This window comes from Paenibacillus ginsengarvi (genome assembly GCF_003626695.1).
GTDB classification, from domain to species: Bacteria; Bacillota; Bacilli; order Paenibacillales; family NBRC-103111; genus Paenibacillus_AB; species Paenibacillus_AB ginsengarvi.
Map to the genome: position 1 here is coordinate 57,672 of NZ_RBAH01000015.1, position 115,343 is coordinate 173,014.

The window sequence follows — 115,343 nt, forward strand, 5'->3', positions numbered from 1 at the left end:
AGCGAGCAAATTCGCGACGTAGCCGCCGCATACGAAGTGCCGCTTGCCGATATCTCGCTGCGCTGGCAGCGGTATGTCGACGAAGGCGGCAGTTTGCGCGACGCGCTGCGGACGACGGAGAACAGCGGCGTGGCCGACGGCGTTCATCCGACCGCCGAGGGGCAGCGATTGTTCGCCGAATGCATCGGCGAAGTGCTGGCGAGCCGTTTTCCGGTGCAGGAAATGCGCTGAGTCCGCAGCCCCCCGCGTGAGGCGATATGCGGAATTGCGGGGTGGATTGAACCGTTTGCCGCCGTTTGCCGTCCATATCGATATAGCCCAATTATGGGATAAGATGGGATGAGGTGGTGAGGGACAGAGATGGCGACGATCGTTTTACATAAGCCGAGCCAGATCAAATATTTGCTTCTGGGCACCGGTTACGGCGTTTACCGGTCACGCCTTCCCGGCGTTATCGGAGGCTCGTTATTTCCGCAAACGGATGAAGGGGAAATTCCGGTAGCCGCCGTTTGCGACCGCAGCGGCAACATGCTATGGCTGCTGACAGAGGAACTGCTCGTTCTGGAAGTGGACGGGAAGCCGGTCGAAACCTGGTTCGGCCCGGAATCGGCGCAGGCTCTAGAGTCGGCAGAGTACGGTTTCGTTCAGCTCGAGTATGAGCTGTGTCCCGGCTGCGGCAGTAGGGTGGCGTCCAGCGCGAATAAGTGCCCTTCGTGCGGGCTCGCGCTTATTGTCGAGGAAACGGATACGGAAGATGGAACAAGGAGGGATGGCGAATGACGAAGCAGAACGGGATCGAGATGAATCGGGTCGTTCCGATTTTGCGCATGTTCGATGTGGCGCTTACGAAACAGTTTTATATCGATTTTCTCGGCTTCAGCCTTGATTGGGAGCATCGGTTCGAGGACGGGTTTCCGCTTTATATGCAAGTGTCTTACGGTGACTGCAGGCTGCATTTGTCCGAGCATTTCGGAGACGCTTCTCCCGGTTCGGCCGTACGGATCGAAGTCGAGGGCATCGCCGCGTTTCATGCCAAGCTTCACGAGCGGCCGTACAAATACGCCCGTCCGGGTTTGGAAAAAAAACCGTGGGATTCGACGGAGGTATCCGTTCAAGACCCTTCAGGCAACCGGCTTCATTTCTTCGAGTCGGATAAGGAAGAGTAAGGCGCGTACTAAAGGGGGCGGATTTTGGAAGCCCTGGGTAACCCCTAAAAAGTTGCGGAAAAAGCGGGCGATTCTTTCGGTTAGATTACTTCGACCTGAATAGTCATGGCAAAAAGACGCCTCCATCCCCACGTTTACAGTGGTTTTGGAAGCGTCTTTGCCTATCGTTTGAGATGGTTTCGTTTGCGCTCCCCTTTGGGGACAGTCTCTTTATCGGTCTATTCGGTTTTGGAGGGGAATGGTACTGCGACGACTTCACCAGCGGACATCGGTGAAAGGAGGGAGTTGGTTTAAATAAAAGCTTTTGAGGCGTGTTATCCTACCTGTACTTGGGCTGTGCGCAGGCATAGCAGTCTTTTGAGCCACTTATTTCGTGACAAAATCGCTGTTGGAGCCAGGTGCGCGGGGTATAAGAGGCCCAAAAGCACTCTATTTTTCCAAAAACACCAGTTTCCAGGTGGATAGAAGTCTCAAAAGGCTTCTATTTATTTGTAAACTACCTGCCTATGACGGTGGGCGGGACAACGCAAAAAGGCCGGACAGAAAACGTTACGTTTTCCCGCCCAGCCTTTTTATTTTGGGGGCTATTGGACAGTCCCTTTTCCGTATTCGCAGCTTTACGGCTGCACGTTGATAAACGGCGTGGCTCCTCCGGTTACGTTCGGCAGCTTGCCGTCCCATTTCTCAATCGCCTTGAGCTGCGCCTCGATTTGACGAAGCTCGACAAGCTCCTTCGTCACTTCCTGCTTCTGCAGCCGGAGCGCTTCCGCTTGCGCCTCGGCGCGTGTAATTTCCTGTTCTTTCTCGATTTTGATCCGCTCGAGATCAAGCTTCGACTTGAGCGCCTGTTGCTCGGCGATCTGCTTTTGCTCGATGGCGCGGTCGAATTCCTCGGAAAACTTAAACTCGGTAATGTTGATATCGTCGAGGATCATATTATACAGGCTGAGCTTGGCGGCGAGCGCTTCCTTCACCTTCGAGCTGACCTCCGACCGTTTCGAGATCAGGTCCTCCGCCGTATACTGCGCGGTTACCGCCTTTAACGATTCGCCGATAGCGGGATCGACGATGCGGGCTCTGTACTCCATGCCGACATTTTTGTACAGATTGTTGATGGTCGTGCCGTCCAGATGATAGTTGACCGCAAGCGTCGTCGTGACCGTCTGCAAATCGCGGCTGGCCGACACTTGATTAGACTCGGCTTTTTGAACGCGCACCTCGATCGGAACGACCGTCTGGATAAACGGCATCTTAAAGTGCAAACCCTCCTCGAACACTTTCGGCTGAACGGCTCCGAGCTGGAGGATGACGCCCCGGTGTCCCGCTTGCACAATCGTGAACGATTGGAAGGCGAGCACGGCGATAACGATGACGATTACGAGTCCGGTTACCCCTTTGGAAATCATGTTCGGATTCGGCTGACGCACTACTTTCGGATCAGTCATGAGTCACTTTCCTTTCTGTATGTTCAGTTCGGTCCTAATAGCTTACCATACGCAATAATCGTTCCGAGGTTTCAAAAAACGGAGATAAATCGTAAAAATGAAGGAAATCTCGGCCGAAATGGCCGAGATTTCGTATTATCGGGCAAAGCCGCATGATTTTAAATAGCCGTTACACCTGTAAAATATGTTCGATTCGCGCAAGTTCCTCGCCGCTGAACTCCAGATTCGCTAGGGCGGCTACGTTCTCCTCGATTTGCGAAACGCGGCTGGCCCCGATCAGGGCGGAGGTGACGCGTCCGCCGCGCAGCACCCAAGCCAGCGCCATCTGCGCCAGCGATTGTCCTCTTTCGGCGGCGATATCGCCCAGCGCGCGGATTTTGGCCAGCTTCTCTTCCGTAATATCTTTCGATTTCAGGAAACCGGTCGCCTTCGCCGCGCGCGAATCTTCCGGAATGCCCGCCAAATATTTGTTCGTCAGCAGCCCCTGGGCGAGCGGGCAAAAGGCGATTGAGCCGGCTCCGACTTCATCCAGCACGTCCTGAAGTCCGTTCTCGATCCACCGGTTCAGCATCGAATACGAAGGCTGATGAATGAGCAGCGGCGTTCCGAGCTGCTTCAAGATGGCGGCCGCTTCCGCCGTTTGCTCGGCGGAGTAGGAGGAGATGCCCGCGTACAGCGCCTTCCCTTGCCGCACGACATGGTCGAGCGCCATCATCGTTTCCTCCAGCGGCGTATTCGGATCGGGCCGGTGTGAGTAAAAAATATCGACGTAGTCGACGCCCATCCGCTTCAAGCTTTGATCGAGGCTGGAAACCAAATATTTGCGCGAGCCCCATTCGCCGTACGGCCCCGGCCACATGTAATAACCCGCTTTCGTGGAAATGACCAGCTCGTCCCGGTAGCCGGCGAAGTCGGACTGGAGAATACGGCCGAAATGCTCCTCGGCGCTTCCCGGAGGGGGCCCGTAGTTGTTCGCCAAATCGAAATGGGTAATGCCGAGGTCGAACGAGCGGCGAAGCATAGCCTTCATATTTTCCAACACGTCGACGCCGCCGAAGTTATGCCACAAGCCGAGCGAAATCGCCGGCAGCTTCAGGCCGGACTTGCCGCAGCGATTATACTTCATCGATTCATAACGGTTATCCGCAGGGGAATACGTCATAACGGTTCACGCTCCTTTATTTGGATGGTCCCCCTCATCATACCGCCCGGTCCGTTATCCCGCAACCGCAAGTTGTCCTAGCGAAGCGGGGGCTAATAGAGCCGGCAGTGTTGGCCGGAAGCAGGACTGGACTAGGAGTATGCGCCGCATCGGGCAGCCGGCAGGGTCTCGACTTGTTGGATTCACGCGCGGATTGTATAATTCTTTTTATCGTTAAATACCACGACCGAAGGAGGAGTCGCCATGACATTCGGCCCCCGGATGCTCAAGACCGGCATTGCCGTCACCCTGGCTTTATACATAAGCACTTGGCTCCAGTTTTCTCCTCCCGTCATCTCCGCCGTAGCCGCGATATTCGCCATGCAGCCGACGATTTACCGCTCTTGGCGTTATTTTCTCGATCAGGTGCAAACGAATACGCTCGGAGCCGTCATGGCGGTGCTGGCCGGCACCTTTTTCTCCAACGAGCCGATCGCCATCGGGGTCGTGTGCGTTCTCGCCATTATGTGCTGCATCAAGTTGAAAATGGAAGAAACGATAGGACTAACGCTGGTGACGGTCGTCGCCGTTATGGAGGCGTCCGGGGCCGGGCAATGGGAGTTCGCGCTCAACCGGTTTCTGCTCAGCCTGATCGGCATCGTATCGGCATTCGTCATCAACATAACGGTGCTGCCTCCGAAGCCGAAGCAGCAGTTTCACGAACAGGTGCGTTCGGTATTTACACAACTGTCCTTGCTGCTGCGAACGGCGATATCCGACGAGATCAAGGAGAAGGTGTTCCGCGATCAGAAGCAGTCGCTTCAGGACAGCCTTGTTTCGCTGGCCGCCAAGTACAAACTGCTGGAGGAAGAGCAGAAGAAGCTGAAACGCGCCAAATACAGGCTGAAGCGCCAGCTCGTGGTGGACAAGCAGATGCTGTATACGCTGCAGAAAGGCTATGAGGTGCTGGAGGCGGTGCAGGAGCATTTTTTCCAGGCCGAACGGACGCCGGAGATGAACAAAAGCTACGATCGCCATCTGGAGAAAATGATCAAGTTTCACGAGCATGTGCTGCTCAAATTCGACGACCGGCTCAAGCCGGGCAGTTGGGACTCGGCGCCTGCGGAAACCGCGAACGATCTGTTCATGCAGCGGGCGACGGAAAGCTGCAAGGAAGACCAGCCAGGTTCCAGGCGGCTGCTGATCGTCGCTGCCACGATCTACGATTACGGTCATCAGGCCGCTCGCCTGAACCGGATGATCGAGCATGTGGACCAGTCGGACGAAGAGAAGGAGGAAGCGTGAGCGCGTCTTGACGACGCGGGCGCTTCCTCCTTCCTGTGAGTTACTTATGGAGCTGTTTCGTGTAGGGCGACGATCAGCGCGTTGCCGCTCGAGGCCAGCCGGATTTCGGCATATTTGGCTTTCCGCTGCGTTTCGATGCCGGTGCCTTCCGGGACGAAAAAGCTTTCGATGCCGTATTCGATCCGGTATCCGTTCCACTTGCCGTTCAAAACCGCCTCGCCGGGCTGGAGCGTTGTGCCGTCCTCGTACAGCCGCTTGAATTCGTACACGCCGCTTGGCGTCCGGGCGATGACGACCGGCAGCTTACGGCCGATATGAGGTTCGTTCTGGGTGAACGAAGCCGGCGGCGCAGAGACGGTATAACGCAGCTCCACGTAATCGCCTTGCAGGAGCGAGCGGGGGTCGAGCGGCAGCAGCTCGAGATAGATCGTTTGACCGCTGGCCAGTATCGTTTCGCTGCGGCCGATCTGAACCGAGAGGACGAGAAGCTGGGCGACCACAACCGCCGTTATCCCCAAAAACCGAAGCCGGCTGCGCCCCGCAGCGGGCTTTTCTGCGCGCTCCGCTTTTATCGTTCTGCGTTCCGCGATGTAGGTTACCGCGATCAGGACGAAACCGATCAGCGCCAGACTCCAGGACTTGTGCAGCAGCTTCCAGGCGGTGTCGTAATATTTCCACGCGACGAACAGTCCCGATAAGACAAGCGTAAACCGGTATGCCGCGCTTTCGTCCGCGCGGTGAGCAAGCGCGATGCAAGCGATCAGCGTCAGCGCGTACAGCCCGTCGTAGGCGTAATGTTCGCCGGCAAACGTAAGCGCGAAGAAGATAAGCAGAAACGCATAATACCCGCACATTTTCAGCGCCCGACCGAGCTCCGGATTCCGGATGAAACGATGCAGCCAGGCGAGCACCGGCATGGCTACGGTTAGTATAGTCAGTGTCAGCTTCACATCTTCGAGCTGCTGGCCGAGACTGAGGCCGGCGATGACGATGGTGCCGGCGAACCAGAGCGCGCGTTCGGCGAAGCTTTTGCCGCTATAAAAAGCAATCGCCGTAGCCGCGATATATATCGGGAGCAGCCCCGCCTGATCCGCTACGAGCGCTGTCCCGACCCCTATACAGAGGCCGATGGCGAGCAGCGTATAACGGACGACCGAATTCAGCTTTCTCGCAGCCGTCATGCTAAGCGTAGCCATTAGGCCGATACCGGAGAGGACGTATTCGGGATGATCGAATTCCGTTACGAGCAAAATGAAGCCGATCAGGGTAACTGTGCCGATCAGCGTACCGACGGCAATGACGGTGACTGTCAGCGCGCGGATGATCATATCACGTGCATTAATGCCTGATCTCTCCACCTTGTCGCCGGCGTCTTCCGGAGCGGCTAACGACCGGACATATTGGATCCATCTTGCGCCGCCCCAAATGAACAAGCCTACGAAGATCAGGCCGGTAACGAAGAAGGCTTCGGCCGCTTCGAAATGAAACAGCAGCTCGACATATTTCATCACGAGAAATATAGAGACAAGCAGCCCGGTCCACAGCAGATACAGCTGGTTGACGCTGCGAATAAAACGCCGGATCAAAAAAACGGTCGCTCCGATAAAAACGATGTTGAACCAAACGTAATATGCTTCGAACGCCAGCGAGTTGGACAACAAAATGACAATGCCCATCCCGACCGTATAGGACAGGAACGCAATAACCGGCGACGGCAGCCGTTTCGAGGACGACAGTACGTAAATAATGCCGTTCAGAAGCGCAAGTGCGGATACGATCAGAATGACGATGCCGTCCGCATAATCGCGGCTGCCGATTGTCGGGAAAAAAGCGAGCCAGTACGCCAGATGACCGAGCACGTAGGCGAGTACATAAAAGGGCTGCCAGCGGACCGCGATCGCAAAAGCTATAGTGGCCACAAACCAGATTAAAAACAGCACATAGCTGTCCGCGTGCGAATTGTACGTCTGGCCGACGACGGCCAGGGATACTCCGAAGGTTACGTTTACGGAAAGCAGTGAAAGCCGGCTCAAAAACTGCCGATGCGGGCGGGACGCGAGATATACGTACAGGCCGTAAAGGGCGATTACCAGCATAACAAGCGGCGTCAGCTTTTGCCAGCGATCCAGGGCGCCCCAGTTGGAGGCGAAAAAGTAGACGAGTGCGGCCAGCAGCGAGCCGCAGCCGAGCGCATACCCCGTGTTGTGAAAAGCGGTTTTCGTTTTCATAGCTCCTCCCTCCGGACGCGCTCGGATACTTGGAAGCGAGCAGGTCCTTTGGTTCTATTGTACTCGTTCGGCGTATATAACCAAGTACTAATTTTATATAGTACCGATCTTTCCGAAGGAAGGAGCTTTCAGTCAAGCGTTCATCCAGCCGCGTACCGTGCCGAGCAGCTCGTGCTGCGAACGGAAACCGACCGCCTTGTTTACCGGCTCTCCGCGCCGGAACAGGACGAAGGTGGGCATTCCCATAATGCCGAGCTGCCCGGCAAGGGCGGGATTGTCATCCACATTCATTTTGGCGATGGCCAGACGGTCGCCGAGCTCGCGATCCAGAAGCTCCAGCGCCGGTTCGGCGGCGCGGCAAGGCCCGCAATGCGGGCTGCCGAATTCAACGAGCACCGCTTCCCGCTCGTTGACGAGCTGCGTCCAATTATGATCCGTTATCGAGATGGCTGCCACTATAGGTTCCTCCCTGTGCGTCTTTGACCGCGTCGCCCCGTTCCTCCAAAATCGACTGGACCCGTTCGCTCAAATTCGACTTGATCTGCTCCAGCAGTCGGATCTGTTCGTCGAGTTCGGCGATTTTATATTCGTATACCGGGACGATGTCGCGGCAGAACGCTTCCTTATTTTGCAGCACGCAATGCAAAAATCCGGCGATTTGCTCGGTGGAGAAGCCGAGATTCAAGTACAGCTTGATCGTCTCCACCTGCCGGACCGCAAACGGGCTATATTCCCGGTAGCCGTTGTCGCAGCGGGCCGGCGCAAGCAGCCCCATCTGCTCGTAATATCTGAGCGAACGCAAGCTTACGCCCGTAAGGCGGGACAGTTCTCCGATTTTCATGGCGTTCCTCCGGAAGTGCAATATCGATTTCGTGCTGCCATTTTACTATAAACGCTGACACTGATGTCAAGGTCAAGCGGAAGTTTTCTTGACGGGAGAGAACGTTCCCGCTATAATCGGGGTAATCGAAGGCAAGGAGAGATTTTGATGTCGGTGAGCGTTCTTAACTAACAAATTCCATAGCGGGACCGTAACAGCGGTATGTATTCAAAAAATGCCCCATTAGGGACGTTTATTTGGTCATGTCTGCTGCGGTGCTCCAGAATTTGAGTTAAGAACAGCGGATATCATCCAATGCCCGGGATATAACGATCCTCGCGCCGAATCCGTGCTGTCTTCAGCACGTTTTTTTAGTTTATTCGGCATGACGCGGATCGCGAATACGGAAGGCAAGGAATGAGCGTTTGCGCATTCTTTGCCTTCCTTTTTTTTGCCTATTTTTCACAAAAGGAGCGATACACTCATGAAAGAAACGACTTGGAAACGGCTCGATTACGATCGGGTCAAGCAGCTTGCGGCGGATTATGCCGTATCGTATTTGGGCAAAGAGCGGATCGAGCAACTGGCTCCGCTCGCGACGCTCCAGTCGGCCCGGCGTGCCATGGACGAGACGGCGGAAGCGCTCGGCGTGCTGAAAACTGGAGCGAGCGTGCCGATTCCGTCGCTGAGCGGGATCGAAACGGTGCTGCAACTGACGGGTACCGGGTACGTGTTTACGGAGCACGATTTTGCCAACATCGGCTTGTTTCTTCACGGCTGCAACCAGCTTCAGGCATATATGGCGGCGAAAAGACGAATCGCGCCTCATATTGCGGCGTTCGCGGATTCGATGTACGGGCTGACGCAGCTTAAGGGGGAGATCGAGCGCTGCATTCGCAGCGGCCGGGTCGACGATGCGGCCAGCCGGGATTTGTCGAAGGTAAGACGCAAGCTCGCGGCCAACGCGGAAAAGATCAAAACGCGGATGGACAGTTTGATGGCCAAATACCGGACACTCATGCAAGAGCAGCTGTACAGCGTCCGTTCCGACCGGTACGTGCTGCCGATCAAGAAAGAGCACCGGAGGCTAGTGAGCGGCAGCGTGCTGGACGAATCGGCCAGCGGGCAAACCGTTTATATCGAGCCGTCGGAGCTGGCGCATTTGCAGCATGAGACCGCCTCGCTTCGCGCCGAGGAAGCCCGCGAGGAGGCGAAGGTGCTGGCGATGCTGACCGGACTCGTGGAGGAAGCGGATTACGAGTTGAAGGTTAATGTGGAGACGATCGGCACGTACGACTTTATTTTTGCCAAAGCGAAGTATGCGCTCGCGATAAACGCTAGACACGTCAATCTGAACGACCGCGGCCGAATTCGGCTCGTCGGCGCGACGCATCCGCTGCTCGGAGCCGGAGGGGTGCCGCTCGATTTCGAGCTGGGCGGACGATACGACACGCTTATCGTAACCGGACCGAATACCGGCGGGAAAACGATCGCGCTGAAAACGGTCGGCCTGCTGACGCTGATGGCGAACTCCGGACTGCTCGTGCCAGCGGGAGAGGAAAGCGACCTGTCCCTTTTTGCGACGGTTGCCGCCGATATCGGCGACGGGCAAAGCATCGAGCAATCGCTGAGCACGTTTTCGGCGCATATTCGCAATATGGTCGATATTTTACAGGCGGCGGACCGCTCCACGCTTGTGCTGCTTGACGAGATGGCTTCCGGCACCGATCCGGGAGAAGGCGTGGGGCTGTCCATCGCTATTCTGGAGCAGCTTCACGCGCTCGGCGCTAAGGTGGTGGCGACGACCCACTTCAACGAGATCAAACATTTCGCCGCAAGGACGCGCGGATTCGAAAATGCGCGGATGGAGTTCGACGCGGAGACGCTCCAGCCGCTGTACCGGCTGCGAATCGGGGAAGCGGGGCAAAGCTACGCCTTTCAGATCGCGACGAAGCTGGGCTTGTCTCCGGCTATAATCAGTCGTTCGCAGGAGCTGACGGCAGGTTTGGCGAGAGAGTCGGGCCCGGACGACAAATGGTTCGGGGCGCTGGTAAGCTATGCGGAAGCGAGCGAATCGAGCGAGGCGGACAGCGGAGCGGCCGCTGAAAGCGAAGGCGAGCCGGCGTGGGAGCGGGAGGACGCCCGGGATGAGTTTACGGAGACGAATAAGCTTGGCGCGCGTCCAGTACGAGGCGAGGAGTCGGGACGCGAAGGCGCGACAAAGAAACCGGAACCGGGTACGCGCAAACCGGAGGTGCCGGTTCGGGGGCTCGAGGTCGGCGACAGCGTTTTTATTTCGTATTTGAACCAAACGGGCATCGTTTATGCCACGGAGGATAAACGCGGGATGGTCGGCGTTATGATCCAGAAGCAGAAGTGCCAAATTAACAAAAAGCGGCTCGCTCTGCACATCCCGAAGAAGGATCTGTACCCGGACGATTACGATCTCGACATTGTGTTCGAGACGAAACAAAACCGCAAGCTGAAAAAGCTGATGAGCCGCAAGCACGTCGAGGGCATCTCGATTATTAGGGAGCCGGACTAAGCGAACGTACTCAGCTAAAAAGTTCGCCGCGGGGCATAACCCTTGGACATGGGCGGAAGACGGTGAACGCGCGACGGCGGTGTCGGGGCGGCAAATGGCCGCCTACCGCAGCAGCTCCGCCGTCTTCTGCGCCCATTCCTCCACATAGTGATCGGTCGCCCACTGGGCCATGACGATCGTTTCTTTTGCCTTCAGCTTGATCGACAAGGCCGGTTCGCCCGTTAACTGGCTGGGGCTGCCGAATACGAGCAGCAGTCCGTCCGTGGACACGACGGTCATATCTTTATCCGGCGAGGAGAACGTATCGATTGCGCCCGGGAACCGGGTTCCGATGTCGCTCCATGTGCAGCACGGCTCGTCGTGGTTGATGACCGACTTGGGCAGTTGAACGTCGAGCTGGCGGTAATTGTCCGTAAGCTGGGCCTTGCTGTTCGAGATGGCGCTCGAATAGGCGGTCATCGCTACCCAGCGGCCTTGACTGCGGGCGACGAACCAGTCTTGTGTGGCGTACTCGCCACCGGTCAGCTTGGCGTCCAACACTTCGCTCAGCAAGACGGGCTTGCGCTTCGTCGCCAAATTCGGAATCGTCGTCGTCCATACCTGGGTGCTGGAGGTGGAGCTGTTGCCGGCGAGCAGTTCTTCCGTTTGCCCGATCGAGACGTATTCGTTTGCCGCAAACAATATTTTTTCGGTGTGAATCACTTTTTCGTTCGGGTTGTCCCTGAATAGTCCCGGTCCGATCGTGCGGGCTTCGCCGGCGCGCTGGGCAGCGGGGTGGGATAAGAAAAATTCGTAGCGGTCCGTTACCGTCTCGTAATGGAGCGGCTCGATTTTCCAGAAATCCCGCTTGTACGGCACGAGTATGCCGCTGCCTTGCGCGATCAGGGCCGGCCGCTCTTTTCTCGGCGCGATATATAACGTCCGGTATGACGTGTCCTTGTCGTCGGTGCGGAGGCCGATAAGCAGACCGGATGTGAAAGACGGCGTATCGTCGTCCGTAGCGGCGACGGACAAGGCCGAGAGCGGCTCGTTCGCCTGTATGCCGGAGAGCTCCTCCAGAGCCGTCTCCGTCTGCTGCTGGCCGACAAAAAAGAACAAAATGACAGAAACGATAACAACCGAGAGCGATAAGAAGGAACCGGCTAAAGGAAACCAGGATTTCGCGCACGTCGATTTCTCGTCCATTCGTTCTTCGATCCGTCTGCGCAGTTCATCGGAAAAACCTCTGTTACCAAGCGGAGCCGAGGAAAGTCCGCGATTCAGCTCGGCCTCAAATTCGGAGTCAATCCGTTTCATCTCTTGCGCGCTCCTTCGCCTTCAAAATGTTGAGCCGGGCATGATGCAGCCGCGACTTGACCGTTCCGACGCTAATGCCGAGCACTTCCGCAATTTCTTTCATCGACAGCTGGTGATGGGCGAACAAAATCAGCACTTCCCTATACTTCGGCGGCAGTCCCAGCACCTGCGTCCAGATGCTGCTGACCGTCAAATTTTCCATCGCTTCATTCTCGGCGGAGCGATGGGAGCCTGCGGGCGATATCATGTCCATCAAGGTCACTCTGCGCCAGAAGGCCGACCGTTTGTAGTCGAGCGCCGTATTGCGGGTTATCGTAAGAAGCCACGTCTTGACGGACGATTCTCCGCGAAACGACGTGAGCCTGCGGTATACTTTTAAAAATACGTCCTGCGTTATGTCGTCGGCCAAATCCGGCTTGCGGCATATACTGAACGCGTAATTCCACACATCTTCGCCGTAGGCCGCCATCAGATCGCGCAGGATCGCCTTCTGATCGGTCGTCTCGGCTATGTATCTCAAGTAGTCGAATTTTTCGCTGGCGCCGGTTTCCACTTGCTTCACCTCTTTCATAATAGACGGAGCCTCCCCCTCGCCGGTTCAAATCCGACCAATACCAATTTTATGCATCCTACTTATTATAACAGGGCGTATGGGCGGTCGCACCGGAAATTGATGGATTTTCCCGATTATTCGCGAATAAGTTCCGCCTTCAACGCAGTAAAGCTTCCCAGCAGCCTATTGCGCGAATCGCGCGAATCTTCTATAATCTCACTAATATGTGATGACGATGACGGAGAAAAGTAAACGGGAAACAGCCGAAACAGGGACCGGGCGCCGACAGACTGAGAGCCCCCGGACGGCGAGTTCCGTCGAAGTTCGCTCCCGAGTCGGGTCTTGAACGACGGCAGCCTGAGCCATTACAGCTTCCGTCCGCGTAGAGAATCCCCGGCGGCACGCCGTTAACGTGCTTCAAGCGAGAACGACGAACGGTCAGCCGGCGGCCGACGTTTTTCTAATAAGGGTGGTACCGCGGTTCCCCGTCCCTTGAGGACGAGGGGCTTTTTTGCGTTCAGGTAAGAAAGTAAGAAAAGATTCCATGCGATCGAAAAGGAACCCCACATACAAGAGGAGAGAACCTGCTATGAACAATCAAACGCTTCAGCAATTAAGAAGCCGAATGGACGATTTGAATATTAAGCTGCTTGATCTGTTATCCGAGCGGGCCGCCATCGGCCGTCAAATCGGGGAAATCAAACAAAGTGAAGGACTGCCGCTGCACGACCCGGCCCGGGAAAACGAGATGCTGGACCGGCTGGCCGCCCGTAACGCCGGACCGCTCGAAGAAAAGGCGATTCGCCATCTGTTTCAGGAAATTTTCAAGGCGACGCTGGAGGTGCAGCAGCCGAAAAAGAAGCCGCTGCTCGTCAGCCGCAAAAGCAAGCGGGAGGACACCGTCATCCGCATTGGAAATACGGAGATCGGAGGAGCGGATTCGGTGCTTGTCGCCGGGCCGTGCTCGGTGGAAAGTCTCGAGCAGGTAATGGAGGTCGCTGCGGCGCTCAAGAAGGCTGGCGTTCCGGTCATTCGCGGCGGGGCGTTCAAGCCGCGGACATCGCCGTACGATTTCCAGGGACTCGGCTTCGAAGGGCTTAAGCTGCTGAAGGAGGCGGCGGACGAATACGGCTTGCAAACGATCAGCGAAATCGTGACCCCGGCCCATCTGGAGGAAGCGGCGAAGTATGTCGACATCATTCAGATCGGCGCGCGCAATATGCAAAATTTCGAGCTGCTCAAAGCGGCCGGCGATATGCGCAAGCCGGTGCTGCTGAAGCGCGGACTTGCGGCGACGATGGACGAATTCCTGCATGCGGCGGAATATATCGTCTCGCGCGGCAACAGCCAGGTGATGCTGATCGAGCGGGGCATCCGTACTTATGAGAAATGGACGCGCAATACACTGGACATATCCGCAGTGCCCCTGCTCAAGCAGATGAGCCATCTGCCGGTGCTCGTCGACGTCAGCCACTCCACCGGGCGCAAAGAAATTATGGCGCCATGCGCCAAAGCCGCTCTCGCCGCAGGCGCTGACGGCATTATGGTGGAGGTGCATCCGAATCCGGCGGCCGCGCTGTCGGATGCCGACCAGCAGCTGAACCTGGGCGAATTCGCGGAATTTATCCGCGAGGTGAAAAGCTCCGGCGTTTACCGGCAAAGCGCGCCTACGGTGTAAGGATGCATACAGTGTAGTAATGGAAGGAAGCGAACCTCCGGCCACGCTCGTCAGCGTGTTTTCGGAGGTTTTGCTTTTTGGGGCGTAGCGGGATCAAACGCAAGCTGTGAGCTGTTCGGGGCTGAGGCCGGCGGTGGGATAGCGGAAGCGAAAGTTCCGCTATAGCTCCCGAAGCACGGCTAATTGGGGCGATAAAGGAAGTAAAAGTTCCGTTATGGCCGTCGCCCGCCGAGAAATCGGGGGAGACGGAGGTCATAGAGGAAGCGGCGCTTCCTTTAAGCCGGCCTAGAGGCCCCTCTTAGCGGAGATAAAGGAACTTTCGGTTCCGTTAAAGCAGCATCGGGGTGCAGGGAATAGGGAGCGAGGCAAAAGAGTACGGAGAATGGAGCTCCAGGTCGAACAAGTGCGCGTACTCAGAACCATTCACCCAAAACCATCCAGTGTATGTTTTTCCGGATGGCTGACCCTCGCTCACAGCGTGATGCGGTCTTTGGTAAGGAAGGCGGACACGGCGCTGTAGGCCGCACCCGAAACGGCGGAGCGGGTATCCAGCGAAGCGAAGCGGATTTGCGCCTGCTTGCGGTGGAACGGCAGCGATCGGGCCGCAACGACACGGTCGATGGCGCTGCGAATCCAGCTTTCCGCGCGCGTCATCTGATTACCGATCAGAACGAGCTCGGGATTGAACGTATTGATAAGGCTGGCGATGCCAATGCCGAGGCTTTCCCCGACCTGGTGGAACAGCCGGATCGCGTCGGGCGAGCCGCCGTGTGCCAGCTCGATCAGGCTCTCGAACCGGTCGATGCCGAGCGGCTCGGCCATCTCAAGAATGGCGCTCTCCGATGCGTATTGCTCCCAGCAGCCTTTGTTGCCGCAGCGGCAGCGCTTGCCGTTCGTCTCGATCGTCGTATGCCCGACTTCGCCGAAAAACCCGCCGAACCCCCGCATCAGCTGCCCGCCGATTGTAATGCCCGCCCCGATCCCGGTGCCGACGCTCAAGTAGACGATATCCGAAGCCTCCCGAGCCGCTCCGAAGCGAAGCTCGCCGAGCGCTCCGGCATTCGCTTCGTTGTCGACGACTACAGGAACGCCGAGCTGCTGCTCCAACAGCTGCTTCAGCTCGACATGCTCCCATTCCAGGTTAGGTGCAAACAGGACGGTTCCTTTGTCGTCGACGATACCCGCTACGCCGACCCCGGCGCCAACGATGCCGTACGGGCTGTCCGGCGCCTGCGCCATCAAGGAGCGAACCGCCTCGGCGATCGCCCGGATGGCGCTGTCCGCGTCGCGCCGCTCCAGCCGGATTTGCCGTTCGGCGATTGTATGGCCGTCGAGATCGGTTAGGATCGCGATCGCGTATTTGACACCGATGTCGATGCCGACGGCGAAGCCGGCCGCTTTGTTGAAGACGAGCATGACCGGCTTCCGGCCGCCGCTCGAGACGCCGAGCCCGATCTCGTACACGAGCTTTTCCTCGGCCAGCTCGCCCACCAGCGTCGACACCGTAGCTTTGTTAAGGCCCGTCATTTCGGACAGCTGCGCGCGCGATAACGGGCTATGGGCGACGATCCGGTCCAGTACGATCGATTTATTTAGCTTCTTGACGAGATATTGATCTCCGGTCGTTTGCAAATGTACCCCTCGTTTGTATGTTCGATAAACTAATGGTTCCAGTTTAGTCGACAGAGGAACATTTTTCAACTTGGCTATTCATAAGATATAAAAAGAAAATGCAATTTTTTTTGTTTCAAACTTAGTTTAACGGATATACAAAGTCGGTAGCATCTGATATGATGGGGCTAGTTAGCGGTGATTACCAATTTGGAGGGGATACACGTGTCTTACTTTACCGGCGTTCCGACTATCGAATATGAAGGGGCGCGTTCGACCAATCCGTTCGCTTTCAAGCATTATGATCCCGGCGCGGTCGTGGCCGGCAAGACGATGCAGGAGCATTTGCGCTTCGCCGTCGCTTATTGGCATACGTTAACCGCAAGCGGTGCCGATCCGTTCGGCGCGGGCACGGCTGTGCGGCCGTGGGACCGATTCACCGGCCTCGATCTGGCCAAAGCGAGAGTCGAAGCCGCCTTCGAGTTGATCGCGAAGCTGAAGGTGCCTTTTTTCTGCTTCCACGACCGCGATATTGCCCCGGAAGGGGATACGCTGCAAGAGACGAACCGCAATCTCGACGTCATCGTCGCTTCCATCAAGGAGTATATGAAGTCCACCGGGACGAAGCTGCTGTGGAACACGGCGAATATGTTCACCCATCCCCGCTTCGTGCATGGCGCAGGAACGACGAATAACGCCGATGTATACGCTTACGCCGCGGCGCAGATCAAGAAAGGTCTCGAGGTCGGGAAAGAGCTCGGGGCGGAAAATTACGTGTTCTGGGGAGGCCGCGAAGGCTATGAGTCGCTGCTTCATACGGATATGCAGCTGGAGCTGGACAATCTGGCCCGCCTGTACCGGATGGCGCTCGATTACGCCGACGAGATCGGGTTCAAGGCCCAGTTTCTGATCGAGCCGAAACCGAAGGAACCGACAAAGCATCAGTACGACTTCGATGCGGCGACAACGATCGCTTTTCTCCAGCATTATGGGCTGAAGGACCGTTTCAAGCTGAATTTGGAGGCGAATCACGCCACGCTGGCCGGGCATACGTTCGAGCACGAGCTGCGTACCGCGCGTATGCACGGCGTGCTCGGCTCGCTGGACGCGAATCAGGGCGATATGCTGCTCGGCTGGGATACGGACGAATTTCCGACGGATCTGTACGCGACGACGCTGACGATGTACGAGGTGCTGCAAAACGGCGGGCTCGGCAACGGCGGCATCAACTTTGACGCGAAGGTGCGGCGGGGCTCATTCGAGCCGGATGATTTGTTCCACGCCCATATCGCCGGCATGGACGCCTATGCGAAAGGACTCAGGGTGGCGGCTAAGCTTATCGAAGACCGAGTCTTCGAAGATGTTATCGATCGCCGCTATGCGAGCTTCAAGGAAGGTATCGGACGGGATATCGTCAGCGGCAAAGCGACGCTCGCCAGTCTCGAGCAATATGCGCTTCAGCACGAAACGATTCGAAACGAGTCCGGCCGCCAGGAGCGTCTGAAAGCGATCCTCAATCAATATTTGCTGTCCGAGTAAGAGAAGCCGGTGTCGCGTTATAGGTAGGAAGGGAGAAAGCCGCCAGTGAATTATGTGATCGGGATCGATCTGGGCACAAGCGCCGTCAAGGCGCTGCTGATCGACAGAAAGGGCCGCGTTTGCGGCGAAGCGTCCGAGGCGTATCCGCTTATTCAGGAGAAGTCCGGCTATAACGAGCAAAACCCCGAGCTGTGGGTGCAGGGAACGCTGACCGCAATGCGCACAGTCGTCCGCGAAGCCGGCGTGAAGCCGGAGGACATCGACGGTATCAGTTTTTCCGGCCAAATGCACGGGCTCGTCCTGTTGGACCAGAAGCGCAGCGTGCTGCGAAACGCGATTTTATGGAACGACACGCGAACGACCCAGCAGTGCCGCGAGATCGAGGAAAAGCTGGGAGAGCAGTTGGTCTCCATCGCCGGCAACCGCGCGCTGGAAGGGTTTACGCTGCCGAAGCTGCTGTGGGTGAAGCGGTACGAACCGGAGCTGTTCGCGAAGGCGGACGTGTTTATGCTGCCGAAAGATTATGTCCGTTACCGGCTTACCGGCCATATCGCGACGGATTATTCCGATGCGGCGGGCACGCTGCTGCTGGACGTCTCCGGCAAGGCTTGGAGCGAAACAATCGCCGGGGTGTTCGGACTAGCGCTTACGCTGTGTCCGCCGCTGGTCGAGTCGCATACATCGGTCGGCACATTGCTTCCGGCTATCGCCAGCGAGACGGGCCTGCCGGAAACGGTGCAAGTATTTGCAGGCGGGGCCGACAATGCCTGCGGCGCCATCGGGGCCGGCATTTTGTCCGAGGGCGAAACGCTGTGCAGCATCGGCACATCCGGCGTTATCTTGTCGTATGCGGGCGCAGGTGCCCATTACGGAGGCAAGCTGCACTATTTTAACCACGGCAAGGAAAATGCGTTCTACGCGATGGGGGTTACTCTCGCGGCCGGGTACAGCCTGACCTGGTTCAAGGAAACGTTCGCCCCGGGCGTATCGTTCGAAGTTCTACTGCAAGGACTGGAGGAAACGCTGCCGGGCGCAAACGGGCTGCTGTTCACCCCGTATCTCGTCGGAGAGCGCACTCCGCATGCGGATGCGCACATTCGCGCCAGCTTCGTCGGCATGGACGCCTCGCACCGGCTGCCGCATTTTACGCGGGCTGTCGTCGAAGGAATTACGTTCTCGCTGAAGGAGTCGCTGGACATTTTGCGCGGCGCCGGCCATCGGATCGATTCGCTCGTTTCGATTGGCGGCGGGGCCAAAAACGATACCTGGCTGCAGATCCAGGCGGATGTATTCGGAGCGGATATTCACCGGCTCGAAAGCGAGCAGGGCCCGGCGCTCGGAGCGGCGATGCTGGCCGCTTACGGCAGCGGCTGGTTCGATTCGCTCGCGGAATGCGCCTCGGTATTTCTGACTAGAAGTCGCACGTTCCATCCGCGCCAGCAGCAGGCGAAGCGGTATGCCGGCCTTTACGAAATTTACAAGCGGATTTACGAGGATACGAAGCAGCTAAACGAGCAGTTGTCAGCTTTTCGCAGCCTATGACCGTCAGCATCGCACCACTTTCGTCCGAACAAGGAGGATGCCGTCGATGAACGAAGTACGAGTAGGGATGGTTGGCTACAAATTTATGGGGAAAGCGCACAGTCATGCGTACCGCGATCTCCCGATGTTTTTTCCGAATGCGCCGCGCCCGGTGCAGAAAGTGATCTGCGGGCGAAACGAAGCGGACGTAAAGACGGCCGCCGTTCAGCTCGGCTGGGAGGAAGCGGTAACCGACTGGCGCGAGCTTGTCGTCCGCAGCGATATCGATCTGGTCGATATTAATGCCCCAAGCGACGCGCACAAAGAGATTGCGATCGCTGCGGCGAAGGCCGGCAAGCATCTGTTTTGCGAGAAACCGCTCGCCCTTACGCTGGCCGATGCCAAAGAAATGCTTGCGGCGGCGGAGGCGGCTGGCGTGAAGCATATGGTCGGCTTCAATTATCGGTTCGCCCCAGCAGTGCAGCTGGCGAAAAAGCTGATCGACGACGGACGGCTCGGCCGCATTTACCATTTCCGCGCCGCCTTTTTGCAGGACTGGATACTTGATCCCGACTTTCCGCTCGTTTGGCGGCTCGATAGAAACGTCGCAGGTTCCGGAGCTCACGGTGATCTCGGCGCGCATCTGATCGATATGGGGCGGTTTCTCGTGGGCGAGATGACCGAGGTCGTCGGCATGAGCGAGACGTTCATCAAGGAGCGGCCGCTCCCGAGCTCGATGACCGGTCTCAGCGCGAAAGGAAGTGCGAATAAGGTGAAGGGGCCGGTGACGGTCGACGACGCGACGCTGTTTATGGCCCGCTTCGGTTGCGGAGCGCTCGGCAGCTTCGAGGCGACCCGGTTTGCGGGCGGCCATCGCTGCACGAATTCGTTCGAAATCAACGGCAGTCTCGGCAGCGTCAAATTCGATTTCGAGCGGATGAACGAGCTGCAGGTGTATTTTACCGGAGACGATCCCGACGTTCAAGGATTCCGCCGCGTGCTGGCGACGGACCCGGCGCATGCTTACTCGGAGGCGTGGTGGCCCCCCGGCCATACGATCGGCTACGAGCATACGTTTATTCACGAAACCTTGGAATTATTGGAAGCGTTGCAGGAAAATCGACAGCCGGTGCCGAATTTCCACGACGGTGTGCTTTGTCAGGCTGTACTGGAAGCCGTAGAGCGTTCGATCGACGAGAAGCGCTGGGTGCGGCTGGACGAAATGTGAGGGAGGTGTCACCTTATGACGACTGGACAAAAAGCGCTGATCGTATGGGGCGGCTGGCTCGGGCATGAACCGGAGCAGGTTGCCGCGATTTTTCGCGATGTGCTGGAGGAAGAAGGCTTTGCTGTGGAAGTGTCCGACACGCTGCAGGCGTTCTCGGATGCGGAGAAGCTGAAAGGGCTGGACTTGATCGTACCGGTATGGACGATGGGCCAGATCGAGCAAGAACTGGCTCGTAACGTTTCTATGGCGGTGCAGAGCGGCGTAGGCATTGCAGGCTGTCACGGCGGCATGTGCGATGCGTTTCGCACGAACGTCGACTGGCAGTTTATGACCGGCGGGCAGTGGGTCGCGCATCCCGGCAATGACGGCGTCGAATACACGGTACAGATCCGGCAGGGCTCCGGCCCGATCCTAGAAGGATTATCGGATTTCACGGTCAAATCCGAGCAATATTATTTGCACGTCGATCCGGCTGTCGAAGTGCTGGCAACGACCCGCTTTCCCGTCGCGCCCGGGCCGCATTCGCTCAACAAGCCGGTCGATATGCCGGTCGTTTGGACGAAGCGGTGGGGCGTCGGCCGCGTTTACTACTGCTCGCTGGGCCACAAAGTCGACATCGTGGACATGCCGCAGGTGAAGCTGATGATGAAGCGCGGCTTTTTGTGGGCGGCCGAAGGCAAGCGGCTGGCCTTGGAAGCGGCGAACCATTCGGCGGACAGCAAAGCGGCAGGTTATACAGGTATGGCGGACAGCCAACATTAGGCGGAAGGGGAACCATCCTCATGGAAAAGGTGAAAGTAGGCATTATCGGCTGCGGCAACATTAGCGCCATTTATTTCAAAAATTGCAAGCTGTATCGCGGGCTCGAGGTCGTAGCCTGCGCCGATCTGGACGTCTCCCGGGCGCAGGCGCGCGCCGAGGAATTCGGCGTAGCGAAAGCTTGCTCCGTCGACGAGCTGCTGGCCGACCCGGAAATCGTGATGGTCATCAACTTGACGATTCCAGCCGCGCACGCGGAAGTATGCCGCAAGGCGCTGCTCGCAGGCAAGCACGTTTACGTCGAAAAGCCGCTCTCGGTTACGCGCGAAGACGGCCGCGGGCTCGTCGAGCTGGCCAAGGAGAAAAATTTGCGCGTCGGCTGCGCGCCGGACACGTTCCTCGGCGGCGGCATCCAGACGTGCATCAAGCTGATCCGCGACGGCTGGATCGGCGAGCCGCTGGCGGCGACCGCGTTTATGCTGGGCCGCGGACCGGAAGGCTGGCATCCCGACCCGGTGTTCTTCTATAAAACCGGCGGCGGCCCGATGTTCGATATGGGGCCGTACTACTTGACCGCGCTAGTCGCCATGATCGGACCAATCCGCCGCATCGCCGGGATGACGAGAACGAGCTTCCCGGAACGCCGCATTACGAGCCAGGCGAAGTATGGCGAAATGATTCAGGTGGATATTCCGACCCATATCGCCGGTCTGATGGAATTCGAATCCGGCGCGATCGGTACGATCATTACGAGCTTCGACACGATGGGCGGAGCGAACCTGCCGCGGATCGAAATATACGGCAGCGAGGGGAGCCTCAGCGTGCCGGACCCGAATACGTTCGGCGGTCCGGTGAAGTTCCGCCGCAAAGGGGCGAAGGAGTGGGGCGAAATCCCGCTGTCGCACGGCTTCGCGGAAAACAGCCGGAGCGTCGGCGCGCTCGACATGGCGCTGGCGATCGCCGAAAACCGGCCGCACCGCGCCAGCGGCGAGCTGGCGTTCCACGTTCTCGATGCGATGCACGGCTTCCACGATGCATCCGATCAAGGCAAGCATTACGAGATGCAGAGCACCTGCGCTTCGCCTGAGCCGATGCCGTTGGATGCCGACAGCACTTGGCTGTAACATAATTGCATAGGACCATACGAATCAACCCCCGAATGCCAGTTTAGGTTCGGGGGTTGTCGCTTCTTTGAAACCGGAACGATTGCATATATGGATGTAGGGGGAATAGGATGAATACGATCATAGTGACAGGCGCTTCAAGAGGCATCGGCAAAGCGATGGCTGAACGGCTGGCGGCAGATGATGCGAACCATGTGGTCTGCATATCGCGAACGGCGAACCAATTGCAACAGCCTGCAAGGGGCGGACGTTTAGACCATATCGCGTTCGATCTGAGCCGTACCGATGCTCTCGACGCGCTGATGGACGAAGTTTTTGCACTCACTGACTTGTCTTGTACATGGCGGCTGATCTGGGTCAACAATGCGGCGGTGCTGGCCCCGCTGGGTCCTATCGAGGAGTGCGAAGCAGGGGAGATCGCCCAGCATGTCGAGGTCAATCTGCTTGCACCTATGCTGCTTACTTCGCTGTTTATAAAACGAACCCGCTCCCTGGAAGTGGATAAGCGGCTCCTGAATATCTCGTCCGCTTCGGCCAAACATTTGCTGCCGGGTATGAGCTGTTATTCCGCTTCGAAAGTGGCTTTGGACGTGTTTACCCGGTGCGTCGCCCTGGAGCAGGAGAAGGAGACTTATCCCGTCAAAGTCGCTTCGGTATGGCCCGGCATGATCGACACGGACATGCAGAAAGAAGCGCGGACCGCGAATTTTCCGAGCAGCGGCATGTTCGTGGCGGCGCAAAGCGGCGGTTATCTGACAACGCCAGAGTATACGGCAGAGAGGCTAGTGGAGCTGCTGTTTAGCGAGTCGTTCGGCAGTGAGGCTGTTGTTGAGAAGTTATGAGTTCAGGCCTCCTGCGGCGCGTTGCTTTTTAGGCAGCGTACCACGGAGGCCCGAATGTTTAGCGCAAACGGTTTTCAATCAAAGCTCAGGACATAGTCAAGCCCAATCGTTCCTTACTGCGTCGCAATGTAGCTGTTGATCTTCTCGTCGGCTTCGCGCAGGGCGGTATTGATGTCTTTGGCATTCTGAATGACCTGGCTCATCGAATCGAGGATGATTTGCTTCGCTTGGGCGTCATATTTCGTAACCGGGAAAGGCTTGGAAGGCTGAGACAAGAAGGCGGCTTTCAAGTTTTTCCCTTTCGTGTACTCGAGGTTTTTGCCGAGCTCCGCTTCCACCTCTTTGCCTGTCAACGTCGGGATGCGGCCGGCACGGGCGATATCTTTTTGCACATCGTCGGACAGCAGCGTAGCGAGCACCTGGAACGCCTGATCCTTATACTTGCTCTGTTTCGTAATATGAACGATGTACTCGTCGACCTGCATGCCGATGTTCGGCAGCTCCTTGAAGGAAGGATATTGGACGATGTCCCAGTTCAGCTTGGTTGCATCCTTCAGGTTGGATAGCAGGTTGAGCGAAGGATACATGGCGAGCGTTTCTTCGGTCGCGAACTGCTTGATCGCGTTGTTGTTATACTTGAATTCGCCGTTGCCCGGGATGTCGTATATTTTTTTCAGTTGATCGAATACGCGCTTCCAGCTGTCGGTGTTGACCGTCGCTTTTTTCGTGTTCGGATCGACGTAGCCGAGCGACAGCACCGAGCTTACCCGGACGGGGCCATCCGGCTCGAGTCCGCGGTATTGCACGCCGTTTTCGTTGCGGGTCAATTTTTTCGCGAGCTCGTACGTTTCATCCCACGTCATGCCGTTGCGGGGATATTCCACGCCGAATTTGTCGAATATCGATTTGTTGTAATAGTTGGCGTAAAAGTGCATCGTCCACGGCAAACCGGTCAAATAGTCGGTTTGGCTTACGATTTTTACTCCCTCTACGGCAGTTTTGTTCAATTTGGTTACGTCGAAGCCGAATTTTTTCATCATGGGCTCGAGGTTTTCTTCGAGTCCGCGGCCCGAATACCGTTCCATAAGCGGGGAGGCGGTCATGACCAGATCGGGAATTTGTCCGGCGGCCAGCAGTTCGTCGAGCGACGAGCCTTTGGCGGCCAGGTTGAGAATTTCGAAGGAAATGTTCGGATATTTCTTTTTGACCGGCTCCTCGATATATTGCTTGAATTCCGCCTCCTGCACCCAGTTGAGCGGGAGCGCGAATTTCAGGGTAACCGGCTCGCTGCTGACCGCAGGAGCTTTGGGGGTTTCGTTTTTCGCGGTGATGTCGTCTTTGGCGGCGGTTCCTTTTGTAGTTCCGCTGCAGCCGCTTGCAAGGGCGCCCAGCAAGGCGACGCTAAGAACGATAGCTTGAGCTTTGTAAAAGTTAGACAAGTTAAACCCTCCCATTTGAATATAGATGATTTCCGAAAAAAGAAAGCGGTTACCTATCTGCGTCTATTTATCCGCTATTCTTCTAGCGAATAGCGGCGTTGCTGCCGGTGCCGGAGCATCCGCGGGCGGCTTGACGGCTCCCCGTGAACGGGTGAGCGGTAGCGAAGCGGGCGGATGTCCGTTAACCGGGCTTCATCCGTTTTACACGGACTGGGCTTGAGTGGCTGCGGTAGCGCGGATGTTGTTAAACACCTCATAGGTGCGGTTCGCGCATTCCGAGATGGTGATCGGATGGAAGCCGATCAGTTCGGCGAACAGCGTATCGTTCAGCGGCTCCGTCCATTTGGCCGGAAGCTGGTTCGCGCCGAGCGCCGCCCCCATGATCGAGCCAACGGTCGCGCCGTTGCAGTCCGTATCCCAGCCGCCGAGCACGGAAGTGGCGATGGCCGTTTCGAAATCCCCTTTAGCGAAAATGATGGATGCGGCGACGAGGGCGGCATTGTTGTTCGTATGCACCGGATGGTAATGCTTGAACGTCTCCCACAGCTTGTCGACCAGCTGCACCTGATCGGTTGCTTCCTTCGCGATGGCGATTGCCTGCTCGATGTCGTGATACAGCCGGCTATTGCGCGGAATTTCGCTTAGGCCAATGCGTACGATGCGCTCCGGATCGCTTTCGACGAAGGCGGCCGCGATCATGGCGGCGCAGAACATTTCGCCGTAGATGCCGTTTTTGACATGCGAGAAGGAGGCGTCACGCCAGGCGAGCTCGGCCGCCAGCTCCGGGTTGCCGGCTGCGCCATAGGCGAAGCCGTCGGCGCGAATTTGCGCTCCGATCCATTCGCGGTACGGGTTCAAATACGTGCGCACCCATTCTTGGCGAGCTTCCCAATCTTCCGGCCGCTTCCCTTTCTGGTGCGAAGTCGCCTGCGTGAAGTTCAGATACGCTTGCGTTTCCGCCGTGCATACTTGCCGGTAGGCGAGCCTTCTGTGCCACAATTTGCCGATATCGAACGAATCGAAGTTAAGCCCTTTCTCTTCCAGCATAATGAGGCCGAGAACCGTATAACGAATGTCGTCGTCCGTTTCCATGAAACGGATCTGCTCTCTCGTGCTTCGCATGCTGGCTGTCGCGAGCGCGAGGCCGTACTCCTGCTCCGCGCGGGAGTGCTCCGGCGTATAGCCTTGAATTGGCCAGGCGTCGGCGCCCTCAAACCAGCGCTTCACGTTGAGCCAGCCGGGAGCGTCTGCCGTTCCGCCCATGTAAGCCCAAGCTTCCAGCGGCTTGCCGAGCGCACAGCCCGCGCTGCGTCCGAGCCATGCGCCGTAAAATTTGTCGCGCCACTGCGCTTCGTTCATCGACTCGGCCAGCTGGCGCGGTCCTTCGGGGCGCTCGGCACGAATTTCGTTTAGTTCGGAAGGCTCCGAGAAAGGAAAATCTTCTTGTACTGGAAGCGCCATCAATTCGTTATAAATATCCATCAGCTTCGCTTCATCGGTGCCTGCTGCTTGGACCTTCTCGGCATAGCCATCTACCTTGCATCCTTCTTCTAATCGCTGAACCACTTCCTTTTGGACCAGCTCGTCTAGTGATGTCCAACCCGCCATGATCTGTTTCCTCCACCCGAATGTATTCGTTGCAGCTTCATTATAGATAGAGCTAGGGCGGCTCATCTACTCAAATATGGAGATCGGATTCTCAATAATTGCGAGGGCGTATATGGGGGCAGCCCGCAGATGAAGCCCCGTCCCGGTTTTTCGACATGAGGCGATAGAATCGGAAGATATGCAGGGTATCACGGAAGATAAGAAAAGCAGCGGCGTTAGCTTTTGATTATGATGAAGACATCCTCCACTAAGGAGAGCAGCCCCCGCTGGACGGGGAAGAGAAGGAGTGTGGGGCGAGTGTGCCGGGGATCACTTGCCGGAGCATGCGGCAATATGAAATGCACGAGGCAATGCGGTTTGGATAACCGTCATCAATTCCGCAGCGGACTTCAAAACGAATTTGGGGAGGCAAACAACATGGCAACAACATCCTTATTAACGGAGCAGGACGTTCAGAATTATAAAGATCAGGGCTATTTGCTCTATAACAAGCCGGTATTCAGCGAGGAGAAATTGGCAAGGCTGACCGGCATTTTCGAAGAACACTTGATCGAGAAGGGGAAGAAGCTGTCCGACGAGCTGGATACGCCGCATTTTCGCGACGAGCGGCTGCTGGAGTTTTTGCTGAGCGACGAGGTGCTCGATCTGGTAGAGCCGATTATCGGCCCGAACATTATGCTTTGGTCGAGCCATTTTATATGCAAAGATCCTCTCGTCGGCCGCGCAACGCCGTGGCACGAAGACTCGGCCTATTGGAAAGGGCGTCTCGACAACTACGACAAGATCGTAACGGTGTGGCTGGCGATTGACCGCAGCACGGAGGAGAACGGCTGCATGCGCGTCATCCCGGGCACTCACGTAAACGGGTTTTCGGAATACGAGCAGGTCGATAAGCAAAATAACTTGTTCGGCTCGCAAATCAAAAACGTTGACGAATCGAAAGCCGTTTACTTCAATCTGGAGCGGGGCGAATGCTCCCTGCACGATTCCCGGATCATGCACGGCGCGAAGCCGAACACGAGCGAGTACCGCCGGTGCGGCTACACGATGCGGTATTTGCCGGCATCGACCAAGCTGCTGGAAGGAAAGAAGAACGACGGATTCAAAGTATGGCTGGCGCGCGGTAAAGATATGGCTGGGAACAGCTATGCGAACGTTTGATCCGCAAATAAGCAGCACCTGGCCCACCCGCAGAGCGGGTGGGTTTTTGCGCTAACGATTTTGGATTTTAGCATATCGGGCCCAAAAAGGCGAGCCGAACGTTCCCGTTTTTCGCCGGGAATCGCCAGGCCGCCTTTTTCCGCCGCCTCACATGGCGCCCTTCATGGCGAATACGACGAGGCCGATCAAGTACGAGATGCCTGCCGCGCACACGAATTCGTACACATAAAAAGCGTATTTGGCGGGCAGGAAAAATTGCTTGTCCTTGCCGACCGACTGGAGCTTGTCCAAATATTGCTGCTTGCGTCCTTTATAGGAACGGAGCATAAAAGCGCAAAAGAAGATGGCCCACAGCAAGGCGGCTATCACGATCATCGCCCGGGACGCGTTGAAATACCCGATCAAAATGCCGGCTACGATATGGATTTTCATAGATGTACGCTCCTCCGGACACAGACTGCTGCCATTATACCATGAAGCTGCCCCGTTTCGCACGAGCGTGACCGAACGCCCCTTGCCGGACAAAAAAATTAATCCATTCACATTGAAATACTTGGAATTTAAATTCATATTGAAAATCGCGAAAAGGAGGCAGGGATTCCCTCCTTTTTGTCTAACTATTGTCACCATACCCGATTCCGAACTATAAAAGGGATGACAATGAAATGTCAAATAGCTCAGGTTATAGCGGAAGTATGCAGCAGGTTGAACTGGCGTCGTTTATGAGCTTATCGAGCGACGGTATTGTTATCGTGGATACGGACGGAAAAGTGCTGGAGCTAAATCGCGCCTTTGAGATGCTGCACGGCTGGTCGCGTGAGGAGTTGATCGGCAGGCTGCTGCCGGTGACCCCGCCTCATCTGATCGAGGAAGGGTGGAAGCTGTACTTGAAGGCGATGTCCGGCAGCCAAGTAAACGGCGTCGAGACGCTTAAGCAGCGCAAGGACGGCAGTATGTTTCATGCCAGCGTCACCATTTCCCCGGTCCAAAATGCGGAAGGCCAAATCGTTGCTCTTATCGCCGTAGAGCGGGACATCACACAGCAGAAGCTGATGGAACGAAAGCTCGCGGAAAGCGAGGAGCGGTACCGGCAGCTCGTGGAGTATTCGCCGGAGCCGCTACTTGCGCTCGACGATTTCGAAGTGTATTATGCCAATCAGGCCGCCGTTCGCCTGCTCGGCTCGCAGCATGCCGGACAGCTTACGGGCAGATGCTTCCTCGATTTTATCGGCTCGGAGCATCCGATCGATATGGCCGTCTCCATCGAGCAGCTGCTGGCGAACGATTCCCCGTCCGACACGATGACGATGAAGCTCGTTTGTCTCGATCAATCTCTGATCGAGGTCGAAGTCCGAGTCATCCCGATCGTCTCCCGCAGCAACTCCTCCGTGCAGTTGCTGCTTCGGGACATAACCGGGCGGCCCAAAGCGGCCTCTCTGCAAGAAACGGAGCAACTGTACGAATGTCTCGTCGAAAATGCGATGACCGGCGTCTGTTTATATCAGGAAGAGAAGATGGTTTATGCCAATCCGTATTTTGCGGCCATGTTCGGCTACACGGGGGAGGAGGCTTTGCAGGCGACTTTAGGAACGTTTATATGGGAGGAAGATTACGAGAACATACGAGAAATTGCCGCGCAAACGCTGGAAGGCCGGCTGTCCACTTTTCCTTTTTCCGTCAAGGGGGTCAAGAAGGACGGAACGCTTATCTACCTGGAAGGACTGCTGACGGCCACAACATTCCGGGGGAAGCCTTCGCTGCTCGGCACGTTTCAGGACGTCACGTACAAGTTCAAGGTGGAGGAGGCGCTCCGCGAGAGTGCCCAAAGGTATCAGCGGCTGATCAAGTTTTTGCCGGAACCGATCGTTGTCAGCGATGAGGGCGTGCTGATCTATGTCAACAAGTCGGCGATGAAGCTGCTGCGGGCAAAGAGCGAAGCGGAACTGATCGGCAAAAGCTTGCTGCATTTTATCCATCCGGATCATGGAAGGACAGCGCGAGCTCTGTTGCAAAGGGCGCTTCGCAAGGACGAGCCGTCGCAGTTTCGCGAGCTTCCCATCCTGTGCTGCGACGGGCAGTTAATCGACGCGGAACTATCGAGCATCCGCATTCATCACTACATGGGCAAAACGGTCGTTTTGACCGTTCTGCGCGATTTGACCGACCGGAAACGCGCCGAGGATATACTCGTACGCTCGGAGAAGCTGTCCATCCTCGGGCAGCTCGCGGCCAGTCTTGCGCATGAGATTCGCAATCCGCTTACTTCGCTCAAAGGTTTTACGCAGCTGCTCAAATCGAAGGCGAAAGAGGATGTGTTTTATTACGATACGATGCTGACCGAGCTGGAGCGGATCAATCTGATTGTCGGCGATTTCATGACGCTGGCAAAGCCGCAGCTTGCCCAGTTCGAATATGGCAGCATCAACCGGATGCTGGAGCATGTCGTCTCCGTCCTGAACCACCAGGCCGTTATGATGAATGTCAGCATCGTATCCAAAGTAAACAAAAAGCTGCCTGACGTGTATTGCGACGAGAATCAATTGAAGCAGGTGTTCATCAATCTGATCAAAAATGCGATCGAAGCGATGCCGAGCGGCGGCAACGTAGTCATAACAGCGGAACAAAACGGAGAACACGTATCGATCAAAATCAAGGATCAGGGAGAGGGCATCTCCGACTCGATCGTAGAAAAGCTCGGAGAGCCGTTTCTTACGACCAAGTCGAACGGCACCGGACTGGGTCTCATGATCAGCTACCGGATTATGGAGCAGCACGGGGGAAGCTTGACGATCAGAAGCGAGCTCCATAAAGGGACGACAATCGAGCTGCGGCTGCCAATCGACGGCAAACGGGTGAAACGTCCGCCGGTTTCCCAGCTTCTGTAAGCACGGAGGAAGCTGGCGGATGTACGGCTGCGGCCTCTTAAGCCAATGGGCTAGCGCTTTATCGTATTTAATGTAGAAGGACCTTCGTTCCCTATGCGGGATGAGGGTCCTTTTTGTTTTTGAGAGCCTTTCCAGCATCGAGCTTAGGCTCCAGCATTTCACGACTCTACGCTAACGTAGGAGCCGGCGATGTATCGTTTGGCGTCGCTTCCATAATAGTAGTACGAGATCAGCACGCGGCCGTCGTCAAGCTGCACCGCGCTCGTATAGCCGATATCCCCGCCTAGTCCGTCCTCGCGCACAACCGTTTCTTCCGCCGTATCGATATTCGAGCATTCGGGATCGAATACCGCGACGCGCACGCCGAACGGCTGATACCGGTAGCCGTAGCTCATAAAAACGCGGCCGTCGCGCAGCCGTAGCACGTGAAACGGGCTCGGCGAATAGATGTCGTGCCGAACCGGATCGCTCCAGGTGCGTCCGCCGTCCAGCGATTCGGCGGTGAACAGGGGCGAGCCTTTTTCGCCCTTGGGGAGCTGCTTCTTCAAGCTTCTAATAAAAAGAATCAGCTTGCCGGATGGAGTCACATACAAGTTCGGCTCGTGGAACAGGTACCCCTCCGCTGCCGGAACCGTGGCGATGGGCGACCAGGTTACGCCGCGATCTTCCGTGCGTGCGATGATCACATCGAACGAGTCCCCGGACTTGCCGTAAAGGGGGGCGAGCACGGAACCGTCCGCCAGTTCGGCGCAATTGCCGCGAATGGCCATGTCCGCTACCGGAATCGGGATCGGACGATCCCAGGTAGCGCCGCCGTCTGCGGAACGAAGCGAGAAGCTGCCGACATTCCGTGCCGCGTACCGGTCAAACACCGTATGCCAAATGCCGGTTGTGCGCTCCGGCGCCTCGTCCTTCTCGTATACTTTCCACATGAAGCAGGTGGCGAGCAGACTGCCGTCCATCAGCACGTTCAGGCAAGGGTCTTGAACGCCGTAAAAAAAGTCGTCGTAGAGCACATTGGCCCGCTCGCCCCAGCGGTCCCCGTCGGCGGAAGCGATCCAAACCGCTTTGGACGAAGGATCGACATGAGTGATGGAGCCGTGGGAACCGCTGCGGTCCGGAGCCTGCCGGAAGCCGAGCAGGAAGGAGCCGTCGCTGCGGCGGACGACGCTCGGAAAGCTGTTGTACTGATCGTCTTTATACAGCACTGTGTGATTCAAAACTCGAATCGAAGTCATTCGGATGTACCCCTTTCTTCTTCCAAACGAATGCGTGCGATGATTGCAAAAAAATCGGGAAAATGGCTCTGGCGTTTTGTGAGCACCTTAACTATACCATAAATTGGGTAAACACATACCTGTAAAAGTTAAATTTAGTCTCAATAATTTATCCCGTAACACAATAAGAGACAATTTTAGCGGTTTGTCTTGTTCGGGACAGTAAGCTCGGCTGTTGCTCTCATAATTTTCCGATTGTTTGGGAATATTACTCAAATGAACTAATGGATGATCCAGAGGAATAAGGGGGACTCATGATTCCAACAGTCGAGCAAATGGAGCAACAAGCGCGAGAGCTCGCTCTAACACATCAACCTGGTCCGGCCAGCGCCTATTCGGCGGTGTCGGTCCGGCGGACGTTTCGCCGCAATCTGGAGCTGCTGCGGGACTTTGCGTTCGAACTGAAGACGGTCGAACCGTCCGGCCTTCAGCCTGCGGAGCAGTGGCTGCTCGATCATGCCGATTATATCGAAGCGGAGGCTTTTACGGTTCTCGCCGAGCTTGCCAAACGAACAGCCCACAGGCTGCCCCGGCTGCTGCCGGGAGCGGAGCCGCGCATCCTCGCTTTATGTTCGGACTATATGAACAAGACGGACGGCGCGCTTGACGAAGAGTCGTTCGTCCGGTTTTTGAATGCGTATCAGGACGTATCGGTGCTGACGATTGCCGAGGCCGGTACGGTTCCGCTCTGGCTGCGCATTGCCGCCATGGACGGGCTGGCCCGGCTGATGCGGGGCGTCCGCGAGAGGCGGCGGTCGTTTACCGCCGTCGACAAGCTGCTGGAGCCCGTGCTGCAAGGCAGCCGCAAGCCGGATGCAGGCCGGATCAAGGATGCGCTTGAGGCGGCCGGCCATTCCCTCCCGTTATCCGTCCCGGTCGTCGTGCATCTGATCAGCCGGCTGAACGAATGGGCCGATGAGGCTGGGGAAGTGCGCGAATGGCTGCTGTGCAAGCTCGAAAACGGAGCGGACAGCTTGAACCGGATAACGATGTACGAGCATCAGCTTCAGGCTTCGTACGAATGGATGGCCGGCAATCTGATCCAGGCGCTGCGTACGGTATCCCGCTCCAGATGGGACATGTTGTTTGGCCGTGTGAGCGTCGTCGAAAGGACGCTGGCCGAAGAACGGGCAGGAACGTATACGCAGATGGACGCGACGAGCCGGGGGACGCTCCGCAGACAGATCGAACGGCTGGCGCACGGGTATGCGATGCCGGAAAATGTAGTTGCGGAGCAAGCCGTTTTGCTGGCGGATCGGCATTTCGCAAGGCATCAGGCGGAAACTGGCGCCGGGGGCGGCAGCGAAATGACCGCCAGCGAGAGCGGCGTCGCGGACGCGGATGAGGGCGGCACGAAGGATAGCGAAGAAGGCGCGGCAGAGGGTGGAGGCAATAATACCGGGACCGGAGGCGGTTTATTAGGCCGCCTGCCGTCCCGTTCCTGTTATGCCGCCTATTACCTGCTTGAGCCTGCCGGGCAGCGGCTGCTGCTCGCTTCGCTGCGCGAATGCGGGAAGCCAAGACGGCTGGCAGGTTTTAGGCGGGAGCGGACGGAGACGCGTTCCTATATAACGGTATTATCCGTGCTATTCGCAGGGCTGCTCGTCTTGACCTTATTCGGCATCACTTCCGCCGGTGATGGCACGCGCAGTGTTCTTGTCTGGCTGGCAGCCGCTATTTTACTGCTCATTCCGGTGAGCGAATGGGCGGTCACGATTGTCCATGGCCTGATCGGGCGGCTGTTCACGGGCAAGCCGTTGCTTCGCTACGACTTTTCCAGCGGCATCGCGGCCGATGCGGCTACGATGACCGTCATTCCGGTCATCTGGTCGACCCCGGAAGAAGCGGAAAGCATGGCGGACCGGCTGGAGCTGCACTATTTGGCCGGCATGGACCCGCACATCGGATTTGCTTTGCTCGGGGATTACCCGGATGCGGATTCGGAACATACGGCTGCGGACGGTGCGATTGCCGAGGCGGCGATTGCGAGAATCGAGCAGCTTAACCGGACTTACGGCAACCCGGAAACCGGCGAAGGTCCGTTTTATTTGTTCCAGCGGGCACGGAAATGGAACGATTCTGAACAGGTATGGATGGGATGGGAGCGCAAGCGCGGCAAGCTGGTCGAATTTGTAGAGCTGCTTGGCGGCCGCGGCGACACGAGCTTTTCCTGCCTCGCGGGAGACTGCTCGAGACTCGCAAGATTCCGCTATGTGCTTACGCTCGATGCCGATACGGAGCTGCCGATCGGCGCGGCGCAGCGGATGATCGGAACCATGCACCTTCCTTATAACCGGGCACGCCTGAACGACGAGGGGACGAGGATAGTTGAAGGCTACGGAGTGCTTCAGCCGAGAGTGGGCATCAGCTACGAAGCGGTAGCTTCTTCGCGTCTTGCGAGGCTTTGGTCCGGGGAGCCGGGCATCGACCCTTACTCGTTCGCGATTTCGGACCCGTATCAGGATGCGCTCGGTCAAGGGATTTTTACCGGCAAAGGCCTATTCGATATCGCCGCCTTCCGGCAAGTGCTAAACGACCGGATTCCGGACAACCGCGTGCTCAGCCACGATTTGCTCGAAGGCGGCTTTTTGCGGGGCGGCTTGCTGTCCGACATCGAGGTTGTCGACGGTCATCCGGCAACGTTCCATTCGTATCAGAAGCGTCTGCACCGCTGGGTGCGTGGCGATTGGCAATTGCTGTGCTGGCTTGCTCCGCGCGTATCGGACCGGTGCGGCCAAAAGCGGCCGGTCGATCTGGCGCTGCTGACCCGCTGGCAAATCGTCGACAATTTGCGGCGAAGCTTGCTTCAGCCGGCCTTGCTGCTTCTGCTGCTCGGCAGCCTGCTGATTTCCGGAGGGGCGGGGGTGGCGCTGCTCGTGCTCGGACTCGCCACGATCGGCATTCCGGTCATCCGCGCGGTACTTGCTCCCGTCCGGCTCGCGCGATTCCCGCGCACGCTGCCGACGACAGCCGCGCAAGCGCTTGTGCTGTTGATTATGCTGCCGTATCAGGCGGTCTTGATGACCGATGCGATTATCCGCACCGTGTACCGGCTCGGGGTAAGCAAAAGAAAGCTGCTGGAGTGGACGAGCTCGGCCGAAATCGAACGGCGGGCCCATCCTTCGCGTTCCGCGATTTTGGGAATGGGCGGCGGGATTGCATCCGCGATTGTATTCGCCGCAGCCGCCCTGTTCGCTGCGCCGCCGGGCCTCCGCACGGCAGGGCTCGTAATTGCCGCCCTTTGGCTGCTCGCCCCCGTCGCCGTTCGCTACTTAAACGGCGCTCCTTCCGTCAGAAGCATCGGACTTCAGGAAAGGGAGCGAGAGCGGCTGCGCTTGCTCGCACAGAACATATGGGCGTACTACGAAGATTACGCCGGTCCGGCGGACAACTGGCTGCCGCCAGACAATGTGCAGATGGAGCCGCCTAACGGCGCAGCGCACCGGACATCGCCGACGAATATCGGACTGATGATGGCATGTACGCTTTGCGCCCGCGACTTCGGGTTTGTCGATACGCCCGGCATGCTGGATAGACTCGAACGTACGCTTACAACCATAGAGCGGATGGAGAAATGGCATGGGCATCTGTATAACTGGTACGATACGGTATCGCTGCACCCGCTGCCGCCCGTTTATGTATCCACGGTCGATTCGGGCAACTTTATCGCCTATCTGGTTGCACTGAAGCAAGGGGTGCTGGAATGGGGCCGCCGCGACGATGCGCCGAACCGCGACGGCTCCTTAGCTTTACGCGCCGAACGGCTGGCAAAACGGATCGAGGCGGTCATAACAAATACCGATTTCCGCCCCTTGTACGATGAAAGCGCGCAGTTGTTCGCTCTCGGCTACCATGTCGGGTTGAACCGCAGAGAAAATATTTTGTACGATCTGCTCGCCTCGGAGGCGAGACAGGCGAGCTTTCTAGCGATCGCGTTCGGGCAGGCACCTGTCTCGCACTGGTTTAAGCTCGGTAGAGCGATGGTCCTCTCCGGACGCAGGCCGACGCTGCTGTCGTGGTCGGGTACGATGTTTGAATATGTGATGCCGTCTCTGCTTATGCGGACGTATCGGCAAACGGTATGGGACGCAACGTACCGGGGCGTTATCGACCGCCAAATCGAATACGGCCGCCAGCGGGGCGTGCCGTTCGGTATTTCCGAGTCGGGCTACTACGCCTTCGACTATGCGATGAACTACCAATATCGCGCTTTCGGCGTGCCGGGACTCGGCTTTCAGCGCGGGCTGGAGCACGATCTCGTGCTGGCACCGTATGCGGCGATTATGGCGCTCCCGTTTCGCCCCGAGGAATCGCTCGCTTCGCTAAGCCGGATGGAGGCGATGGGGGCGGTCGGAAAGTACGGCTTTTACGAGGCGATCGATTGTACGGCCTCCCGGATGCCAACCGACCGAAGCCATGTCGTGATCCGCAGCTTTATGGCTCATCATCTCGGGATGAGCCTGCTGACGCTCGGCAATATGCTGCTTGAGCGAACGATGATCGACCGCTTCCATGCGGACAAGCGCGTGCAGGCTGCAGAATTGCTCTTGCAGGAGCGGCTGCCGCAAAGACCGGCGATCATCAAGCATACGGCGACGGCGCAGCATGAACGGACGTATGAGCCGCTTGCCGGGACTCGCGTTCCGCTTCAGCAATTTACGAGTCAAACCGAAACCCCGGAGGTGTGCGTCCTCTCCGGAGGAGCGTATACGACAGTAGTGTCCGACAGCGGCGGAGGCTTCAGCCGCTGGGAAGGTCTCGCCGTATCCCGCTGGCACGAGGACCCGGTGGCGGAGTCGCCCGGGAGCTGCCTGTACATCCGCGATGTGAGCACGGGGGACGTATGGTCGCCTTCCTTCGAGCCTTGCCGGACGAAGGCGGACGAAAGCAGTGTGCAGTTTGCGCTGGATAAGGCCGTTTTCACGAGGCGGGACGGGCAACTTGCGACAGAGCTGGAAGTGTGCGTGCCGCCGGGGAGAAGCGCCGAGCTGCGCAGGCTGACCTTGACGAATCACGGGGAAGAGACGCGAGTCGTCGAGGTGACGTCGTATACGGAAATTGCGCTCGCTCCCCCCGCTGCGGACAAGGCGCATCCTGCATTCAGCAAGCTCTTCGTGCAAACCGAATACGACAGCCGGGAAGAGCTGCTGCTGGCGTTCCGGCGGCCGCGCGACGGAAAGGAACGGACGAAATGGGCCGTTCACGGGTTATCCAGCGGCTGCGAGTCGCTTGGCCCGCTCGAGTACGACACGAGCCGTTCTGCCTTTATCGGCCGCGGTCATACGCTCGCCGCTCCGGCCGGTCTCGAATGCCGCCTCTCCGAAACGGTCGGTGCCGTGCTCGATCCGGCGTTCGTTATGCGCCGCCGCGTCTCGATTGCGCCTGGCGGCTCGGTGAAGCTGTTCGCGGTCACGGGAGCTGCGGACAGCCGCGAGGAAGCGCTGGCGGCTGCAGCGGACTTCTGCGGCGAGCAGCAGGCGGAACGCGCCTTCCAGCTCGCATGGACGCACAGCCGGATCGATCTGCGCCACCAGCATATTACCGCTCACGAGGCGACGGAATATCACCGGATGGCGGCACGGCTGCTGTACCAGTCGCCACTGCGCAAGGAGCGGGAAGCCGGCATAGCCGCCATACGAGCCGGGCAATCCGATCTGTGGCCGCTCGGCATCTCCGGGGATTTGCCGATCGCGCTCGTCAAGCTTCAGGACAAAAGCCAAATGCCGTTTGCGCTCATGGCGTTGTCCGGACATGCGTATTTGCGCCGCAAAGGAATCGGCTTCGATCTGGTCTTCCTGCTCGAGGCGGCCGGCGGCTATTACCAGGACATGCAGGAAGCGCTGCGGCGCGCTATTGAGCAAACATCCGACGGCGCGCCGACGCCTGGCGGCATTTTCCCGCTTACGGCGAGCACGTTGACGACGGAGCAGCTAGATCTGCTCTCCGCCGTTGCCCGCTTGACGCTGCGAGCGGACGGGCCCAGCTTTCGGGCGCAGCTTGCTCCCCGTTCGGCCCGCAGGGACAAGGCGGAGGCGGATTTGCCGCAAGGGGAGCTGCCTACGATCGAAGGGCTCCCGCCGGAGTTCCGGCTTCGTCCCGATTCCGATCCGGTTCCCGGGCGAGTGCCGGAAACGGAAGCCGGCGTCGGCACGGTCTCGAGCCGCGAGCTTTCCGCTTCGGACCCTGCCGCGCTCCCGAAGCCGGATTCGCTTCAGCTGTTCAACGGGTGGGGCGGGTTTGCGCCGGACGGGCGCGAGTACCGGATCTTGCTGCAAGGCGGCAAATATTTGCCCGCCCCGTGGAGCAACGTGATGGCGAACCCGAGCTTCGGCACTCTCGTGACCGAGCTTGGCACGGGTTATACATGGTGGCGCAACAGCCGCGAGTTCAAGCTGACGCCGTGGTCGAACGATCCGGTGCTCGACACGCCGGGCGAAGCATGTTATATTCGCGACGATCGAAGCGGAGAAGTATGGTCGGCGTCGCCTGCTCCGACGCTCGGCACATGCGCATTCGAGGTCAGCCACGGTTTCGGCTACTCGCAATTTGCACAGCGGAGACGGGATGTCCGGCACGAGATGACCGTATTCGTTCACCGGAGCGAACCGCTCAAGATCGCCCGGCTCGAGCTGAAAAATGAAGGGGACGAGCCGATTAGCTTGTCCGTTGCGTATTACTGCAATTGGGTGCTTGGCGTTCAAAGACAGGAGAATGCTCCCTATGTCGCCACGGAGTGGGATGCCGGGACGAACACGCTGCTTGCAGAGAATCATTATCAGAAAACGTTCCGCCATGCGACCGCCTTCCTGCACATGTTCGCGGAAGACGATGAGTGGGCCGGACAGACGCAAGCCGCGGAAGCGTCGCAGCGTGGGCTTTCCTACACAGCGAACCGGGCCGAGTTTATCGGCCGTGCCGGTACGATAGCTTTACCCGAAGGGATGCGGACGGAACGTTTGTCTAATAGGGACGGCGTGTTCGCGGACAGCTGCGGTGCCATTCGGATGAGCCTGACGGTTCCGCCCCGGACGGTACGAACCGTGTACGCGCTGCTTGGCGCCGGCGAATCGAAGGAGGCTGCACTGGAGCTCGTCCGCCTGCACAGGACCGGCGCGAGCTGCGACAAGGCGCTCACAGAGGTGCAGCAGTTTTGGCGCGATCTGCTCGGCCAGATCGAAGTGGAGACACCGAGCCGCGAGCTGAATGTGATGCTGAACGGCTGGCTGTTGTATCAGGCGCTTTCGTGCCGCATGTGGGCCCGCACTGCTTTTTATCAGGCCGGCGGAGCTTATGGCTACCGCGATCAGCTTCAGGACTCGCTGGCGCTGCTGCATGCGGCTCCCGAACTGACGAGACGTCAGATCGTGCTTCATGCGGCGCATCAATACGAGGAAGGCGATGTCCAGCACTGGTGGCATGAGGAAACCGGACGCGGGATACGCACGAAGTATACGGACGATTTGCTGTGGCTGCCCTACACGGTATCCCACTATGTCATTCATACGGGCGATGTCGGGGTTCTGGATGAGATCGCGCCGTTTCTGACAAGCGTGGAGCTGACCGCCGAGGAGCACGAAAGGTATGAGGAGACGGTTGTCTCGCCGCAGTCGGCTTCCGTGTACGAGCACTGTCTCCGCGCCATCGAACGAGCCTCCCGATACGGGGAGCACGGAATCCCGCTTATGGGCATCGGCGACTGGAACGACGGGATGAACTCGGTCGGCGACGAAGGCAAAGGCGAGAGCGTATGGCTCGGCTGGTTTTTGATCGAGGTACTGCGTTGCTTTGCACCGATGTGCGAGCTAAAGGGCGACCCTGAGCTGGCCGGGAAGTACCGCGAACGGGCGCTACAGATCGGCGAAGCGGTGAACGAGAGCGCCTGGGACGGCGCCTGGTACCGCCGGGCGTATACCGACGAAGGCGCCTGGCTCGGCACCGTGCAAGGCAAGGAATGCCGGATCGATGCGATCGCACAGTCGTGGTCGGTTATATCCGGAGCCGCTCCGGCCGAGCGGGCGACACAGGCGATGTTGTCGTTTGACCGCGAGCTTGTAGACCGGGCACTGTCGGTGGTGCGGCTGCTTACGCCGCCGTTCGATACGACGGAGCCGAATCCCGGCTATATTCAGGGCTACCCGCCGGGCATTCGCGAGAACGGCGCGCAGTATACGCACGGCGTCATCTGGAGCATTGTGGCCTGGAGCAAGCTCGGCAACGGGGACAAGGCGTTCGAGCTGTTCGATATGCTGAATCCGGTGGGCCATGCGAAAAGTCCGTCCGACGTGCGCAGGTATGCCGGGGAGCCGTATGTGATGGCCGCGGATGTGTATACCCGCGAGCCGGTAGCGGGACGGTCGGGCTGGACCTGGTACACCGGCGCTTCCGGCTGGATGTATCAAGCGGGTGTCGAATGGATTCTTGGCCTCCGCCGCGAACGGGAGAAGCTGTATATACGCCCGAGCGTTCCGGCCGATTGGCCTTCGTACTCGGTCCGCTACCGGTTTGGCGGCGCGTTGTACCGGATCGAGGTATTTCCATCCGCTGCGGACCGAAGCGGGGCGGATACGCCGGGAAGCGTAGTGGTCGACGGGAATATCGCCGAGCTTGAGGAAGCGGGAGACGGCTTGTACGTTCCGCTTGCCGACGACGGGCGGGAGCATGAGGTTATCGTTACGCTCCCGAACGCTCGTACCGGCGGAGCCGTAAAGGTGTAAGCCGGTACGACAGCAAGTAAAAAGCCTCTAAATCCGCTTGCCACATATGCGGGTTTTAGAGGCTTTTATTTTTGAAAGATGGCTCTACTCCAAAAGGAATCCTTTAAAATCGGCTCTGTCCGTTTCGCCCGAATAAACGTCCAACCGGTACAGACCGATATCCAGTTCGCCCAGCACCGTTTCCGCTCCCGTCAGCGGCTTCCGCTCGCCGTTCATGCGGACGTAAGTGTGAGGGCAGCCCGAGCGGTACGCCTTGAGCGTAAGCTTCTTTTTGGAGCACACGAATACCCAGGCGGATAACAGCGGCTTATCTTCACGATCCGCTTTTTCGTAATCGACGAATACTTTGAACGCGTCCGTAGGCGCCTCCGGCATCGTCAACCAATCCTCGGGCACGCAGTCGAATACATGCTGGCTGGAGTAGTCAACTTTCGTATACCCGTCCGCGAAGATGGTTCGAGGGCAAAGCTTGGCAAACAGAAACTGTGCCTCCGCCCTGTGGCCGATATCGCCGAAATGAAGCCGGTCCGATATGAGCGTACGGGCCGGAATGGACGAGTATAGAAGCAGCAGCTCGGTAAACCGGTTCAGGTCGATCAGCGCCAGGCCGTATTCGGCGGCAAGCTCGCGCTTGACTTCGTTTGCGACGGAGATGTGCTCGCTCGTTCGCATCGGGTATGTGCCGGCGTATTGGGTGATTACGCCCGGCTCCACTGTCGCCTGCGTAGTCAGTAGAAACGGCTGGATGCTTTTCGCGTAGCACCATTCGATGATGCTCTTGATCGACGTTTTGAAGCTGAGGCGATAGGCGTTCTCGTTCGGAAAACCGAGCCTGTCGTTAATGCCGAAGCCGATCCCGATCAAACGCACATCGCTGTACGCGGAGCTTTCGCCAAACTCCTGTTCAAGCACGCCAGTGGCCCAGTTCGCTGTCTGACCGCTGAAGCCGGCGTTGTACACGCGCAGCTCCGAATGGTTCGACGCTTGCCGGAGCAGCCGCTCCAGCACGGCCGAAAACGCGTTCGGCGACAAGTTGTCCGCCCCCAGCGTGTTCCGTGTCCAGTCGGATGTGTTCGACCCGTCAAATGTGCTGTCGCCGAAAAAGGCGATCGGGAACTTTTCGCCGGCAAGCCAAGATGTCCATGCGTCATGGAACGTATAAATCGGTTCGCGGAAGCGGATATCGTCCGCTCCTGCGATCTGCTGTTGCGTCAATCGTAGCACCTCCGAAAATCGCTTGAATTTCCATTCCAAATGTTACATGATTTCCGTGGCGAAATCTATAACGGAAGCCGGGCAGGCCGTGTGTTGCCCTCAGAATTCTGTTGCGATGGCTCTGACTGGACAAAGCGGTTGCCAAAGACGGACGGCTTGTGTCACAATCAATACAGATTTTGTGCGTTTTCCCTTGTTGGATACAATTCCCTTCAGCGTCGCACGACACGAAGGCATGAGAGTGACTACACAGAGAATAGGGGATTGGCAATGAAAGCGATGGAGCAGCATTATAGGGAAATGAGCAAATGTTTATCCGCGTCGGCCAAGCGGGGAGTGCCGATGATAACAGCCGGTTGTCTGTTCTGGCTAGCGGCCGGTATAGCCGGCTGTATTCTCCCGCAGCATATTACGGTCTGGGTGTACATTTTCGGCATCGGCGCGATATTTCCGCTAGGTCTCGCCATGTCCAAACTGATGAAGGCGGACATGTTTGCCCAGGGCAATCCGCTCGGCACGCTGGCAGGAGTCGTCGGAGCGATGCAAATGCTGTTCGCGCCCGTAATGATTCTGATCCTGTTCCGCGAGCCCGAATGGATTCCGTTTACCGTCGGCGTTTTGACGGGAGCGCACTTTTTGCCGTTCGGGGTTATTTACAGAAGCAAGGCATATTTCTTTCTGTCCACCGCCACCGTGCTGACTGCGGCCGCTACCGGCTACTTCGCGACGGCGCAATCTTTTCTGGCGACGCCATTTGCGGTGCTCGCGGTGTATGCATTCGTTTGCGTCTGGCTTGTAAAGGAAAATAAAGCGATAGTCGTTCGCGGCAGCGGCGTGTCGGCCTAAAAGGCCGAGTGGCAGAGCGCTGGAAGGGGAAGAGGGGGCTGATGCGGCCCGCTCTTTTTTGTCGATCCTAGATGGAATGAAAATAGAGAGCGGCTCAATCTCTGCCGCGAGGCGAAGCCGCTGTCAGCCGATCTGGCAGCAGCGGAACCGAAAGTTCCGTTATGGTGCGAGGATTAGTTGGATACCGCTCGATAGCGGAAGTTCATGTTCCGTTAAGTCGGCAAAATAAGGCGAATCCAGCTCTTTCCAAGGCCATAGGGGAACAACTTGTTCCGTTATAGGGGGAACATGCAGCGTTTAGCGGAAGTTCCGGTTCCGTTCCTCGGCCGCGGTGTCCGCCCCTTATGCGGCATCGGCAAAGGAGATCGAACTAGGCCAGGCCTTCTATCGATACGCCCTGCAATAAGGCTTCTTATTACAGCATATGCCGCTGCCACTCTCCCTCAATCGGAGCGGCGGGAGGGACGGGCAGCTTCAGCTCCTGGGCCGCGATGCGAAGATAATGGATGGAATAGGCGATATCGGTTTCTGCGGCGGGTAAATGAGTGGATAGCGGAAAAACCGGATCGACATGCTCGATAAGCTTCAGGTCTTTCTTGTACAGCGCCGCGTCCCAGCGAATGTTCGCGATTGAACGGAGGACCGCTTCCAGCGGCAGCCCGGTTTCTTTGCAAACGGCCGGCGCCGCAAGCTGCGGTTGCTCGCGGAACAAACGGCTGGCGTGCAGGTGGGCTTTCAAATATGCCACCGTTATATCCTCATGGTCCCGAACCCAGCCCTTCTCCGCGGCTACGCCGGCAAAAAAGGCCGAGCCCAGCTCGCGCTCGAATATCGGCTCGCCGATCCGCTCGTGCCGGGCGATACTGAGATAAGGCTCCCACATCATAGTCGCGCCGAGTCTGCCCTGGCGCAAGCTCTCGAGGCTGTCCTCGATCGAGCGGTGAACGATATTCAGCTCGGGCAACTGGTAGGACTCCAGCATTTTTCTCAGCCGGTATTCGCTGTTCGTGCGGGTGGTCGTTGCGAGCGGGAGCGTAGCAAGTTCGGATGGATGCTCGAGATCGACTCCGCGCGGCACGACGAAGGCAAACCCGCTGCCTGGCGGCGACTTGCCTGCGCCGGCGAGCAGTACGGGATGGAAGTCCGGCATCATCCGGCCGAGCAATTGACTTACCGAGAAGGCGTAGTCTCCGAACGTTGCGATGTGAATATGACCCGCCAGTAAGCCTTTGACCAGCTCCATGCCGTCTTTTGCGCGGTGCCAGCGAACATCGATCCGGTCGTGCGGCCTTATGCGGGCCAGCTCCTTGTCGAGCAGGCCGAACGTTTTCATGACGATGGGGCTCCACATATGCGTCGAAACCGCCGTGTATCCGATCGTCAGCACCGGCTCGGAGGCGGTCTCGGCTAGAGTGCGGGGCGTGCGGACCATTTCGCGGTACCAGCGCTGAACTTCATATTTGTCAAAATAAATTTCTTTGCCGATCTTGATGCTCGGCAGCCGCTTATGCTTGCGCCAGCGGTCGATCGTCGAACGGCTGACGTCCAGATGCTCCATCACTTCCTGGATCGACATATAGTGCAGTTGGTCCTTCAGCATGCTTAGCCCAGCCCCTCTCTGGATGTAAAATATTGGGCATTTTCATCGATGATGGTCAGCGGCAACTTATTTTACTCAAATCGTTGACAATTCGCTTCATTAAACCTAGTATATCGATAAGAATTAAATGAATTCAACTGCTTTTTCAAAAAAAAGGAGTGGGTCCGATTGTCATCTACTGTCAGTGCCGAATGGCTCCGTGAGCATTTGCGCGATCCGGACGTGATCGCAGTGGACTGCCGGTTTATTCTGAGTAACCCGCTCGCGGGCAGACAGGCCTACGAGGCCGGGCATTTGCCGGGTGCGGTCTATTTCGATCTTGAGCTCGACTTGTCCGCGGAGGTCGGCCTTCATGGCGGAAGGCATCCGCTGCCTGATCCGGACTTGCTGGCGGCCAAGCTTGGAACTGCGGGTATCGGCGAGAATGCGATCGTTGTAGCTTACGATGATCAAGGCGGCGCAATGGCGTCGCGCCTTTGGTGGCTGCTTACGTATTACGGACATCCCCGCGTGTATGTGCTGGAGGGCGGGTACAGCGGCTGGAGCCGCAGCGGGTTTGAAATTACAACGGACGTCCCGTCCAGAGCAGGGAAAACGTTCGTTCCAAAGCTCCGGCGCGACTTGCTTGCGGAAACGGGCGACGTCGAACGGAGTCTCGAAGACCGGCGGACGATACTCGTCGATTCGCGCGAAATCCGCAGGTACAAGGGACTGGAGGAGCCGGTCGACAAAACGGCGGGCCATATCCCCGGAGCGGTGCATTACTTTTGGAAGGATGTGTTTACTTCCGAAGGACGTTTGAAGACGCCCGAGCTGTTGAAGGAGCATTTCCGGGAATTGGAGAAGTCCGAACAAATCATTGTGTACTGCGGGTCGGGAGTTACGGCTTGCCCGAACGTACTCGCTCTCGCCGAGGCGGGATTCACGAACGTCAGACTGTACAGCGGGAGCTGGAGCGACTGGATTTCATATCCAGAGAATCCGGTTGCGACACTGAAATGAAACACATATTGAAACATGAAACTGCTGACCGGACAACCGGAGGCTAAGATCGTCACACGCGGCAGCGGTGCGGTCTTGGCCTTTTTTGGTTCGGCAAAAGGAGAGTGGCGAACATGGGCATTCGAACGGGGCAAATGAGTCTTGCCGTTTCCGTTCAGGGGGCGGGCTTTTATCCACGAAGCTGGCGGCATCCCGGGGCAGAGCCGGACCGTTTGCTCGATCCGGCCTATTATTACACGCTGGCCCAAACCGCCGAACGAGGCAAGCTCGATCTGTTGTTTCTCGATCATACGGCCATAACCGACGGGCTGCGAGCAGCGGGCAGGGAGCCGGGCTTGCCGCTCGAGCCTTTCACGCTGCTTGGCGCGATCGCTTCGGTGACGAGCCATATCGGTCTTGGCGCGGCCGCATCGACAAACGCGATCGAACCGTTTGCCGTTGCCCGCCAGCTTGCGGCGCTGGATCACTTAAGCGGCGGCAGGCTCGCCTGGGTTGCAAGTATTGCCGACGAGACGGAGCCGAGGCGGCTGCGCGGCGGACCGCCGGAGCTAGCATGGACGGAGAAGCTCGCGCGGCGGCGGGAGTTTGTAGACGTAGCCGAGCGGCTGTGGGACAGCTGGGAGGACGGCGCCGTCATCGTCGACCGGGCTTCGGGCCGGTATATCGATGCGGGCAAGGTGCATCTGATCGATTTTGCCGGCGACTATTTCCGGGTGCGCGGACCGTTAAGCCTGCCGCGTCCCCCGCAAGGATATCCGGTGAGGATCGGCGTGTACGGCGATGAAGAGGAAGCGGCTGTTACGGGAGCGGACGCGGCGGAGCTTGTGTTTGCTTCGGCCGGAAGCGCCGAACAAGCCGCCGACTTATACAAACGGCTCAAATCCGGGATTGCCGCAAAAGGGCGTGCACCCGACAGCGTCAAGGTGCTGATGAACGTTACTCCAATACTGGGCTCTACCAAGGAGGAGGCCCGCCGGAGGGCGGCGGAGCTTGCAGAGTGCGCGGCCGAATCGCAGGAGGGGGTTATCGCTGCTTTGCCCGATCCGCACGTATTCGTAGGAACACCGGAGGGGCTGGCCGAGCGGATGGAGGAGTGGTACCGCGCTTACGGCAGTGACGGCTTTCACGTCAAGCCTGCTTTGCTGCCGGCCGGAATAGAGGAACTGGTAGACGAAGTCGTACCGATTTTGCAGCGAAAAGGGCTGTTTCGCACCGATTACGAGGACGGCGTCTTGCGCAGCCGTCTGGGGCTGCCGGATGTTCCGGCCCGTCAGCGGGACATAGAGGAGGCGAGGCGATGAGCGGCGCTAGGCAGCTTCATCTCGGCGTATTTTTGTTAAATACCGGTCAGCATACCGTAGGTTGGCGGCACCCGGAAACGGAGGCGGACCGTATGCTCGATATGAGCTTCTACCGGCAATTCGCCAGGCTGGCGGAGAAAGGATTGTTCGATACGATCCTGGTGCTCGAGCAGATCGCGATCGGCGAGCAAAACGGGAAAGTGCTCGAGGAGCGCCCGATCCCGACGCCGGACACGTTAACGCTGCTGTCGGTCATGGCTTCGGCGACGGAGTATATCGGACTGACCGGCACGTTGTCCACGACCTACAACGATCCGTTCCATGTCGCCACCCGTTTCGCTACGCTCGACCATCTGAGCGGCGGCCGCGCCGGCTGGAACATGGTCACCTCGCAGGACCCGCGTCTCGCTTCCCAGTACAGCAAGGAGGCGCATATGGACCATGCCGAGCGGTACCGGCGCGCGAATGAATTCGTCGAAGTAGCTATGAAGCTGTGGGATAGCCGCGACTATGGAGCACTGCCGGCGGATCGCAGATCCGGGCTTTATTACGATCCTGCCAAAGTGCACAAAATCGACCATAGCGGCGACTTTTTCGCGATACAGGGCAGCTCGTACGTTCCTCGCCCGATTCAGGGGCATCCGGTTTTGTTTCAGGCAGGGTCTTCGGGGAGCGGCATGCAGTTCGCGGCGCAGAAGGCGGAGGTTGTGTTTACCGCCCAAGATAACCTGCACGACGCGAAGGCGTACTATACGGCGCTGAAAGGAATGCTGAGCCAGTACGGCCGCATGCCCGGTCAGCTTCATATATTGCCAGGGCTTTCGCCGTATCTCAGCTCGACCGAGAAGGAGGCGAAGGAACGCGAGGAGCAGTTTAACGAACTCGTGCTTCCCGAAATCGCGGTGAAGACGCTGTCCGGCACCATTGATGTGGACCTGAGCACGTATCCGCTCGACGCCCCGTTTCCGTACTGGGAAATCGATCCGGCGTCGAACAACAGCAAGAAAAGCAGGCTCCAGCTGCTGAAAGATCTGGGGGAGCGCGAGAAGCCGACGATCCGGCAAATGAGCAAGCACGTGGTCTCCGCCGGCGGACATCATACGTTTACCGGCACGCCGGAGCAGCTGGCCGATCTGATGGAGCAGTGGCACGACGAGGGAGCGTGCGACGGGTTTAACATTATGCCGTCCCATTATTTCCGCGGACTCGAGGAGTTCGTCGAGCAAGTCGTGCCGCTGCTTCAGAAGCGGGGCCGGTACCGAACCGAATATACGGGAAGCACGCTGCGCGACCATCTCGGTCTTGCCCGTCCCGTCAACCGCTGGTCATAGCCATAAATCCATTTTGCCAAAGGAGAAACCGACATGAATGTATACACCCGCAAACCAATGCACGCACTATTAATCGTCACTGCAATACTGCTGCTGCTTGCAGGCTGCGGAAAGGAGGCTACGCAGGCATCCGCAGGCGGCCAGTCGGGATCGTCCGCCAAAACGACGCCGAAAGTGGTCAAAGCCGCGTTGAATACAGTCCCGGTGCCGCTGTTCAGCTATTTGGACGAAAACAACAAACCGGCCGGCTTTATGATCGACTATTTGAAGGAGCTGGAGAAGAAGCTGCCGGATTACAAATTCGAGTACGAGTCGGCCGACAACGAAGGCCAATTGATCGGGACCGATACCGGGAAGTATGCATTCGCCGCAAACTTCTGGTTCAAAAATCCGGAGCGCGAGAAAAAGTATTTGTACCCGCAGCAGGAATTCGGCTACTCCATTACGGCGCTTGCGGTGAAGCCGGAACGAAACGATATCAAGACACTGGACGATCTCGTCGGCAAGAAGCTGGTACCGATGACGCCGGTATCCGGGTTCCGCTACATTTTGAAAGATTATAACCTGAACCATCCCGGCAAAGAGATCAAAATCGAAGATGTGGAGAAAACGACGCCGGCCGACGATCTGAAGCTGGTGGAGTCGGGAAAATACGATGCGCATTTGCTGAACGTCGTCCATTTTGAAGATGCGGTCAAAAAGCTGAACCTGAATTTGAAAGTCGGCGGCATTATTTCGAAGGAACCGGTCTACCTGCTCTTTAACAAAAACCAGACGGAGCTGGCCAAAATCATCGACGAGAAAACAGTGGAGCTGATCAAGGATGGGACGCTGCCGAAGCTGTCGGAGAAATGGTTCCGCGTCGACGTCTTCAAAAGCCTGGAGTACGTACAGCAAGGCTATAAATTCCGGAAAGACGGGTAAGCGGACATGGGCGCGTCCGGATGGGATACAACGTTAACCTTGATCCAGCGGATTGCCGAGCGGCTGCCGATCACCCTCTCGATTTTGCTGCTGTCACTGTTGTTCGGCCTTTTGCTCGGATTCGGAATTGCCGTCGTTCGCATTCAGCGAAGGCCGATCCCTTACGCTCTAGCTACGTGCTACATTTCCTTCATGCGCTGCACGCCGACGATCGTTCAGCTGTTTCTCGTATACTACGGGCTGCCGCAACTGCTCATGCTGGCGGGCGTCGATGTGAACGGTTGGGATAAACTCATTTTCGCCGTTATCACCTTCTCCCTGCACAGCGCGGCCTATTTTTCCGAGGTCATCCGCTCGGCTTATCTCGCCGTAGGGATCGGCCAACTGGAAGCCGCATACAGCATCGGTATGAGCAGCGGACAGATGCTGAGACGGATCGTACTGCCACAAGCCTTCGGCATTGCCATTCCGAATCTGGGCAACAATGTGCTCATTTTGCTGAAAGAAACGTCGCTCGCCTTCTCGATCGGCATTACCGATATGATGGGGCAGGTGCAGATCATTTTGGGCAATAATTACGGCGCGAACAGCTTGCGGATGTACATGATCGTCGCGCTTATGTACTGGGTGCTGAGCGCCGCTCTCGAGCGGGCGTTCGTCGGAATGGAGAAGCGTTACCGGAAGGGCCGGGTCACGTTGGCGGGTTAAACAAGGGAGGAGGACGTATGGAATTCAGTTTACAATTCGCCATCGAACATATGCCGCAGGTGCTGAAAGGCGTGCCCGTTACGATGCTGATCGCCGTCATTTCGATGCTCCTCGGTACGCTGATCGGTTCCGCGATCGCTCTGTGCAGGCTGTATCGGGTGCCGGTGTTAGATAAACTCGGCGCTTTGTATGTATCTTTCATTCGCGGGACCCCGCTGCTTGTGCAAATTTATGTGGCGTTTTACGGAACGCCGCTTCTTCTTGACTTGCTTAGCGAAAAATGGGGCTTGCAGCTTCCGCTAAAGGAAATATCGCCGCTCGGGGTCGCACTGATCGCGTTTACGATCAATTCGGCGGCCTACCAGGCGGAGGTCATCCGGGGAGCGCTCGGCGCGGCCGACTCCGGCCAGATGGAAGCGGCGTTGTCCGTCGGGATGACGACCCGGCAAGGACTGTGGCGCATCATCGCACCCCAAGCGTTCCTCGTAGCCGTTCCAAACCTGGGCAATATTTTTATCAATTTAATCAAAGGCACGTCGCTTGCTTTCGCGATTAAGGTGATTGAGATGATGGCGCAGGCGAAAATCGTTGCGGGCGAAGGCTACCGGTATCTTGAAATGTACGCGGACGCTTCCATCGTCTACTGGATCCTCTGCTGGCTGTGCGAACGGCTGTTCGGCTGGCTGGAGGGGAAATACAGCCGTCACGAAAGGAGGATGGGGTTATGATCGCCATATCGAATATAACGAAATCGTTCGGCCGCCATCAGGTGCTGAAGGGGATCGATCTGAGCGTGTCCACCGGGGAGGTCGTGGCGATTCTTGGACCTAGCGGCTCGGGCAAAACGACGCTGCTGCGTTGCTTGAACTACCTGGAGAGGCCGGATAACGGCAGTATCGCCATAGGCGATTTTGCCGTGGACTGCAAACGGGCGGGGAAAAAGGACATCCTTCGGCTCCGCCGGAAGTCGGCGATGGTATTCCAGCAGTACAATCTGTTCAAGCACAAAACCGCGCTCGAGAACGTGATGGAAGGGCTCCTCGTCGTCCAAAAACAGCCCAAGGAGGAAGCGAAGGCCCGAAGCATCGCGCTGCTGAGCAAGGTCGGGCTCGGCAGCAAACTGGATGCGTACCCGTCGGAGCTGTCCGGCGGCCAGCAGCAGCGGGTCGGCATCGCTCGGGCGCTCGCCTTGAATCCCGAGGTGATCCTGTTCGACGAGCCAACCTCCGCGCTCGATCCCGAGCTGGTGGGCGAAGTGCTGGCAGTCATCCGCAGCATCGCGAAGGAAGGCATTACGATGATTATCGTCACCCATGAGATGGGATTTGCCCAGGATGTCGCAAGCCACGTCGTCTTTATGGACGGCGGTGTAATCGTGGAGCAGGGGAAGCCGAGCGAGCTGTTCCGCGCTCCGAAGGAGGAGCGGACAAAGCAGTTTCTGAACCGGATTCGGCCGGAGCTGAACTATTCGATATAAGGAGGGCATGGTCCGGACGGACTGTGCCTTTTTGTTTGCGCCTTTTGTCGACAGCGAGCCGGCTGCCCGAAGCGGCGGAAAATTAGTATTTTCATTCCGTACAGGCACTGTTGGGTAAACGCCCACATAAACTGTAACTAACTCTTCATAAGGGGTGACAGCAGTGTTTGGACTTTTTTCGAGTATTACGTTATTCATTAAAGAACTATTATTGCTCGTTTCTTACGTTAAGAATAACGCCTTCCCCCAGCCTCTTGCGGAAGAGGATGAATTAAAGCATTTGAGACAGATGGCGGAGGGAAACGCTGTTTCCCGTAACCTGCTGATCGAACACAACCTGCGCCTCGTCGCCCATATCGTCAAAAAATTCGACAATACCGGGGAAGATTTGGAGGACCTCATTTCCATCGGCACGATCGGGCTGATCAAAGCGATCGAATCGTTCTCGCCCGACAAAGGGACCAAATTGGCCACGTTTGCGGCGCGCTGTATAGAAAATGAAATTTTGATGCATCTGCGCTCGCTCAAAAAGACGCGCAAGGACGTCTCTCTGCACGACCCGATAGGAACTGATAAGGAAGGCAACGAAATTACTTTGATCGATATCCTCGGTACCGAAGCCGACGATGTCGTCGACAAGGTTCAGCTCAAAATCGAGAAATCGAAAATATATAAAAATTTGGATATTTTGGACGATCGCGAAAAAGAGGTCGTCGTCGGCCGATTCGGCCTGGAGCACGGAGGGGAGGAACGGACGCAGCGGGAAATTGCCAAGGAGCTCGGCATCTCGCGATCATACGTGTCGCGCATTGAGAAGCGGGCGCTGATGAAGCTGTACCATGAGTTTTATAAGGCGAAGCGGTAGAGGCCAATTGCCTGGACAATTTGAACACGCCTTCAATGGTTTCGCTATATCAGGCCTTCGAGCCGGAAGCGCTCGGCTCCTGGCAAAACGTGCGACGGCGGCAGCCAGGATAGCTCAAGGCTTATAAAAAAGAAGATCGTCAATCATTCGGCTCGTTCGGGCAGAGGATTGGCGATCTTTGCCTTTTAAGCCCTTATAACATCATATTGCACCGACTCATAAAATAAACCAAATAAACGAATCCGACGCATTACATTACAATTGACAACATTGCTTATTAAATTTACACTCGAATTGTATTGGTGATTCCATAATATGGGTTAACGACTCGTAAAAAAAATTTTTTTATGAGTTGATTGAAAAGTAAAGACGACTATGTGTGCTGCCTCTCACACATCCGGGAGGGGGGAAAGCTGTAAGAGCGTACTACATTTTAGGAAAACAACACGAGGTGTAATCATGCGGAATCGACCGACGAAAGTGCAGTTCCAGCAAAAAATCGAACATATAAAGGAATTGCTTCAGCATGCGATGATGGACGGAACTTATAAAGCGGGGCAGTTCCTGCCAGCAGAAAAGCAATTGGAGCGCATGTTCGGTGTTAGCAATTATGCACTGCGAGGCGCACTTGACCAATTGGAGCAAGAGGGCTGGATCGAGAAAATCGCTAGCATTGGCAACAAGGTTGCTGCTCAGCGTCCCCCTGTCAAACTGATGCTTGTATGTAATGCAGTTATGGAGAGGAACTTGCAGCTCTCGGGATTACTGGAAGATTTTCATCGTTTATACCCGTGGATAACGATCCATATGGTTGAATCTGGAGGCCAGTACAATCCGAACAGGGAATATCACGATCTGGTTATGCTCGATAATGTGCAGTTTCAGTATGCTATCGAAACATACGGCACGAATGTGTTTGCGCCGCTGCATGTGAATACTCGCATGTATCGCAAAATCGAGCAGATGTTTTACTGCGATAATAGGCAGCACATGCGTTCAATCGTGGTGTCGCCTCTTGTGCTGTGCTACAATAAGGCGCATTTCAGAGAGCTGGGCTTGGCCGAGCCTGATGGAAGCTGGACATGGGAGGATTTGATTCACCACGCGGAAATGCTTTCCGACGGCAAAGGCCGCTACGGTTTTACATTTTTAATTCAATCGATGTACCGCTGGCCGTTATTTTTGCTGCAAAGCGGGGAACGTTTTGAGCGGGAAAAGGGTCAAGTCCAATCGATCATGGGGTCGAAGCTGCTGCAAAGCATTACTACATCCAAAAACATCCTGCATAATCGAAAAGCGGTGCCCTTTTATTTATCAGAAAGCAACTCGGATATTGATCGGATGTTTATAGAAGGCAAGCTATCGATGACGTTGAATACGTACATGGGTTTAAATTCGTGGAATGATTCCAACATCGAATACGATATAGCGCCTGTTCCGCACATTCATCAGATGAGCACGTTTGTCCTAGGGCTAGGGATCGGTGTAACGCGCGCTTCCTCACATTTGGAAGAAGCAAAGCTGTTTATTGAATATTGTGCCTCTGAACGCGCTCAGCAGCATATTTGGAATCAAACCTTAAGCGCTCCTTCGCTTGCAACGTTACCATGCACATTGAATGACAAAACGTTATACACGCCTTCGCGATATATGCTGTATCGGGAGACGCTGGGGACGTTTCGTTCTTTAACCGAACTGAATATCCCGATATCCTCGTTTCAAAAATTAACCAATTTAATGAAACAATATTGGGCAGAAATGCTGGACGAACAGCAGCTTTGTGAGCGGATCAGCCTTGAAATTAAGTAACCGTTATTCGATCGATAACGACAAAGGAGTGAACATGATGAAGCTAATAAAAAAATGGACCTCCGGTTGTATGTCCATCATTATCGCAGCTTCTGTTGCAGCTGGCGTGCCGCTGCCCGTAAAAGCAGATCCTGTAGATCCGCAGCCGATTGCGCATCGATCAGACAAATGGGCGGTTATACCGGAATGGTCGGCAGATCCTGTCATTGATGGCCAACTGGATGAATCGATCTGGAGCAGCGCGGCGACCGTCAATCAGTTTTCAACCTTTTACTACAACCAGCCTCCGACAGGCAGCGCCGAATACAAGCTTGCTTACAACGACGACACCCTGTATATCGGCGGAGAAATTTCACGAACGGAAGCAGATACGCTGCAAAATATTGTCGTGCTGCTAAGTCCCGCCGATGCAATAACGGATGGCATTCGAAATTTTCAGGCGATAACGATTCCGTTAAGCACGGCACAGCAGCCAACGCTGACGACGGTTTGGAATCCATCGCCTGATGTGAACAACTTATCCGCGGATGATGGCAAAGTTGCGTTGACCGCTTACGACTTTCAGAAAGCGGTTACAACCAATTCCCTGATTATTGAAATGGCGATTCCGCTGACGAGTATCGTTCCAACGGGCGTCCATGCCGGCGACGAATGGCGAATGAATATAATTCATGTTCAGAACTTATATACACAGCCATTCAGCTCGTGGGTGCCGATCCGCAACTCGGACCAATGGCATGAAGCAGGAACGACCGCTCGCGTGCGCGCCAGCGTGATCGATCAAGACCGGCTGGGAAGCATTTATTTTTCGCGTTTACCCTACTCGTTAGTTCCGTCCGGAAACAGTACGGTCCTATGGGATACATATGCAACTCACACCCTATTGGAATATGACGGGTTAACAACAAAGAAAATCACATTCAGCGCATCCGATTTGAGTGGAGTCGGTACGGGGAATTACTCGTCACTCACGTCTGCCGATGTTCAGCTCTATTGGAAAGCGGCGAAAGGTCAGTGGCAGCCGCTAAGTACGTTTACATTAACGAACAGCTCAGGCGATTATGAGCTGAGTTTTACCCATCCTTTCCCTACCGTCCAAGGCATGTACAATGTGCAGGCGATTATTAAACCCGCTTCCGCATCAGAACGAAGAGTGGCCGTCTTTACATTTGATCGCGAGGCCTATATCGATGCAGGCAATGCCTATTTCGAGGCGCAACATCCAGCTTCGCCAGGAACGCCGACGAAAATCGTTTCGTGGAGCGCGGCATCGACAACCGTCAATAACATTATCGCGATGATACCGCCACAGCCAGGGTTTATTTTTGTCGGTTTGCCGGAAATGCCGGATTTATATCCAGGCAATCTGTATACATTGGCCCCGGATAATCAATCGATTATTGCTACGCGAACATCAACCGTTTATCCAAACAGCACTTATCCGGAATCAAACGCGCTTACGCTAAAAAACGGCAAAGATGAAACGATTTCGATCCCGTATTATGAAGCGGTAGGGACGAAATATTTTATTACCGCGCATAAGTGGTATTTGCAGAAGAAAAAGGCAGTAACGCAAATTACAAGCCTCGTTAACAGCGATCCGCTCGGTGCAGCACGAATATTGTATGCGTTTGCACAGGCGTATGAAGGATACAACCCTACTGTGGACCGTGTAGCGGGCAGCAACCATGCCAATCTTTCGTTCGATAAACGTTCCGGCCCTCCCTATGCGTATTGGGGCGGAATTTGGGATCGCTGGTGGTACAATGATCTGCCCACGATAAAGCCGTTGCTGCAAGCGTATACAAACCTGAAGCAATCGAATGCTTTCAGCGTATTGTCCACAGAGCTGGGTTTTGACGCGGAGCAATATGTGGTGGATCGTATGATTATCCCGTCGACTGAATTTGTGCTCACCTACCCGGATTATTTAGGCAATATGTCATTCCAGCCTTGGTCGGGCTTAATCGAAGTGGGCAAGGCATTAAACAAACCGGACTACGTCCATCGCGCTGTGGAGCAGATCGATCGCATGGCATCGACGATGTTTTTGTCGGACGGCTACTGGCAGGAAGTCACGCAAAGCTATCATCTACAGACGGTAAATGGAATGAAAGCCGTTACCGATGCGCTGAAAGGCTACAGCGACCCAGTCGGTTACGTATCGCCGCGCACAGGAAAACGGTTTGATAATCTGGATATGGAAGAAGAGTATCCGATCATCGGCAAAGCCATTGAATACGGCAATAAATTGGTGTATCCGGATGGTAAGCTGCTCCCGATTATGGACACTTGGGCAAATGCCAGCGTATCTGCGCCCATTATTAATGACGGCTCGTTCCTGATGCCTGCGGCTCGAATCGCACGGCTTGTCGGCGGGGAAGGGAAAAGCCAGACTCAGTTGAACTTGGCCTTCCAGCCGAAATACGGTCACGTTCATAATGACCCGTTGAATCTGACGCTTTACGCGCAAGGGCAGGAGCTGCTGCCGGATCTGGGTTATACGCACAACTCGATATACCGTTACTTTGCGTTATCGACCATGAGTCACAATACAGTCGTTGTGAACAGCAGCAATATGAACGTCAACAGCACAGCCAAGCATGGCGGCAATATTGAAACGTTTGTGCCAGATAGCGGTTCCTTCCAGACGACTCGCGCCAGCTACGAAAGCGCCTATCCGGTAACGGATGAGTACAGCAGGGAACCGTGGTTTATTCCATTTGCGGGTGGTACTGGCGAGCAGGGCTATGTGCTTGACTTGTTCCGCGTATCGGGCGGCAGCCGTCATGAGTATACGCTGCAAGGCGATGCGAATCGTGATGCTTATTTTGAAACCGACCTGACGCTGGACGATTACGGCCCCCATTTATTGCCTCCGGGTACTACGGTCGTTCAGCCGACAACGAACAGCTCACCGGGTTCGGCAGAAGGGCATTATCCCGGCTACATTTACGTTCGCGATGTGAAAGAAGCGGAGCTCGCAGGCGATCGCTATGACGTAACCCTCGTTACGGAAACGGACGGTACGCCGGGAGCCAAGATGAATATTACCGGATTTTTGGAATCCGGCTCAAACGAGCTTTACCTGGGTCGTTCGCCTTCGCTTCGCTCGATTCGTTTGAACGGTTCGTCGATGGATAATAACGACGAGGTTGTGAAATACACGATGCCCAAGCTTGTGCTGCGTCGTGATGGAACCGATTTGAAGAGCACCTTTGTAACGGTGATGGAACCGTACCGCGGTGACGATTCGCGGTTGGAAGTCATTGAAAAGCTCGTCCCTACCTCGGCTCCGGAGGGCGCTGTTGCGGTAAAAGTGGTGTATGGCGATACGACGGATATTATGCTGAGCAATCCGAACCACCCAACGACGCCTCTCGTTGTCGGCGATATTACGCTTACTGGCGAGCTCGGCTTTATCCGCTTGATCGACGGTCAAGTGCGGGAGATGACCTTGCAGGGCGGAACGCTGCTTCAGAAGGGGGCGCAGCAGGTGACCTCGGCCGGCGCAAAAACAGGGACGATCGTAGAAACGAAGCGGCTCGCGGATGGCGATAGCTATAATGCGCTCGTTGTCGATACGAGTGTCGGCAGCGAAGCTGTCGGTCAATATGTGATCGTGACGCATCCGGACCAATCGACGATGGGTCTGGAAATCGGTCAAGTCATCCCAAGCGGAAGCAACACCATTCTCGTGCTCGCCGAGCATGATCCCGGATTTACGATTACGAGCACGGGCGATTCCCATCAGACGTATTATCCGGCCAAAGAGTGGACGGGGAATCACACGTTCAGCATCAAAGGAAACAGCAAAAGCACATTTACGGCCGGAACGCCGGTCAGCGGCAGCAATACGGTCACCGGATATGTACGGGATGCGGACAATAACCCGTTATCGGGTGTAACGGTACACGTTGCAGGCTTAACCCATAATTCGGTTGTAACTGATACTTACGGACAGTATACGCTGACGAATGTGCCTGCCGGCGCGCAATATGTAACGGCGAACAGAGCGGATTATGTGTGGAGCATTTCCGGCAAGTTCACCGTTGCCGGTACGACAACAGCACCGACGGTATATCTGACGAAGCCGCTTCCGCCGAAGCTTGAAAATGTGACGAAATACGGCGCGCTGCTTGGCGATTCGATTGCTGCCACAAGCACGGGAGCTGGGGCAGCCCATCTCGTACCCGTGGGAACAGCCGGCAACAAGGTTGCGATTGAAGCGGCCTCGCTGCTGAATGGCAAAAGGGTCACGACTAGCTCAGGTGTGCCGTTTACGATCAGTACGTCTGGATTAACGGCCGGACGTTATATGTTGTATGCGATTGGAGCTTCGGGGCTCGTATCGGAGGGCCAGCCGCTTGCCGTTCTTCCGGTCAATATGAAAGCTATGGATAATTCAAGTCCGCTCATCACCTACGTCGGAAAATGGGATTCGTTTTCCAACTCCTTATACAGCAATGGAACGATGATGCTTGGACGCGAGAAAAATGCGATCGCGCATATTCCGTTTTATGGGACAGCTGCGCAGGTGATTGCCGACCGGCATACTGCGCGAGGTTTGATGAAGGTGTATGTGGACGACGAATATGTAACGACGATCGATCTATACACCAGTCCGATTCAGTATCAGCAAGCCGTATTCAGTACGGGGACGTTGGCGGAAGGCGTGCATAGGATTTCGCTCGAGGTCGTCGGCGAACGTTCTACGGGCTCGACAGGGATTAACGTTTCGTTCGATGGACTCAGCATCACGCTGCCGCTTCCGTTTGAGCTGTATGACGTGACGACAGGCGCAGTGACAGTCGGACAACCGATCGCAGCAACGAGCGGGAAAGCCGGAACGTTATATCTGGTGCCCGAAGCGACTACGCCAAACGCAACTTCGATTATGGCTGCTGTATATGGTACGGGCGCTTCCGTTTCGGCGCTTGCGGATCAATGTGTGACGCTATCGACGTATGGCTTATCAAGCGGATGGTATAAGGTGTATGGCATTGATACGTTCGGCCGAGTATCGGTCGGCTCCGCTCCGATTGCCGTCGTTCCGGTTCAGTCCGGAACGTACACGATTGATGATACGAATGCGATGGTCCATTACACGGGCGACTGGAGGAACTTCACGTCTACCTCGTACTATGGCGGCACGATGAAGCTCGGATTTGAAAGTCAAGCCTATGTGGAGATTCCGTTTTACGGAGGCGCGGCATCGCTTATAACAGACCGGCATACGGCTCGAGGTAAGGGCGATATTTATGTGGATGGCGTGTATGTGACGACGGTCGATTTTTATAAAAGCAGTCCGATCCTCTACCAGCAAGTCACCTTTCATACCGGAGCGTTGCCGGAGGGAGCTCACGTCATACGGGTCGTGGCCAATTGGACCCATCATGCAAGCTCGACGGGCTACACCGTTCCTTTCGATGCATTAAAAGTAAATCCATAAAGGGAAATGGGCATGAATAAAAAAATACGGATTTATACAGGAGCGACTTTATTGGTGCTTGGCGTACTTGGCGGAATATTCGGGATATTACAGAGCAAACAACCACAACCAAGTGAAGGGACAGGGAAGGATGCGGCTGGAGCTTTCCAGCCGATGTCCTCCAAATGGATCGTTGCGGCACGAACGGATGCGGCCCCGGTTATCGACGGAAAACTGGATGAACCGATGTGGAGTCAAGCGGTACTGCTCGATACGCTGCAGCAAGCTTTTTCCGCTAACCCGTTGCCTTATGAAGCCAATTATAAGCTTGCCTATGATGAGCAGCATCTATTTATTAGCGCCGAGATCGCGAAGGCTGGCGCTCAAGACTTGGATCGGGTCGAGCTGGCGTTCAAGCTTCCTTCTGCACGGAGCAGCAGTTCGACGTTAGCGGATGGCAACGAAAATGAGGAGCCATACTTTTTAGTATCGATTCCTGTCGTTGCAAAAGGCGACCCCGTTATCCAGACGATCTGGAATCCTGATCCGGACGTTGCGAATTTGTCGGCGGATCGCGGAAGGCGAATCGTATCCGGTGTGCAGTTTAAGCTGAATGAAACTGAAAAAAATCTGGTATTGGAAGCCGATGTTCCGTACAGCGAGATCGTGAAAGCCTCGAAGGATTCGATCGCAAGCCAAATTCGTGAGGGCGATGAATGGCGCATTAACGTCATGCATGTTCATAAGCTGTATACGCAGCCGCTGGCCTCCTGGGTACCCGTTCGCAACTCGGACCAATGGCATGATTCAGGTGCAACCGCTCGTTACCGCGTCAACCTGATCGACCAGGACCGGCTTGGAACCGTTTATTTTGGCAAAGCCAAACAAGCAGATAAAGCAGATAAGCAGGGAAGCCAAGCACAGCAGCCGGATAGCTTAATGGCTCAAAATACGACGATGGTTTACGACAGCTACACGAAAAAGCGGCTTGTCACAACCGTTCAAGGCTCCAAAATATCGCCTGAACAAATCGAGCTTTATTGGAAAGAACCAAACGGCAAGCGCGAGCAGTTATCGAATGTAACGTTGCGGTCTGCGGGCAAGGCAGGGCGCGATCAAGTTACGCTTGAGCTGGAATTTGAGCATCCGTCGCCGCTGCTTCCAGGCATTTACGAGCTTCAGCTCGTCGTGCAGCAGAAGCAGCGTGCAATGGCGTTATTTCAGATCGACCGGGAAACGATGATCGCTGCGGGCGAAAGCTTGTATAAGGCTCAAGTTGCTGCGGCAAATGCAAATGTGGCGAAAGATACAAGCCCCCTTCGCGAGGTGGAATGGAAGGAGCCATCATCGACGGTTCAAAGCATTATGGATTTGATTCCTCCGCAGCCCGGATTTCTGTTTGTCGGTTTGCCGGAAATGCCTGAATTGTATCCGACGAATTTATATCAGCTGAGCGCAGACGGGAAAAGCTTGGTCGCAACGAAAACAGGCACGAAATATCCGAACAGCCGGTTTCCCGAAAACAAAAAGCTGCAAGCGTATAACCGTAAGGGAGAGCTGGCAGAAATTCCGTATTATGAAGATGAGCAAGGCCAGCGTTTCTTCATCACGGCCCATATGTGGTATTTGCAAAAGTCCAAAGCGATCAGCCAGATGGCGGCGCTGTATCCGCGTGATCCGCTTGGAGCCGCCCAAATCTTGCAGGCATTGGCTAAAGCTTATGAAGGCTACAACCCGACGGTTGATCGTGTAAGCGGCAGCAATCATGGCAATCTCATGTATGATTACCGAGCCGGCCCGCCGTATGCCTATTGGGGAGGGATCTGGGATCGCTGGTGGTATAACGATTTGCCGAACATGGCAGGTATTTTTAATGCGTATGGTTTCTTGAAGCAAACCAATGCGTTTGAGGTCATGAAGGCGCATACGGGCGAAGATGTCGAGAAGCAAATCGTGGAAAACATGCTAAAGCCTTCGATTGAAATGATCCTGACGTATCCGGAATATTTGGGCAATATGTCGTTCCAGCCGTGGAAGGGACTCATTACTGCGGCGAAAATGATGAAGGAGCCGGATTATATTCATCGCGTCATCGAGCTGTTGGAGGCGATGGTGAACGGGATGTTCCTGTCTGACGGCTACTGGCAGGAAGTTACGCAAAGCTATCATTTGCAAACCGTGGCCGGCCTTAAGGCGGTAGCCGATCAATTAAACGGATGGAGCGATCCGCCGGGCTACATTTCGCCGCGTACGGGGAAGCGATTTGACAAGCTTGAGATGAAAGATAAGTTCCCAAGCTATAACCGGGTGATGGAGATCGGCAAGCGTCTCGCTTACCCCGATGGTCGAGCGCTGCCGATTATGGATTCGTGGGCAGTCGATCGGGTCGCCGATGCGAAAACAGGCGGACCTTCGTATGTATTGCCTGCCGCGCGCATCGCTCGTTTGAACAGCGGCCAGGGTTTAAATCAAATGCAATTGTACTTGGGCTTCCAGCCGAAGTATGGCCATGTGCATTATGATTCGTTAAATTTGTCGCTGTTTGCGAAGGGTCAGGAGCTTTTGCCGGATCTCGGCTACACCCACAACAGCATGAATCGCTGGTTCGCCTTATCTACGATGTCGCATAACACAGTCGTCGTAAACAGCAGCAATTCATTGATCGGTGCAGACGCGAAGCATGGCGGCAGCCTTCGTTCCTTCATTCCGGGCAGCACGTTCCAGACGATGCGGGTCGATTATGAGTCAGCGTATCAAGTAACCGACACGTACAGCCGTGAACCATGGTTCATTCCGTATGCCGATGGCAAAGGCGAAAGCGGGTATATCGTTGATGTGTTCCGTGTCTCCGGCGGTTCGAGACATGAATACACACTGCAGGGCGATGCCAATGTCGATGCCGAATTCACGACCGGTCTGGAGCTAAGCGACTATGGACCGTATTTGCTGCCTCCGGGGACGAAGGTTGAACTGCCGACGACGAATTCCAGCAGCGGCAGCGCAGAGGGCCAATATCCGGGCTACATTTATGTGCGCGATGTGAAGCAGGCGAGCTTGAAGGGCGATCAATACCAATTGACGATCAACACCTCCCATACAAATGCCGAAGCGGCAAAGCTGAACATTACAGGGCTGTTAGAGCCAGGCAGCAATGAGCTGTATCTTGGCCGGTCACCGTCTCTGCGCTCGCTGCGGGTTAATGGCAAGCTGTACGATAACGATGACGAGGCAGACAAATACACGATGCCGAAGCTGGTGCTTCGCCGTGACGGAACAAACTTGAAAAGCACATTCGTTCATGTGATGGAGCCCTACAAGGATGCGCCTGCACGGATTACGGAAGCGGTGCGGTTGCCGCTGAAAAACGCAATTGAAGGAGCGGTTGCGGTGCAGGTCACGTATGGCGATACGACAGATATTATGATTAGCAATCCATATGCGCCTGATCAGCTGCTGGAAGCCGGCGATGTGAAGCTGCGCGGTGAGCAAGGCTTTATCCGAATCGTCAACGGCGTTGTAAAAGAAATGAACGTAATTAACGGAGCTTTGCTCCAATGGAAGGACCAATCGCTTTCTGGGGAAGCCGCTGTAACGGGAACTGTTGCGGGTACCCAGCGCATTGCGAGTGGCGATGAGGCTGATGCGATCGTTGTCGATCAAGATGTACCGGCTTCCGCAAAAGGAAAATACGTCATCATCGAGCATCCGAGCGGTCCGACAACCGGCTTTGAAATCGGCGAAGTCGTCAAGAAGGATGGCAAAACGATACTGATCTTAGCTGAGCATGATCCCGGCTTTTCGTTTCATGAGGATGGCACGAGCAAGCAAAACTTTTATCCGCATTTCACATGGGATGGCAAGCATACGTTCAAAATTGCTTCGATTACGAAACAGCAATAGTTGAAGCGGTAGGAAACAAAGCGACGACTTGGTTCCTCAACTCGCCAGTTGGGAAGCCCGAGCGAATCACCTTCTCTAAGGCGTATTGCGCCTAGGACCAGGCAGATTCCATCGGGCTTCTTTTCCTTCTTTGCGCTTCGATGTAAACCAGACTTTCAGTGCTGAATGCGTTTTTGAAATCGGGGATACGTTTCTCGAGCCTTCGTTGGACTAAGGGGGACCTTGACTTACGGGAACTACGACTCCTTTCGAATTCCGGCAGGCTGTTTTTGTTGCAAAATGGATCACCTTTTCGTCTTTTCGATTTCCGCCTGAATCGCTTTGTCGGCTTCCTCGGTAGCCTGTCTCAGCGCCGTATTGATGTCCACCACTTTCCCGGCTACGAGATCGTTCAACTGCTTGTTCAAGGCTGCCTGGGCCAGCCCCTCGTAGGGAGACAGCGGATAAGGCGGTGCTATCTTGTCCTGGAACATCGCGGCCATATTGACTTTTCTTCCTTGAAGCCAGGCAATATCTTTGCCGAAATCCTTTTTCTTGTTCGGATCGTTCAGAACGGTCAGCGAGCCCAATCGTTCCATCTGCTGCATATGCTCCTTGGAGGAAAGGAGGGCAATCACCTGAAACACTTCCTCTTTATGCTTGCTCGTGCTGGCCAAGGCATACGTGCTGCCCCATGCCATACTGCCTACTCCCGGCATATCGGCAAACACCGGCGCTTGCGCGATATCCCAATTCGTCGTCCAGCTGGCGTTCAAATCGGTTGCGGCGATCAGCATCGCCGCTGTTCCTTTTGTCGTAAACAAGCTGGCGTCTTGCGGGCTATTTCCCGGTATTTGGTGGAAGCGAACGAGGTTGGAGGAGAATTTGGACCATTTCGGATCGGAGACGAACACCGTTTTATTCGTATTCAGATCGACGAAAGGCGCAGAAAGCTGGTTCAGGACCATCATGCCGGAGAACGGGATAATCGCGCCCTGGTATTGCTGTCCGCCGTCGGTGCGCGTCATTCTTTTGGCCAACTCATACACTTCGTCCCAGTTTAAACCATCCTTCGGATAGGCCACGCCAAACTTGTCGAACAGATCCTTATTGTAATATATTTTGTGAATGCTTGTGTTGTTAGGAAGCCCGTACAGCGGGCCGCCGGATATCGTTCTTAAGGTTTGGACCGCTTCGGGATATAAGATGTTCAGATCGTATTTGTACTTTTTGATCAAGTCGTCGATGGGGTAAGCCAATTTGGTGTCGACTAAATAAGGCTTAATATTGGCGGGAGCCATATGCATAATATCGATCGGTATTCCTCGCGCAAGCGCGTCGTCGATCGACAATGCCCCTTTGGCCTCATCCGTCTTGGCTGCGAGCTGATAGTAGTTAATGTTGATATTCGGAAATTTTTTGTTAATGTCGTTGCCGTGTTCCCGAAAAAACCGTTCCTTATCCGTCGATCCGAGGAAAAAGAGATCGAACGGCTCCTGAGTTGCCGCGTTCTCCTTGCCGCTTTTGGCTTCTCCTCCCGAGCAGGCCGATAATACCGTCATCGCCGCCAGCATGCCAATGACAAGGATCTGCGCGCGCTTCTCTGTCGCATTAATCTTCATACAAATCCCCCTTTGAAAACGCTTTAAATTTGTTGAACAACAGCAGTAGTCCGAGCTCCTTGCTAATCGATACTCTCCACGCGTACGACTTCAAATCATTATTTTCGCAATCTTGATCATTGACTGCATCTTTCCATAGAACGATGCGGACATGCCATCGCATCCTGCAAATAATGCCCTGTCAATAAACATCACCTCCTTTAAATAGATACGAATAACCTAATTTATTCGATGTTGTATCATAATGTGATACGACATGTCTTATAATGCCTGGTTATAGTATATACTTTCGAGTTTTGAACTGTCAATTATAACGTTTCCATCGTTTCGTCTTAACGGCGCCAGCGAAAAAAATTTTCGTTACGAGCATTTGTTCTGCCGGAAACGAAAATGTCCCGGACTTGAAGGACGGGGATGTATTGTCGTGGAGATTGATTGGATCAGGTGGAAACGACGATGTATTACCAGAACGGAAGGGCATTTGATTACGAAGCCCACAATGAATACATAGTACAAGTCGATGAGTACTTGCTTCATTTGCAAAGCTACCACCCCCTGCTAGGATAAAGAGAGAGGTGGTTGCAGCATGTATAAACAGGAACTGGATACGCCCTGCATTGTGGTCGACCTGGACAAGCTGAAAGCTAATATCGATCGGGTCCAGCGGCTTGCCGACGAAGCGGGTATTGCGCTCAGGCCGCATGTCAAAACGCACAAGACGCCGCAAATTGCCAAAATGCAGTTGAACGCGGGCGCGATCGGCATCGCCGTGGCCAAGCTCGGGGAAGCGGAGGTAATAGCGGAGGCTGGCGTCGGGTCGATTTTGATCGCCTATCCGATTGTGGGCAAGACCAAGCTTGAGAGACTGATGCGGCTTGCCTCCCGGGCCGAGGTGACGGTCGCTGTAGACAGCTTGGAAGCGGCCGCCGGTATTTCCGATACTGCGCTTGCGGCAGGAATAGTCGTACCGGTCTGGATCGAGGTCGACCCGGGTTACGGCCGCGTTGGCGTCCAGCCGGGTCCGATGCTGGTGCACCTCGCTCAGCAATTGCTTCCACTGAAGGGCATCGCGGTAACCGGTGTGCTTGCCTTTGCCGGACAATCGTACGACGAGGATAGCGACGAAGGGCGGAGCCGGGTTGCCAGGCACGAAGCGGCCCTTGCATCGGAGGCGGCCCAAGCTTTGCGCGAACTTGGCTTCCCGATCGAATCGGTTAGCGTGGGATCGACGCCGGTCAGCCGATTCGCATCCAACATGAAAGGTGCGACGGAGATGCGTACCGGTACGTATGTGTTCGGCGATCTGACGCAGGTTAAGGCCGGTGCGATGAGTCTGGAGCAATGCGCCTTGACGGTGCTGGTGACAGTAGTCAGCAGACCCGCGTCGGACCGGGCCGTCGTCGATGCGGGAACGAAGGTGTTCACTTCGGACGGCGAGGATTCGCCGATCGGCACCGGCCGCGGATATGTAGTTGGTCATCCGGCCATCGAAGTAGCCTGGTTTAACGAGGAGCACGGTGTGCTGCACCTGCCGCCGGAGGAACGGGGATTGAAGGTCGGGGACAGGCTGGAGATCGTACCCGTGCACTGCTGCGCGGTAGTTAATATGCTGGATGTCATCCATCAGACGGACGGGGATACCGTGACCGAGGTTCTGACGATCGAGGGCCGGGGCCGGGTGAGATAAAGGATACGCTCGGCCGTGAAAACCGACTTGAATGTCTCACTCGGAACATCCGAAGACAATTCTGCGGTAGAGAAACGTTAATAAAATCAGGGGCTGACCTCCTTGAAATAGAGAGGGCAGCCCTTTTTTATCCCGAACGCACGAATCCCAACGCGCTCCCCGCGCAAATGATCATTTGCATGAGAACTAGCCCCGCGGGTAACCGGCCGTTTTCTCCCTCCAAATCCCGTTTTCTTTGCGTACTTCGGTTGGGGTCTTATGAAATCTAGCCTTGAATTCCCGGCTGAAGTGGAAGCTGTTCGCGAATCCCGTCTCCCCGGCAATTTCCGCCACCGGCAGCGAGGTCGTGATCAGTTTGCGGAACGCGGCGCCGAGCCGCTGCGATTTGACGTATTCCATCGGAGTTTGCCCGAAAGCGCTGCGGAACAGGGAAAATAACGCCGAGCGGGAGTAGTTGCAGTGGGATAGCAGCGTCGCGATGTCGAGCGGTTGGCCTATATGCTGCACGATAAAGGTTAAGAGGGGCTGGATCTGCTGCAGCTGGGCCAGCCGAGTCTCGTACCCTTCTCTCGGTACGGAGGAATCGAGCACGAGGCCGAGCAGGCGGAAGGCCAGCATGCTCTTGTGCGCCCAGTTCGGAAAGCTCAGGCCTTGCTCCTGCGCCTTGATGTCCAGCATACGCTGGATGAGGTCGCCGTAGACGAGGCCGGCTTGCCGATCGCTGCTCCCGGTCGGATCGTACAAGTCGAACAGATCGACGGCACCCATAAACGAGAAGCGAAAATGAGCGAACCGGATCATCATCCGCTTCGTATCCGGGCGGCATCGATGCGTAATCTCCAGCGGCATGTTCGGCGGGGTAATGAACACTTCGCCATCCGATGCGGTAATAAGGCCGCGCGGCGTGCGGACGATATAAGTGCCTTCCACGGCTTGAGCGATAATGCCGAAGGGCACCGTTTTCGTATGCACCCAGCCGTCATGGATTTCCCCGTATCCCGCATCAAGATGTTCCAGCCGGATCGGCGCTTCGGGCAAGTCTCCCCAGTTCTGCACGTCACGATACCTCCGTATATTTCGAATTGCACTCATTATAGCATGGTGAAGCTGTATTTCGGGTGTTGTTGTACTTTCAGATATATATAAGGGATTTTCGGTTATGTCTCGTTCGCATGAAATTTGATACAACTTACTTAGAAGTCCGGTGACAAACTTTAAGAAGGGAGCTAACTGCGATGCCGATAACCGCTAGCCGCAAAAAGATTGTCCTGATTGCCGGCAATCTTAGCCATGGGCAGGGTGCCCACGAATACATCAAGACGGTGCGGCTGCTCAAGGCGCTGCTCGAACAATCGCGCTGTGCGGACCGGCTGGAGGTTGCCTATGCGACGGGAGGATGGCCGGAAAGCGACGATGCGATCCGCGATGCGGACTTGCTGCTGTTCGTAACGGACGGCAGAGACGGACATCTGTACGAAGATGTACCATTCGTGAAGTCCGAACGGAGGATGCGGCTGATGGAGGCATGCATGGCGCGCGGATGCGGGCTTATCCTGCTGCACTTTTCCACCTTCTTTGCCCGGGCGGAAGGAAGGCGCGTGCTGGAGTGGACCGGCGGATATTTTGAATGGCAGGACGAGAAGGGCGAACGAAACTGGTATTCCAAAATAACCGGCAACGGCAGCAAACTCGCCCTTGCGGACCGGACGCATCCGATCGCCCGAGGCGTGGCCGGCACGATTGAGCTTGAGGATGAAATCTACTGGAACATGCGTTTCTTGCCCGGCGATCCGCGGCGGACGCCGATCTGGACAGTGCCGGAGCTGCAAGCGGAAGGGGAGGAAGCCAGCCTCGTCGGCTGGGCGCTCGAGCGAAGCGACGGGGGGCGATCGTTCGTCACTTCGGCAGGGCACCGGTACACGCTATGGATGGACGACAGCTTCAGGAAGGCCCATCTGAACGCGATCTTCTGGGCCGCAGGTCTGGACGTCCCCGAAGGCGGCGTGCAGAGCCGCTACTATACCGATGTCGAGGTGGAAAGCTTGCTAAATGGGCCGGCTGCTCCTGCACGTCCGCTGTACACCCTGCTGCTGTCGGGCAACGAACGGCACAAGTGGCATAACTGGGAGCGAACGGAGCCGCTTATTAAGGAGATTCTGCATGAGGACGTATCGGTTGCGGTTACCTCCATATTCGATCCGGCGCCGCTTGCTGAATGGGACCTGTCTGCGTTCGATGTTATTTTGCTCAATTATTGCAACTGGCACGATGCCGTGGGGCTGGGGCTGGACGAGCGGGCCAAACAAAATCTGATGCGATTTATGGAGCAGGGAGGAGGGCTGGTTGTGCTGCATTTTGCAAACGGAGCCTTCCATTATTCGCTGCCGGAAGCGGGCGCGTCGGACTGGCCGGAATACCGGCGCATCGTGCCGCGGGTCTGGGATCATCACGGGTCAAGCGCGCACGACAATTACGGCTCTTTCGCCGTTTCGATCTCCGATCCGGACCACGCCATTACGCGAGGAATCGGCGGCTTCGAGGTGAAGGATGAGTTGTATTACAATCAGGCAGGGGATGTGCCGGTGCACGTGTTGTATACGGCGCGCTCAAAAAATACGGGTCTGGACGAACCGCTCGCCTGGACGAGCGAATACAGAGGGGGCCGCGTGTTCCAGACACTGCTCGGGCATGACGGGGAGTCTTACCGGGTGCCGGAAGTGCGCGAGATGTTGCGCAGAGCGGTGCGGTGGGCGGGTTACCGGATAAGACGGCGAGGATTGCAAGCTTCGGCACGATAATAGGAGGGAGGCGAGCGTATGGACTATGCCATACAATTTTGCGGGCGCCGGCAGGTCGCAATAGCGGAGATCGAACGGCCGGCTCGGCCCGATGAGGGACATGTATTGGGGACGACCTTGTATTCGCTGATCAGTCCGGGAACGGAATTGATGAGCGGATTTATGGCGGAGGAGAGTGAAGGAACGAGAAGACCGGGATATGCGTCTGTATTTCGGGTGGAGCACACAGCCGGAGAGTCGGCCGGACTCGCACCGGGCGATCTGGCTCTCTGCATGGGAAGGCACCAAAGTTACCAGCATGTCGCCTCCTCCATGACGGTTAAGGTTCCCGCAGGGGTGGCGGCGGATCTGGCTGTGCTGACGAGGCTGATGAATGTCAGCATGACGACACTGATGACCACTTCGGCCAGGCCGGGGGAGCTGGTGTTTGTCATGGGGGCGGGGCCGGTCGGCTTATTGGCCGCCTTGCTTTTTCAACGGTGCGGGTACAAGGTAGCCGTGTGCGACCCGGACGAGCGTCGCTTGTCGCTGGCGCGGAAAGCCGGTATCGTGACGGTGATGACGGAGGTTCCGCCGGACGGGGCGCAGTGGCGGGAACAAGCCGCTCTTGTGCTGGAATGCTCGGGTCACGAGGCCGCGGTGCTAGAGGGTTGCCGACTCGTGCGGAAGAGAGGGGAGGTTGTGCTGATCGGGGTACCGTGGCAGCGCCGGACGGAACTGTATGCCCACGAGCTGCTGTCGCTCGTGTTCCATAGGTATGTCGTGCTGCGCAGCGGCTGGGAATGGGAAATCCCGATGCAGGCGGCGCCGTTTCAGCCGCACAGCATTATGGGCAACTTGCGTAAGGGCATGGCGTGGTTGGCGGAAGGGTGGCTGAACGTGGACGGTCTGGTCCGGAAAGTGCTTCCCCGCGATGCGAACGCCGTCTACAATCAGTTGGCCGAAAGGCAGATCGCCGAGCCGTTCGTCGTGTTCGACTGGATGGCGTAACGTGTACGAGTAATACTGCACCTTCAAACCGAAAAAGAGGGAGCCGGTTTAAACTGGTTTAAACTGGCCCCCTCTTGCTTCAATTAATGTACGTACTTCGGTAAAACTAAGCGGCCGGTTAAAGCGGCGTATTCGCCCCGGACCGGTATCGATCGCGCGAAAGCTGGCGGCGCGGAATTTTCCATGAAAAGTAGTAGGAGATCAGGCGCAGGGCGACGATGGCGGCCAGCAGCAGCAAAGACTGGAACGTCGTCTGCACGAGATGGAAGGAGCAGATGAGACCGCTTAGGCAAGCCCAGGCGGCGTATACCTCGTCGCGGAACACGACCGGTTTTCGGCCGGCCAGCACGTCGCGGATGACGCCGCCGCCTACCCCGGTTGCCATGGCGGCGAAGATAATCGCCGTTTTCGGAAAATCCATGGCGACGGCCAGCAGGGCGCCTTGAATCGAAAAAGCGGCGAGGCCGACCGCATCCAGAATAGGCTCTAAATATTTCCATCTGTGTATCCAGCGCAACGGCAGCAAAAAGACGACGATAACGGCAATGGCGGCGATATGGAGAAGCGGCCCCTGAGTCCATAGATTGCTGACCGGAATGCCGATCATCAAATTGCGGATGATGCCGCCGCCAAATGCGGTAATGAGTCCGAGGAACAAAACCCCGAACAGATCGTATCCTTCCTCCATCGCGATAATGGCGCCGCTGACGGCGAATGTGATGACTCCTACGTATGAAAGTATTTCCCAATGCATCTGTCTATCCCTATCCCTCATCTAGTAATGAACCTTATTATAGCACGGTGCGGCCGCTTGAAAAGCAATAATTCATGGTGACGGCGGGAGGGGACTATATTACAATAAAAGGGATAAGGCACCCCCAAGAGGTTACCGATAACTTGACGACTAGATAGCCAAACAGCCCGGGCTGCCAAGAAACGAGGGAGACTTGTATAATGGGAACCTTGCTTGAGCGGAACTCGTCCATACCGGACGGCCGCAGAATCGTATTTCTCGGCGACAGCATTACTGATAACGGGCTGTTTATCGCCTACATGGAATCGTACTTCATGAAGCATATGCCGGAGACGCGGATACAGCTCATGAATCTCGGCGTCAGCAGTGAAACCGCCTCCGGTCTGAGCGAGCCGGACCATCCGTATCCGCGTCCGTGCGTGTTTGGGCGGCTCGCCCGAGCTTTGCGGGAAAGCAGGCCGGATTGGGTCGTCTTCGGATACGGGATGAATGACGGCATCTATCATCCTTTCTCGGAGGAAAGGTTCGAGGCGTATAAGGAAGGCATCCTCAGCCTAATACGCGCCGTTCGCGAAACAGGGGCGAAAGCGATCGCGATGACGCCGCCGCCGTTCGAATACGAATCGGTTCGCCGCAGCGGGGAGAACGCGAATGGAGCATCCTCCGCTTCCGCCTACAGTTGGTATAACCCGTATCCCGACTACAACAACGTGCTGAGAACATACAAGGAATGGCTGACGTCGCTGCGGGAGGCGGATGCGGTCGTCAACATTTTCGACCCGCTCGAGCGGGAAAGCGAGCGGAGGAGGGGCCAAGGCGCTCCCGGCCTGACCGGGGACGGCATTCATCCGGGCGCCGAAGGGCACTGGCTGATTGCCCGAACGCTGCTCGCGCAGCTGTTCAACGTCCATCTGCAGCGGGTGCCTGCATTCGCGGCCGAATCGGGAAGTCCGACATGGGCCAAAGCGTTGCGGGAGCGGAACATCCTGCTGCACGAAGCCTGGAAGGAGCACGTCGGTCACGCCAATCCGAACAAAGCGAAAGCACTGCCCTTGGAAGAAGCGATACGCAAAGGAGACGAACTGGCGGAAGCAATCCGTACGACGATCATGGAACAAGCGAACGACTGCGGGGAAGAAACGGTTTCGCAGTGGAACGGGTACGTGCGGGCCGACTTTTATGTCAGCGGCAGGGAAGCGCTCGTAATCGCACCCGAACAGGCCGCGCCGGGAGTGCCTTGGGTATGGCGCACGGAATTTTTCGATGCGTTCGCTTATGCGGATAGGGAGCTGCTTCGGCGGGGGTGGCATATCGCCTACTGCCGGATCAGCAATATGTACGGTTGTCCGGGAGCCGTCTCGCTAATGCATGATTTTCACACCTATGCGGTCGGACGGTTCGGGCTGGCGGAGAAAGCCGCGCTGTTCGGCTTCAGTCGCGGCGGCTTGTACGCGTTCCACTATGCGGCGGCGCACCCGGAGCATACGGCAGCGCTATATCTCGACGCCCCGGTGCTCGATATGCGCAGCTGGCCGGGCGGAAGATGGCTAGGAAGCGGAGATGCCGCTTGCTGGCAGGATTGCCTGGCCGTTTACGGCTTGACGGAGCAAACCGTAGATGAGTACGACCGGATGCCGCTGCATCTAGTCTCCGCCGTGGCTGCCGCCGGTATCCCGATTCTACTCGTCGCGGGAGACTCCGACGATGTCGTGCCGTACGGGGAAAATGGCGCGCTGCTCGATAAGCTGTACCGTACTTACGGTGGCACGATGGATACGATCGTTAAGCCGGGTGTCGGGCACCATCCGCACAGCCTGGAAAATCCGGCGCCGATCGTCGAATTTATCGAGAGGCATGCTGGCATTATGTAGACGTGCCGCAGGGAACAGCCGACTATGCACCTTCGGAGGAGCATAGTCGGCTGTTTGGCTTTTACCGAAAAAAGTCAGTTTTATTCGAATACGATGCACACTGCGGCTGCCGAATAAGCGGGCACTTCGAAACAAACATACTCGCCATCGACCCGGATAAACAAGCCGGTCTGTAAACGGATTTCGTTCGAGTCGACGTACCAGGCATCCGTCGCGGGCTTGAACAGCTGCAGTTTGGCGATCGCAGCCTGGCCATCCGTTTCATACACACGGACGATCCAGCGCTTCCCTTCCGGGTTCTCCGGCATTTTGACCGCGGATAGGGCAACCGAGCCTTCGATGAGCCGGAGGAAGCTGGCGTCTTTTGTACGGGTACCGGGATGCGTCGTGCCGGATAATACATTGAGTGGGTGGTTGAACCGGTATGCGGCTTCGGTCAACTCCCGATTGGTTGAGTGCGAGCCGATGACGCAAACGGCCATCTCGATTTTATGATGATTGCCGAGCTCCGGGTACGGGTCCGGGTCGAAAGAGCTGCGAATTAACGAAACCGCAAGCGAATCGTCCGTGCCGCGAAAACCGTATTTATTGTTCGTCACAAGCATGATCGAAGGTTTGTTTCCGCCCTCTTCTTTCTCCTCGCGTTTGCCGAACGCATAGCTGTTGCCGGGAACGTCCATGCCGAGCGGCTCCCGCTCGACGGTGCCGAACGGTACGTCGTATGTGTACGACGGGCTTGTATAGCCGAGCGGCCAGTGGAAATTCAGCTGTGGAATACTTTTCCCCTTTTTGCCGATTTCTTGCCAATCGCATTCGATGCGGTATTTCAGATAAGGGCTGTTCCGGTCGAGTGATACGGCTACCTTCATGGCCGAGTTTCCGAATCGAAGCTCATAGTTCAACGATTGCCGCAGCGGTCCGCGCTGACCCTTGACGAGCTTTACTTGGTCGTGCACACTTGCCGCGCTCATGTATCGCCCGACCCACCAGGCGGTCATTCCTTTGCCGGGGTCTTCCTGAATGAGCCGGAACAGCCCTGCGGGCCTAGCCGTGTCAATCAGCTCCGTACCTGTCGTTTTATCGATCATCGAGATAACGGTGGCAAAAACCGGGTGGAACGTCACCTGAAGCAGCTCATTTTCCAAAACGAATCTTTCTTCGCGGTCCACTCTCGGATCGGTCGGAAAAAACGGTTCGAACTCCTCTTCGCCGAGCGAGACGGTATACGTACTGTATCCGCAGGCCGGGACTTTCGCTTCGATGAGCAGTCTCATGTAGTGGTGCCCCCAGTATGTATGAAAGCCTTTGTCCAGCATTTGGTAAGCAGTCTCGTTTCCGTCACTGTCCTTAACGATCAGTGTACGGATCGCATAATTCCAGTCCCAGAGGACGATCTCAACCGGCTCTTCGCGGTTTTGGGCGGACGGATTGAACAGATGGACGATTCGCGTTGAACCTTGTCCGCGTTCCACTTGCGTAATTTGAAACGCCTGGGTGCCATAGCCGACGCCGGCCCCTTCGGAGACGGTCCCTGCTTCGTCCGGTCCGCCCAGATCGGAAGTGTCGATGCCGGCGGCAATGCGTTCCAGTGCCAGCTTGCGGTTCGTGTTCGCAATCGCCATCGTATGCTGAAACAGCCCGAGCGCATGCTCGCGGGTTTCAATGACGCCGGAACCGGGCAAAATGTCGTGAAACTGGTTGAACAGCACATTTCTCCACGCTTCCTCGTAGGCCGCCCTCGGGTAGGCGGCTCCGGCGAGCGCTCCGGCGGCTGCGCTGAACAATTCCGCCTCCTGCAGCGTCGCCTCGCCGATCCGGTTTGCCGTTTTGATTCGCGACTGCGAGGTGTAGCAGCCGGTAAATACGCAGTTTTGCTCGCCTTTGACGACGGGAAGCGTGCCGCTGACCGACTCGAGTTGCTTGTAATAGTCGGCGAAACGACCGAAGCGGATGTTCGGGAATATGGGCCAGTCGTTCATGGCGTGGAGCCGTTCCAAATCCCGTCTTGTCGGGCCGCCTCCATGATCGCCGACGCCGTATACGTGCAGATGCGTCTTCAGTCCGGTTTGACGGCAAATTTGCGGCACATACGAACCCAAAATCGGCTGAATCGGGTCGTTATACCAGGTCGGCTCGCGGTAGCAAACGACCGAATTGCCGGACGGCGCCACCCAGCGGTAGGCAATAGGGCCATCGCTTCCACGGCAATGGTAGTAATACCGGACCCCGGCATTCGTCAAAATTTCCGGCACAAAAACGCTGTGACCAAACGTATCCGGCTCGAAATCCAAATTAAGCGAGGCGGGATCGATGCCAAGCAATTGGGACAAGTACCGTTTCGTATACAAAATTTGCCGGGTCAAGCTCTCGCCGTTCGGCATATTTTTGTCCGCCTCGACCCAGTGAGACGCCGTTACCTCCCACCGTCCTTCGCGAACCCGCCGCTTGATCTCCTCCAGCATAAGCGGATCATACTGCTGAACGATCCGGTATACGGATGCTTGGGACTGGGAGAACACGAAAGACGGGTACTCCTCCATCAAAGTCAGCATCGTACGGAACGTGTCGAGCGTGACGGAGACGGTTTCGTCCCATGGCCACATCCAGTTCATATCGATATGCGCATGCGCTACGCAAAGAATATCGTAGCTTTTGGCGGCGGGAGCTACGGCAGTCAGCAGCTGTTCGGCTTGAAGCGCCGTCCGTTTCGCAATAACGCCTTCTTCCGCAATTTGCCGCTCCACATAGTCGAGCGTTGCCGTAATCGCCTCGTCGAATGCATGGGCATTCCCTTTCGACAATTCGCTTGCAAAAACCAATTGCGACAGGATCCGTTCTCCATAAGGACCGGGCTTCGACTTGATTTTCTCGTCCCAGTAGCTGTTCGGCGCCGCACCCAAAAGCTGGCGAAGCCGCGAGTCGATCGTTCTCATGTGCATACCTCCATGCAAATACGAATATAAATATACCAAACATACAAATATGACAACTTGAGTGTACTTGAAATACAATTTGTTGTAAACTAGTGTTTATGCAGCTTTTTAACGATATTTATGCGGGTGTGGAACGAAAATATTTGTATATTGATATTTTTGTATGTTACACTAGGGCTAAACTGGCATAAGGTAAGTGCGACGGAGGATGAATCGGCATTGACACAATCTGTGAAACGCATCCCTTTGTATTCCCGGGTAAGAGATTATATTTTGGAACAGATTCGAAAAGAGGAGTGGCGGGCTAACGATCAACTGCCGACGGAAGCCGTATTGGCCGGGCAGTTCGGCGTCAGCCGCTTTACGATCAAGAAAGCGCTATCCGATCTGGTCGAGGAAGGGCTCGTTTATCGCATACAAGGCAAAGGCACGTTCATTTCCGGAGCGGCGGCCGGGCAGCCGGAAATCCCGCATGTCGGAGAGCCGGCGGATGAAGCCGCGCTTCGTCCCGTCGTTTTTATAGCTCCTTCGGTTCACACCCCGCTAGCTGCGCAAATATTGGCCGGTGCGGAGTCCGCGTTGTCGGAACGCGGCTTCCAGATTATATACCGTTCCTCGCAGGGCGACTCGGAGAGGGAGAAACGTATTTTGCGGGAATGCGTCCGAATGGACGTCGAAGGCATTCTTATTTTTCCGATTGACGGGGAATCGTACAACGAGGAGCTTCTTCGTCTGTCCCTGAACAAATTTCCGGTTGTCGTCATCGACCGGTATTTGCGCGGCATCGAGACGAACTGCGTTTGCTCGGACCATGCGGGGGGCGCATACGACGCCGTCTCGCATCTGATCGAGCAAGGACATACGAATATCGCTTTCGTCGCCGTTCACGGCAAGACGACGACCAGCCTCGAGGACCGGATGGACGGATATGTTCGGGCGCTGGCCAAGCACCACATCCCGCTTGACCATAAGCGATGTTTGTTCGAGCTTCTGGAGGAACGCAAGCAGGCCGGGGCCGTGACGGAGACGAAAGCGATCGTGCGCTCGTTTCTGGAACAAAACCGGGAGACGACAGCGGTATTCGCCGCCACCGTACCAAGCGGACTGGCGGTACTCGGAGCGGCCGAGGAGCTGGGCATCCGGGTGCCGGAGCAATTGTCGGTCCTGCTTTTCGACGATTATGAATACTCTACATTTTCCCGCATACCGCCGACCTGTATCGTCCAGCAGGAGTTCGAGATCGGCGCGGAAGCCGCCAAGCTTCTGCTGTCGGTTATGGACGATCCTTCGCAGGAGCGCAAAAAAGTAAATTTGCCGACCAGGCTCGTTTTGCGGAAATCGACTGCAAAAGCGCCGGGGACTTAAAGAAAATGGGGAGAAGGGGGAGAACGTATGATTCGGCTTCTAATCGACTATCGGAGACGCATCTGGATCATATCGGCCTTCTTGCTCTGTTTATGCGTCGTGTCTGGCGCAAGCTTGTCGTATTTCATGCTGTCCGCTCGCCTAAAGGGTACGGTCGGCGAAGGCGACCAGCTGCAAGCGGTTGCGGGCGCGATCAGTATCGCGAATGAGGATGGTAATATCGTCCACCATAAGGACGAGCGTATGATCGGCCAAAAACGCGAAGACGACCCTGTGTTGTCCAAGGTTCCGCTTGACCGGGAGGAGGGCGCCGTGAGCTTGGCCCAGATTCGCAACGATCTGCTCATAGTCGGTATCGTACTTATCGTCATCGCGATTGCGGCGGTTATGGCCGCCAAGCGCCGGAAGCGCCGTAAGCTCCGGGAGCTCCGGCCGGGCAGCAGGCTCGCGCCGGATGCTGCGGCAATGTCGCACCGGCGGACCGCGACGAATACGCTGGGACGGGAGCTGCTCCGGAGTCCGGTCGAAAGCGGAAGCGTGGAACCCGTCGAGGCGACGGAACCGGTTCTCGAATGCGGCCAAGCGGCGGAGGTTTTATATTCCGAAGCGATACCGGGAGGCCATACAACCGTTTGTACCGGGGAGGCGAAGGAACGGGATGACGGAGAGTCAGACCGGAAACCAGAGCGGACGGACGAAGACAAGAGGAGCGGTCTGGAACGCCATGAAGTCGTCGGCCGGATGCTCGTGTTTATTCAGGAGCACTACGGGAGAAGCGATCTGTCGCTGAACCTGTTATCCGAACAATTCAAGATGAGTCTGTACCACCTCAGCCGGATTTTCAAGGAACAAACCGGCGGCAATTTTATCGACTACGTCATGGGTTTAAGAATGGAGAGGGCGAAGTCGCTGCTGCGGGAAAGCGGCATGAAAATACGCGAAATTGCCGAGGAAGTCGGCTATACGAATTTGAACAGCTTTGTACGTATTTTCAAAAAAACGACCGGCTTCACGCCTACCGAGTATAGGGCGATGGAGTCGGGGAAAGCGGCCGTCTCGCCCAAAACAGCGAAATTGTAAACGCTCCGAAAGCCTTCTCCGATGCGGGAGTTGGCTTTTTTTGCGCCGCGCAAAAACGGCGTGATCGAGCAAAAAGTGAGGCTTTCGGATAAGGCTCGGCTCATGTTAGCTTCGAATTGGGAGCCCGGAAGCGGGGCCGATCGATACCAATCGATCCAGTTGCGCATACGATATTCCCGTATAAGCGAAAGGGGGTTAGGCGTTGGCCATAAACCGAAACGAATGGCAGCACGCCCGGGAGCGCGCGGCCAGGATGTTGGAGAAGGCGGGAATCGTTCTGACGGCCGCGGAGAAAGCCGAAATCGAGGTAGCCGATTTTGGGCTCGGCCATCTGGATAGTCAAGGACTGGAGCTCGTTACGTACATCAATACGGATCGCTACTGCGCCAAGGAGCTCGTGCTGTTTCCGCGGCAGACGTGCCCGGAGCATCTTCATCCGCCGGTGGACGGCGAGCCCGGGAAGCTCGAGACGTTCCGCTGCCGGTGGGGCGAAGTGCTGCTCTATGTCGAGGGGGAGCCCGCGGCGAATATTCAAGCGGTTTTACCGGCGGGAAGCGAAGCGTGTTACAGCGTATTCCATGAAATCGTCCTGCGGCCGGGAGAGCAGTACACGATTCCGCCCGGTACGAAGCATTGGTTCCAGGGAGGAGCGGAAGGCGCGATCGTATCGGAATTTTCCAGTACGAGCCGGGACGAATTCGATGTGTTCACCGATCCGGCGATCGTCCGGATGCCGTCCGTTGCAGACGGCGAGTTGCAGTGACAAACGATTCAAACAGGAGGGTCAAGCGATGATAAAGACAAATGCAAAAGCAGGCAAAACAATAACGATCGCCGCACTTGGTATAGCGGTACTTGTATCGGGCTGTGCCAAAAAAGAAGCGGGTCCGACCGGTGCAGCCGGATCGAACGATCTAAAGTCGCCGGTCATGAGCGCTGAGCCGGTCACGCTCACGGTATTTAACAGCAGCATGGGCGACCCTTTGTTTCAGAACGCGATCGTGGCCCCGCTTAAGATCAAATACCCGCAAATCACGATCGAAATGATCCGCAAAGGCAAAGGCTCGATGATGGAAGATTTAATCGCGGCGGGAAAAGTGCCCGACATTATTTTCGGCGACAGCAGCGGCGATATTCCCGTCTACCGGGAGCTGGGCGTTCTGGCCGATCTGATGCCTTACATGAAAAAATACGCGTTCGATCTGAATGCATTCGATCCGGTCGTACTTGGCTCCGTACAGGCCAATTTCCCGAGCGGCCAATTCTGGATGTTTCCTTCCTCGGTGAATATCGCGACGCTGCACTACAACCGGGACATTTTCGACAAATTCGGGGTCCCTTATCCGAAGGACGGCATGACTTGGGATGAAACCGTGGATCTGGCGAAACGGGTAACGCGAATGGACGGGGGTGTGCAGTATGTCGGATTCGATTTTGCGACCAATGTGCTGCTGCCGTACAATCAGCTCTCCGCACCGATGGTGAACGCCCAAACGACGAAGGCGGCCGTAAATACCGACGCATGGAAAAAAATATTCGATACGATGAAGCGCTTTTACGAAATACCCGGAAACGATTGGGGCAAAGGCGGAGACGCTTTCCTGAAAAGCAAGACGCTGGCGATGTATGCAGGCACCTCGATGTTCGGGAGCTTGCCGGATGCGACGAAGAACGGTCTCAACTGGGATGTTGTCGCGCTGCCTTCTTTCCCGGAGGCTCCGAAAACGACGATTCAGCTGTTCGCCCCGCTGCTGGGCATATCCGGAACGAGCAAGCATCCGGACGAAGCGTTTCTGGCGATCGCCCATCTCCTCTCGGTGGAAGGTCAACGGGACAATGTCAGGCAAGGCCGGCCTTCCGCGCTGAACAATGCCGACATCAAGCAGCAGTTCGGCAAAGACGTCGAGGTGCTGCAGGGCAGAAATGCCGGGGCGTTTACATACAACAAGCTCGCCGCGACTCCGCAAGCTGTCACGAAGTACGACGCCCTCGCTTTCCCGATCATCCGGGACAAGTTCAGAGAGGCGGCGGTGGGCGGTAAAGACGTGAACACGGCGTTGAAGGAAGCGGAAGAAGCGATCAACAAAGAAATCGAGAAAAAGAAAAACGAGTAGTCGAATCGTGAATAAACGGCGGAATAGGTCTATATGGCACCGGTTCCGCCTCTTAGGGAGGGAGACTTTGCGATGACGGAGCCCAATCACGAGAAAGAACCGGCGATGAGCCGAAGAAAAATGCTGGCGGCCCTTGGTTTGGCCGGAGCGGCAATGAGCTTCGGCAGGGCGGCGGCGAGCGGGAGTTCGGTTATGGACAGCGTATACGGAACGAAGAAGCGATGCGAGTGTGCGAACGTGAGAAGCGTGGACGAACTGCGAACGAGAGCGCCCGATTGCGCCGGAGAGCAGGTCGTACTGGAGGGCTATTACGGCAGCACGCCAGGCGTAGGCGGCGGCATACTGGTTGCGGTGCAGGGGGGCTTTACGGATGACGGAGGCTCGCTCTTTCAGTCGGGGAAGCCGGGGTGGTTTTGGAAAAGGACTGGCAGTTTTCTGACGGTGGAAGATTTCGGCGTTGCTCGCGGATCCGATACATCCGCTGCGGCCCGTAATGCGGAGCGGTTGACCGCCGCTTTTCAAGTTACGGGGTATACGGTCAGCGCGACGCCCAGAATGACTTACATCTACGATGGGGACGTGATCGTCGCCTCGGCGTCTATGCTGGACTGCCGAAAAGCCGTGTTCCAAGGCATTACAGGCTGCATCCGGATTGCAAGCACAGGCTGCGTCGTTCATTCCCCGGTATTGGACGATTCCTTGCGAACGGACAATCGGCGGGCGATGCTGATCGAAGCCGACCATGTTCAAGTCGTCCACGCCGAGTTCCGGGGCAACGGTCATCAGGAGTGCTGCCTGGAGATTACCGGTTCAAGCGTGAGTGTCAGCCATTCCAGGCTGCGGGACGCCAGCTACATGATTTTGGCTACGACAGGCCGCGGAACCCGGATTACCGGCAACTACTTCACCGGCGGAAATTCGAAAGCGGTATTAAACGAAGCGAGGACTGTCGCGACAACGGTTCCGTGGGGCGATGCGATCAAGCTTACCAGCGATCCGAACGATCTCGCTAACAATCATGCGACCGGGCGTCACGACAACATCATTACGGGTAACATATTCGACGACGTATACCGCGATTGCGTCGATATGTTCACGGACGGTTCGCGGACGATTTTCAGCCATAATGTGATCACAAACCATCACTGGAATATTCTCGACATCAAATGCATATACCGGGATCTCCCTGTGAACGGTACGTCCCTCAACCCGGGGAGACGGGAAGAATCGGTCATCGCTGCGGGCAATCTGATTAAAAATGTCGACAACCCGTATGCGAGCGGAGAATCGCTGTTTAGCGTCGTTCATTACAAAAATCCGGAATCCGGCGGCAAGGTAACCGATTACGGACTAGGCCCGAACAAAATTAAAATATACGGCAATTCGATCGACGGCGCATTCGGCTACGTTTTCCGCGCGCTGGATAGCCACGACGTCTCTTATTGCGATAACGAGCATTTCAATATGATCAACAATGCCGTTTATATTACCGGAGAGAGCGGCACCCGGCATATCGACGTGGACCGGAACAAGTTTTATTATGCGAACGGCAAAGATAACTGGGGCAATCCGCTTCAAGTAATCAGACGAACGTCGGCGAACTGCACACGAGGGTCGGTCAGCGGGAATACATTCGTCTGCTACAAAAAAGACGGTTTTCGCGGGGCGGTGGCGGCAGTCGTCATGGGCAACCGGATGACGGCGAAGGGCAATACGGGCGAAGGCTTCGATATTGTCGTCGACGCCGCTAGAGGAACGGATCTGCTATGCGACGGGACGGTCGCCCATGATGGCAAAATAGCGGTCCGAGTCGGTCAATACGGCACGGTCACGGGAGCGCGGGTATCCGGAACGTATGCGTCATCGTGCGTACAGGTTGTCGCCGTGCACACAGCGAACACGGCCAAGCTTATTATGGTCGATAACGATGGGATCGATATTTCGGGAACCGCTTACAGTGATGTATCCGCCATCGTAAACCGCGTCGAGAGAAACAACAGCGTGATGTGACGGTTGCCGGACAACAACGCGTTTGAAACGGAGGGCAAGCCGGTGAAGCTGTATAACCGCGAATGGACCAGAAGGGAAATCGAAGCTAGGGTTGGTCGGATCGAGCAGATCGGCGGCGTACAGCGGATGAGGGGAACGGAAGGGATGGAAGACGCTGTCGAGTTCATCCGGGTGAGGACGGGGGCCGGGCTGAGCTATGAGGTGCTTCCTTCCCGCGGGATGGACATCGGCTTATGCGAATATGCGGGAGTGCCGATCTGCTGGCTGTCTCCGGGCGGCATCGCCCATCCGGCCTACTATGACGCGCAGCGGACGGAATGGCTGCGAACCGCCGCAGGCGGACTTCTGATGACATGCGGGCTCATGAATGTCGGCAGCGCATGCGAAGAGGAGGGGCGGCAGTACGGACTTCACGGCAGAATTCATCATCTTCCCGCCCGTCATGTTGCTGCGGCCGGCAACTGGATTGGCGATGAATACGAGATCGGCGTCAAAGGCACGATCGACGAAACGACGATATTCGGCGACCACCTGAGACTGACGAGGGAAATCCGGAGCTCGCTTGGCGAAAATGTCATTCGTATTCGGGACGTTGTCGAGAATGTCGGGTTTACCCGGGCGGCTCATATGATTTTGTATCATTTTAATTTTGGCTTTCCGCTTATGGACGAGCGAACGATCGTCGAATGCCCCGAAGCGGCGGTTTCAAGCCGAGGGCATCGTGCGGCGGCGGACGGATGGGGCCGCTGGCAGGCGCCGGAGCCGGATACGGAGGAGCAGGTGTTTTTCCACCGCGATATCCGAACCGATTCAAAGCCGATCGCGCGAATCGTCAACGATCGCTTCCCGCTATGTTCCGGCGAATCGCAATCCGTATGCGTCGAGCTAACCTGGGATAAGAGCCGGCTCCCGAATCTGGTGCAATGGAAAATGCCGGGTCAAGGCATCCACGTACTTGGCCTGGAGCCGGCCAACTGTTTCGTGGAAGGACGTGCCGCCGAAAGAGCGCAAGGAACGCTCGTCATGCTCGAGCCCGGCGAAAGCAAGCTGTATGAGCTGGAGCTTGCCGTCCGTACGAGAAAGTGATTCGTTACACGATAAAGGAAAAAGAGGTCAACTTGCAAAATGGCGACTAACGATTATGTTTTTACTGGCGCTCTCAAGCTGTCCAGAAGCGGTTACCGGGAAGAGGCAGCGAATATTCCCATTGATGTGATAAGCCGCAAAGGAAGCGATATTTCTCACTTGTACGTATCGTCCATGTGCTGGGAAACCGACAACCGCCATCTTGTCCTCTGCGCGGATATCGACGAAAGCTTGCGCTGCCGGCTCGTTCGCTTCGATACGGCGACCGGCGACAGCAGGTATATCGATGATGCATGCTGGGCCAGCGCGGTCGTATCGCGGCAAAACATCGTCTATTACTTGAAGGGCGACCACCGGATATACGCCGCAAATTTGGCGACCGGACACCGCTTTGTCGTCTGCAGCCACGACCCCGCGGTTACGTTCAAGGAGCCGCTCTCCGTAAACGATACCGGAAGCAGGCTCGGCGTCTATTGGTGTACGGACGATGACAACTATACGATCGGCTGGATCGATACGGAGACCGGTGACATTCACCGGGCGGCCGAGCCGGGCTTCGCCAGGCCGAATCACTGCGCCAATCATACGCAGGTGAACCCGGTGTATGACAACGTGCTGTTTTTCGCCCACGAAGGTCCGGCGCATGTCATTCGGGACCGCATCTGGTCCGTCGATACGGAAACGGGCCATCTGCTCAATATGTATGCGCAGCAAATGATGCCTGACGGCTTGCTGGGCGAATATGTCGGGCACGAGATCTGGTCGCACGACGGAGAAAAGCTGGTTTTCGTCAAATATCCGCATAGCCCGCTGCAGCCTTCGGGTATTTATTCTGTAAGCCGGGATGGCTCATCTCCGGCGCTCGTGTGCGGCGATTACCCTTACTGGCATGTAAGCGTCAGTCCGGACGGCCGCTGGGCGGCTGCGGATACGATGCCGCACCAGTCGAAAAGCCGGATTGTGCTAATCGATCTGCACGGCGGGTCTTCCCGGTTGCTGTGCGAGATACGGTGCGGCGACCGGCATCCCGCTCATCCGCATCCGACCTTCAGTCCGGACGGTAATCAAGTCACGTTTTCCTTTGTTAACGACGAAGGCGACTTGAGTGTAGGGAGCGCAGATATATCTGGCCTGAGAACGGGATGAAGCGGAAAATAGCGGCGGAGTCATGGCGGCGACTTGTCCTAGCGGCAGGTCGCTGCTTGTTTCAGGTAGCCTCTGTGGTCGTACTTCTAAATCGCAGCAGGCAATCGCTATTCAGGGAAAAAAGGAGCGGAGTGGAACATTTGCATCTGGAAAGCGAAGAGGTCGCCTTTACAAGCGGGATTCCAACCTTAGAATGATTCAATCAAGGAATCCGATTGTAAGAGCGGGTGGAAGATCAAATGTTTCCGTAGCGGCCGTGTATCCACCCTCAAAACCCTGAATAGCGATTGCCCTGGCAATTGCAGCGGAATCGCAGCAAAAGCCGTTGACATTTCTAACTGTAACTAATATAATAACAGTAAGCAAACGGAAAGGGGCGTACAGGGTGAACAGCGAGTTTACGATTGCGGTGCACAGTCTGGTATATTTGGCGTATAAGCCTGACCGAATGGCAACGAGCGATAGCATCGCACGCAATGTAAATACCCACCCGTCGCGTCTGCGCAAAGTGATGAGCGGTTTGCGGAAGCAAGGATTCGTGGCGACCAAGGAAGGCATTGGCGGAGGCTTTTATTTGATCCGCAGTCCAGAGTCGGTTACGCTTGCCGAATTGTACAAGGCGACTTGCATCGGCACGCTGAAGCCGGGCTGGTGCTCCGGCAGCGAAGAGGAAGCATGTATCGTTGCCTGCAACATGGCCGAAGTGATGGACCAGCTTTTCGGCGAGGCGGAGCAGCAGCTACTGCTACACTTGCAGCAGGTGACGATCGGGGACGTTCTGAAACGCGTAAAAGAAAAGCAGAAGTTAAAGCAGTAAATTTTTTTCATCAATCTGTTACTATAATGATGACAGATTGCGAGGAGGCTGAGAACGATGAATTGGAGCATACTGCTGCAAACAGGCGATTGGGTAACCGGCACATCCGCCGGGGACGAGAAATTTATTGGTTTTGTCGAAGCGGTTCGAGGTGGTTCGGTCCGCGTATGGGTAACGCAGTGCGACCGCGAATCGGCCATCGGCACTTCGATAGAAGCGCCGCTCTCCAAAGTGAAGAAAATGCCGGATGCCGCTCCCGCGGAAAAAGCGGAACTGCTTGATCTGATTGAGCTGGCGCTGGCCACTCACGATAAAGACTGGTTCGATTCGCTGAGCAGTGAGCTCGGTTCCGCCGACTCTAAGCAAACGCTGCCGGCGGCACTGCCGATTCACAACCGGATCAGCGACACCCGTTTCCGCAATTCCATCGATATTTGATTCGATTTTCATAAAATAAATAAATACAAGGAGAGGATCTGTAATGGCTATCGTTAATGTTTCCGATTCGCAATTCCAAAGCACCGTCCGGGAAGGACTTGTGCTCGTCGATTTTTGGGCGCCGTGGTGCGGCCCCTGCAAAATGATCGCTCCCATTCTCGAAGAGCTTGGCAAGCAGGAGGGCGACGCGCTGACGATCGCCAAAGTGAACGTGGACGATAATCCGGAAACGGCGGGCCAATACGGAATTATGAGCATTCCGACGCTGAAACTGTTCAAGGACGGGGCCGAAGTTGCGACCTATGTCGGCGTTCGTCCGCTGGCCGAGCTGAAGGCGGCTGTTGCCGCTCATCGGTAAGGCTGATCATAGCAAGCTAAGCATCTTGTAGACATTGAAATGGCTGCCCATCGGAGCTTTCGGGTTCCGGCGGGCGGCCTTTTTTTCGTTCAGGAGTACGCTTTGGCGGCCGAGCGGGGCTGATCCGGGTCCGTTCCTTTCGTCTCTCTGCCCAAGGCGAAGACGGTGATGGCGCCAATTACAATAGCCGCGAAAAAAACGATAAAGATGGAGGCAATGCCGACGCCCCGAGCCACGAGCAGGCCGACCGTGTAAGGCCCGAGCACCCCGCCGATCCGGCCGAACGAGCTGGCGAACCCGACGCCGGTGGCGCGGATCGCGGTCGGATACAGCTCCGGCGTATAAGCGTACATCGCTCCCCAGGCGCCCAGATTAAAAAACGACAAACAGATCCCGGCGCCGATTATGCTGCCTACCGTTTCCGCGCTGCCAAACCAGACGGCGCTTACGGCGGTTAGCAGCAAGTAGGCGATCAGCACGAACTTTCTGCCGAATTTCTCGATAAAATAAGCGGCCGTGAAGTAGCCGGGCAACTGGGCAAGCGTCATGATCAGGACGTATTGGAAGCTTTTGACGAGACCGAAGCCTTTCATCACAATAACCGTCGGCAGCCACAGAAACATGCCGTAATACGAGAATACGACCGTAAACCATAGTACCCACAGCGTAATGGTGGACGACCGGTGCGGGGCCGACCATACCGAGGCGGCTCGCTCGCGAAACGTCGGCTTCCGGCCTTGCTGCAGCGCAAAGCGCGGAGAATCCTGAACCGCCCGTCTGAGGTAAAGCGCATAAAGAGCCGGTGCCGCTCCGATGACGAAGGCTGTCCGCCATCCGTACAGCGGAATGACGAAATAAGAGATAAGTGCGGAGACGATCCAGCCGGCCGCCCAGAAACTTTCCAGCAGGACGACGGTACGGCCGCGATCTTGAAGCGGCACCGACTCCGATACGAGCGTCGATGCGACCGGAAGCTCTCCCCCGAGGCCGAAGCCGGCGATGAATCGCAGTGCGCATAACATCGCGAAGCTTCCGGCGAACGCGGATAAGCCGCTGGCAAGCGAGAACAGAAGCAGCGTTGCGATTAACACGACCCGGCGGCCGTACGTATCGGCAAGCGCTCCGGCTACAGCCGCGCCTGCGGCCATGCCGATCGAGTTGATCGCCGTCAGCTGCCCGATCTGCTGCGAACCGAGCTGCCATTCTACAGCGAGCGCCGCTACGATGAAGGAGATCATCCCGACGTCCATAGCGTCGAATAGCCAGCTAAGCCCTGTGCTTACGAGCAGTTTTCTTTGTTTTTTTTCGCGAAACGGGGCAAATGTGCTCATCGCATCAACCAGTACCTTCCGGGAGTATATCGATTCTCGTCCGCATAGTATTTGCCTGAGGACGTTTTTCTATGAGAGCTGAAGATGATAACGGAATATCATCGTTTTATGAGCTTTTTATGTCTTCATGACTACGGAGGATTGTGGTACGATTAAGGGAAAGTGCCAATATCTGGGGTGAGGCCGAATGCGACTTTTAGGTAATGTAACCCAACTGCTGATTCGCATGATCCAAAGCGGCCCGGAGCAGCCGCTGCTCATTTCACCGCCGCGCCACTGGCTGCTGCTTCGTCTGCTGCGTCATTGGGCCGGTTTGTTTGGAATCGTTTTCATGTCGTATAGCTTTTTTATCATGATCAGTTTTCCGCTGTTTGTTTATTTGCTGTTCACGTATTATGTGCTCTCCAGAGATTGGTGGGGGCACGGCTATTCGAGGGTGCTGTTGCACTCATCTTCGTCGGTCGTCTGGATCGTTTCCATTTTACTCGCGGGTCCGCTCCGGACGTATATCGGCACCGTCTTGGGAGGGATATGAACATGTCTATGAATACGTCCAGTTGGAGCTTGTTGTACCCGGAGGAATACTCGGCATATTCCGGAGAGGAGACGGCTGTAGCCGATCTATCGGTTATTACCGCGCTTCAGGCGGAAGCGTTGTTTGGCGAAATGCGGCGTGCGTTCAAATTCAAGCCGGCTCAAAAGCATCCGTCCGTATATTTGACCGACCGGGTCGAGGTGATCCGTTACCGGCTCGAAGCAGTGGAGGATATATTGAATCACGAGCCGTTGTTCAAACTGCTCGAGAAGCTGCTGCCCGATCTGGAAGATATGAAGGAGCTGCATCAAACGAACACGAAAACGGACGTTGACATGTACGACTATTTGACGGCCATTTCCGAGATCGAGGTGTATGTCGGCTTGCTCGAGAAGCTGTACGATTTTTTTTGCCGAGAGCCTAAAGACTTTCAATCGAGGGCTTTCAAGGCATTTGCAGCGGAAATCAGGCAGTTGTACGAGGACCCGGCGCATGGCTCGCTGAAAGCCGAATATGCCAAAATGTCGCAAAGCATTCGCAGCATCAAAAGTATGACGATCGGGGTGAATCTCGATGCGCGGTTCCGTCCTGCGGAAGCCGGCGTTGTCGCTGTCCATACGGAGTCGTTTCGCTCGGGGCAGTTGATCGACAGGCTGCTGCGGATCGATTTTGCGAATGACGGCTTTACGTGTCTTGCCCCGCTTGAGCCGGTCGGCAAAGGGTTGACGCCGGAGCAGCTGGTTGCCATGAAGTCCGCAGTAAACGGAGCGCTGCACACGATGCTGAAGTCTTCGATGAAGAATTGGAGGCCGGTGGTTCGCGCGTTCACGATTGCCAAATCCAGATTCGTTATGAGATTCGTAGACGAGATTCGTTTTCTGGTCGGCGGGGTGGCGCTGCTGAAGCGGCTGCTCTCCGCCGGAATGCCGCTGTGCAAGCCCGAAGTGTGTCCGATGGAGAGCAAGACATTTACTGTGAAGGGGCTCTACAATCCGGTCGTTGCACTGAATATGCAGCCGAGCGGCGGCGACAGCGAGAAAGGTAAAGTCGTGCTGAACGAAATGAAGTTTGACGATGACGGCATGATTTATATTTTGACCGGTCCGAATCAAGGCGGCAAAACCGTTTTCGTGCAGGCGGTCGGGATGGCGCAGCTGCTGTTTCAGCTCGGTTTGTTCGTGCCGGCTTTCTCGGCATCGATCAGTCCCGTGGACCGGATCTACTCTCACTTTCCCGACCGGCAAGAAAGATACGCGAACGGCCGCTTCGCCGACGAATGCGAGCGCCTGATGCGCATATGCGAGAAGCTGACCGGCCATAGTTTGCTGCTAATGGATGAGACGTTCTCGAGCACAAGCGCCTCGGAGGCGACCTTTATCGCCGAGCAAGTGCTGCTAGGCTTGCGCGAGTCAGGGTGCCGGGTGTTGTTTGCTACGCATCTTCACGATCTGGCCCGCAGCATCGACGAGTTAAACGGCCGCCTGGAGTCGAGCGTTTGCCGGATCGACAGCTTGACCGCAGAAATGGAGACGGAAAACGGGACGGCCGCACGCAGCTACAAAATCGTCCGCTCGCGTCCGCAAGGGAGCAGCTACGCCCGGGATATCGCCGAAAAGTACGGGCTGACCTACGAGCATTTGATGGCTTCGCTGGGAAGGCGGAACGCCGGGCAGGAGCGCGAGCGATTACCGTGAAAGCTCCCACCGCCAACAGAGGCGGGGGCTTCTTGTTTCGACGATCGTTGCCTTTCTTAGGGAGAAAGGTCTTACGGGATCTCCACTAGCGTTCGATGCTTTTCGCATCCCGTTCGGGGCAAACCCTCTTCGTCTAACCGAAATTCATCCCTTCCCTGAAGAGGAAGAGGACTTCTTTCGGAAATCCCTTAAAAAAATGCATACGATTCGTTTGGATTGTCCATATCTTTTTCCCGCCCGATTCGTTACGATTGGATGTAAGGCGCGATCAAAAAAATAGCGGACCTGATGTTGTTCTTGCCACAGGCGGTAACTACGCCTTTTCTTAACAACAACGGATTGGTCTATTATTTTTTTGATCGCGCCTAACACACGAGGAGGCTGGCGCCTTGTCTGCCAGTTTGTCACGATAGGGGGAGCTTGTTGTTATGTTTAATCGTTTGCTTCCCGCCCCGCGAGGCGGCGGATTTCGAATGGACGGATACTGGGTATGGTGCGGCTCAGCGGTTCTGGGCGAGGACGGCCGGTATCATCTGTTTGCTTCGCGTTGGCCGAAGTCGGTGCCGATGCATCCCGGCTGGCTCGTCTATTCGGAGGTGGTGCGCGCCGTCGCCGACCGGCCGGAAGGCCCGTACGAGTTTCAGGAGGTCGTACTGCCCGCGCGGGGAGCCGAATACTGGGACGGGCGCAGCACGCACAATCCTCATATCGTCAAGTTCCGCGACAAGTATCTGCTGTACTACATGGGCTCGACGCATCCGCTGCCGGACCCGGTTCCGGGGGACGGTTACGGGCTTAACGACCCGCGATGTATCGTAGCGAGAGCGAACAAGCGAATCGGACTGGCTGTGTCCGATAGCGTCTTCGGCCCGTGGAAAAGGCTGGATACGCCGATCCTGGACACGAGGCCGGGAAAGTTCGACAGCTTCCTTACGTCGAACCCCGCTCCTTGCGTCCATGAGGACGGTTCTGTGCTGGTCATCTACAAAGCTCGCAAGTACGAGGGGAACGCTCACGGGGGGATGACGATCGGAGCGGCGCGCGCCGATCATTACGAGGGGCCTTACCGGGTCGTTAGCGAGCAGCCGATATTTCCGCCGGAGCGATTCCATCTCGAAGACCCGTTCATTTGGAAAACGGAAGCGGGCTACGAGCTGATCGCCAAAGATATGAACGGCGATTTGTGCGGCGAAAAGTACGGGGGCATTCATGCCTATTCCCCGGACGGCCTAGACTGGCAGCTGTCGGCGGAGCCGCGTTCGTATTCGCGCACGATTCGCTGGGATGACGGAACCTCCCAGACGCTGGGCAATATGGAGCGCCCGTTTCTGCTGTTCCAGAACGGCCGGCCGACGCATCTGTTCGCGGCCGTTTCCGATGGCAAGAAAGGCTTTTCCGATGCGACTGAAACGTGGAACATCGTTATTCCGCTTGGAGAGTAGAGGAGACCGGCTGACTGTGCGGTGCAGCGGAGTCAGGGGATGTGGCGAGCGGGTGTGTTGTGATATAGAGTCATTCTATGCCTGATCTCGGATATTCCAATTTCATTTATTGCAAGCTTCCCGTTATAATCGAGTTCAAACAACTTGAGTATGGCAGGAGGCAGCGCGTATGGCAGGCAATTCGTTCGGCGAACGTTTCCGCATTACGACGTTCGGAGAATCGCACGGCGAAGCGGTAGGCGTTATTATAGACGGAGTAACGCCGGGCGTCGAGCTGGACATCTCGGACGTTCAGGCGCAGATGGACCGCAGGAAGCCGGGGCAGTCTTCGGTGACGACTCCGCGGAAGGAATACGACATCGTCCATATCGTCTCCGGGGTATTCGAGGGGAAAACGACGGGGACTCCGATCATGATTTTGCTGTACAACCAGGATATGCGGCCCCAGGCTTACGACGATATTAGGCTGGCGTTCCGTCCCGGTCATGCCGACTATACGTATTTGCAAAAGTACGGCATCCGCGATTACCGCGGCAGCGGCAGAGCGTCGGGAAGGGAGACGGCCGGCCGGGTGGCGGCGGGGGCGGTTGCGCGCAAGCTGCTGGAGCGCAGAGGCGTGCGCGTCGTGGCGTACACGAAGGCTATAGCCGGCATCGAGTGCGAAACGTTCGATGAAAGCGAGATTGAGCGCAATGCCGTCCGGGCGTGCGATCCCGAAGCCGCCCGCGCGATGATAGGCAAGATCGAGCAGCTCTCCGCTGCCGGGGACAGCTGCGGCGGCATCGTGGAATGCGTCATTCACGGTGTGGCCCCGGGCATCGGCGAGCCGGTGTTCGACAAGCTCGATGCCGAGCTGGCCAAGGCGATGCTGTCGGTCGGGGCTGTCAAAGGGATCGAATTCGGAGCCGGGTTCGCCGCAGCGGATATGCTCGGCAGCGAGCATAACGATCCGATGAACGCCTCCGGCTTCATGAGTAATCATGCAGGCGGCATCGTCGGCGGGATCAGTACGGGGCAGCCGATCGTTTTTCGCATAGCCGTCAAGCCGACCTCTTCGATCTCGAAGCCGCAGCAGACGATCCGTATAAGCGGCGAGGAGCATACGATCATGACCGAGGGCAGACACGACCCGTGCATATGTCCGCGAATTGTGCCGGTTATCGAAGCGATGGCCTGTCTCGTGCTCGAGGATCAGTACAAGCGCCAGGCGGCCATGTTGGGCTGAGGAGGCCCGGTCAGGGCGCGTCGTTGCCGTCTGCCATACGTACTGGACTTAAGTCTGGGGAAGGATCACGCCGGAGAACGAGTACGGTACGCGGCCCTGTATGGTATGATGGAAGCAACAATGATCGTAAAGGAGCTGCACGATGAAGATCAGGGCGATTTTGGGCGCAGTGCTCATGCTTCTGGGAGCGTACTTGTTTTTGAATCAAGGCGGATCATACGGGACCGGGGACATATTCGCGTATTTTTGGCCTAGCTTGTTCGTTATTCCGCTGGGGCTGTTTTTCCACTGGATGTATTTCAAAATGATCGGGCGCAAGGGTGTAGGGCTGCTCATTCCGGGCGGCGTTTTGCTCATAGCCGGGATGGTCTGCCAGGTCGCGATGCTGTTCGACAGCTGGGAGTATATGTGGCCCGGATTTATTTTCGCCCCCGCGGTCGGCTTGTTCGAATTTTACTGGTTCGGCGGCCGCAACAAATGGCTGCTGATCCCGATCAACATTTTGACTGTGCTGTCGGTATTGTTTTTCATCATCTTCACCGCAGGCGCGCTGCTCGGAAAAATTTCGGGTCAGCCGATTATTGCTGTGGCGATCTTGCTGGTAGGCGCTTTTCTGCTTATCGGCCGCAAAAAGGAAATTTAACTCGCGCAAAAAGGCGGGGACGACATCGGTCGTCCCCGTTTTTGTATGTAATTCGAAGCAATGAACTGCCGGCAGGAATAGAGGAAGCGCTTGTTCCGTTAACGTGCCAAAAGAGGCGGAAACGGCCCGATAGAGGAAGCTAATGTTCCGTTAAATCTGACAATAGGGGACGAAATCGGCTCCTGCCGAGGGTATAGCGGAACTTCTAATTCCGTTATCGGGGCAAGAAGTAAGGGTATGCAGCTTTTAGCGGAAGTTTCAGTTCCGTTATTACGGAGCTCGGCTAGGAAGCGGAATCCCTCTACAGCCAAGCTTCATTTCGCGAGTACGGCATTTGCTTCACGTTCTTCGTTCTTCGCTTACGCCTGACGCGACGAATTGAGCCAGCGGTAAACGGCTGCGGCCAGCGCTCCCCCTATAAGCGGGGAGACGAGAAATACCCAAACTTGCGATAAAGCATTGCCGCCGAGCAGCAGCGCCGGACCCAGGCTTCGCGCCGGGTTGACGGAAGTCCCCGTCAGACCGATCCCCAAAATATGTACGAATACAAGCGTCAAGCCGATGACCAGCCCGGCAACGGCACCATGGCTTTGGGAAGAGGTGACGCCGAGAATCGCATAAATGAAGACGAATGTCAAAATAATCTCGACGATCACGGCCATCGTCATCGTAATCCCGATGCCGTAGCCATCGCCGAAGCCGTTTTGGCCCAGGCTCGTGACGTCCGCCCCGGTCGAGGCGATGATCGCATACAGCACGGCCGCTCCCGCGATAGCGCCGACGATCTGAGCGATGACGTAGCCGACGAAATCGGCGGCCGACAGCTTGCGCAGAAGCAGCATTGCCAGCGATACGGCCGGATTGACATGGCAGCCGGATACGGAGCCGATCACGTACGCCATCGCCACGATGGCCAGACCGAAGGCGAAGGCGATTCCCAGGTTGCCGAGATTGCCGCCCGCCGTTGCGGCGCTGCCGCAGCCGAACAGAACGAGCACGAACGTTCCGATCGCTTCGGCCGCATACTTTTTGACTGGTGTGTTCATAGAAAACCTCCTTTATTTGATATATACTCAGTTCCAGTATATGGAATGCATATAGACAAAAACTGAACAAATTGGATTCGATCCAAGCTGGAAAAATGAATAGACAAACAGAATGCATTCAATATATTATATAATATATAATGTAAAACCATATTCATTCCACCAGAATCGAGGTCGTCCCATGCGAAAGCTGAAACGAGCCGTCCATCTCGACTTTCACACGATGCCGAATGTAACCGATTTTGCCGCCGGATTCGATGCCCGGGAGTTTGCCCGTACGCTGAAACAGGCGAAGGTCGATTTTGTTAACGTATTCGCCAAATGCAATCTTGGATTCGCTTACTACCCGACCGAGATCGGCGTCCCTTATCCGTATATGAAGGGGGATATGCTGGGAGAGATAATTGAGGAATGCCATAAGGAAGGCATCGGCGTAGCCGCTTACTTCAATATCGGTCTCGATCACGAGATGGCGCGCAAGCACCGGGACTGGTCGGTCGTGAACAAGGAAGGTCAGGTCATCTGGGGAGACCGGACGGGGAACTTTTTTCGCTTGATGTGTTTGAATTCCGGCTATCGCGACTATACGCTCGGGATGATCCGGGAAGTCGTGGAGCGGTATCCGGTCGACGGCATTTTTCTCGACTGCCTGGTGATGAACCCGTGCTACGGGAACGAATGTCAGGAGCTGCTGCACGCAAGCGGCGGCGATCCTTTGAACGACAAGGAAGTGGAGGCGTTTACGAGACAGACGGTCATCGACTTTTGTTGGGATGTCAAGGCGATTACCGGTGACGATCTGCTGCTGCTGCCGAACGGGCTCGGGCACGTGCATTGCGAAGGGCTCGGCACTCATATCGAGATCGAATGCTTGCCCGGCGCATGGGGTTATGACTATTTCGCCGCGCAGGCGGCCTTCGCCCGGACGCTGGGCAAGCAGGTGCTGTATATGACGGGGCGGTTCCATGCCAACTGGGGAGATTTCGGCGGATTGAAGAGCAAAGCCTCGCTGGAGTACGATGTCTGGGATGCGCTTATGAACGGCATCGGAACGTCGGTAGGCGACCATATGCATCCGCGGGACGGACTCGATGCCACCGTCTACCGCCAGATCGCGGACGTGTACGAGGATGTCGAACGGCTAGAGCCTTGGACGGACGGGGCTGTCGCAGCCGCGGATATAGCGGTCGTTTTGCCGGAGGGCAGCGATCTCGGCTCTAACAACCCGCGTTTTCAGAAAGGGCAGCAGTTGCTGTATGCGGCTGCGCGTATGCTGGGCGAGCTGAAGTATACGTTCGATATTGTCTGGGAGACGGGGGATTTCTCGGCCTACAAGCTGATCGTGCTGCCTGACGAAATTACAATTACGTCGGTGCTGAAAGCGAAGCTGGAGGAGCATCTGGCGGAAGGAAAAGGGATTGTAAGCACGGGCTTCTCCGGCCTGAACGAAGAGCGGACCGGGTTTGCGATCGATGCCTGGAACATGGAATTCGGCGGCGCCGATTCGCGGAACGTCTCCTACTACAAGATGCTGGAGCCGTCCGCCGGCTTCGAGCCGGACTTCAAATACGCCGCCTACCGGCAAGGGATACGTTTGAACAAAGGCGCGGATTGCACGGTCATCGCCGAGGACTGCGAACCGTATTCGAATAAGATGTGGGACGGGTTTCACGGCTATTTTTACACGCCGCCGGCAGACGTCTCCGGCCACGCGGCGGTTGCGCGTTCGGGCCAGGTGATTCAGATCGCCCACCGGCTGTTTTTTAGCTACTGGCACCAGGCATATCCGGCAGACAAACAATTGCTGCAATATTGCATCCGTCAGCTTATGCCGGAGCCGCTCGTCCGCACGGAAGGTTTGCCGTCTACGGCGCGGATCGGCGTGACCCGCAAGGGCGGGATGGAGCTGATTCACATCAAGACGACGTATCCGGAGCTGCGCGGGAAGTACAATGTGATCGAGGAGCATAACGTCGTACACGGTGGTATTGTCCACATCCGCGGAGGCGACGTGAAACGCGTGTACACGGCACCGGACCAAACGCCGCTTGCGTTCGACGAGGTCGGCGGTTATACGCGCATTCCGCTTCCGCCCATCCCCGGCTATTTGCTCGTCGTAGTCGAGCGGTGAGCGGCTGCCTGCTGCGGCGTCAAACGATAAAGAATAGAACGGACCCTTCCATGTGGAAGGCGTCCGTTTTTTTGTGCTCAGCCGCCGATTCTTTTCGTACGTGCGAGAATCGATCGGGCATACTCGGAGGGCGTCATGTCGGAGAGCCGCTTGAACTGTCTGGAGAAATGGTGCACGCTGCTGTAGCCGAGGTTTTCCGCGATCGCCGAAATATTCCCGTTTTCCTCGCGGATGAGCTGCTTGGCCCGATCTATTTTCAGCCGATTGAAATATTCCATCGCTCCGATTCCGGCATGATCCTTGAACAGCATTTTCAGCCCCGTGCGGCTGATCGCGAAAATGTCGCATAACTGGTCGAGCGTGTAATTTTGAGCGATATTGCGCTGCATAAAATGAATCATGTTCGTAAACGATTCGTTGCCCGGTTTTTCCCCGACCGGCGAAGCTTGTCTCTCTGCGCTTTGCTCCGCTCTCCTTCGGCGAATGAGACGAATCAAAAAAATTTCCAAATAATTGCGGATCAGCTGTTCGCCGCCGAATACGGCGCTCTCCTTCTCATGCGGACAGCCGGATATATTGGGCGAGTTGACGGGCGGATCAAAGGCGAGCAGCCCCTCCTGCACGATAAAGGACAGGATGCGGTACTCATCCTCCTGCAGCCGAAAGCGGCAGTCCCCCTCAAAAACGGACATGCATGCCGCATCGCATTCGAACGAGAGAATGATGATATTGGAAGTCGTCTTGTTCAAGGCCCTTCCGCCGTGAAACAAATTCGGCATGAAGAACAGGATGTCGCCCTGTCTGAGATGATACGTCCCCAGATCGGTAAAAAACTCCACTTCGCCTTTATCGATATAGATGAACTCCCAGAAATCATGTCTTTCCCCTCGCGTATAAAAATGTTTGGACATTTCCCGGTAATAAAAGGTGACCAGCTTGCGAATGGTCAGTTCTTCTTTGAGCGTATGTCTGGGACGCATGGGCCGGATTCCCCCTTGAACCAATTGAAATCGCTTGCAGCCGATGATAGTGAGCGGTATCGCTAGCAATTCTATTATATTTCCGTTCCGATTTGAAAAAAAGAGGGGGAAACAGGCTGTCGCTCCAGCCCGGGGGAGCTGCAAACCGGGAAAGGGCAAGGAACATCCGGGATTTTCACCGAGGCGGAGCCGGCGGTTCTGACCGGATTGACAAAACGTTTGACCTTTGCGTCAAAGCCCGATTTGCCTTTCCGGCCTTATGATAAACGTGAACCGTTCGGCTGGCAGGTGACGGGAATGGAGCCGGCCGGTTATACACGTGGCAGTAATCGGTTTCCGCCACAGCAGGATTACCTGATCGTACGGTCAGCGGGGTCAAACCATCACGGCAAGTTAATCACATGAAGCAGGGGGAAACGAACATGGCAACCAAGGTTAACAAAGTGAGCAAGTATGTAGTTCCGGCACTGATCGCCGGCATAATGCTAACGGCATCAGGCTGTTCCGGAGGCGGCGGGGAACAAGGAAAGAGTGGCGGTGGAGCTACTGCCGAAGGAGGCAGCCAGCCGGTCAAACGCTCGGAGCCGGTCGAGCTTGTCATTCATACGAACAATGGGGGGACGCCGGAAAGCTTCGATGCGAACTACGGGAACCGCATTCGTCAAAAATTCCCCGACTACAAAATCACATACATCCAGAGCAAGGCGGGGAGCACGCTTCAGGACTTGCTCGCGACCGGGCAGCGCGTAGATATTTTGTTTCAGACCGATTCGTATTATTTCGAATTGGCGCAAGGCTCCAAGCTGGAATTCGACATGACAGATCTAGCCAAAAAACACGGCGTCGATCTGAATGCGTTCGAGCCCCGGATCATCGAAGGCTTGAAAGCCTCGGGCGGCGGCAAGCTGTATGCGCTTCCGGTCAGCAACATGATTCAGGTCATGTACTACAACAAATCGATATTCGATAAATTCGGCGTTCCTTATCCGAAGGACGGGATGAACTGGGATGAAGTTCAGGAGCTGGGGAAAAAGCTCGACCGCGAAGACGGAGGCGTCTCCTATATCGGATTTACGGCTTCGCCGGCCCATATTTTGGGCAACAACCAATATTCAATCCCTTATGTGGACGCCAAGACGGACAAGCCGACCTTCCTCGACAGCACCTGGAACAAGCTGTTCGAGACGTACCTGCTGACGCCGGGAAAAACCGAAGGCTACCAGAAGTTCGTCACCGGCAAAAAGAAGCTTCCGTACCGGCTTGAATTTACAGATACGCCGATGCTGGGCATGTTCGTGTTTAACTCGAGCTTCCCGTTTTCGATCCCGAATATCAACGATATCAATTGGGATCTGGTGGCGCTGCCTACGTTCAAGGAGAAGCCGAAGGTCGGCTCGCAGTCCATGCCCGTCGTGTTCGGCATGACCTCGATGGCGAAGGACAAGGACGAGGCGATGGAGGTCATCAAATATTTGGGATCTGAAGAATTCCAGATGCCCGAAGCCAAAAAAGGCAATATGCCCGTTCTGACCAGCGCGGCCGTAAGGAAAGCATTTGCCCAGGATACGCCGTTCAAGGACAAAAACTGGGGAGCGCTGTATTACAACGAGATCGCCCCAAGCGTTCCGAAAAATCCTTATCTGCTGTCAGTTGAGAAAGTGCTTACGCCGTATGTGCAGCAGGTGATCGAAGGGAAAAAAGATGTGAATACGGCGCTGCGCGAAGCGCAAGAGCAGGCCGAGAAAACGATCGCCGACGCGAAGCTCAAAAATAAATAGGTACAACCTGTTCGTAAACTTAAGGCAAATGGAGGGGTACACATGAATGGATCTGGCTCATGGCCGCCGAATCGGCGATGGAAGTCCGTCAAGCCCAATATCGCAATCCTTTGTCTGCTAGCGCTGCTGTTTCAACTGCTTGGTATAACGGCGTCGACACCGCCGGCAATCGCTCAAAACGTAGGCGACGACGTCATGCAAAACGGAGGCTTCGAGCAAACGGCCGAAAGCAAGCCTCTCCCCTGGCTGGCGATGGGCGGCTGGACCAACCCCGAGATTCGGCTGCTTCCCGAAGCGGCGCGCTCGGGCTCGGCAGGAATCCGGATCGAAACGACCCAGAGTACCAATCCGTGGATCGCGCAGGATGTACTCGTCGAGCCGGGCGCGGTATACGACGTGTCGGTCTGGCTGAAGTCGCCCGGAGTTAGCGGAAGCGTAGGCGTGAAATTCGAATATTACAAAGGCCAGGTGCGAACGGCGGCCAATCGGCTTAGTGCGTACGATATGCAGAAAAATGTGCCCGCCGCCGATCTGACGGGCAGTTGGCAAAATTTGCGGTTCGAGGCCGCGATTCCCGAGGAAGCCGGACTTGTTCTCGTCTACTTGCGGATGTACGGAGCCGGGTCCGTGGATTGGGACGACGCTTCGTTCACTCTGGTGAAGACGAAGCCGCTGATCGATCTGACGACCGACCGGATCTTCTACTATGCCGACGCGGAAGAGGGGACGGTGAAGGCCGCTTTTCACTCGCCCGTCACCCCGCTTGAGCAGCTGCACGCAGAAGCGCGCGTGTATCGGGATTCAACCGGCGTCGTTATGGCGACCTATGCTCACGGCAGCGCGGCGCTGCCGATGAGCTTTCCTTTCGACCCGTCGCTGATGGTCAAGGACGAACCGTACCGGGTGGAGGTCCGTCTGCTGGACAGCTCGAATGCGGTGATGGACACGGTGACCTCTCTCGTGTACCGGATCGACCGCCCGACGATGCTTCGCAGCGACGGAACGGTTCTGGTGGACGGCGAGCCGTTTTTCCCGATTGCGGCGTATCATGTGCGTTTAACCGACTACCCATATTTGCACGAAGCGGGAATCAATACGGTGCAAGGGATCGTCACGAACAGCGCCAATGCGCTGCAGAGCGCACTCGATGCTGCGCAGATGAGCGGGCTGAAGGTGATGGTTCCGCTGTACTACAACATGAAGGTGAAGGAAAATGCGGCGCAAACCGCCTTGTTCGTAAACCGGTTCAAAACGCACCCGGCGGTGCTCGCCTGGATGATTATGGACGAACCGTTCTCCAACGGCAAAACGCTGCAAGAGCTTGCCGACGCCTACGGGCTGATTCGTTCGCTCGACAAGGCGCATCCGACCTATATGGTTGAGGCGCTGCCGCCGTATTACGCAGAGACGGCCAAGGTAACGGATATTTTGGTAACCGATGTATATACGATCCCGCGCGATCCGATCTCCCTCGTTGGCGAACGCACCGCTATGGCCAAGCAGGCGGCTCGAGAGAAACCCGTCTGGAACGTGCTGCAAGCGATGTACAATCCGCCGAATTGGCCGGTGCTGCCGACGATTGCGGACGTGCGTAATACGGCTTATCAGTCGCTGCTGAACGGTTTGCAGGGGATCGCCTATTATTCGGTCAATGAAAATACGTTCCAGCTGCGCGATTCCGAGCTGTGGCCGGGGCTGGTCGACTTCCGTGAAGAATTGGGCCTGTTCGGCCGTCTTGTGACGGAAGGAAGCCGAATCGGCCAAGGGCAGACGGAATACGGCCGCTGGGCCGTTTGGGAAGACGGGGGCGTCCGTTACGCCGCAGCTGTAAATACGAGCGATGTTAATCGCGAAATGAGCATATCGCTCGGCATTACGGGTTATCGCGCGGAACTGTTATATGGGGATACTCGCTCGGTGCTGGATAGTCAGGGCGGTGCGCTGACTGTGGACCTTGGCCCGAAGCAGTCGCTCCTGTACCGGATTACCTCGTTCGAGAGCAGGATGATGGACGCATTGGCGATCTCGGCGCAAGCGTCCGGGCTTTCTGCGGATGTCCAGTGGACTTCCGGCGTGAGCCAGCTTGAGGCCAAGCTGAACGCGATCCGGGACGAACTCGCCGGCAGCGCTCCCGACCCCGACGCAGCCGTCCAAGCCGCGATTCAGGCTTTCGGCCTTACGGCGTTATTGGCGGATTGGGCTAACCAGCTCGGCAGCGGCTCACCCAAGCCGGATATGCTCGGCGCTCTTGGTGGAATCAGAGAGCAGCTCGGGCCGATCGCCGCCTCGTATGTGCAGAGCGAACTCCAAGTCGAAGGGGACCTGCTGGTCGGCCAGGAAGAGCTTAACGAGCTTGCGTTCACAATGCGTAACGGAGCCGGGAGCGGACTGCAGAATGTGCAGGTCACGCTTAAGCTTCCGGAGGCGTTCGGGCTGGAGCCGGATACGCGCACCGTTGCCCAGCTCGGCAGCGGCCAATCGGCTACGGAAACGTTCAGCTTCCGTATCGCCGGACCTTTATCGCTTAGCAGCTATCCGCTTCAGGCTTTCGTCGAGTTCGAGTATGCCAATCAGCCTGGCGTGCGGATTACGACGGATAAGTATCTGCGTTCGTCTTACACGGATTTGCTGACGGTGCAGACAGAGCCGGGTGTCATTCGGGCAAATAAAGGCGGCAGTTATCCGTTTACGCTGAACGTAAAAAACAATGTGCCGAGAAGCCTAGAGGTCGGGTTCGAGCAGGTTCCGCCCGTGTCCGGCATGACTGTTCAGGTTCCAGCCCCGCTGCTTGTACCGGGCAATCAGCAAGCGACGGTCAGCGGTACGGTCTACTTGCCGCAAAGCGTCACTGACGGTGTCTACACGGCTACGATCCAGGTGAAGGCGGACGGGAAGCTCGTTCGGTCAATCCCGGTTCAGGCTTCTGTGGATAAAAACAGACTAATCAATCCGGGCTTCGAGCAGGCTAACGTTTCGGGAACGGGACCCGCCGGCTGGCTGATGCGCAAGGGAAACTGGGTGCAGGACGCTGTTTATGGCGGACAATATGCGGTTTCGTTACAGCCTGACGCTGCTAACGCCTGGAACGTCATTAACTCCGATCTGATAGCGGCGGAGCCCGGTGTCAACTATGTGCTGCGTGGCTGGGTGAAAAACAGCGCTGCCGCCGGAACCGTATCGATCGGCTTGAGACAAGTCAAACAGGACGGCGTTTCCACGATCGGGTATACGTGGAAGGAGATCCCGCACAATTCCGGTTGGACGTTATACAAGCTGGAGGTTACGGCTGCTTCGACAACGGGGTACGTTCAGGTTTACCTGTTGTCCGATACGGCTGCGAACGGCGAGGCTTGGTTTGATGAACTATATGTCGGGGAGCGCGGATGATGGAGGGGTTGAACGATTCGGTCTGGATGTGGAACGGAGGAAGCCGTGACGAAGGAAATCAATATGTGGAATTTCGCCACGAGTTTACTTTGTCCGATCTGGCGGAAGAAGCGAAGCTGTATATTTCCGTTGATACGGAATACGCCGTATGGATCAATGGACGGTTTGCGGACTCCGGACAGTATGACGACTTCCCGGACCATAAAGCATACGACGTGTTGCCGATCGGACCGTATTTGCGCCAGGGAAAAAATGTGTTATGCGTGCTGGCCTACTATCAGGGCGTTAACAGCTTCCAGTATATACAAGGCTTGCCTGGGTTGATCTATACGCTGGAAATGAAAGAAAAAACAATTAGAAGCGGCGGCGACGCCTATTGCCGGGTATCGCCGGCCTATACGTCCGGACCGCTCCCGATAAGCACCGCCCAACTGGGCTTTACGTTCGAATACGATGCGTCCGGCGGCGACGGCTGGACCGATCCGGACTACCGGATGACGGACGCGTGGAAGCGTGCCGAGGCCGGGCGGGCGACGAACGCGTATCCGGGCTGGTACGAACGGCCGGTACGCAAGCTTGAAGTGAAAGAGCGCTGCGGCGCATCTCTCATTGCCCAAGGCTTATTCGCAAGACTTGACGAGTCGCCGGGCGCTATCGTTGCGGAAGTGATGCAGCGGGATTATTTATCCCACCGGCTGTCCAGGTCCATCGTCAAGGACGGCGGCTCGCTCCGCCTTCCTTCCTCCGGCGGGCTGTCGATCAAGCCCGAAGCGTTCCAGCCAAACGGCGGCGTGTATTTGGTGCTCGACATGGGGCGGGAGCAATGCGGTTTTCTCGAGCTGGAGCTGGACGGAGAGGAAGGCACGATAATCGACATCGCCTATGGCGAGCATCTGGACGATCTGCGGGTCCGCGCCTCGGTACGCGGCAAACATTTCGCAACCCGCTACCGCTGCGGAGAAGGGCGGCAAACGTTCACCCATTATATGAAAAGGTGGGCGGGGCGTTACTTGCAGCTTCATATCGGAGGCGTTCGGGATACGTTTACACTGTATTACGCCGGACTCCGGTCTGTCGAATACCCGGTTGAACCAAAGGGCGAGTTTCGTTGTCCCGACAGGCTGCACCAACAAATCGAGCAGGTGGCCGTTCGCACCTTGCATCTGTGCATGCACGAGCACTATGAGGATACGCCCTGGCGCGAACAGGCGCTGTATGCCATGGATTCGAGAAATCAGGCTTTGTGCGGCTATTACTGCTTCGGCGAGTATGACTTTCCGGCCGCCTCGAACCGGCTTTTCGGTGAAGGGCTCAAGGACGACTGTTATTTGGAGCTGACCGCTCCGGCGAAGACGCCGTTTACGATTCCGTCGTTCAGCTTTATATGGATCGTTCAGTTGGAGGAGCACTTGCTGTACAGCGGCGACTTCGAACAGGCAAGAGCGAATCTCGGCATCGTCCGGCGAATGATGGACCGGCATACGGCCCAGTTGTTTAACGGCCTGCTGGAAACTCCGGGAAGCTCAGCGTATTGGAACTTTTACGATTGGGCGGACGGCTTGAACGGTGCGGGAGCAACAGCGCCCGGGTACAAAGGGCTGGCGAACAAACGATTCGATGCGCCGCTTAATCTGTTTTTGGCGATGGCGCTGGAAGCGGCGGGCCGAATGGCGAACGGCTGTCGAGATCATACGGCCGCCCGCGGTTATGCGGAAACCGCGAACAAGGTGAAAGCGGCCGTTCATGAGCGATTTTGGGATTCGGCCGCCCAGGCCTACCGCACGTATGCCGGGGAGGGCGAGGAGGAGCACTATGCCGAATTAACCCAGTCGCTGGCGCTCTGCGCACGCGTTTGTCCGGAGTCTCTCGCGGGCGGACTCCGGCAGCGGCTTTCTTCGACGGGGCACGGATGGGTGCCCGTTTCGCTCAGCTACGCCTTGTTCAAGTTCAAGGCTTTGCTTGACGAGCCGGAGCGATACGGGCAGCTCGTATTAGGTACGATCGCGGACGATTGGGGGCATATGCTGTACCGCGGGGCTACAAGCTTCTGGGAGACGAAGGAAGGGGCCGAAGCGTTCGGTCAGGCCGGGAGCTTGTGTCATGGCTGGTCGGCGATTCCCGTTTATTTTTACTACGCTTATATACTCGGGGTTAGACCGGTAGAGCCCGGCTTCCGGGTATTCCGGGTAGAGCCGGTCAGGTCGGTATTTCACAAGGCTGCAGGCAAGATCCCGACGCCGTATGGCGACATCACCGTGGAATGGAAGCAGACGGAGAACGGGCTGGAATTAAAGCTGGAGCACCCTGACGGCACGGTACGACAACAGGATGGGGAGGAAGGCCGTTTCTAGGGCGTGTTGCAAACCCCGTAGGCGGCGATCGAAAATGAAACCGGACAAAATCGGAATTGGTATACTGGGTACAGGGAAACGCGGCGTTTATTTCGCGGGCAAATATTTCGGCAAACATCCCGATTGCAAACTCGTGGGGCTGTGCGACATCAGTACGGCCAGCCTGGACTTCGCGCGCGAGGAGCTGGGCGATCTGCCCGCTACAACTTCGCTCGAGCAATTTTTGGCGCTGCCGGGACTGGATGCGGTCGTTATTTGCAGCAGCGATCAAGCGCACGCTGAGCATACGCTCGCCTCCTTCCGGGCGGGCAAGCACGTGTACCTCGAGAAGCCGATGGCGCCTTCGATCGAAGACTGCGACCGGATGGCGGAAGCGGCGCTTGCGGCCGGGCGCGTGTTCATGGTAGGGCTCGAGCTGCGGTACTGCTCGCTGATGGAGGATATGAAGCGGATCGTTTCCTCCGGGGCTGTAGGCGATATCGTCATCGGAACGGTCATCGACAACGTCTCCGTAGGCGGGGACTATTATTACCACGGTCCTCAGCGGCGCAAGGAGGTTGTCACCAGTCTGATTCTCGAAAAAGGGACGCATTCGCTCGATTTGGCGAATTGGCTTGTCGACGCATCGCCAGTCAAGGTATACAGCTCCGGCGGGCTGGACGTCTTCGGAGGCAGCGCCCCGAACGACAAACGATGCCGTTCGTGCGACGTGGCGGCCACATGCGCCTACTATGTCGATAACAAGAAAGGGCTGGAGATGGATTACGGCGGCGTGAGGCTGAAAAACGACCTGTGCGTTTATGCCGAGGAGATCGATACGCATGACAATGCTCTCGTTCTGATCGACTACGATAATGGCGCCCGGATCTCATACATGGAATGCCACTTTACCCCCGAATATTCGCGGGAATTCATGTTCACGGGGACGATGGGGAAAATCACCGGATTTTACAACAACGAGCAGGACTTTCGAATTACGGTGACGAAGCGGCATTCCGGGGAAGCGGAGACGTACTATCCCGAACGCCGATTAGGCGGACACGGGGGCGGGGACACGGCGATCGTGCGGCAATTCATCGAGCTGGTGAAAAAGGGCCGGCCGGCCATGCCGGGTATCTGGGGAGCCCGAGACAGCGCGGCCATCGCCATCGCCGCCGCTAGGTCGGCGGAAACCGGCCAGCCTGTGCACATTCCGCCGAACGATACGTTCCGCCGAGCAGGCGAAAAACGTTAGCGGAAGAAGAAGGCGCATCCCGAATGCAGCCGGGGAGCTTATCTAGATCGAGTGAGCAGCAGAAGCCGCGTTATCATCGCGGCTTTTTTGCATTCGCAAGAAAAGGTGAAGCTTATTAAAACTTATTAAACCTTAAGGCGAAATGCGTTCGCTCGAGTGAATCAGGGGACATGTGCCAATAAAGGAAGCGGGACTTCCTCTAAACCGACGCCAGCTACCTGCGAAGCGGCGATAACGGAACCCGGAGTTCCGCTAAGCCGCCGCCGAACTACCGCCGATGTCTGACTGCGGGACGGCGAGGCGGAGGTGCCGATGCCTTGCGTATTGAAAGGGGAATGTTTGCAGGGTGTTTGGTCCCGATCGGGTTGTGACTCATAAATGAATTATTTTATGAGTTGGAAAGCGGGCTGGGAAACTCGAGCGGAAACGGGGTGATAGCAGCCGGTATTCCTCGGAATCGGGTCGTACGAAATTCAGGCAGAGGTGTTATCCACATGAGAAGAAGACCGTCGAAAGAACAATTCGAGCAACAGATCGAGCAGACCGCGAAGGCACTTCACGACGAGATGATCGCGGGGAAGTGGGCTGCCGGAAGCTTCCTGCCGCCCGAGAAATCACTGGAAGCGCGATTCGGCCTGAGCAATTACTCGATCCGACTCGGGCTTGAGCAGCTCGTGCAGGAAGGATGGATCGAGAAAATTGCGGGCGTAGGCAATCGCGTCGTAGCAACCCGCCCGCAAGTCAAGCTGACCATAGCCTGCGAAAACGTAACGCTGCGAAATTTGAAAACTAGCGGGGCTGGTCGAACAATTTCAGCGTTCTATCCGTGGATCCAGGTGGAGTTTCTGTCTATGATCAGCCCGATACCCGGAACGGATCTGTCGGAGCGTACGCTGGCAGGGGATCTGGTATTGCTGGATAACGTTCAGTTTCAACAGCTGTCGGAGAACCGTTTGACCCATTTGCTGGAGCCTTTATCAGAAGATGACGAATGGTATCCGCAGTTTACGAAGCATTTCAGCGTGGAGGGCCGGCGTCTGCTGCAGCCGATCGTCCTGTCGCCGCTCGTGCTCTGCTACAACAAGGCTCATTTCCGGGAAAGCGGATTGGCGGAGCCGAACGGCAGCTGGACCTGGAACGACCTAATCCGCCATGCGGAGCTGCTGTACGACGGCAGAGGGCGATACGGATTTGCCTTCCACATTCAATCGTTGTACAGGTGGCCGCTGTTTCTCATCCAGAGCCGCGAACGGTTCGAGGAGAGCGGGGAAGAATTCCTGCGCAGCCGCAGCTCCCGGCTGCTGGACGGCCTTAAGCTGTGCAAAGACATTTTGCATAACCGGAAGGCGGTTCCGCTCTATTTATCGGAGAACAACGACGATATAAACCGGATGTTTATGGAAGGGAAGCTGTCCATGACGCTGAACACCTATATGGGCTTGAACAGCTGGAACGAGGCGGAGATCGAATACGATATTTCGCCGGTCCCTTATATGGACAGCCCGAGGACGCTGCTGATTACGCTGGGGGCGGGGATTAACGGCAGCTCCGAACACAAGGAGGAGGCAAGGCTGCTCGTCGATTTTTTGGGGAGATGTGGAAGGGAGCGCGAATCTGCTTATGCAGACCGAATCCGGCATTACTGCAAATGTTGCGCTCAGCGGTTACCATAACGTGATGATAAACGAAATGGATCTGCTGTTCACGGACGGCCAATTGAAGCTGGAGGGCAGTCATAAGCTGTGGATCGGCGACAAGATGAGGAAGTCGTTAGAGCCGGTTGAGCTGGAAGGCGAGCCGGGTGCATTTCACGCACAATGGGATGACTTGCTGAATGCGATCGAGCGCGGGTGTGAACCGGGGATATCCGGGGCATACGGCCAGAGCATAGCTGAGGTCGTCGCAGCGATCTACCGCTCGCACGAGTCGGGCACGGAGCAAGAGGTTCAAGGTGCAGGGGCGCTTTGCCCATAGAAAGTAGACTGGAGTAAATTGGGTTGATATAGAGGGAAAAGGCGGACGATAGCCCGCCTTTTTGCGTTGCCGATTTCCGGTTTGACGTGCCCAGTCCAAGCCTGGTTTCAAAAGCTTGCCCTACCCGAGCAGCGCCTGCATTTTGTCCTGCAGCCGGCTCCAGTCGACTGGCTTCGTGTCGAAATCGTCGCAGCCCGCTTGCAGGGCGCGTTCCTTGTCGTTCGACATGGCATGCGCGGTCAGCGCTATAATCGGGATATGGCGCAGGGAGGGCGAGCTTTTGATCTGCCTCGTCGCTTCCCAGCCGTCGATTTCCGGCAAGCTCATATCCATCAAAATCAGATCGGGACGTTCCCGCTCCGCTAATTCGACGCCTTCGCGGCCGTCGATCGCTTCGATCACCTCGTAACCTTTGCGGATCAGACGGCGGCTGAGCATGTCCCGATTCATTTCATTGTCCTCAACCAGCAATATTCTGGACATTGTGATCCCTCCTTCGTTCCCCCTAAAGCGATTGCCCTGGCCTGGATGGCCGTAGTCCTTATGAACTATTAAGATCTATCTCATTCATGTTATCCTATGGCAAAGTTTGGAGTCAATAAGTACAGCCGGGATAACACTAGCGAAAAAAGAAGAGAATGCAAGTCGAAATGAAGGAGAATGTTAGGCATTATCGGGCCGGAACCTATATAATGAAACTAGCCAAGTCTGTTTTGCCTACTTCATGATCCTGGATGGAATCTATGAACATACGAATCTCTATTTTGCTCGTCGGTCTTGTTACCTACCTGCTCGTCATCGGAGTGGAAGGGTACCGGGTGTTGTTTCCGTCCTACGACGGACCGCAGGCGAAAGCCGGCTATCTGGACGCTAGCCCGTGGCTCGATCCGATGAAAGGCACGATTCCGCTTGCCGGCGAGTGGGAATTTTACGACGGCGTTTTGCTTCGTCCGGCGGATTTTCGCGATCATCCGGAGATTGCGGCATCTCGTCAGCTCGTCCGCGTTCCCGGCAACTGGAACAGCTTCGTCCACAGCAGCGGGCGTTTCGTCGGTTACGGAAGCGGGACGTATCGCCTGCTCGTTCAGGTGGATCGGCCGGATGTGTACAGCTTGCGCGCCAAAAAAATACGGCTTGCCAGCCATGTTTTCATTAACGGGGTCGATCTGGGAGGCGGCGGGACTCCCGCTTTGAGCCAAGAGCAGTTTGTTGCCAGCAATTATCCGTTTACCGGGACGGTCAGCCTGGATGCGGGCACGGCCGAGATAGTCATTCAAGTATCCAACTTCGTGTTCTGGAACGGAGGGCTCGTGCAGACGCCTGAATTCGGCTTCGCGCGCGAGGTGTCGGCGAAGCGCGATGTAGCCAGAATGACGGATATGGTGCTCGTTTCCGTTTTGTTTACGTTCGGTCTGTATTTTGCCGGTATGTTCCGGATATGGCGGCAGGAGCGGTATTTGGTCCCTCTAAGCTTGTTTTGCTTGTTAACCGGGCTGTTCTTCTCGATGGACAACGAGATGCTCAGCGCTACGCTGTTTCCCCCCATTCCGTTCAACATACTGCAGAAGATGCTCTACGTGTTCTCCTTGCTGTTGACGTTTTTTTTCGGCCGGTACGTCTTCCTGTTTCTCGGAGAAGCGGAGCGGCCGTCCCATCGCTGGCTGCGCTGGAGTCTTATCGCCTGTCTGGCGGTTATTGTCGTCGTGCCGAACTCTGTTCTAGCCTATGCGTTATTGCCTAGCACGGCGATGCAATTCGCCATGCTGCTGCAAATTGTCGAGGCGCTGTACCGAGCTTGGCGAAACCGGGTGCCCGGCACGGTTTACGTCGGACTTGGCGTCTTGTTTCTCGTCGTCAATCTGCTCGTCGGCCATTACCATACGGTGTTTTCCGTCGATCCACCGCTTCCCGTGGCCGCAACGCCCGTGCTGCTCGTGTTCTCGCAAGCGTTTCTGACTTCGCTGCGTTCGCTGCAAACGTACCGAGAACGGGAACGACTGTCCCGGCAACTGCTCGAATATGACCGGCTCAAGGACGAATTTCTGGCCAAAACATCGCACGAGCTGCGGACGCCGCTCCACGGCGTTATCAATTTGTCGCAAACGATGCTTGACGACCGGGAAACGGAGCTTGGCCGGAAGCATCGGATGAATGTCGAGCTGCTGAACCGGATCGGCAGACGAATGGCCAGTCTCGTACACGATATTATGGATATGTCGCAAATCAAGGCGGGTCGGCTGCATCTGCATCTGGCGCCGGTTGACGTCCGGCTGACGGTCCGCTTCGTTCTGGACGTGCTGCTCGTCTTTTATTCCAACAAAAACATCGCCGTTACGACCAGCCTCCCGCGCGACTTGCCGCTCGTACGGGCCGACGAGAACCGGCTGCGGCAAGTGCTGCACAATCTGCTCGAGAACGCTCTGAAATATACGGAGCAGGGAACAGTCTGCGTTGAGGCGGAGCAGCGGCATGACCGGCTGGCGATAACGGTTGTCGATACGGGCTGCGGCATCCCGCCGGGGGATCTGGAACGGCTGTTTCTTCCTTACGAGCAGGCGGAGCCGTCTTCCGGACGCTCGCCGGACGGTATCGGGCTCGGCCTGAGCATTACGAAGCAGTTGATCGAATTGCAGGAAGGGAGCCTGGAGGTCCATTCCGAGGTCGGCAAAGGCTCGCGGTTCACGTTTACGCTGCCGATTGCGGGCGCGGCGGCCGGGGCGGCGGAGACGGACCTGCCACCGGTTGCGGCGGCAGGTGAAGAGTCCGCCATGTTCGGCTTGCCGGGCAGCGGTGCCGAGGCGGAGGCGACAGTGCTGCTTGTGGACGATGAGATTACGAATCTGAAAGTGCTAATCGATGTGGCCGTGTCGCTGGGTTACGCCTACAAGGCGGTTCGCAGCGGCGAAGAGGCGCTTGTCGAGCTGATCCGCGAGCCGAGGCCGGATATCGTGCTGCTCGATCTGATGATGCCGCAAATGTCCGGCGTCGACGTATGCCGGAGCATTCGCCGCACCTGGACCGTTTTCGAAATGCCGGTGCTGATGCTCACCGCCTCCGGACAAACCGGGGATATCGTCTCCTCCTTCCAGGCCGGAGCGAACGACATCGTCCAGAAACCGTTCGAGCCGGCGGAGCTGAAGGCGCGCATTCAGTCGCTGCTTGCGATGAAACGATCCGTGGAGCGGGCGGCGCGCAAGGAGCTGGACTTTTTGCAGGCGCAAATTACGCCGCATTTTTTGTACAACAGCTTGAATGCGATCATGAGCCTCAGCTACAAAAATATCGACATGCTGCGGGAAACGCTGCTTCACCTGACGACTTACTTGCGCGCCAAATTTACGTTCGCCTACCGGGACCGGCTAATCCCGATCGAGCGCGAGCTGGAGGTTGTGAAGGCGTACGTCGCCATCGAACAGCTCCGGTTCGGGGAACGGCTGGAGGTGGAGTTCGAGCTGGATGACACGCTGACGCTCCTCATTCCTCCGCTGACGATCCAGCCGTTGGTCGAAAACGCGGTCCAGCACGGGATCGGCCCGAAGCTGACCGGCGGTAAGGTGCGGCTGAGCATCCGCCGGATAGGCGGCGAGACGGAAATATGCGTGGAAGACGACGGAGTTGGCATCGACGAGGCTACGCTTGCCGAGCTGACTGCCGGCACCTCGCCCGCGGGCGGAGTAGGGATCGGCAACGTGAACCGCCGGCTGGAGATGGTACTCGGCCGAAAGCTGGCGATCGAGAGTGAAGCGGATAAAGGAACTCGGGTCAAGATCACATTACCGGAGGAAACCGATGATCAGAGCCGTACTGATAGACGATGAATATCTCGCCCTGGACCTGCTGGAAATATTGCTGGGGGAAATAGGCGGGGTCGACGTTGTAGGAAAGTTTTTGAACGCTGCCGAAGCGTTACATAGAGTGCCGGAATTAAATGTGGATCTCGTCTTTCTCGATATCGAGATGCCGGGGATGAACGGAATCGCCGCCGCGAAGAAGATCCGTTTGTTCGAGCCGGAGCTGAAAATTGTATTCGTCTCGGCTTACCAGCAGTATGCGCTCGACGCATTTGACGTGGAGGCGCTGGACTACCTGCTGAAGCCGCTGTCCAAGGATCGGGTCACAACATCGCTGCAAAGGTATAAGAAGCAGCGGATGAAGGACGAGCTTGCCGCGGCGGTCGCGCATACCGAGCGGGCGGAGGCTCCGGGCGAAGCCGACCGCTTGAAGCTGCGCGTGCTCGGAAGCCTGGAGCTGTTCGATAAAGAGGAGCGGCTGCTCTCCTGGCGAACGAAAAAGGCGAAGGAATTGTTCGTGTATTTGTGGCAGGCCGGCGGAGCCCCGGTTCACCGGTTTCGCATCCTCGAGGATTTGTGGCCGGATACGGAAGCGAACCGGGCCCAGACGCTGCTGCATACAAGCATGTATTATTTGCGAAGCATGCTGCGGAAGCAAGGCTTTCCCGATGCGATCTCGTTTACGGACGAGCGATACGCGATGCGGACCGAGTTCGTGACCAGCGATGCGGAGCAGCTCCGCGCGTATATGCAAGCATTCGAGCCGGGACTTGTCGGCAGGCTGCTGGAGCTGTACCGGGGCGACTACTTGGAGGAGGAAGATTACGGATGGGCTGCGGCGATTCGGTCGGAGCTGCGGCAGGACTATTTGCGCCTGATCGAACAGGCCGCCGCAAAGTCCGGGGGCGCGGAGCGCGAGGCGATCTGGCGCAAGCTGATCCGGCTCGAGCCCTACTCCGAAGACTATTACGAGAAGCTGCTTACGGATATGGCGCAAAGCGGGAACGCGGCTCATCTGCGCTCCGTTTACGGGGAGATTGCCGAGCGGTTCGCGGAGCTCGGCGTGATGCCGTCGCAGCGGATTTTAAGTCTGATGAAGGACGGCTTGTAAGCCGGCGACGGGGGATTGCCGAACCATCGGCATGACCCGACATTTGGCCAAACACATTTGGATATTCCCTTCTCGCGGAAGTGCGGCTACAGTAAAGTAGAAGGCAACGATCTGCTATCAGTCCGATCAATCGGAGGGAATGGACTACTATGAGAAAACCTAACATTTTGCTGATTACAAGCGATCAACAGCACTGGAATACGCTAGGAGCGATCAACCCGGAGCTGCAAACGCCGAATTTGGACCGGCTGGCTGCGGAAGGGACGATGTTCACCCGCGCCTATTGTCCGAATCCGACCTGTACGCCTACGCGCGCTTCGATTATAACCGGCATGTATCCGAGCCAGCATGGAGCCTGGACGCTGGGGACGAAGCTGCTCGAAGATCGTCATACGGTCGGCGAAGACTTTCAGGAAGCTGGTTATCGCACGGCTCTCATCGGCAAGGCGCATTTTCAGCCCACGCGTAGCACGGACGAATACTCTTCGCTCGAATCGATGGGCATTTTGCAAGATCTCGATTACTGGCGGACGTTTCACGGTCCTTTCTACGGCTTCGATCATGTGGAGCTGGCGCGCAATCATACGAACGAGTATCTCGTCGGCCAGCATTATGCGCTGTGGATGGAGGAGAAGGGCTGCGCCAACTGGCGGGATTATTTCCTCGCCCCGACCGGCACAATGAAGCCGGCTCTGCACAAGTGGGACATCCCGGAGCAGTACCATTACAACACGTGGATCGCCGAGCGATCAAACGCGCTGCTCGAGCAGTATAAGGAAAACGACGAGCCGTTTTTCCTCTGGTCGAGCTTTTTCGACCCGCATCCGGATTATCTGGTGCCCGAGCCGTGGGATACGATGTATGATCCCGACAAGCTGACGATTCCGGCCATCGTGCCAGGGGAGCATGACCGCAACCCTCCGCACTTCGGGATGACCCAGCAGGCCAAGCCGGATTTCAGCGAGTGGAAGGAAACCGGATTCGGCATTCACGGCTACCGCTCCCATCTGCTGCCCGAAGGGGAGCGGAAGCAGCTCGTCGCTACCTACTACGCGATGGTCAGCCTGATGGACAAATATATCGGCTCCATCCTGGACAAGCTGGAGCAGCTTGGGCTGGCGGACAATACGATCGTCGTGTTCACGACCGACCACGGTCATTTTTACGGGCAGCACGGCTTGCAGTACAAGGGCGGCTTCCATTACGAGGATCTGATCAAGCTGCCGTTTATCGTGCGTTATCCGGGACAGGTGCCGGCCGGAGCCCGGTCGGGGGCGATTCAATCGCTCGTTGATCTGGCCCCGACGTTTTTGTCGCTGTGCGGTATTCGGGTGCCCTATGCCATGACCGGTGTGGACCAGAGCAAGGTTTGGCTTGGGGAGGAGGCCGCGGCGCGCGACCATGCGATCTGCGAATTCAGGCACGAGCCAACCACGATCCACCAGAAGACGTATGTAAACGAGCGGTATAAGCTGACCGTTTATTACAATCGGACGTACGGAGAACTGTTCGATCTGCAGGAAGACCCCCACGAGCTGCGCAATTTGTGGGACGAGCCGGAAGCTTCCACGCTGAAAACCGAGCTGCTGCTCCGGTACGCCTGGGCCGAGCTTGGCAAAGAGCCGATGCCGATGCCGCGAATAACGGGCTCTTGATTCGCCTTGCAGCTTAAAAGTAAAAGCACCGCGTTCTTCCCTCGGGAAGGTTGCGGTGCTTTTGTCGCTATGCGGCTTGCGGCCGCGGTCAATGTTTCAGCTCGCCGGGAGTCACGCCCCAATATTTGCGAAACACGCGAATGTAATGGCTCGTATCCTTGTAGCCGAGCAGAGCGGCCGTCTCCGAGACGGTGCCTCCGGCGATCAGCAGCGTTTTGGCCCGTTCCATTTTGCGGGACAGCACGTAATCGTTGAGCGGCTGGCCGATCTCCCGCTTGAACAGCCGGCTTAGATGGGACGAATTGACGTGCAGCCGTTCGGCCAACGTTTGCAGCGACAGCTCGCCGCCCGGCTCTTTCTCGACAATGTCGTACACTTGTTTGATCAGCGGATGAATGTCGACCTTCTTGGAATACCGCCGGTAGTCAACGAAGCGCTGGACGGTTCCCCGCATCAGGCCGTACGCTTGCTCGCTCCCGGACAGAGCCTGCACGTTGCGGAAAGCATCGTAGTCTCCGCCGAGCACCGTCTGCAGCGTCCAGCCTTGGCGGTTGCAGACCTGTACGAATAGTCCGTACAATACGAGCAGGTTAACGCGCGCTTCTCCGGTGTCCGATTGACTCTCCATCCGTTCAACCCACCATTGCTCCAAAGCCGTGAACGCTTTGGCCGGATCTCCGGTTTCCAAACCTATCTCCAGCTCGGCTTCCCATAGCGCACCCGCTTGGATCGGTGACATCATCGACCCCGGGTCGTCCGCCCCGCGATTTGGCGGGGGGGAGGCGGGACGTATCAGGCCGGAAAACTCTGCCGCTTTCGGTTCCTGGCCCACACGTTCCGCCGCTTGGCCGCCCAGGCAGGCTCCCGCCGATTTCCGGCGCAACGTTGCGTCAAATAAAACTTCGATCGTCAGGTCTTCCGGTTTGTCCGCCTTTTCCTCCGCATTCAGGCGGACGAGCCACGTCGAGCGGTCGAAATGCCAACCGGCATCCGTTAAGCCGCTACGCGGCGGCTGTCCGACTTCCTCGATCATGTGCCCGTCGACGGCGACCTGCAGCGGCTTCGCTGTCACGTGCAGAAACATCTCGTATCGGCGCTTAGCCGGCATCCCTTCGTACCGCCCTGTCCGTCGACCGACGACGATCCGCATCCATTTCTCCGTCGCCCGGCAGTTTACTGACGTCTCCGCGACATTGCCCTCCAAATATCCGTAAGTTGTCCCATCATCCTCGATGAGCGTGTAGTTGCTTACCCCGTAAGGATATAGATGCAGGCCGATCGTTTCCGGCTGCTTCGTTCCGATATGGGTCACTTCCGGCCAAGTGGGAAAAATCGCCCCTGCCCGCACGAACAACGGCCCGCCCGCCGGCGCCGGCGCGTTATAGTCGAGCTCCGCCGGTCCAGTCTGCCGGATTCCGGTCCAGTAATCGATCCATTCTCCTTCCGGCAAATATACGGTTTCGGTAAAAGCGGCGACCAGGAAAAACTCCCCTAGCATGTATTGGTTCAGTAGTCCGTCCGCACGCGGATCGTCGGGAAACGCGAGCGGCATCGCCCGTATGATCGGCATGCCGGTGCGGGCAGCCTCGTGCGCCGCCGAATAAATATACGGCAGCAGCCGGTAGCGCAGCTTGGCGTACGCTTTGAACGTTTGCAGCAGATCGTGCTCCAGCAGACACGGATGACGCCAATA

The 115,343-nt window shown here is 56.5% G+C and carries 80 protein-coding genes (2 of these 80 cut by a window edge); 57 read left to right on the top strand and 23 right to left on the bottom strand.

Going from position 1 to position 115,343, the window contains the following annotated elements:
- The 3 genes from D7M11_RS20145 to D7M11_RS20155 form a co-directional block, all read left to right on the top strand.
- Positions 1-231: the 3' end of an SGNH/GDSL hydrolase family protein gene (locus tag D7M11_RS20145; protein ID WP_120749047.1), read on the top strand. Its footprint begins 432 nt before the window's first position; the window shows 231 of its 663 coding nt (coding positions 433-663); the start codon falls outside the window, past its left edge; it ends in the stop codon at positions 229-231.
- A 129-nt stretch (positions 232-360) separates the two neighbouring features.
- Positions 361-780 carry a hypothetical protein gene (locus tag D7M11_RS20150; RefSeq protein WP_120749048.1) on the top strand — a complete coding sequence of 140 codons (420 nt, stop codon included), beginning with the start codon at positions 361-363 and terminating at the stop codon, positions 778-780.
- On the top strand, positions 777-1,166 hold the full coding sequence (locus D7M11_RS20155; RefSeq protein ID WP_240041229.1) for a glyoxalase superfamily protein: 390 nt from the start codon (positions 777-779) through the stop codon (positions 1,164-1,166). The genes D7M11_RS20150 and D7M11_RS20155 overlap by 4 nt, the downstream gene beginning before the upstream one ends.
- A 617-nt stretch (positions 1,167-1,783) precedes the next feature.
- Here D7M11_RS20155 and D7M11_RS20160 read toward each other — a convergent pair.
- A complete protein-coding gene (locus D7M11_RS20160; RefSeq protein WP_240041234.1) occupies positions 1,784-2,572 on the bottom strand; it encodes a prohibitin family protein in 789 nt (262 codons plus the stop codon).
- 208 nt (positions 2,573-2,780) lie between these two features.
- Positions 2,781-3,773, bottom strand: a complete 993-nt coding sequence (mgrA, locus tag D7M11_RS20165) for an L-glyceraldehyde 3-phosphate reductase (RefSeq protein ID WP_120749050.1) — start codon at positions 3,771-3,773, stop codon at positions 2,781-2,783.
- A gap of 243 nt (positions 3,774-4,016) precedes the next feature.
- Here mgrA and D7M11_RS20170 point away from each other — a divergent pair, with 243 nt between their 5' ends.
- Positions 4,017-5,057, top strand: a complete 1,041-nt coding sequence (locus tag D7M11_RS20170; RefSeq protein WP_120749051.1) for an FUSC family protein — start codon at positions 4,017-4,019, stop codon at positions 5,055-5,057.
- A 44-nt stretch (positions 5,058-5,101) separates the two neighbouring features.
- Here D7M11_RS20170 and D7M11_RS20175 read toward each other — a convergent pair whose 3' ends face one another.
- The 3 genes from D7M11_RS20175 to D7M11_RS20185 all read right to left on the bottom strand — a co-directional run bounded on the left by D7M11_RS20175 (position 5,102) and on the right by D7M11_RS20185 (position 8,126).
- Positions 5,102-7,285, bottom strand: a complete 2,184-nt coding sequence (locus D7M11_RS20175) for a GDYXXLXY domain-containing protein (protein ID WP_120749052.1) — start codon at positions 7,283-7,285, stop codon at positions 5,102-5,104.
- A 132-nt stretch (positions 7,286-7,417) separates the two neighbouring features.
- Positions 7,418-7,741 (bottom strand): thioredoxin family protein, encoded by a 324-nt coding sequence (locus D7M11_RS20180; RefSeq protein ID WP_120749053.1) that lies wholly within the window; start codon positions 7,739-7,741, stop codon positions 7,418-7,420.
- Positions 7,713-8,126, bottom strand: coding sequence for a MerR family transcriptional regulator (locus D7M11_RS20185; protein WP_120749054.1), 414 nt, complete (start codon positions 8,124-8,126; stop codon positions 7,713-7,715). Before D7M11_RS20185 ends, D7M11_RS20180 begins: the two co-directional genes overlap by 29 nt.
- A gap of 463 nt (positions 8,127-8,589) precedes the next feature.
- Here D7M11_RS20185 and D7M11_RS20190 point away from each other — a divergent pair, with 463 nt between their 5' ends.
- Complete coding sequence (locus D7M11_RS20190; protein WP_120749055.1) at positions 8,590-10,650, top strand: endonuclease MutS2; 2,061 nt, start codon at positions 8,590-8,592, stop codon at positions 10,648-10,650.
- A 102-nt stretch (positions 10,651-10,752) separates the two neighbouring features.
- On the opposite strand, the gene D7M11_RS20195 is transcribed toward D7M11_RS20190, so the two are convergent.
- A complete protein-coding gene (locus D7M11_RS20195; RefSeq protein WP_120749056.1) occupies positions 10,753-11,946 on the bottom strand; it encodes a hypothetical protein in 1,194 nt (397 codons plus the stop codon).
- Positions 11,933-12,517, bottom strand: a complete 585-nt coding sequence (locus D7M11_RS20200; protein ID WP_120749057.1) for an RNA polymerase sigma factor — start codon at positions 12,515-12,517, stop codon at positions 11,933-11,935. The genes D7M11_RS20195 and D7M11_RS20200 overlap by 14 nt, the downstream gene beginning before the upstream one ends.
- Before the next feature lie 571 nt (positions 12,518-13,088).
- Here D7M11_RS20200 and D7M11_RS20205 point away from each other — a divergent pair.
- The gene (locus tag D7M11_RS20205; protein ID WP_120749058.1) at positions 13,089-14,177 is read left to right on the top strand and encodes a bifunctional 3-deoxy-7-phosphoheptulonate synthase/chorismate mutase; all 1,089 of its coding nucleotides are present in this window, start codon (positions 13,089-13,091) and stop codon (positions 14,175-14,177) included.
- A gap of 471 nt (positions 14,178-14,648) precedes the next feature.
- Here the strand turns inward: D7M11_RS20205 and D7M11_RS20210 are convergent, their stop codons facing one another.
- Entirely contained in the window at positions 14,649-15,809 is a 1,161-nt protein-coding gene (locus D7M11_RS20210; RefSeq protein ID WP_120749059.1) for an ROK family transcriptional regulator, read from the bottom strand.
- Between the two features lie 204 nt (positions 15,810-16,013).
- Between D7M11_RS20210 and xylA the strand changes: the two genes are divergently transcribed.
- The 6 genes from xylA (at position 16,014) to D7M11_RS20240 (ending at position 22,801) form a co-directional block, all read left to right on the top strand.
- A complete protein-coding gene (gene xylA, locus D7M11_RS20215) occupies positions 16,014-17,327 on the top strand; it encodes a xylose isomerase (protein ID WP_120749060.1) in 1,314 nt (437 codons plus the stop codon).
- Between the two features lie 45 nt (positions 17,328-17,372).
- Positions 17,373-18,869, top strand: a complete 1,497-nt coding sequence (xylB, locus tag D7M11_RS20220; protein ID WP_120749061.1) for a xylulokinase — start codon at positions 17,373-17,375, stop codon at positions 18,867-18,869.
- Positions 18,870-18,915: 46 nt separating this feature from the next.
- On the top strand, positions 18,916-20,076 hold the full coding sequence (locus D7M11_RS20225; RefSeq protein WP_120749062.1) for a Gfo/Idh/MocA family protein: 1,161 nt from the start codon (positions 18,916-18,918) through the stop codon (positions 20,074-20,076).
- 15 nt (positions 20,077-20,091) lie between these two features.
- On the top strand, positions 20,092-20,838 hold the full coding sequence (locus D7M11_RS20230; RefSeq protein WP_120749063.1) for a ThuA domain-containing protein: 747 nt from the start codon (positions 20,092-20,094) through the stop codon (positions 20,836-20,838).
- A 20-nt stretch (positions 20,839-20,858) separates the two neighbouring features.
- Positions 20,859-21,959, top strand: a complete 1,101-nt coding sequence (locus D7M11_RS20235; RefSeq protein WP_120749064.1) for a Gfo/Idh/MocA family protein — start codon at positions 20,859-20,861, stop codon at positions 21,957-21,959.
- 110 nt (positions 21,960-22,069) lie between these two features.
- Positions 22,070-22,801 carry an SDR family NAD(P)-dependent oxidoreductase gene (locus tag D7M11_RS20240; RefSeq protein WP_120749065.1) on the top strand — a complete coding sequence of 244 codons (732 nt, stop codon included), beginning with the start codon at positions 22,070-22,072 and terminating at the stop codon, positions 22,799-22,801.
- 113 nt (positions 22,802-22,914) lie between these two features.
- Here the strand turns inward: D7M11_RS20240 and D7M11_RS20245 are convergent, their stop codons facing one another.
- Entirely contained in the window at positions 22,915-24,240 is a 1,326-nt protein-coding gene (locus D7M11_RS20245) for an ABC transporter substrate-binding protein (RefSeq protein WP_158606738.1), read from the bottom strand.
- Positions 24,241-24,441: 201 nt separating this feature from the next.
- Positions 24,442-25,848, bottom strand: coding sequence for an ADP-ribosylglycohydrolase family protein (locus D7M11_RS20250; protein ID WP_120749067.1), 1,407 nt, complete (start codon positions 25,846-25,848; stop codon positions 24,442-24,444).
- 417 nt (positions 25,849-26,265) lie between these two features.
- On the opposite strand from D7M11_RS20250, the gene D7M11_RS20255 reads away from it, so the two are divergent.
- Complete coding sequence (locus D7M11_RS20255) at positions 26,266-27,009, top strand: phytanoyl-CoA dioxygenase family protein (RefSeq protein WP_120749068.1); 744 nt, start codon at positions 26,266-26,268, stop codon at positions 27,007-27,009.
- Between the two features lie 147 nt (positions 27,010-27,156).
- Here the strand turns inward: D7M11_RS20255 and D7M11_RS20260 are convergent, their stop codons facing one another.
- Positions 27,157-27,441: a hypothetical protein gene (locus D7M11_RS20260; protein ID WP_147433467.1), complete on the bottom strand. Its 285-nt coding sequence runs from the start codon at positions 27,439-27,441 to the stop codon at positions 27,157-27,159.
- A 263-nt stretch (positions 27,442-27,704) separates the two neighbouring features.
- On the opposite strand from D7M11_RS20260, the gene D7M11_RS20265 reads away from it, so the two are divergent.
- Positions 27,705-29,894 (top strand): PAS domain S-box protein, encoded by a 2,190-nt coding sequence (locus D7M11_RS20265; RefSeq protein ID WP_205127087.1) that lies wholly within the window; start codon positions 27,705-27,707, stop codon positions 29,892-29,894.
- A 158-nt stretch (positions 29,895-30,052) separates the two neighbouring features.
- Here the strand turns inward: D7M11_RS20265 and D7M11_RS20270 are convergent, their stop codons facing one another.
- Entirely contained in the window at positions 30,053-31,132 is a 1,080-nt protein-coding gene (locus tag D7M11_RS20270) for an exo-alpha-sialidase (RefSeq protein WP_120749071.1), read from the bottom strand.
- A 293-nt stretch (positions 31,133-31,425) separates the two neighbouring features.
- Between D7M11_RS20270 and D7M11_RS20275 the strand changes: the two genes are divergently transcribed.
- A complete protein-coding gene (locus tag D7M11_RS20275; RefSeq protein ID WP_120749072.1) occupies positions 31,426-39,885 on the top strand; it encodes a glycoside hydrolase family 94 protein in 8,460 nt (2,819 codons plus the stop codon).
- A gap of 84 nt (positions 39,886-39,969) precedes the next feature.
- On the opposite strand, the gene D7M11_RS20280 is transcribed toward D7M11_RS20275, so the two are convergent.
- Positions 39,970-41,100: an SGNH/GDSL hydrolase family protein gene (locus D7M11_RS20280; protein WP_158606739.1), complete on the bottom strand. Its 1,131-nt coding sequence runs from the start codon at positions 41,098-41,100 to the stop codon at positions 39,970-39,972.
- Between the two features lie 270 nt (positions 41,101-41,370).
- Between D7M11_RS20280 and D7M11_RS20285 the strand changes: the two genes are divergently transcribed.
- Positions 41,371-41,946, top strand: a complete 576-nt coding sequence (locus tag D7M11_RS20285; protein WP_120749074.1) for a DUF7010 family protein — start codon at positions 41,371-41,373, stop codon at positions 41,944-41,946.
- A gap of 415 nt (positions 41,947-42,361) precedes the next feature.
- Here the strand turns inward: D7M11_RS20285 and D7M11_RS20290 are convergent, their stop codons facing one another.
- Complete coding sequence (locus D7M11_RS20290) at positions 42,362-43,546, bottom strand: helix-turn-helix domain-containing protein (protein ID WP_120749075.1); 1,185 nt, start codon at positions 43,544-43,546, stop codon at positions 42,362-42,364.
- 168 nt (positions 43,547-43,714) lie between these two features.
- Here D7M11_RS20290 and D7M11_RS20295 point away from each other — a divergent pair, with 168 nt between their 5' ends.
- The 12 genes from D7M11_RS20295 (at position 43,715) to D7M11_RS20345 (ending at position 62,294) form a co-directional block, all read left to right on the top strand.
- The gene (locus D7M11_RS20295; RefSeq protein ID WP_120749076.1) at positions 43,715-44,548 is read left to right on the top strand and encodes a sulfurtransferase; all 834 of its coding nucleotides are present in this window, start codon (positions 43,715-43,717) and stop codon (positions 44,546-44,548) included.
- A 15-nt stretch (positions 44,549-44,563) separates the two neighbouring features.
- Entirely contained in the window at positions 44,564-44,686 is a 123-nt protein-coding gene (locus D7M11_RS37780; RefSeq protein ID WP_275671720.1) for a hypothetical protein, read from the top strand.
- Entirely contained in the window at positions 44,662-45,849 is a 1,188-nt protein-coding gene (locus D7M11_RS20300; RefSeq protein ID WP_120749077.1) for an LLM class flavin-dependent oxidoreductase, read from the top strand. The genes D7M11_RS37780 and D7M11_RS20300 overlap by 25 nt, the downstream gene beginning before the upstream one ends.
- The gene (locus D7M11_RS20305) at positions 45,846-47,180 is read left to right on the top strand and encodes an LLM class flavin-dependent oxidoreductase (protein ID WP_120749078.1); all 1,335 of its coding nucleotides are present in this window, start codon (positions 45,846-45,848) and stop codon (positions 47,178-47,180) included. The genes D7M11_RS20300 and D7M11_RS20305 overlap by 4 nt, the downstream gene beginning before the upstream one ends.
- A gap of 33 nt (positions 47,181-47,213) precedes the next feature.
- Positions 47,214-48,104 (top strand): transporter substrate-binding domain-containing protein, encoded by an 891-nt coding sequence (locus D7M11_RS20310; RefSeq protein ID WP_205127088.1) that lies wholly within the window; start codon positions 47,214-47,216, stop codon positions 48,102-48,104.
- Positions 48,105-48,110: 6 nt separating this feature from the next.
- The gene (locus D7M11_RS20315; protein ID WP_120749079.1) at positions 48,111-48,812 is read left to right on the top strand and encodes an amino acid ABC transporter permease; all 702 of its coding nucleotides are present in this window, start codon (positions 48,111-48,113) and stop codon (positions 48,810-48,812) included.
- Between the two features lie 17 nt (positions 48,813-48,829).
- Complete coding sequence (locus D7M11_RS20320; protein WP_120749080.1) at positions 48,830-49,540, top strand: amino acid ABC transporter permease; 711 nt, start codon at positions 48,830-48,832, stop codon at positions 49,538-49,540.
- Positions 49,537-50,289: an amino acid ABC transporter ATP-binding protein gene (locus D7M11_RS20325; protein WP_120749081.1), complete on the top strand. Its 753-nt coding sequence runs from the start codon at positions 49,537-49,539 to the stop codon at positions 50,287-50,289. The genes D7M11_RS20320 and D7M11_RS20325 overlap by 4 nt, the downstream gene beginning before the upstream one ends.
- Positions 50,290-50,452: 163 nt before the next feature.
- Positions 50,453-51,154, top strand: a complete 702-nt coding sequence (gene sigK, locus D7M11_RS20330) for an RNA polymerase sporulation sigma factor SigK (protein WP_120749082.1) — start codon at positions 50,453-50,455, stop codon at positions 51,152-51,154.
- A gap of 459 nt (positions 51,155-51,613) precedes the next feature.
- Positions 51,614-52,963 carry an extracellular solute-binding protein gene (locus D7M11_RS20335; protein WP_158606740.1) on the top strand — a complete coding sequence of 450 codons (1,350 nt, stop codon included), beginning with the start codon at positions 51,614-51,616 and terminating at the stop codon, positions 52,961-52,963.
- A 70-nt stretch (positions 52,964-53,033) separates the two neighbouring features.
- A complete protein-coding gene (locus tag D7M11_RS20340; RefSeq protein ID WP_205127089.1) occupies positions 53,034-58,415 on the top strand; it encodes a carboxypeptidase regulatory-like domain-containing protein in 5,382 nt (1,793 codons plus the stop codon).
- A 153-nt stretch (positions 58,416-58,568) separates the two neighbouring features.
- On the top strand, positions 58,569-62,294 hold the full coding sequence (locus D7M11_RS20345; protein WP_205127090.1) for a heparinase II/III domain-containing protein: 3,726 nt from the start codon (positions 58,569-58,571) through the stop codon (positions 62,292-62,294).
- A gap of 284 nt (positions 62,295-62,578) precedes the next feature.
- Here D7M11_RS20345 and D7M11_RS20350 read toward each other — a convergent pair whose 3' ends face one another.
- Positions 62,579-63,895, bottom strand: a complete 1,317-nt coding sequence (locus D7M11_RS20350) for an ABC transporter substrate-binding protein (RefSeq protein ID WP_120749086.1) — start codon at positions 63,893-63,895, stop codon at positions 62,579-62,581.
- A gap of 586 nt (positions 63,896-64,481) precedes the next feature.
- Here D7M11_RS20350 and D7M11_RS20355 point away from each other — a divergent pair.
- Positions 64,482-65,582, top strand: a complete 1,101-nt coding sequence (locus tag D7M11_RS20355) for an alanine racemase (RefSeq protein WP_120749087.1) — start codon at positions 64,482-64,484, stop codon at positions 65,580-65,582.
- Positions 65,583-65,768: 186 nt separating this feature from the next.
- On the opposite strand, the gene D7M11_RS20360 is transcribed toward D7M11_RS20355, so the two are convergent.
- The gene (locus D7M11_RS20360) at positions 65,769-66,638 is read right to left on the bottom strand and encodes a helix-turn-helix domain-containing protein (RefSeq protein WP_158606742.1); all 870 of its coding nucleotides are present in this window, start codon (positions 66,636-66,638) and stop codon (positions 65,769-65,771) included.
- 179 nt (positions 66,639-66,817) lie between these two features.
- On the opposite strand from D7M11_RS20360, the gene D7M11_RS20365 reads away from it, so the two are divergent.
- Complete coding sequence (locus D7M11_RS20365) at positions 66,818-68,380, top strand: ThuA domain-containing protein (RefSeq protein WP_120749089.1); 1,563 nt, start codon at positions 66,818-66,820, stop codon at positions 68,378-68,380.
- An 18-nt stretch (positions 68,381-68,398) separates the two neighbouring features.
- Positions 68,399-69,370 carry a zinc-dependent alcohol dehydrogenase gene (locus D7M11_RS20370; protein ID WP_205127091.1) on the top strand — a complete coding sequence of 324 codons (972 nt, stop codon included), beginning with the start codon at positions 68,399-68,401 and terminating at the stop codon, positions 69,368-69,370.
- Positions 69,371-69,488: 118 nt separating this feature from the next.
- On the opposite strand, the gene D7M11_RS20375 is transcribed toward D7M11_RS20370, so the two are convergent.
- Positions 69,489-70,124 (bottom strand): trimeric intracellular cation channel family protein, encoded by a 636-nt coding sequence (locus D7M11_RS20375; RefSeq protein ID WP_240041230.1) that lies wholly within the window; start codon positions 70,122-70,124, stop codon positions 69,489-69,491.
- A gap of 200 nt (positions 70,125-70,324) precedes the next feature.
- On the opposite strand from D7M11_RS20375, the gene D7M11_RS20380 reads away from it, so the two are divergent.
- Positions 70,325-71,995: a GDSL-type esterase/lipase family protein gene (locus D7M11_RS20380; RefSeq protein WP_120749091.1), complete on the top strand. Its 1,671-nt coding sequence runs from the start codon at positions 70,325-70,327 to the stop codon at positions 71,993-71,995.
- Positions 71,996-72,075: 80 nt separating this feature from the next.
- On the opposite strand, the gene D7M11_RS20385 is transcribed toward D7M11_RS20380, so the two are convergent.
- Positions 72,076-74,928 carry a glycoside hydrolase family 38 N-terminal domain-containing protein gene (locus D7M11_RS20385; protein ID WP_158606743.1) on the bottom strand — a complete coding sequence of 951 codons (2,853 nt, stop codon included), beginning with the start codon at positions 74,926-74,928 and terminating at the stop codon, positions 72,076-72,078.
- 120 nt (positions 74,929-75,048) lie between these two features.
- Between D7M11_RS20385 and D7M11_RS20390 the strand changes: the two genes are divergently transcribed.
- The 10 genes from D7M11_RS20390 to trxA all read left to right on the top strand — a co-directional run bounded on the left by D7M11_RS20390 (position 75,049) and on the right by trxA (position 85,342).
- Entirely contained in the window at positions 75,049-76,293 is a 1,245-nt protein-coding gene (locus D7M11_RS20390) for a GntR family transcriptional regulator (RefSeq protein WP_120749093.1), read from the top strand.
- Between the two features lie 27 nt (positions 76,294-76,320).
- A complete protein-coding gene (locus D7M11_RS20395; protein ID WP_120749094.1) occupies positions 76,321-77,373 on the top strand; it encodes an AraC family transcriptional regulator in 1,053 nt (350 codons plus the stop codon).
- A 253-nt stretch (positions 77,374-77,626) separates the two neighbouring features.
- Positions 77,627-78,136, top strand: a complete 510-nt coding sequence (locus tag D7M11_RS20400) for a D-lyxose/D-mannose family sugar isomerase (RefSeq protein ID WP_120749147.1) — start codon at positions 77,627-77,629, stop codon at positions 78,134-78,136.
- A gap of 28 nt (positions 78,137-78,164) precedes the next feature.
- The gene (locus D7M11_RS20405) at positions 78,165-79,487 is read left to right on the top strand and encodes an ABC transporter substrate-binding protein (RefSeq protein WP_158606745.1); all 1,323 of its coding nucleotides are present in this window, start codon (positions 78,165-78,167) and stop codon (positions 79,485-79,487) included.
- 72 nt (positions 79,488-79,559) lie between these two features.
- Positions 79,560-81,497, top strand: a complete 1,938-nt coding sequence (locus D7M11_RS20410) for a right-handed parallel beta-helix repeat-containing protein (protein ID WP_120749096.1) — start codon at positions 79,560-79,562, stop codon at positions 81,495-81,497.
- A gap of 3 nt (positions 81,498-81,500) precedes the next feature.
- Positions 81,501-82,583: an aldose 1-epimerase family protein gene (locus D7M11_RS20415; protein ID WP_240041231.1), complete on the top strand. Its 1,083-nt coding sequence runs from the start codon at positions 81,501-81,503 to the stop codon at positions 82,581-82,583.
- Positions 82,584-82,622: 39 nt separating this feature from the next.
- Complete coding sequence (locus tag D7M11_RS20420; protein ID WP_120749097.1) at positions 82,623-83,729, top strand: TolB family protein; 1,107 nt, start codon at positions 82,623-82,625, stop codon at positions 83,727-83,729.
- 385 nt (positions 83,730-84,114) lie between these two features.
- Positions 84,115-84,546: an RrF2 family transcriptional regulator gene (locus D7M11_RS20425; RefSeq protein WP_120749098.1), complete on the top strand. Its 432-nt coding sequence runs from the start codon at positions 84,115-84,117 to the stop codon at positions 84,544-84,546.
- 57 nt (positions 84,547-84,603) lie between these two features.
- On the top strand, positions 84,604-84,984 hold the full coding sequence (locus D7M11_RS20430) for an IDEAL domain-containing protein (RefSeq protein ID WP_120749099.1): 381 nt from the start codon (positions 84,604-84,606) through the stop codon (positions 84,982-84,984).
- Positions 84,985-85,027: 43 nt separating this feature from the next.
- Positions 85,028-85,342 (top strand): thioredoxin, encoded by a 315-nt coding sequence (gene trxA / locus D7M11_RS20435; RefSeq protein ID WP_120749100.1) that lies wholly within the window; start codon positions 85,028-85,030, stop codon positions 85,340-85,342.
- Between the two features lie 89 nt (positions 85,343-85,431).
- On the opposite strand, the gene D7M11_RS20440 is transcribed toward trxA, so the two are convergent.
- Positions 85,432-86,673: an MFS transporter gene (locus D7M11_RS20440; protein ID WP_120749101.1), complete on the bottom strand. Its 1,242-nt coding sequence runs from the start codon at positions 86,671-86,673 to the stop codon at positions 85,432-85,434.
- Between the two features lie 187 nt (positions 86,674-86,860).
- Here D7M11_RS20440 and D7M11_RS20445 point away from each other — a divergent pair, with 187 nt between their 5' ends.
- The 5 genes from D7M11_RS20445 to D7M11_RS20465 all read left to right on the top strand — a co-directional run bounded on the left by D7M11_RS20445 (position 86,861) and on the right by D7M11_RS20465 (position 92,212).
- Positions 86,861-87,208: a hypothetical protein gene (locus D7M11_RS20445; protein WP_120749102.1), complete on the top strand. Its 348-nt coding sequence runs from the start codon at positions 86,861-86,863 to the stop codon at positions 87,206-87,208.
- A 2-nt stretch (positions 87,209-87,210) separates the two neighbouring features.
- A complete protein-coding gene (locus tag D7M11_RS20450) occupies positions 87,211-88,902 on the top strand; it encodes a MutS-related protein (protein ID WP_158606746.1) in 1,692 nt (563 codons plus the stop codon).
- Positions 88,903-89,330: 428 nt separating this feature from the next.
- Complete coding sequence (locus D7M11_RS20455) at positions 89,331-90,344, top strand: glycoside hydrolase family protein (RefSeq protein ID WP_120749104.1); 1,014 nt, start codon at positions 89,331-89,333, stop codon at positions 90,342-90,344.
- A 169-nt stretch (positions 90,345-90,513) separates the two neighbouring features.
- Positions 90,514-91,569 (top strand): chorismate synthase, encoded by a 1,056-nt coding sequence (gene aroC / locus D7M11_RS20460; RefSeq protein ID WP_120749105.1) that lies wholly within the window; start codon positions 90,514-90,516, stop codon positions 91,567-91,569.
- A gap of 142 nt (positions 91,570-91,711) precedes the next feature.
- Positions 91,712-92,212, top strand: coding sequence for a hypothetical protein (locus D7M11_RS20465; protein ID WP_120749106.1), 501 nt, complete (start codon positions 91,712-91,714; stop codon positions 92,210-92,212).
- 359 nt (positions 92,213-92,571) lie between these two features.
- Here D7M11_RS20465 and D7M11_RS20470 read toward each other — a convergent pair whose 3' ends face one another.
- Positions 92,572-93,258: an MIP/aquaporin family protein gene (locus tag D7M11_RS20470; protein ID WP_120749107.1), complete on the bottom strand. Its 687-nt coding sequence runs from the start codon at positions 93,256-93,258 to the stop codon at positions 92,572-92,574.
- A 181-nt stretch (positions 93,259-93,439) separates the two neighbouring features.
- On the opposite strand from D7M11_RS20470, the gene D7M11_RS20475 reads away from it, so the two are divergent.
- On the top strand, positions 93,440-95,389 hold the full coding sequence (locus D7M11_RS20475) for an alpha-amylase family protein (RefSeq protein WP_158606747.1): 1,950 nt from the start codon (positions 93,440-93,442) through the stop codon (positions 95,387-95,389).
- Between the two features lie 77 nt (positions 95,390-95,466).
- Here D7M11_RS20475 and D7M11_RS20480 read toward each other — a convergent pair whose 3' ends face one another.
- On the bottom strand, positions 95,467-96,369 hold the full coding sequence (locus tag D7M11_RS20480) for an AraC family transcriptional regulator (protein WP_120749109.1): 903 nt from the start codon (positions 96,367-96,369) through the stop codon (positions 95,467-95,469).
- A 422-nt stretch (positions 96,370-96,791) separates the two neighbouring features.
- On the opposite strand from D7M11_RS20480, the gene D7M11_RS20485 reads away from it, so the two are divergent.
- The 6 genes from D7M11_RS20485 to D7M11_RS20510 all read left to right on the top strand — a co-directional run bounded on the left by D7M11_RS20485 (position 96,792) and on the right by D7M11_RS20510 (position 107,093).
- A complete protein-coding gene (locus D7M11_RS20485; protein ID WP_158606748.1) occupies positions 96,792-98,147 on the top strand; it encodes an extracellular solute-binding protein in 1,356 nt (451 codons plus the stop codon).
- A 42-nt stretch (positions 98,148-98,189) separates the two neighbouring features.
- Positions 98,190-101,534 carry a carbohydrate binding domain-containing protein gene (locus D7M11_RS20490; protein ID WP_120749111.1) on the top strand — a complete coding sequence of 1,115 codons (3,345 nt, stop codon included), beginning with the start codon at positions 98,190-98,192 and terminating at the stop codon, positions 101,532-101,534.
- Positions 101,531-103,885 (top strand): family 78 glycoside hydrolase catalytic domain, encoded by a 2,355-nt coding sequence (locus tag D7M11_RS20495; RefSeq protein WP_120749112.1) that lies wholly within the window; start codon positions 101,531-101,533, stop codon positions 103,883-103,885. Before D7M11_RS20490 ends, D7M11_RS20495 begins: the two co-directional genes overlap by 4 nt.
- Positions 103,886-103,919: 34 nt before the next feature.
- Positions 103,920-105,119, top strand: a complete 1,200-nt coding sequence (locus D7M11_RS20500) for a Gfo/Idh/MocA family protein (RefSeq protein ID WP_158606749.1) — start codon at positions 103,920-103,922, stop codon at positions 105,117-105,119.
- 494 nt (positions 105,120-105,613) lie between these two features.
- A complete protein-coding gene (locus D7M11_RS20505; protein ID WP_120749114.1) occupies positions 105,614-106,792 on the top strand; it encodes an extracellular solute-binding protein in 1,179 nt (392 codons plus the stop codon).
- 1 nt (position 106,793) lies between these two features.
- Entirely contained in the window at positions 106,794-107,093 is a 300-nt protein-coding gene (locus D7M11_RS20510; protein ID WP_120749115.1) for a Gfo/Idh/MocA family oxidoreductase, read from the top strand.
- A 120-nt stretch (positions 107,094-107,213) separates the two neighbouring features.
- On the opposite strand, the gene D7M11_RS20515 is transcribed toward D7M11_RS20510, so the two are convergent.
- Positions 107,214-107,576: a response regulator gene (locus D7M11_RS20515; protein WP_120749116.1), complete on the bottom strand. Its 363-nt coding sequence runs from the start codon at positions 107,574-107,576 to the stop codon at positions 107,214-107,216.
- A gap of 260 nt (positions 107,577-107,836) precedes the next feature.
- Here D7M11_RS20515 and D7M11_RS20520 point away from each other — a divergent pair, with 260 nt between their 5' ends.
- From D7M11_RS20520 to D7M11_RS20530, 3 genes are all read left to right on the top strand, one after another.
- The gene (locus tag D7M11_RS20520) at positions 107,837-110,911 is read left to right on the top strand and encodes an ATP-binding protein (protein ID WP_158606750.1); all 3,075 of its coding nucleotides are present in this window, start codon (positions 107,837-107,839) and stop codon (positions 110,909-110,911) included.
- On the top strand, positions 110,883-111,995 hold the full coding sequence (locus D7M11_RS20525) for a response regulator (RefSeq protein ID WP_120749118.1): 1,113 nt from the start codon (positions 110,883-110,885) through the stop codon (positions 111,993-111,995). Before D7M11_RS20520 ends, D7M11_RS20525 begins: the two co-directional genes overlap by 29 nt.
- 149 nt (positions 111,996-112,144) lie before the next feature.
- Positions 112,145-113,650, top strand: a complete 1,506-nt coding sequence (locus tag D7M11_RS20530; protein ID WP_120749119.1) for a sulfatase family protein — start codon at positions 112,145-112,147, stop codon at positions 113,648-113,650.
- Between the two features lie 88 nt (positions 113,651-113,738).
- Here D7M11_RS20530 and D7M11_RS20535 read toward each other — a convergent pair whose 3' ends face one another.
- Positions 113,739-115,343, bottom strand: partial view of a TIM-barrel domain-containing protein gene (locus tag D7M11_RS20535; protein WP_120749120.1) — the 3' portion only. Its footprint extends 1,422 nt past the window's final position; 1,605 of the gene's 3,027 nt are visible here — the last part of the coding sequence; the start codon falls outside the window, past its right edge — the gene reads right to left on this strand; it ends in the stop codon at positions 113,739-113,741.

What these genes read in the sequence shown, in the direction of transcription:
- D7M11_RS20150 (WP_120749048.1), top strand. Translation starts at nt 361, where the DNA reads ATGGCGACGATCGTTTTACATAAGCCGAGCCAGATCAAATATTTGCTT.
- D7M11_RS20155 (WP_240041229.1), top strand. Translation starts at nt 777, where the DNA reads ATGACGAAGCAGAACGGGATCGAGATGAATCGGGTCGTTCCGATTTTG.
- D7M11_RS20160 (WP_240041234.1), bottom strand. Translation starts at nt 2,572, where the DNA reads ATGATTTCCAAAGGGGTAACCGGACTCGTAATCGTCATCGTTATCGCC.
- mgrA (WP_120749050.1), bottom strand. Translation starts at nt 3,773, where the DNA reads ATGACGTATTCCCCTGCGGATAACCGTTATGAATCGATGAAGTATAAT.
- D7M11_RS20170 (WP_120749051.1), top strand. Translation starts at nt 4,017, where the DNA reads ATGACATTCGGCCCCCGGATGCTCAAGACCGGCATTGCCGTCACCCTG.
- D7M11_RS20175 (WP_120749052.1), bottom strand. Translation starts at nt 7,285, where the DNA reads ATGAAAACGAAAACCGCTTTTCACAACACGGGGTATGCGCTCGGCTGC.
- D7M11_RS20185 (WP_120749054.1), bottom strand. Translation starts at nt 8,126, where the DNA reads ATGAAAATCGGAGAACTGTCCCGCCTTACGGGCGTAAGCTTGCGTTCG.
- D7M11_RS20190 (WP_120749055.1), top strand. Translation starts at nt 8,590, where the DNA reads ATGAAAGAAACGACTTGGAAACGGCTCGATTACGATCGGGTCAAGCAG.
- D7M11_RS20195 (WP_120749056.1), bottom strand. Translation starts at nt 11,946, where the DNA reads ATGAAACGGATTGACTCCGAATTTGAGGCCGAGCTGAATCGCGGACTT.
- D7M11_RS20200 (WP_120749057.1), bottom strand. Translation starts at nt 12,517, where the DNA reads ATGAAAGAGGTGAAGCAAGTGGAAACCGGCGCCAGCGAAAAATTCGAC.
- D7M11_RS20205 (WP_120749058.1), top strand. Translation starts at nt 13,089, where the DNA reads ATGAACAATCAAACGCTTCAGCAATTAAGAAGCCGAATGGACGATTTG.
- D7M11_RS20225 (WP_120749062.1), top strand. Translation starts at nt 18,916, where the DNA reads ATGAACGAAGTACGAGTAGGGATGGTTGGCTACAAATTTATGGGGAAA.
- D7M11_RS20230 (WP_120749063.1), top strand. Translation starts at nt 20,092, where the DNA reads ATGACGACTGGACAAAAAGCGCTGATCGTATGGGGCGGCTGGCTCGGG.
- D7M11_RS20235 (WP_120749064.1), top strand. Translation starts at nt 20,859, where the DNA reads ATGGAAAAGGTGAAAGTAGGCATTATCGGCTGCGGCAACATTAGCGCC.
- D7M11_RS20240 (WP_120749065.1), top strand. Translation starts at nt 22,070, where the DNA reads ATGAATACGATCATAGTGACAGGCGCTTCAAGAGGCATCGGCAAAGCG.
- D7M11_RS20250 (WP_120749067.1), bottom strand. Translation starts at nt 25,848, where the DNA reads ATGGCGGGTTGGACATCACTAGACGAGCTGGTCCAAAAGGAAGTGGTT.
- D7M11_RS20255 (WP_120749068.1), top strand. Translation starts at nt 26,266, where the DNA reads ATGGCAACAACATCCTTATTAACGGAGCAGGACGTTCAGAATTATAAA.
- D7M11_RS20260 (WP_147433467.1), bottom strand. Translation starts at nt 27,441, where the DNA reads ATGAAAATCCATATCGTAGCCGGCATTTTGATCGGGTATTTCAACGCG.
- D7M11_RS20265 (WP_205127087.1), top strand. Translation starts at nt 27,705, where the DNA reads ATGCAGCAGGTTGAACTGGCGTCGTTTATGAGCTTATCGAGCGACGGT.
- D7M11_RS20270 (WP_120749071.1), bottom strand. Translation starts at nt 31,132, where the DNA reads ATGACTTCGATTCGAGTTTTGAATCACACAGTGCTGTATAAAGACGAT.
- D7M11_RS20275 (WP_120749072.1), top strand. Translation starts at nt 31,426, where the DNA reads ATGATTCCAACAGTCGAGCAAATGGAGCAACAAGCGCGAGAGCTCGCT.
- D7M11_RS20285 (WP_120749074.1), top strand. Translation starts at nt 41,371, where the DNA reads ATGAAAGCGATGGAGCAGCATTATAGGGAAATGAGCAAATGTTTATCC.
- D7M11_RS20290 (WP_120749075.1), bottom strand. Translation starts at nt 43,546, where the DNA reads ATGCTGAAGGACCAACTGCACTATATGTCGATCCAGGAAGTGATGGAG.
- D7M11_RS37780 (WP_275671720.1), top strand. Translation starts at nt 44,564, where the DNA reads ATGAAACTGCTGACCGGACAACCGGAGGCTAAGATCGTCACACGCGGC.
- D7M11_RS20300 (WP_120749077.1), top strand. Translation starts at nt 44,662, where the DNA reads ATGGGCATTCGAACGGGGCAAATGAGTCTTGCCGTTTCCGTTCAGGGG.
- D7M11_RS20305 (WP_120749078.1), top strand. Translation starts at nt 45,846, where the DNA reads ATGAGCGGCGCTAGGCAGCTTCATCTCGGCGTATTTTTGTTAAATACC.
- D7M11_RS20310 (WP_205127088.1), top strand. Translation starts at nt 47,214, where the DNA reads ATGAATGTATACACCCGCAAACCAATGCACGCACTATTAATCGTCACT.
- D7M11_RS20315 (WP_120749079.1), top strand. Translation starts at nt 48,111, where the DNA reads ATGGGCGCGTCCGGATGGGATACAACGTTAACCTTGATCCAGCGGATT.
- D7M11_RS20320 (WP_120749080.1), top strand. Translation starts at nt 48,830, where the DNA reads ATGGAATTCAGTTTACAATTCGCCATCGAACATATGCCGCAGGTGCTG.
- D7M11_RS20325 (WP_120749081.1), top strand. Translation starts at nt 49,537, where the DNA reads ATGATCGCCATATCGAATATAACGAAATCGTTCGGCCGCCATCAGGTG.
- D7M11_RS20335 (WP_158606740.1), top strand. Translation starts at nt 51,614, where the DNA reads ATGCGGAATCGACCGACGAAAGTGCAGTTCCAGCAAAAAATCGAACAT.
- D7M11_RS20340 (WP_205127089.1), top strand. Translation starts at nt 53,034, where the DNA reads ATGTCCATCATTATCGCAGCTTCTGTTGCAGCTGGCGTGCCGCTGCCC.
- D7M11_RS20345 (WP_205127090.1), top strand. Translation starts at nt 58,569, where the DNA reads ATGTCCTCCAAATGGATCGTTGCGGCACGAACGGATGCGGCCCCGGTT.
- D7M11_RS20350 (WP_120749086.1), bottom strand. Translation starts at nt 63,895, where the DNA reads ATGAAGATTAATGCGACAGAGAAGCGCGCGCAGATCCTTGTCATTGGC.
- D7M11_RS20355 (WP_120749087.1), top strand. Translation starts at nt 64,482, where the DNA reads ATGTATAAACAGGAACTGGATACGCCCTGCATTGTGGTCGACCTGGAC.
- D7M11_RS20365 (WP_120749089.1), top strand. Translation starts at nt 66,818, where the DNA reads ATGCCGATAACCGCTAGCCGCAAAAAGATTGTCCTGATTGCCGGCAAT.
- D7M11_RS20370 (WP_205127091.1), top strand. Translation starts at nt 68,399, where the DNA reads ATGGACTATGCCATACAATTTTGCGGGCGCCGGCAGGTCGCAATAGCG.
- D7M11_RS20375 (WP_240041230.1), bottom strand. Translation starts at nt 70,124, where the DNA reads ATGCATTGGGAAATACTTTCATACGTAGGAGTCATCACATTCGCCGTC.
- D7M11_RS20380 (WP_120749091.1), top strand. Translation starts at nt 70,325, where the DNA reads ATGGGAACCTTGCTTGAGCGGAACTCGTCCATACCGGACGGCCGCAGA.
- D7M11_RS20385 (WP_158606743.1), bottom strand. Translation starts at nt 74,928, where the DNA reads ATGAGAACGATCGACTCGCGGCTTCGCCAGCTTTTGGGTGCGGCGCCG.
- D7M11_RS20390 (WP_120749093.1), top strand. Translation starts at nt 75,049, where the DNA reads ATGCGGGTGTGGAACGAAAATATTTGTATATTGATATTTTTGTATGTT.
- D7M11_RS20395 (WP_120749094.1), top strand. Translation starts at nt 76,321, where the DNA reads ATGATTCGGCTTCTAATCGACTATCGGAGACGCATCTGGATCATATCG.
- D7M11_RS20400 (WP_120749147.1), top strand. Translation starts at nt 77,627, where the DNA reads ATGTTGGAGAAGGCGGGAATCGTTCTGACGGCCGCGGAGAAAGCCGAA.
- D7M11_RS20405 (WP_158606745.1), top strand. Translation starts at nt 78,165, where the DNA reads ATGATAAAGACAAATGCAAAAGCAGGCAAAACAATAACGATCGCCGCA.
- D7M11_RS20410 (WP_120749096.1), top strand. Translation starts at nt 79,560, where the DNA reads ATGACGGAGCCCAATCACGAGAAAGAACCGGCGATGAGCCGAAGAAAA.
- D7M11_RS20420 (WP_120749097.1), top strand. Translation starts at nt 82,623, where the DNA reads ATGGCGACTAACGATTATGTTTTTACTGGCGCTCTCAAGCTGTCCAGA.
- D7M11_RS20430 (WP_120749099.1), top strand. Translation starts at nt 84,604, where the DNA reads ATGAATTGGAGCATACTGCTGCAAACAGGCGATTGGGTAACCGGCACA.
- trxA (WP_120749100.1), top strand. Translation starts at nt 85,028, where the DNA reads ATGGCTATCGTTAATGTTTCCGATTCGCAATTCCAAAGCACCGTCCGG.
- D7M11_RS20440 (WP_120749101.1), bottom strand. Translation starts at nt 86,673, where the DNA reads ATGAGCACATTTGCCCCGTTTCGCGAAAAAAAACAAAGAAAACTGCTC.
- D7M11_RS20445 (WP_120749102.1), top strand. Translation starts at nt 86,861, where the DNA reads ATGCGACTTTTAGGTAATGTAACCCAACTGCTGATTCGCATGATCCAA.
- D7M11_RS20450 (WP_158606746.1), top strand. Translation starts at nt 87,211, where the DNA reads ATGTCTATGAATACGTCCAGTTGGAGCTTGTTGTACCCGGAGGAATAC.
- D7M11_RS20455 (WP_120749104.1), top strand. Translation starts at nt 89,331, where the DNA reads ATGTTTAATCGTTTGCTTCCCGCCCCGCGAGGCGGCGGATTTCGAATG.
- aroC (WP_120749105.1), top strand. Translation starts at nt 90,514, where the DNA reads ATGGCAGGCAATTCGTTCGGCGAACGTTTCCGCATTACGACGTTCGGA.
- D7M11_RS20465 (WP_120749106.1), top strand. Translation starts at nt 91,712, where the DNA reads ATGAAGATCAGGGCGATTTTGGGCGCAGTGCTCATGCTTCTGGGAGCG.
- D7M11_RS20470 (WP_120749107.1), bottom strand. Translation starts at nt 93,258, where the DNA reads ATGAACACACCAGTCAAAAAGTATGCGGCCGAAGCGATCGGAACGTTC.
- D7M11_RS20475 (WP_158606747.1), top strand. Translation starts at nt 93,440, where the DNA reads ATGCGAAAGCTGAAACGAGCCGTCCATCTCGACTTTCACACGATGCCG.
- D7M11_RS20480 (WP_120749109.1), bottom strand. Translation starts at nt 96,369, where the DNA reads ATGCGTCCCAGACATACGCTCAAAGAAGAACTGACCATTCGCAAGCTG.
- D7M11_RS20485 (WP_158606748.1), top strand. Translation starts at nt 96,792, where the DNA reads ATGGCAACCAAGGTTAACAAAGTGAGCAAGTATGTAGTTCCGGCACTG.
- D7M11_RS20490 (WP_120749111.1), top strand. Translation starts at nt 98,190, where the DNA reads ATGAATGGATCTGGCTCATGGCCGCCGAATCGGCGATGGAAGTCCGTC.
- D7M11_RS20495 (WP_120749112.1), top strand. Translation starts at nt 101,531, where the DNA reads ATGATGGAGGGGTTGAACGATTCGGTCTGGATGTGGAACGGAGGAAGC.
- D7M11_RS20500 (WP_158606749.1), top strand. Translation starts at nt 103,920, where the DNA reads ATGAAACCGGACAAAATCGGAATTGGTATACTGGGTACAGGGAAACGC.
- D7M11_RS20505 (WP_120749114.1), top strand. Translation starts at nt 105,614, where the DNA reads ATGAGAAGAAGACCGTCGAAAGAACAATTCGAGCAACAGATCGAGCAG.
- D7M11_RS20515 (WP_120749116.1), bottom strand. Translation starts at nt 107,576, where the DNA reads ATGTCCAGAATATTGCTGGTTGAGGACAATGAAATGAATCGGGACATG.
- D7M11_RS20520 (WP_158606750.1), top strand. Translation starts at nt 107,837, where the DNA reads ATGAACATACGAATCTCTATTTTGCTCGTCGGTCTTGTTACCTACCTG.
- D7M11_RS20525 (WP_120749118.1), top strand. Translation starts at nt 110,883, where the DNA reads ATGATCAGAGCCGTACTGATAGACGATGAATATCTCGCCCTGGACCTG.
- D7M11_RS20530 (WP_120749119.1), top strand. Translation starts at nt 112,145, where the DNA reads ATGAGAAAACCTAACATTTTGCTGATTACAAGCGATCAACAGCACTGG.